The following is a 112,928-nucleotide window of genomic DNA, read 5'->3' as shown; positions in this document are numbered from 1 at the left end:
CATTCGCCAGCATGCGCTTTTCGATGTGGGGGCACGCTGGAACCCGCTGCTGGTGGGGCTGCTGAGTTTTTTCATCACCAGCTTTGTCTTTTACTGGTGGCACCGCGCCACCCATGCCTCGGATCTGCTGTGGCGCGTGTTCCACCAGCTGCATCACAGCGCGCGCCGCATCGAGGTGCTGACTTCGTTCTACGCCCACCCGCTGGACTCCTGCGCTGCCATGCTGCTGAGCGTGATCTCCAGCTACTGGGTGCTGGGTGCCAGCCCGGCGGCGGCGGCCGTGGCCCTGGGACTGACGGCGGCCTTCGACTTGTTCACCCATGCCGACATGCGCACGCCGCGCTGGCTTGGCTATGTGCTGCAGCGCCCGGAAATGCATACCGTGCACCATCAGCATGGCCACCATGCGCAGAACTACGGTCTGCCGCTGTGGGACATGCTGTTCGGCACCTGGACCAACCCCGCCGAGCGCGCGCAGAAGCTGGGCTTTGATGACGACAAGTCCGAGCGCGTGGCCGAGATGCTGCTGTGGCGCGATGTTCACCAGAGTGCGCCCGCCTGCGGGCGCCGCAAGTCATCCTGAAGCTTCGAATTTGATAGCTGATGATGCTGATGGGTGGAGCTCGGCATGCTGTTTTTGTTCTTAATTGTTAACACGGCTTGCCAAGACCCTGCCAGAGCCCGGCAAGCTCTGCCCCTGGTTTGGGGCGGTGGCAAAAATCTGTTCAAATTGGCCCGGTCTGTTCACCTGTCAACAGACGCCAAGCCGTCTGGCTGTGGGCATCCATAACAATCTGCCGTCTCACCGTCAGTGAGCTGAAGCAGACAAATCGCCTGCCAGGTTCCGGCACCCCCGAGCGCGTTTTCATGCGCTCAGTGACCCCCGGGTCGCTGCAAAGAGCTGTTACTGCCTCTTTGCTCAAACTCTGAATACTGCTTCAGCCATGTCTTGTGCATGGCTGTGATTGTTTGTCTGCAAGCCCGGCCCGTGCCTGGGCGAAAGGAAAGGTGTCCGGTTTTGGTGGAGTCGGCGTTCAAGCTGCGCTACAACCCAGCGCTCGATGGATTGAGAGGCATAGCCATTGTGCTGGTGCTGCTCTCGCATGCACATGCCCCGATGTTCGATGGCGCCTTCTTCGGCGTCGATCTGTTCTTCGTGCTCAGCGGTTTTTTGATCACCTCCTTGCTGCTGATGGAGTATCGGCAGCATGGCAAGCTCGATTACTGGCGCTTTTACCGTCGCCGCTTCTTCCGGCTCATGCCTGCGCTGGCGCTGTTCCTTGGAGCCTACTGTGTGTTCGCGCCTTTTATCTGGCCCGATCTCACGGACATCTATTCGGACGCCCTGGTCTCCATTCTCTATCTGGCCGATTACGGCATTGCCTTCTTCGACAGTCCGGACACGCTGCTGCACATGTGGTCGCTGTCGGTGGAGGAGCATTTCTATCTGATCTGGCCGCCGCTGCTGGTTCTGCTGCTGCGCAAGGCCACGCCTGGCCGAGTCTGGGCGCCGCTTGCGGCGCTGTGGCTGCTGAGTACGCTGTGGCGCATCTTCTGGGTGGTGCAGGGCCAGCAGTTCTACGAAATCTTTTTCCGCTTCGACACGCGGGCCTCGGGTCTGCTGGCCGGCGCCTTGCTGGCGGCGCTGATGATGGAGCGCCCGCAATGGGTAGAGCGTCTGCAGTCGCTGCGCGCCTACACCATGTGGTTTGTGCTGGCCGTACCGCTGATCATGGAGCTGGAGTGGGACAACCAGCACGCCATGGTCTGGGGCATCACGGTGGTGGAATGCGCGGCCCTGGTCGTGCTGCTGGCCGTGCAAAAGCCCGCGGGACTGGTCTATGAGATGCTGACGGCACCGGTGCTCATCAAGCTGGGCCAGCTGTCCTATGGCATCTACCTCTGGCATTACCCGGTGGTGCGCTATCTGCGCGCCGATTACTCCTGGCCCGTGACCGTGGTCGCAGGCCTGCTGATCTCTACCGCGCTGTCGGCACTGTCGTTCTACACGGTGGAGCGCTGGGCCATGCGCCACCGCGACCTGGGAGCGAGCAAGAAGCCTGAGCGCCAGCCTCAGGCGCGCCAGGAGCCCGCGCTGCGCGAGGCTACGCGCGGCTCGTGATTGCTCTAGAAGCCTGAGCCGGGCTGGGCCAGGTACTCGGCCTCTTGGGAGGTGCTGGCGCGGCCCAGAATGCTGTTGCGGTGCGGGAAGCGGCAAAAGCGCTCTATCACCACCTGATGGCGATGGGCGTAGTCCAGCGTGCCGGCCAGATATTCGCGCAATTCGGTGTCCGTGGCGCTCTGCAGCAAAGCCTCGAAGGCGGCCACGCTGCGTTGCTGCATGGCCGGGTCTTCGGCATGCTCCAGCGGCAGATACATAAAGACGCGGACCACCTCGGGCAGCAGCCGGTCGCTGCCGGCGTCGATTGCCTGCAGCGCCAGTGCCAGGGCCTGCGCGTCACCGGCAAAGCTCTTGGGAGTGTTGCGGTGGATATTGCGCGTGAACTGGTCCAGCAGGATCACCAATGCCAGCTGCTGCCATGGACCCTGGGTTGCCCAGTGCTGCAGTGCACCGCCCAGGGCGGCTTCCACGGCAGTGCCAAAGCGCTGGCGCAGCTCCTCGTCGAAGGCCGCCGATTTGGTGAACCACTGCGCCTTGTGCTTCAGGGCATCGGCATTGCCAGGCCTGGGGCTGCCGAACCACTGGGTCAGAACTTGGTCGGGCAGGCTGGTGTCCTGGGCGGCGGCGGTCAGCGCCTCATGGCTGACGGGAAGGGAATTTGCAGTCATGCAAATCATTGTGCATGCACTGCCGCTAGCGTTGACAGTCAACCCTGGATGGCGTCGGACGTTAGATAACAGTCTTTTACCTGCAGATTGCATCAGATAGGGAACTGCGAACACCCATCGAGACTCTGTGGAATAGCAGGCTCAGAGACAATGGATTGATCAAAAACCATAGCTGACAGCGTTGGTTTATCAAGTGTTTGCATGGGTTTTGAATCAGGTTTTACGGAGTTCGGTGGTCGTGATGAATCGGCGCGCATGGTTGGCGGTGACAGTGTTGGGATTGGGAATGGCTGCCACGGGCTGCTCGGGCAAGTCCGTGCCCAGCAGCGTGAGCGTGAGCCAGCAGAAGCTGCAGGAGATGCTGGCCAGGCGTTTCCCCAGGCAGTTCCCCGTGGCGGGTTTGCTGCAACTGGACCTGAAGGCGCCGCAGCTGAGCATGTTGCCCGAGCGCAATATGCTCAACGCCGTGATCCCGGCCGAGCTCAGCGGCAAGGTGCTCAAGGAGCAGTACAGCGGCCTGCTCAATGTCGATTTCGCGCTGCGTTATGAGCCCACTGACCGCACCTTGCGCGCCCACCAGATCAAGGTCAACCAGCTCAGCATGGACGGGCTGTCGCCCGCGCTCAGCGATATGCTGGGCACCTATGCCACGGCATTGGCTGAGCAGGCCATGGGTCAGGTAGTGCTCTATCAGTTGCAGGACCAGGATCTGGCCCTGGTGGATGCGCTGGCCATGGAGCCTGGCGCCATCACCGTCACCGCCCAGGGACTGACAGTGGCCCTGGTGCAGAAGGCCAGTGCGGGCAGCAAGCGCTGAGCTGCCAGGTGACAAAAAAGCCCGCAGGCGTCTGCCTGGCGGGCTTTTTTGCGGGAACTGCGGCGCTCAGCGGGGCTTGGCGACGGGCTCCAGGCCGGTGTCACGAATCGTCTTGGCGGCGGCTGGCGAGGTGTAGTACTTGAGCAGTTGCTCCAGCCCCTGCGCGTTGGTGGAGGTACTGGCCGTGCCGGCCGAGAAGATGGTGTAGTGCTGCACCGAATCGGGCAGGGTGCCGACATAGCTGATGCCCTCGATGGGCAGCAGTTCGCTGACCTGCTGCAGGCCGATTTCGGCTTCGCCTCGCGCCACGATGGTGCCCACGCGCTCGGTCACGATCTTCTTGCTCTTGGGCATGACCTGATCGTGAATGCCGAGTTTCTTGAGCATCTGGGTTTCGTAGTAAGTGCCGCTGGCGCTGGCCGAATAGGCAATGCTCTTGGCGTTGAGCAGCACCTGACGCAGCTTGTCCTCGCTGCTGATGTCGGGGATGGGGGCACCCTTCTTCACGGCCACGCCCACGGCAGAGCGCACCAGGTCGATCTGGGTGCCGTTGCGCACCAGGCCCTTGGCGGCCAGATCGTCGAGCGCGCCGCGCGCCAGAATCACCACATCGGCCTTCTCTCCCTTGCTCAGGCGATTGGGAATGGAGGTGGGCGAGGCCCCCATGGAGGAGCCATAGGCCGACTCCACCGCCAGGCCGGTCTGGGCCGTGAACTGAGGCGCCAGCAGTTTGTGCGCTGCGGTGAAGCCGCCCGAGGTCATGAGACGCACAGGCTCCTTGGGCGTGCTGCTTGGCTGCTGGGCGCAGCCTGCGGCCAGCGCCACAGCGCTGATCAGCAGGGCTCGGCGGACGGTGAAAAGGGGAAACGGCTTCATCAATGTCTCTCTGTATTGGGCGGGCGGGATAGGCCTTGAACCCTTTTGGAATCAACGCAGGCAGCTACTTTCGTCATGGCTGCTGCGGCTGACCGGATTGTGAAAAGCTGCGGTTATTGCGTCCAATACCGTTTGCGTCTGGACTTGATACGAAAATCGTCCTATGGATTTGCGCCGTCTGACCTGTTTTCTGGCTGTGGCCGAGGAGCTGAATTTCAGCCGTGCGGCCCAGCGCTTGCATATGAGCCAGCCCCCGCTGAGCCAGCAGATCCGTCTGCTGGAGCAGGAGATGGGGGCGCAGTTGTTCGAGCGCTCGCGCCGCGCCGTGGCGCTGACGCCGGCAGGCCTGCTGCTGCAGGACAAGGCGCGGCAGATCGTGGAGCTGCACCAGCAGGCGGGCGAGCTGGTGCGCATGGCGGCTCATGGCCTGGCGGGGCGGTTGCGCATCGCCTTCACGGCATCGGTGCCGCTGTTTGACGAGTTCTCCACCATGTTGCGCGACTTTCGCAGCCGCCACCCGCAGGTGGAGCTGGATCTGCAGCATATGACCACGGGCGAGCAGATCGCGGCATTGACGGCGGGGCAGATCGACATCGGCTTCATGCGTCCCTCGCCGACGTTTCGCATCCCCGTGCCGATTAGGGAGCAGACGCTGTGGCGCGATGAGCTGAAGCTGGCCCTGCCGGTGGCACATGCCAAGGCGGCTGCGGGCGAAGCACTGGCACTGAGCAGCCTGGCCGACCAGCCTTTTGTGCTGCACCCGGCCGTGCTCGGCGGCGGCCTGCACGAACATATTCTGGCGCTGTGCAGCGAGGCCGGCTTTGTGCCGCGCATCGCCCAGCCGGCGCGTGAGACCTCGACCATGCTGGCACTGGTGGCCGCCGGCCTGGGGCTATCCATCGTGCCCAGCGTCTATGAGCGCATCTGCCCGCCCGGCGTGGTGCTGCAACCGCTGGCCGATGCCGCGCGCCACTCGCGCATTGCGCTGGTCAGCATGCAGCAGGCACCATCACCTTGCGTGCAGATGTTCTGGCAGTTGCTGCGCTGAGCGGCCTCTGCCGTTACGATGCGGCAAACCCTTTTTCAGGAGCCAGCCGCATGACCCGCACCCTTGCCGATTTTTCCGTGACCCGCAAATGGCCCGCGCAGCACCCCGAGCGCATCCAGCTGTATTCGCTGCCCACGCCCAACGGCGTGAAGGTGTCGATTGCGCTGGAGGAAATGCAGCTGCCCTACGAGGCGCATCTGGTCAGCTTCCAGACTAATGACCAGCTCACGCCGGAGTTTGTCGGCACCTTCCACAACAACAAGATTCCCGCCATCATCGACCCGCAAGGCCCGGGTGGAAAGCCACTGGCGCTGTTCGAGTCGGCGGCCATCCTGATCTACCTGGCCGAGAAGAGCGGCAGCCCGCTGCTGCCCGCCGACCCCGCGGCGCGTTACGAGACGCTGCAGTGGCTGATGTTCCAGATGGGCGGCGTGGGACCCATGTTCGGCCAGGTCGGCTTCTTCCACAAGTTCGCGGGCAAGGACTTCGAGGACAAGCGCCCGCGCGACCGCTATATCAACGAGTCCAAACGCCTGCTGGGCGTGCTGGAGCAGCGCATGCAGGGCCGCGAGTGGATCATGGGCGAGCAGCTCACGATTGCCGACATCGCCATCTGGCCCTGGGTGCGCAATATGGTCGACGAGAACGGCTACAACGCCGCCGAGCTGGTGGGCTGGAACGGATTTCCAGAGCTGCAGCGCGTGCTCAAGGCCTTCATGGCCCGCCCGGCGACGCAAAAAGGCCTGAACATTCCGCCGCGCGGCTGAGCGCCGACCAGGGCAGTACGGGCTTGCCGCTGTTGCAAAAGCGGCAAGTACTGTCCCAGCGGTGATGTCTTTCAAACCCATGGTCTGGCCTTATCTTCGAGACTTAAGGCCCTGCAGCTGGCTGCGGCCTCTCAAGAGGAGAACTCCATGACCACGAATCGTCAACCCATTCTGGAAAGTGCCCCGCTGGGTCCGCGCTGGCCCTGCCTAGACCCCTTTCTGTTCTGCGCTCACCACGATGACAGCTATCCGGCCAGCAACGGAAAGATGGGCGTGCAGGCCGTGGAGTTCGAGGGGCGCGAGATGGGCAGCGACTTCAGCGCCCGCAACGGCTTCTCCATGTACCACGGCGAGCCGATTCCGGGCTTTCCGGGCCACCCGCATCGCGGCTTCGAGACCGTGACCCTGGTGCGCAAGGGCCGCATCGACCATGCGGACTCGCTGGGCGCGGCCGCGCGCTTTGGCGGAGGCGATGTGCAGTGGCTCACGGCCGGCAAGGGCATCCAGCATTCGGAGATGTTCCCGCTGCTGAACAGCGACAAGCCCAATCCGCTGGAGCTGTTCCAGATCTGGCTGAACCTGCCCGCCAGGAACAAGATGGTGGAGCCCCACTTCACCATGTTCTGGAACGAGCAGATCCCGCGCCTGAGCTTCAGCGATGCGGCGGGCCGTAAGACCACCGTGACCGTAGTGGCTGGTGCCCTGGACGGTGCGGACAAGGCCTTGCCGCCTCCGCCCGAATCCTGGGCCTCCCAGGCCGGCAGCGATGTGGTCATCTGGACGCTGGAGCTGGAGCCCGGTGCCCGCTGGACCCTGCCCAGGGCAGCAGGTGACCAAACTCACCGCATGCTCTACTTCTTCGTAGGCAAGAGCATGACTGTGGGTGGCGAAGCCGTGAACGGACATCTGGCCATGCATGTCGATGCTCAGCGCGAGCTGGAGCTGGTCAACACCGGCGATGTCAGTGCAGAGCTGCTGCTGCTGCAGGGCAAGCCGATTGGCGAGAAGGTGGCGCAATACGGCCCCTTTGTGATGAACACGCAGGAGGAGATCATGCAGGCCATGCAGGACTACCGCCGCACCCAGTTCGGCGGCTGGCCCTGGAAGGACAACGATCCTGTGCATGGCAGCGAGAACCGCCGCTTTGCGCGCTACCCGGGGGCCGAGGTCGAGGAGCTGCCTCCCGGCGCCTGATGTGGCCAGGCTCAGGGCCTGAAGCTGGCAGCCTCCGGCGTGCGGCCCAGTTCCCTAAGCACCGGCCATGCCGGTATTGTTCGTGTTCGCGCGCGCGGGCATGGACTGCGTCCCTGCGGGCGGTGCCCAGAAAGGGGGCGCAGCCTGCTTGAATGTGCGCGGCAATGCCTGGGGGCATCCGCTCAGCCGAACTCCCCTGCGAGGAAATCCACCACGGCGCGCACGCGCGGTGCCAGGGATCTGCCGCGCGGATACAGCAGATAGAAGCGGTCGTCCTCGCTGCGCTCCTGGAACTGCTGCAGCAGCGGCACCAGGGCTCCGCGCTCCAGGTCGGCGGCGATATGGAAGTGGGCCAGCCGCACCACGCCGTGGCCCAGCAGCGCCAGGCTGCGCAACAGCTCGCCCTGGTTGGCTCCGATGTGGCTGGGAATGTCTATGGTCTTGAGCCCGCCTTCCTCGTGGAAGGTCCAGCGGTTCCACTGCGTGCGTATGGTGAAGTTCAGGCAGCGGTGCTGCAGCAGGTCCTCGGGCTGCTCGGGATGGCCGAAGCGCTGGAGGTACTGCGGCGCTGCGGCTATCACCCAGGGCCTGAGCATCAGCGGGCGGCCGATCAGTGTCTGCTCCGTAGGCCTGCCGCTGTGGATGGCTACGTCTATGCCTTGACGCACGAAGTCGCCGCGCTCCGTGCCAAGGACGAAATCCAGGTGCAGGCGCGGGTGCCGGTCCATCAGCAGATGCAGACGCGGCGCCACCAGGTACTTGGCCGTGGTCAGCGCCGTATGGATGCGCACCGTGCCCGAGATTTCGGCATCGGCCACGCGCACACAGGCCTCAGCCTGCTCCATGGCCTGCACCACGCGCTGGCTGGCGATGCGAAAGTGCTCGCCTTCCTGGGTCAGGCGTATGGCTCCGGCAATCCGCTCGAACAGCCGCACGCCAAGGCGTGCCTCCAGGCGAGCGATGAGCTTGCTCACCGCCGAAGGCGACAGCTCTAGCCTTCTGCCGGCACCGGAAAAACTGCCTTCTTCGATCACGCGCAGGAATACCGTCATCTCGCCGAACTGGTCCATCTAAGGTCTTCGCCCCCTGTGAATTTGATTCACATGCGCTGTGCGCGCGCATGCGTTGTCTCTTGAAAAACGACTGTACAGAATGGTCTCAGCCCCGGGTCTGGGGAACAACGGAGACAAGCGCAATGAATGACAGCAAGATCCTGCGCATAGGCGCGGGAGCCGCCTGGTGGGGCGACCGGATCGAGCCCGCCGCCCTCAATGCCGAGCGTGGCCGGCTCGATTACCTGTGCTTCGAGACCATGGCCGAGGCCACGGTCTCGGCCGCGCAGGTCAGGGCCCGGCGGGACCCGTCCTTCCCGGGCTACGACACCTATCTCGACGACCGCATGCGCGCCGTGCTGCCTGCCTGCATGCGCCAGGGCACGCGGATCATTTCCAATCAGGGGTGGATCAACCCGCAGGGCGCGGCACGGCGCATCGTCGAGCTGCTGCGCGAGCTGGGCATCACCGGCGTCAAGGTGGCGGCCGTGGGCGGCAGCCTGATCACCGACCGCGTGCTGTCGCTGGCCCCGACCATCCTGGAGACCGGTGCCCCCACGCAGAGCATTGCCCACTCGTTGATCTCGGCCGAAGCCTATCTCGGGGCCGCTCCCATCGTCGATGCTCTGGCGGAAGGTGCGCAGATCGTGGTCACGGGCCGCGTGGCCGACCCTTCGCTGTTCCTGGCTCCAATGGTGCATGAGTTCGGCTGGGACCTGCTGGACCATGAGCGCGTGGGTGCCGGCAGTGCGATAGGCCATCTGATGGAGTGCGGGGCTCAGGTCACCGGGGGGTATTTTGCGGACCCCGGCCTCAAGGACGTGCCCGAGCCTTGGAACCTGGCCTTTCCCATCGCCGAGGTCGATGCCGAAGGCGGCGTGACCCTGTCCAAGGTGGACGGCACGGGCGGCATGATCAGCCCGCAGACAGTCAAGGAACAGATGCTCTACGAGGTGCACGACCCGGCGAACTACATCACGCCTGATGTGGTGGTCGACTTCACGCAGGCCCGCATTGAGCAACTGGCGCCGGACCGCGTGCGCGTGACGGGGCTCACGGGCAAGCCACGCACACCCACGCTCAAGGTCTCCATGGGATGCACGGAGGGCTTCATCGGCGAGGACATGTTCTTCTACGCCGGCCCCGGCGCGCTGCGCCGCGCCCAACTGGCCAGGCGCATCCTGGAGGAGCGCTTGCGCATCGTGAAGCTCGATGCCGAGGAGGTACGCATCGACTTCCTGGGCCTGAATGCCGTGCATGGCGCTGCCACGCCGGTGGATGCGCCCGAGCCCTATGAAGTGGCCGTGCGCGTGGCGGCACGCACCCGTTCGCGCGAGGAGGCAGTCAAGGTGGGGCGGGAAGTGGACGGCATGGCGGTCTCGGGGATTGCCCACACCGGCAAGCGCGTGCCGCACCAGGAGCGCACGCGCGAGGTGATAGGCGTGTGGTCCTCACTGGTGCCGCGCGAGCAGGTGACGGCGCATATCGACTACTTCACGAGCTGAGCAGGGGAGCAAAGCATGCAGGACATGAACCAGGACATCCGGGTGCCGCTGGAGCAGGTGGCGCATACGCGCTCGGGCGACAAGGGCAATACTTCCAACATCGCGGTGTTTGCCTACGAGCCCGAGCTCTATGCGCTGCTCAAGCAGCAACTGAGCGCCGAACGCTTCAAGGCCTTCCATGGCCGGGTCATCACCGGCGAGGTGCTGCGCTACGAGGCCGATAACCTGCACGCGCTGAACTTCGTGGCGCACGGTGCGCTGGGCGGCGGCGTCTCGCGCAGCCTGTCGGTGGACAACTACGGCAAGGCGCTGTCGGCGGCCATCTTGGGCTTCGAACTGCTCGTGCCCGCAGTGCTGGCGCCGCTGCTGCGCCGCCGTGCGCCGGGCTGAACTGGCGCCGACATCCAGTACGGGCATCCGCCGCATATTCCATAAAACTCCACCAGGAGACACCGCAATGACCTTGCATCTGTTTCGCGCCGCCGCGCTGGCCATGGCGGCCTGCGCGGGCGTGGCCCTCGCGCAGGCCACGGCCTATCCCGCCAAGCCCGTTCGCATCATCGTGCCCTATCCGGCAGGAGGCACCACGGACATCATCGCACGGCTGGCGGCGGCCCAGCTGTCCGAGCGGCTGCGCCAGCCCTTCGTCGTCGAAAACCGGGCCGGCGCCAGCGGTGCCATAGGCTCGGTGGCCGTGGCCCAGGCCGCCGCCGACGGCTATACCCTGGTCATGGGAACGGCCAGCTCGCACGGCATCAACTCGGCGCTGCAGAAGAACCTGCCCTATGACGCCGTCAAGGACTTCGCGCCCGTTACCGTGGTGGCCAGCACGCCCAACATCATCGTGGTCCATCCCAGCGTCCCCGCGCGCACCCTGGGCGAGTTGCTGGCGCTGGCCAAGGCCAGGCCCGGGCAGATCAACTTCGGCTCGACCAGCCCCGGCGGCTCTCCGCACATGAGCGCCGAGCTGCTCAAGATGATGGCGGGCGTGGACATGACCCATGTGCCTTACAAGGGCGCATCGCCCATGCTCACCGATCTCATGGGCGGGCAGATACAGGCAGGCTTCGACAACCTGCCGTCCACCATCGCCTTCGTGCGCAGCGGCAAGCTGCGGGCGTTGGCTGTGACCACGACGCAGCGCTGGCCCGGGGCGGCAGACATTCCCTCCGTCGCCGAAAGCGTGCCCGGCTACGAGGTCTCGGGCTGGTTCGGCCTGCTGGCTCCGGCGGGAACGCCCAAGGCGGTGCTCGACACGCTGCAGACCGCAGTCGCCCAGGCCGTGCGGGACCCTGAGGTGACCCGGCAGCTGCGCAGCCTGGGCGCCGAGCCCGTGGCCAGCAGGCCCGAGGCCTTCGCGCAGCAGATCCGCGCCGACGTGGACAAATGGCGCGGCGTGGTTAAGGCCACGGGCGTGACACTGGAATAGCCCGAGTCACCGACAATGGCAGCTTTGCGCGGTGCCGGACTCGGGGTCAGACACCGCACCACTCGAAATCCATTGTCATGAACATCACCAAAGACACTGCCGTCACCATCAACTACAAGATTCACGAGCTGCTCGCGGGCGGCGTGGCCGTCAAACTGCTGGACAAGGGCGATGTGGCCTATCTGCACGGCGGCTATGACAACATTTTCGCCAAGGTCGAAGCCGCTCTGGACGGCAAGCAAAAAGGCGATGTCGTGACCGTGGATCTGGCCGTGGCCGACGCCTTCGGCGAGCGCGACGAAAGCCTCAAGCGCACCATTCCCAAAGGTGAATTCCCTGCTGGCGTGAAGGTGGGCGGCCAGCTGCGCGGCACCAACGACCAGGGCCTGCCCCAGATCTACAACGTGGTGAAGATCAAGGGCCCCGTGGTGCTGCTGGACGGCAACCACCCTCTGGCCGGCTTCGCGCTGCGCTTCAGCGCAGTGGTCAACGAGGTGCGTGCGGCCTCCGAGGAAGAAATCGCCCACAAGCATGTGCACGGCGGCCACGGCCATCACCACTGAAAACATAGCTGTCAGCGCATGCTCATAAAGGATTTCAGAATTATTTCAGGCTGAAATCCTTTGTCTGAAGGCGTAAGCTGCTATCAAAACAAAAAGGCCCCCGGATTTCTGTTCCGGGGGCCTTTTGTCTGCTTGGGACCGATCGCTCAGGCGGTCAGGCGATCCAGCGCTTCGCGGTACTTGGCCGCCGTCCTGTCGATCACCTCCTTGGGCAGGCGGGGCGCAGGAGCCTTCTTGTCCCAGGCCTTGCCGTTGACCTGGGCCTGCTCCAGCCAGTCACGCACGAACTGCTTGTCGTAGCTGGGAGGGTTCTCGCCCTTGGCCAGCGCGTCCTCGTAGCCTTCCACAGGCCAGTAGCGCGAGCTGTCGGGCGTCAGCACCTCGTCCATCAGCACCAGGGTGCCGTCTTCGGTCAGGCCGAACTCGAACTTGGTGTCGGCAATGATCATGCCCTTGGTCAGCGCGATCTCGGCCGCTTCCTTGTAGATGCGGATGGCGGTGTCACGGATCTGGGCCGCGAGCTGCTCGCCCACCATTTCCACGGTGCGCTCGTAGGTGATGTTCTCGTCGTGGTCACCCATTTCGGCCTTGGCCGCGGGGGTGTAGATGGGCTCGGGCAGCTTGGCCGCGTTGGTCAGGCCGGCAGGCAGCTTCACGCCGCAGACCGATTGCGATTCCTGATATTCCTTCCAGCCGCTGCCGGCCAGATAGCCGCGCACCACGGCTTCGATCAGCACGGGCTTGAGGCGCTTGACCAGCATGGAGCGGCCTTCGACCTGCTTGACTTCCTCGGGCTTGACCACGGACTCGGGCGCTTCGCCGGTCAGGTGGTTGGGGCAGATATGGCCCAGCTTGTCGAACCAGAACAGCGCCATCTGCGTCAGCAGCACGCCCTTGCCGGGAATGGGCTCGCCCATGATCACGTCAAAGGCGGACAGGCGGTCGGAGGCCACCATCAGGATGCGGTCGTCGCCCACGGCGTAGTTGTCGCGGACCTTGCCACGTGCGAGCAGGGGCAGCGAGGCAATGTTGGAGGTATGCAGGGCGGAGGGCTGGGTGGTCATGGTCGAGATAGGGCTGTCAGGCAATTCAGGCGTGCAGTCGGTCAGCAGGCGCCTGAAAGCCCAAGGGGCTGCCAGCGTCGCAGGCCCGAGAGGCGGCTGCGTAAAAACGCGATTTTAATGGCGCAGGCAGGGGTTTGGACGGTCACGGTCTTTGCCAGTGCGCGCCTGCTGCGATCGAGGCCCTGGGGCATGCTGGCGTATCCCTTGCATGCGGGCCAAAGCCACTCATTGTGGCGTCAAAACCGCCTGTCATCAAACCGACAAACAAGGCCCCTGGCGAGCCTGCGCTATCACGGTCATTTCGTTGCCTTTGGCGTGGGGCGGGCGCATAGTGGGTTCACAGCAAAGACGAATGCGCATTCCGAACTGCCAGGCTGCGGCACAGCCATCAGGCGCTGTGAAACCGCAGTGATTTCACCGAGAGCTAAGGAGTGTTTTGTTATGAATTTGACGATTAGCGGGCATCACCTGGAGGTCACTCCCTCGCTGCGCAGCTATGTCATGGCCAAGCTGGAACGCATTCTCAGGCACTTCGATCAGGTTGTGGACGTGAAGGTACTGCTCACAGTCCACAAGCAAAAGGAAAAAGACAAACGACAGCGCGCCGGTTGCACGGTGCGCGTGAAAGGGCAAGACTTGTTCGTAGAGACGCAGCATTTCGACCTCTATGCCGCCGTGGACGCCCTGGCCGACAAACTCGACCGTGTGGTGATGCGCTACAAGACTCGTCAGCAAGGCCCGCGTGCCACAGCCAAGCGACTGGACTCCGGGGGCTTGCAGCTGGCGCAGGTGTCAGCTTGATGAAAGCGAGGCGCAAACCTAGCTTTTGCGCCGGTTTGTTGCAGGGCTGTAGCCTTGTTACAACGCTAAAAGCGCCGCCCTACGGGGCGGTTTTTGATGGTGATCAGGGTTTCCCCACGGTTTTCAGCGCTGCGGTGCATAATTGTTGATCACACCATGAATCGCCTAGCCTCTATCCTTCCCGCCGCTCAAGTGCTTGTGAGCGTTGATGTCACCAGCAAGAAACGCGCTTTCGAGGAAGCGGGTTTGCTCTTTGAGAGCTTGCATGGTCTGTCTCGTGCCCTGATCACCGATAGCCTGTTCGCACGCGAACGCCTGGGCTCTACCGGTCTGGGGCATGGAGTTGCCATTCCCCATGGCCGCATCAAGGGCCTGACGGCTCCCATGGCGGCAGTGTTCCAGCTGGCCAACCCCATCGGCTTCGATGCGCCCGATGAGCAGCCGGTCGGCCTGCTGATCTTTTTGCTGGTGCCCGAGGCGGCGACGCAAAAGCACCTGGAAATCCTCTCCGAGATCGCCGAGCTGCTCAGCGACAGCCAGTTGCGCGAGCGTCTGAAGTCGTCCACCGATGCGCAGCAGCTGCACGGCATGATCGACAGCTGGCAGTCCTCAATCACCTCCCAGGCCTGAGTCCTGGCCCTTCTTTTTGACTGACAGGGCCTTGCCATGAGACCCAGCGCCATCAGTGCCGACGTACTGTTCGAGGCATTTCGCAACTCCAGCCTGCGCTGGCAGTGGGTAGCGGGGCTGGGTGCCTCCGAGCGCCGCTTTGACGAGATGGCCGTGCGCTCGGCCCGCTCGGGTGCCGATCTGGTCGGCTACCTCAACTACATTCACCCCTACCGCCTGCAGGTGCTGGGTGAGCGTGAGATCGCCTATCTGACCAATGCCACCTCGCAGGACTGCCTGCGCCGCATTGCCCGCATCGTCACGCTGGAGCCGCCGGTGCTGGTGCTGGCCGATGGCCAGGACGCTCCCGACGAGCTGATCTCCATGTGCGAGCGCGCGCATATCCCGCTGTTCTCCACCAAGGAGCAGTCGGCCTTTGTCATCGACGTGCTGCGTGCCTATCTGTCCAAGCATTTCGCCGATCGCATCACCATGCACGGCGTGTTCATGGATATTTTGGGCATGGGGGTGCTGATCACGGGTGAATCGGGCCTGGGCAAGAGCGAGCTGGGGCTGGAGCTGGTCACGCGCGGCAACGGTCTGGTTGCCGACGATGCGGTGGACCTGTACCGCATCAACCAGACCACGGTCGAAGGCAAATGCCCCGAGCTGCTGCAGAACCTGCTTGAAGTGCGCGGCATCGGCCTGCTCGATATTCGCTCCATCTTTGGCGAGACGGCAGTGCGCCGCAAGATGCGGCTCAAGCTCATCGTGCACCTGGTGCGCAAGGAAACCATGGAGCGCGAATACGAGCGCCTGCCCGCCGAGCCGCTGACCCAGGATGTGCTGGGCGTGCCCGTGCGCAAGGTGGTGATCCAGGTGGTGGCGGGCCGAAACATCGCCGTGCTGGTGGAAGCCGCAGTGCGCAATGCCATTTTGCAGCTGCGCGGCATCGACACCTACCAGGAATTCGTGATGCGCCACCGCCGCGCCATGGAAAGCGGCGAGTCGTTCTAGACCAGCTGCAGCCTGCCTGGCTGGGACGTCGGAAAGATCTGCTGCAGCTGCGCTGCGTTCAAGCCGTACATGCGCGCAAACAGGCCGCCGAGCAGGGAGCGGTATTCGTTGAGCACGGGGTAGTCGCGGTTCTGGAACAGCGCTTTTTCGGTGACTTCGATCTGCTCGCCCAGCACCTTGCCGCCGGCCTGGGCCGAGAGGCCGCCGCCGAGAAACCAGTAAGCCGTGCCATGGCCGTGGTCCGTGCCCTTGTTGCCGTTTTCGCGGAAGGTGCGGCCGAACTCGCTGATCACCGCCACCACGGTATGGCGCCAGGTTTCGGCTCCCATGGCCTCGGCGAAAGTCGCCAGGCCCTGGCTCAGGTCGCCGAGCCGGTTGGCCAGATTGCCGCTGGCGGCGCCCTGGTTGACATGGGTGTCCCAGCCTCCGATATCGACAAAGCCCAGGTCGAACTGCTCGCGCATCAGATGCGCCATGCGCTGGGCTACCAGGCTGAAGCCCTTGGCACTGATGGCATTGCGCCCGGCCTGGTCCATTTCCTCCTGCATGCTGCGCTGCACGGCACGCTGTACCGCAAAGCCTTCGCGAACCGGCGTCTCCAGTGCCGAGCCCTGATACATGGAGGCAATGATCTGGCTGCGCTGCTCATCCACGGCCGTCTTGCGCACGGAGGCCAGCGCCATGTTCGCCACCTGGGCGCTGCCGCGCAGGCATAGAGGCAGCTGGGCGGTGAAGGCCATGGGGCTGAGGCTGAGCCGGCTCTGGCTGTCGGCCTGCAGCACCCGGGTCAGCCGGTTCAGAAAGCCGCTCTGATAGCTTTTCCCGCCTTCCTGGGGCTGGCCCAGCTCGATCGAGTCCTGGGTTTCGAAATGGCTGCGCGAGAGGTCGTGGCTGCCTGCAAACGGCACAAAACAGGCCTGGCCCTGCTCGTACAGCGGCAGCAGACTGCTTTGCAGCGCGGGATGCAGTCCCCATTGAGAGCTCAGGGCCAGAGCCCCGTCGGCCGATCCCGAGCGGGCAATGGCGATGTTGGGCCTGGCCTGATAGTAGAAGTCGCTATGGGTTGGCACCAGCAGGCTGTTGCTGTCGTAGGCGCCGCGCAGGAAGACCAGCAGAAAACGGGGCGAGCCGCTTTGCAAGGGGGCGGCCAGGCCTTGGCCCAGCTGGCAGAACAGCGGCAGGGCAGCGCCGAGGCTGAGAAATTGACGTCTTTGCATGGCTGCCCTCCTTAGCGGTACATCATTTCGGGGGCAGAGAGGAAAAAGCTGTTCCAGTCCGCCGGGTTCCTGGTCTGGGCCAGTGCGGCGCGTGTGGCGGCACCCAATGCCGGCACGCGAGCCTGGACGCTGCTGCGCTTGTCCAGGTCGGGATAGGGAGGCTTCTCCAGCGGCTGCTGCGCGCTGCTGCGGAACAGCAGCGCGCCGCGACTGCCAATCTGCCTTGCGACCTCGAAGCGGGCATTCATCTGGCCGGAGCTGGACCAGTCCGACTGCGTCACGGGGTAGCCGTCGGGAGTTTCGTGGCCGTACAGCGGCTGGCCCAACTGATTGAGCCAGTTCTGTACTGGTGACACGTCGCTGGCCACGCGCTGGTCATAGGCCAGGCGTGTGGCGCCCAGCACATAGTGGACCGGGTCCTTGAAGCCCTGGCCGAACTGCTGAGCCTGCGGGTCGCTCAGCAGGGCCGCCAGCGTGGCGGCAATATCGCCATGGCTGCGCTCGAAGGCCTGGGCCGTGCGCTCGACCACGGCCTGGGGCGGCTTGTCGCCGAGAAAATAGACGCAGAGCTTGCGTGCTATGAAGCGCGCAGTGACGGGCGAGGCCACGATGCGGTCTACCGCCTCATTGACCTGGGCCAGTCCGCTTTTTTCCAGCGGCCTGCCGAGCAAGACCTGGGGCGTGTAGTCGTGGCGATTGGGGTTGAATTCGAAGAAGCCATGGCGCAGATAGTCGCCCTGGCGTTCGGGGCGCAGCCTGGGTGGTGGGGCATCGGCTTCCCGGGTGGAGAAGCCCACACCGGTCAGCACATGGGCCATGGCCTGCACATCGGCCTGGGTGTAGCCGCTGCCCACGCCCATGGTGTGTAGCTCCAGCAGTTCGCGCGCGTAGTTTTCATTGATGCGCCCGGCGGCATTGCTGGCATTGTCCAGATACAGCAGCATGGCCGGGTGGCGCATGCTGGCAGTCAGCAGCTCGCGGAATTTTCCCAGCGCATGGGGGCGAATGGCCTGCTCCTCGTAGTCGCCCACCCACATGCGCACATCGCCCTTGCGGGTGCTGACGTTGAAGTGATTCATCCAGAACCAGGTCATTTGCTCCTGCAACTGGTGAGGCGAATAAAGCGCGCGCCAGATATGGCGTTTCTGGGCTTCGCCGCCCAGCTGATTGAGCTGGCGTTGCAGCTCGCTGCGCAGTTTGGCGGCTTCCTCGGGATCCTGGCTGTTGCGAATGGCCAGGCGCTGGTCGGCAATTTCGCGCTGGATCTGCGTCATGGGCTTCTGGCTGATGCCCAGGGCATCGATGTGCTGCTGCACCTCGGTCGGCATGGGCGCGGAGGAGGGACTGAGCTGGGCGGCCAGCCAGCGCTTGAGGCCTTGCTGCTGCAGCCGGGCCGCATCATGGTCGGTGGCGCCCCAGGTGACCCGGTCCAGCCATTGCTGGCTTTGCTGCGCGCTGGGCTTGTCGGGCAGGGCGCTGCTGTGCAGCGTCTGCAGCACCTCGGGGCTGGGGCGGCCCGATGAGGGGGCCAGCGGTGCGCAGGCGGTCAAGGCGAGGGCTGCCAGACAGAGCAGGCCCTGGACAGGTGAAAACGGTAGCAGCCGCATGAACCGGGTCTCCTCAAGCGCGGGAATGACTGCAGCATACGCAGTCCGGCTCGATATTGGCTTGAGGCTTGATGGAGCTATGTAAAGAAGTCCTCACCAAATGTAAAAAGGGCAAGACATCTGCATGTCCTGCCCCTGGGTTCACCGTCGCGTTTTGCGTTCTTACTTGGCAGCGCGTGTGGCGCATTCGGCGCACTGGCCGTAGAGCGCCATGGAGTGATCCTGGATCACCCAGCCTTTTTCCTTGGCGATCAGGTTCTGGCGCTTTTCGATTTCGGCGTCATAGAACTCTTCGACCTTGCCGCAGCTGGTGCAGACGAAGTGGTCGTGGTGCTGGCCCTCGTTGAGCTCGTAGACGGCCTTGCCGCTTTCGAAGTTGCTGCGGATCAGGATGCCGGCCTGCTCGAACTGGGTCAGCACGCGGTAAACCGTGGCCAGGCCAATATCCGAGCGCTCGTCCAGGAGCACCCGGAACACGTCTTCGGCCGTCATGTGGCGCTGGGCGCCCTTCTGGAAGATTTCCAGGATTTTCAGACGCGGCAAAGTGGCTTTGAGGCCCGTGCTTTTGAGTTCATCAATATTTTTCATGTCGGCTCTCTTGGTGGACTACGGGCACATGGAAGGCTGGACTCACTTGTTTAAGGAGAAGCTTTACACGCAGATAAAGGGAATCTCCAAGTGTCTCCGGGGCCTGCCGCTACAATGAACCCGATCATATCCCTATGCCATTACCCATGCATGTTCAAGCCCGTAGCCGCGCAGGTCTGGCCCTGACGTTGGCAATCGCAGCGGCACTGGCCGGCTGCAACAGTATCGATGGCGCCGCGCACCGTGTCGCCAATGCCGTCACTCCTTACAAGATTGATGTCGTGCAGGGCAACTTCGTGTCCAAGGAACAGGTCGAGGCCTTGCAGCCCGGCATGAGCCGTCAGCAGATTCGCGACATTCTGGGCACACCCCTCGTGACCAGCGTGTTCCACGGCGATCGCTGGGAATACGTGTTCACCATCAATCGCCCCGGCGTGGAGTCGCAGATCCGCAAGCTCACCGTCTTCTTCAATGGCGATGCCTTTGCGCGCGCCGAGGGTGACGAGATGCCTTCCGAGTCCGAGTTCGTGGCCAGCCTCAAAGGCATGAAGGGCACGCCCAAGGTTCCGCAGCTGGAAGCCAGCGAAGCCCAGCTGGCCAAATACCCTGCACGCAATAACACCGAAGCCGAGCAGGCTGCGGCCAATCTGCCGCCCGCCGCCACTAGCTATCCATCGCTGGAATCGCGTTAAGCATCAAAACAGGTTGTTCCCCGCTTGCAGAAAGCGGTGGATGCTCTCTTTTTATGACGGCGTGGATGTGATCCTGCCGTCTTTCATTTGATCGAGTGATAGCGCCATGACCGCATCCACCACCCATTTCTCCACCCCTCAGCGCGTTGCTGTGGCGGGTGCCTCCGGCCGCATGGGCCATATGCTGATCGAAGCGATTCTGAACAGCAGCGACTGCGTGCTGGCTGCGGCACTGGACCGCGCCGACAGCCCTGCCATCGGCACCGATCCTTCTGCATTCCTGGGTAAGCCCAGCGGGCTGAAGATCGAAAGCGATGTGCGCGCAGCCCTGTCGAAGGCCGACTGCCTGATCGACTTCACGCGCCCCGAAGGCACGATGGAGCACCTGGCCGTGGCGGCCGATCTGGGCGTTGGCGTGGTCATCGGCACCACAGGCTTCTCGGATGAGCAAAAGACGCAGATCGCCGAGTTTGCCCAAAAAACTTCCATCGTTTTCGCCCCCAATATGAGCGTAGGCGTGAACGTGACCTTCAAGCTGCTGGAGATGGCGGCCAAGGCCCTGCAGCAAGGCGGCTACGACATCGAGATCGTCGAAGCCCACCACAAGCACAAGGTCGACGCACCCTCGGGCACGGCCCTGAAAATGGGCGAGGTAATTGCCGAAGCCCAGGGTACCAAGCTGGCCGACCGCGCCGTGTATGAGCGCTTCGGCCACACCGGCGAGCGCAAGGCCGACACCATTGGCTTTGCCACCGTGCGCGGCGGCGATATCGTGGGCGATCACACCGTGCTGTTTGCCGGTACCGGCGAGCGCATCGAGATCGCGCACAAATCCAGCAGCCGTGCCGGCTATGCCAACGGCAGCCTGCGCGCCGTGGCCTATCTGGCCGACAAAAAGACTGGCCAGTACGATATGTACGATGTGCTGAATCTGCGCTGACCGCGCAATTTGCAAAGGGGCCGTGACGGCCCCTTGCTATTTCTGGGAGCGAGGTGAGCGATGTCTGCAGGAATGTGGCAATGGCTGGCAGAGGGCGATGCGGTCACATGGGCGACGGCGGCCTTGATGCTGCTGATGTCCGTGCTCAGCTGGGTGGTCATCCTCTACAAGCTCTGGTTTATGGCTGTTGCGCGCCGCAGCGTGCCGCAGGCCGTGGCCGCGTTCTGGCAAATGCCCGATCTGGTCCAGGCTAGGGCGCAGGTCAAGGCGCTGGATAGACAGGGGCTGGTGCAGGCCATGGCCGATGCCGTGGCGCAGGGCGGAATGGCTGCGCAAGGCTCTCTGGCACAAAGCGCGGCGCAGGGGCAGCGGCTGTTGCGCAGCCTGCGTGAGGCTCTGGGCCAGGCATCGACCCAATTGCAATGGGGTCAGACCTTGCTCGCCACCATTGGTGCAACGGCACCGTTTGTGGGCCTGTTGGGTACGGTCTGGGGCATTCACCATGCACTGGGAACGCTGGCGGGCAGCGGTCAGGTCGATATCGCTCAGCTTGCCGGGCCTGTGGGTGAAGCTCTGGTCATGACGGCCGCCGGTCTGGCTGTCGCTTTGCCGGCCGTGCTGGCCTATAACCTGCTCGGGCGTTCGGCCAGCCAGCTGGAGGCTGTGCTGGAGGGGTTTGCCCATGATCTGCATGCCCAGTTCGGAGTGGATGCTTCATAAAGGATGGCGTCATGGCATTCGGTCGCATGAGCCGCCGTCAGGGGGCGGAAACTCCGATCAACACCATCAATGTCACGCCGCTGGTGGATGTGATGCTGGTGCTGGTGGTGATCTTCATTCTGGCTGCTCCCATGCTGGCTGCCACCTTGCGCGTGCAACTGCCCAAGGCACAAACAGCAGTGCAGCAGACTGCCGTGAGCAAGAGCGATGCCTTGATGGTGGAGGTCAGCCCCGCCGGCGAAATCTGGATTCAGGGGGGCGTGGCGGACGATGCGGCAGTGCAGCAGCAACTGGAAGAGCTGGGGCGGCGCAATCCTCAGGCCGAGGTGCAGTTGCGTGCCGACACCAGCGTTCCCTATGGTCGCGTGGTACAGGTCATGGGCTGGGCCCACGCAGCAGGCCTGACGCGCATCGGCTTTGTCGCGGAGCCTGAATCGAAGGCTGGCATTAACTGACGGCCCGAGGCGTAAAAACGCTTACTTTTTGCAAATTACCGGTCGGCACTTTTTGCTTTGGCTCAAGGGCAAAGCTCATAGAACCTACCCTTGTTGCTATCTCTTTCAAATCCGGGAGAAGCTGCCTCCACAATGGTCAAAGCCCCTGTCCTTTGCTGGCGTAACAAGCCCCGATGGGCAGAACAAGGTTCTGGCGTTACGATGTTTTCGCCTGCCTTTATGGCACCCCTACAGATTTCGCCGCAGCGGTTGCGGCATTTGGTGACTAGGAGGATTTGCATGCAAGTACAGGTTCATGCCGACGATTCCATCCAGGGTGGAGAGTCTCTGGCTCAATGGGCGCAGGAGGAGATCAATGCCAAGCTGGCCCGCCTGAAGGAGTATGTGGTGCGTGTGGAGGTCTTCCTCACGGGCGTTGATGCCCTCAAGACCACGGGCGGCCCAGGCAAACGCTGTGTGCTCGAAACCCGGGCCACAGGTCGCCCCCCCATCGCAGTGAATGCGGAAGCCGAAAAGGTCAAGGAGGCCTTCAGCGCGGCGATTGAAAAGCTCAAACGCGCGGTGGAGACCGATCTTGGCAAGCTCAAGGACAAAAATCTGCGTGAAAGCGTGCGCGGCGTGGATGACCCCAGTGACGAGAATGCCGCTGTGGCTTGAATATGAAGCGTTTTTGGCTTCCTGCCCTTTGAATACAGGCATAGCAAGCTATTAAAAGCATATCAACCAAAAAGGGCATGTTCATGGCGAACATGCCCTTTTGCATTGTCGATAAAGAGTGCGCTTATGCAGCGGTCAATGCGCCGGCCTGGGTCAGCTTGTCGGCAACCAGCAGCTTGTTCATTTCGGTCCGGCTCATGATGCCCAGTTCTTCCGCCACCACGGCAATCTGCTTGCCGTTGGCAATGGCGGTCTTGGCAATTTTGGCGGCCTTTTCGTAGCCGATCAGAGGGTTCAGCGCCGTCACCAGCGTCACCGACTCGGCAATGCGGGAATCCAGCAGCGCTTCATTGGCCACAATGCCTTCCACGCAGTTGACTTGCAGCGTCTTGCAGGCGCTGCTCAGGTGGCTGAGGCTCTTGTGCAGGGCCCAGGCCATCAGCGGCTCGAAAGCGTTGAGCTGCAACTGGCCGGCTTCCACGGCCATGGTGATGGCGGCATCGTTGCCTATCACTTCAAAGCAGACCTGGTTCATTACCTCGGGAATCACGGGATTCACCTTGCCGGGCATGATGGATGAGCCGGCCTGGCGCGCCGGCAGCTTGATGTCTGCCACTCCTGCTTGAGGGCCCGAGGAGAGCAGGCGCAGGTCATTGCTGATCTTGGAGAGCTTGACTGCAACACGCTTCAAGATGCCGGAAATGTCGGCAAAGGCGCCGGTATCTCCCGTGGCGGCGATCAGATCTCCGGCTTTGACGACGGGGACGCCAGAGATTTCTGCCAAGGCCTTGGTCACGGCGCCGGCGTAGCCTACGGGAGCGTTGATGCCGGTGCCGATGGCCGTGCCACCCATATTCACCTCGGTCATCAGATAGGCGGATTCGCGCAGACGCTTTTCATCGTCGGCGATCATGGCTGCAAAAGCGGAAAACTCCTGGCCCAAAGTCATGGGCACGGCATCTTGTAATTGTGTGCGGCCGATTTTCAGGATATGGGCGAATTCGCCGGCCTTGGCTTCGAAAGCAGAGCGCAACTCGGCCAGGGCGATCAGCAGCTTCTGGATGCCAGCGTAGGTGGCAAGCTTGACGGCGGTGGGGTAGGAGTCATTGGTGGACTGCGAAGCATTGACATGATCATTGGGGTGGATCACGTCGTAAGTGCCTTTGGGCAATCCCAGGTGCTCGAGTGCACGGTTGGCGATCACCTCATTGGCGTTCATATTCGTGGAGGTGCCGGCGCCGCCCTGGATCACATCGACCACAAACTGCTCGTGCAGCTGGCCGGAAATCAGATCATCGCAGGCTTGGGAGATGGCGGTGGCTTGTTTGAGATTGATGGCGCCAAACTGCAGATTGGCCTGGGCCGCGGCCTTTTTGACAAAGGCAAACGCGCGGATCAGCTCGGGCATGTGCGCGACCGAGTGACCGGTGATGGGGAAGTTTTCCACTGCGCGTGCGGAATGAACGCCCCAGTACGCGTCGGGAGGGATGGTTTTGATGCCAATGAAGTCATGTTCTTGACGCATTGATCGGCTTTCTTTGCAAAGTTGAGTTGGGCAAGACGTGGCAACGCCCCGGACGAAAAGCGGCGGTCGCATTCTCGTGGCCAGGGCGTTGGCTCGATTATGAAAGCTTGGCGTGCATGAGTCCAAACGTTTCATGCATAACGTCCGGATTGCCTTCTCTTGAATAGAGTGCGTTTCCTTTAAAAGCTTTCAAAATCCATCAAAACTTGCAAAGATGCTTTTATTTTTCTTTTTGAGAAATTCAATTCGCACCAATTTGGTGCGAATTGAATAAGCGCCGGCAGGATTATCTGGAGGCGCGCAGGCTGACGCCAGCCAGCGAGGGAGAGTGCAGCGACTTCAGAGGCGAAGCCACGGGCTTGCCAAAACGGCGTGGCTGGCCGTTGACGAGTTCCGCATCGGTGGCAGCCTCTGCCTCCCATTGCTGCCGGGCCTGTTGCATCTCTTCGGTGGTGCGGGCCACAAAGTTCCACCACAGCAAGATGGCTTCATCCATGGGTTCGCCCCCGATGATGATGAGGCGGCTGCCGGGCGTACATTCCAGCTGCACTTCCTGCGTGCCCACGGGCAGGTAGATCAGCTCCTGCGAGGGCAACACCTGGCCTTCAACCTTCACCTCGCCTGACAGGCTCATCACCGCATGCTCGAAGTCGGCGCGCAGCGGCATGGTGGCGCACGCTTGGCCAGCCGTGCCGCAGGCCAGAAGGTCCACGCCCATCAGCGGGGAGTGGACTTCTGCGGGGGCCGCCAGACCGAGGGCTTCACCGGCCAGCACGGTCACGGCAAAGTCGCTGATCTCGGTCCTGGGCAGGTCGGGGTAATGCTGGAAGCGGGGCGCGATATGGCGATGGCTGTCGGGCAGGGCAATCCACAACTGGGCTGCATGCACGCCCAGTGTCTGGGCTTCTTCGGAGTGGGCAATGCCGTGGCCGGCCGTCATCAGATTGACCTGGCCGGGGCGGATGATCTGCTCGCTGCCCAGGCTGTCGCGGTGCAGTACCTCTCCCTCGATCATCCAGGTGAAAGTCTGCAGGCCGATGTGAGGATGGGGCCCGACCTGCATGCCGGGTGGAGGGGGGACGGCCGGGCCGGCGTGGTCGAGGAAGCACCAGGCCCCTACTTTGCGCAGCGCGGCCTGAGGAATGGCTCGGTGGATGGGGATGCCGCCGACATCGGCTATACGGGTGGGCAGACGTTGTAAGTTCTTTGATTCACTCATGACAAATCCTGACGGCGAGGGGATTCGAGTGTCAGGGATATGCGGTATTCGCGCAATCAGACGGCAGAATGCAGCAACGCCTTGCACGCAGTTACATCACTGTGAGGATTCAGCCAATAGGCTGACACGGGCTCCGCCAGGAGTCGGCTAAGTTAAAGGCGTAGGCCGCTAGCAGTGGCTTTCACGTTGCGCAATTCGTGCGCAGCGACCTAACAACTGCAGGAGGAATAAACATGAACGAACACAGCACTCAAGGCAACCAGATCTCGGCAGTCGAGATCCAGCTGTATCCCGAGCACTTTGCCGCTCGCGTCACAGGCAAGGTGGAGCATCGTGTCGGAGATGGTCCGTCCGAGCAGATTCCCATGGGCATAGAGATGAAGGTCGATACCGCCATCGCAAGCTATGTGCTGTCCTGGGTTGACCCAGAGGACCAGCAACCCGAAACCGCATCTCTGGCCAAACGTGAGTTCGAACACTATGTGGAAGTGGGTGCGCTGGAAGTGACGGTGTAATCAAGTTACACACAACAGCGACCAAAGCCCTGTCGGTGACTGCAGGGCTTTTTTTATCGCCAGGCAGTTCCCAAGATGAAGGCGGCCCTCCCTAAGGAGGCGAGCACCACGCGGTGGGGGCGTGAGGTGCCTTTTTTCATGCCTGTGCGGCTTCGGTCAAGGCGGTGGGGATGGAAACCTTGCCTTCGAGCAGCTTGTGCACGGGGCAGGCATTGGCAATCTGCAGCAGGCGCTGGCGCTGCTCGTCATCGAGCTCGCCATGCAAGGTGATGCTGCGCGTGATCTGGTTGGCGTCCGCAGGCTTGCCTTCGGGGTTGAGCTGCAGATCCACATCGACATGGCTTAGCGGCCACTGCTTGCGACCCGCGTACATATGCAGGGTGATGGCCGTGCAGGCTCCCAGGGCCGAGAGCATGAGCTGCATGGGGTTGGGCGCGGTGTCGGCGCCGCCATCATTCACGGGTTCATCGGCATGCCAGACATGGCCTTGGGCATCGGTCAGAGTGATGCGGTACGGGGTGGGGCTGCTTTGTGCGTGTGCGCTGTGAATCATTCGCTGCTTCTCCATAAAACCTGGGCCACTTTAAGCGCTGCCTGCAATCCTTGCAGTCATATCCGTTATCGGTTCGATGAGGTTTGGCCAGCCAGCACGGCTGCAAAAGCGTTTGCGGGGTTTCTGGCAAGCGAAAAAAAGCAATATGCCGGCTGTTTATCGGTATTTGGATTCAGGGCGAATTTCTACCGCAGAATTCCGCAATGACCCGATTTCAAAGAAAAATCGGGCAATACCAGAGCGGATTAGGTCACTGCAAGCGGGCTTGCAGATGATTCATCAAACCGAGAGTGGGAGAGCAGACATTGAATTCGATACGTGGTGTTCACCAAAAAGGTGATTCTTCCGAGTGGAAAATCCCTCCGTTCTGGCAAAAGCTCAATAGCTTTTTTCTGTTTCCTCTGCAGACCGAGCCTTTGCTCTATGCCTTGCTGTTGTCGGCATGCAGTTATGGCTTGATGTTCGGGTGGATTGGAGTCTTGTTTGTGGGTCTGGGCTTGATGCTGGCAGTCAGCCGTTATGCATTCAAGGTTTCGGCACTCGCCTCTCGTGGAATTACTCATAGCTCCGATTTCCGGTCCAGTCAGGTCGATGAAGACTGGAAATGGCTGCCCTGGAAATTCTTCGGGGTACTCGTCGTTTTCGGGATATTTGTGGGCTTTATGGCGACCCGCAGCCTGACCTTGGGCGTGGTTGCCAATCTGTTGGTGGCCTTCCTGATTCCTGCTACCTGGATGGTGCTGATCAATACCAATAGCCTGAGCTCGGCCGTTAATCCCTTCGAGCTGCTGGCGACGATTATCGGTATCGGCAAGTCCTATCTGCTGCTGTGCTTTTTCCTGTTTCTGCTGCAGCAGGGCTCGCCCATGGTTCTGGCGATGCTGCTCAAGGTTGCAGCGCCCGGATTGGTGCTGCCCCTGGTGAGCTTTGTGATGATTTATTTCAGCTGGGTGATGGCGGCCATGATCGGCTATGTCATGTACCAGCATCATGCCGCTCTGGATATCGATCCCGTACAGGCACCCGAGGGGCCTGCGACCGTGCAGATCGACCCTGCGGCCCTGGAAGCCAAGCGTCGCGATGCGCTGGTGGCCAGGCTGGTGCAGGACAACAAGATGGACGAGGCTGTGAATCAGGCGCGCGAATGGCAGCGGGAGGACTATGAGAGCCTGCCCGATTGCCGCCGTTACTTCCGGGTGCTCAAGCTGACCGAACGCGCGGATGCCTTGGCGGAGCTGGGCCAGCGTTTCATTCCCATGTTGCTCGCCCAGCAGCGCGCCAGCGAGGCCCTGGAAGCCTGGGTGAGCTGCGTCAAGCGCAAGCCGGACTTCAAGCCCGACTCGGCCCAGCTCAGTTACGAGTTGGCACAGCAGGCCTGGAAGGCCGGCAAGCCCAGGTATGTGTTGATCCTGGCCAAGGATTTTGAGAAGCGCTTTGCCGGCAGCACTTTGATCCCGCCCATGCTGGAGCTGGTGGTGCGCGCCTACAAGCAGTGCGTGGAGCAGCCCATGCAGGGGGTGGCCGTTTACATGCGCATGAAGCAGCTCTTTCCCGAGCACGCGAGCACCAAGGAGGCGCAGTGGGTGCTGCGTGATGAGCTGCAGGAGCTGGAAGCCAAGACCTGAGCGCGGCAAGGCGTTGGCTAGCGCTGTTGTGCCAGCCAGCGCGTGAGAGCTTCCTCAGGAGCCGATTGCTGCAGCGCAGGCAGCCAGGCTTTGGCATCCTGCACACGCCCGGCCTGGGCCATACCGTTGACCAGCAGCAGCAAGCTTGCCGGCCATTGGGGATGGTCCGCCAGCTTGTGCAGGGCGCGGCAGAGCTTTTCGGCCTCGGGCAGGGCTCCCAGGCGCACGAAGCTGCGCACCAGTCCATGCATGGTGTCGGCGCTCATGCGCATGCCGGGCTGTGCGCGCTGCTGATAGCTGCGATAGCTGGCCAGCTGCAGCTGGCGTTCGGCGTCCGTGGTGGCCGGCAGCTTGAAGATGCGTCGCGCCGCAGCATGAAAGTCCTCGCTGGCGGGTTGATGGCGCGAGCTTTCAAACCAGGCCCGCAGAATGGCCGGGTCCGAGGGGGCCAGGCGTGCCGCTTCGCGCCAGGCCGGAGCGGCGCGGCCAAATTCCAGCGCATCGGTATGGCGCTGGGCCAGGGCCACGGCTTCGGTCAGCGGCCGGGCGGCGGCCAGGGCCTGCTCTTCTTCGTTGACTGGCGCCGCGACGGTCTGCAGACGCATATAGCTCCACATCAGCAGGGCACCCGTCAGCAGACCGCCAAAGTGCGCCATATAGGCCACCTGCTTGCCGCCCAGCAGATGCTGCAGCAGCTCCACGCCCATCCAGACCGGCAGCATGATCAGGGCCGGCCAGCGCGCGTAGTTGAAGTAGAACAGCAGCATGTAGAAGAAGCGGATGCGGCGCATGCGGTACATCACCGCATACATGGCCATGAGGGACGAAATCGCGCCCGATGCCCCCAGGCCGTAACCGCCCATGCCGGCATAGAACATCAGCGCGAACAGCGAGGCACCGATGCCGCCGATCACGTAAAAGGCCAGATAGGTGAAGGCTCCTAGAGCCAGCTCCAGGGTGAAGCCGAACAGGAACAGAAACACCATATTGCCCAGCAGATGGCCGGTGCTGCCATGCAGAAAGATGGAAGTGAAGGCCTGCAAGGGCTGCCAGCCGGCGCCATTCTCATAGCTCATGGACCATTGCTCGGTAAAGCTGCCGCGCGGCTCATGGGGCGCGAAGGCGGCACGTGCAGCTTGCCACTGCGCATGGCGCGGGTGGCTGGAGGTAATGACCTGGCCGTCCAGCAGGCGCTGACGGAATTTCTTCTCCTGCCACAGCAGTGCATAGAGCTGGGCATAGGCCTTGTGCTGATAGAGCTTTCGCACGGTCTGCAGCGTGTGCTGGTCGAAGCGCTTGCTGCCCTGGGCGGCTTGTTCCTCCAGATAGGTCAGGAACGGTGGCAGCTCCAGCGTCGGCAAGGCGGTCTGGGCATATTGCTGGGCCGCTTTTTCCACGGCATGTTCCTCGGGTGCCTGCCAGCCCCAGAAGATCACGCAGTTGATGATGATGAGCAGCACCGTCATCCAGGGCGGTGAGCGCCAGGAAGGCTTGTTCTCAAGAGGAATCGCAATAAACATGGCGGCCTTGTCCGAGGAAGTGGCAGCGCTTCATACTCTTGGGCGTTGGTGGTGGCTGCGTGTTACAAATGTATCCGAGACATGCTCCGGCCGGCTCCGGTCTTGCGGGACGAAAAAAAGCCAGCATGGCGTCCCATGCTGGCTTTTTGATAGCTTTCAGCGCTTATCTGATAAGCGATTGAGCCTGTTTTGGCATGTAATCGTGAAGATTACTTGGCCACCACGCGCACCATTTCCAGGCACTTGTTGGAATAGCCCCACTCGTTGTCATACCAGGACACGACCTTCACAAAGGTCTTGTCCAGGGCGATACCGGCTTCGGCATCGAACACGGAGGTGCAGGTCTCGCCGCGGAAGTCGGTGGCGACGACCTTGTCTTCGGTGTAACCCAGCACGCCCTTCAGAGCGCCTTGGGACTGGGCCTTCATTTCGGCGCAGATTTCTTCGTAGGTGGCTTCGCTGTTCAGCTCCACGGTCAGGTCAACCACGGACACGTCGGAAGTGGGCACGCGGAAGGACATGCCGGTCAGCTTCTTGTTCAGCTCGGGGATCACCACGCCCACGGCCTTGGCAGCGCCAGTGCTGGAGGGGATGATGTTTTCCAGAATGCCGCGACCGCCGCGCCAGTCCTTGTTGGAAGGGCCGTCCACGGTCTTTTGCGTGGCGGTCGCTGCGTGCACGGTGGTCATCAGGCCGCGCTTGATGCCCCACTTGTCGTTCAGCACCTTGGCCACGGGAGCCAGGCAGTTGGTGGTGCACGAAGCATTGGAGATGATGGCTTCGCCCTTGTAGGTGCCGTGGTTCACGCCGAACACGAACATGGGGGTGTCGTCCTTGGAAGGAGCGGACAGGATGACCTTCTTGGCGCCTGCGTCGATGTGCTTCTGGGCGGTTTCCTTGGTCAGGAACAGGCCGGTGGACTCGATCACGATGTCGGCGCCGACTTCGTTCCACTTCAGGTTCGCGGGATCGCGCTCTTGGGTCAGGCGGATCTTCTTGCCATTGACGACCAGGGTGTTGCCTTCGACAGAAACTTCACCGTCGAAACGACCGTGCACGCTGTCGTACTTCAGCATATAAGCCAGGTAGTCGGGCTCCAGCAGGTCGTTGATGCCGACGATTTCGATGTCGGAGAAGTTTTGCACTGCGGAGCGCAGCACGTTGCGGCCAATGCGGCCGAAGCCGTTGATACCAACCTTGATCGTCATAGTTGCCTCGTAGATAGTGAGTAATGAAAAACCGGAGCGGATTGTGCCCAGACTCGGCACCCTGGGGCCTGGTCCGGATGGCTGAGGACTGCGGGTAAGCAAACTTCAGCCGGAAAAAAGGGGCACGAGGCCCCTTTTGCGCTTACTTGCCAGCGTTCTGCAGGGCGACCTGCACGGTGTCGGCCACATTCTCGGCGGTGAAGCCGAAGTGCTTGAACAGCACGCCTGCGGGGGCGGACTCACCGTAGGTGTCGATGCCGACCACGGCGGCGCAGCCGTACTTCCACCAGAAGTCGGTCACGCCCATTTCCACGGCGATGCGGGGCAGGCCGGCGGGCAGCACGGCCTTCTTGTACTTCACATCCTGCTTGTCGAAGGTCGTGGTGCTGGGCATGGAGACCACGCGCACGGCGATCTTGCGTTCGGCCAGCTGCTTCTGGGCAGCCAGAGCCAGCTGCACTTCGGAGCCGGTGGCGATGATCACGGCCTGGGCCTTCTTGCCCTTCAGGCCCACATCCTTGGGCTCGGAGAGCACATAGGCGCCGCAGGCGATGTCGTCCAGCGCGTCTTCGCTCTTGGGCGAGTAAGCCAGATTCTGGCGGCTCAGCAGCATGGCTGTGGGCTTGTTCTTCTGGCTCAGGGCCACAGTCCAGGCCACGGCTGTTTCCGTGGTGTCGGCGGGGCGCCACACGTCCAGACCGGGGATCAGGCGCAGGGAGGCTGCGTGCTCGATGGACTGGTGGGTGGGGCCGTCTTCGCCCAGGCCGATGGAGTCGTGCGTGAAGACGTGGATCACGCGCTGCTTCATCAGAGCCGCCATGCGGATGGCGTTACGGCTGTAGTCGGAGAAGGTCAGGAAGGTGCCGCCGTAGGGGATGAAGCCGCCGTGCAGCGCCACACCGTTCATGATGGCTGCCATGCCGAACTCGCGCACACCGTAGTTGATGTGGCGGCCGATCTGGCCTTCTTCGGTCTTGACCACGGCACCCTTGTCGTCCACGCGGAAAGAGGGTGTGGACTTGGTGTTGGTCAGGTTGGAGCCGGTCAGGTCGGCAGAGCCGCCCAGCAGCTCGGGCAGGGCGGCTGTCAGGCCTTCCAGAGCCAGCTGGCTGGCCTTGCGGCTGGCCACGGTGGCGCCGGCGTCATGGGCGTCGGAGGCGATCTTGGCGGCGATTTCACCGAAGTTGGCGGGCAGATCGCCAGCCATGCGGCGCGTGAACTCGGCGGCTTGCTCGGGGAAGGCAGCGGTGTAGGCTGCGAACTTTTCGTTCCAGGCAGCTTCGGCCTTGGTGCCCAGATCCTTGGCGTTCCAGTCGGTGTAGACCTCGGCAGGGATCTCGAAGGGGCCATGAGTCCAGCCCAGAGCCGCGCGGGTCAGTGCGATTTCTTCGGCGCCCAGAGGTTCGCCGTGGGCCTTGGCCGTGTCCTGACGGTTGGGCGAGCCCTTGCCGATATGGGTCTTGCAGCAGATCAGCGTGGGCTTGTCGGCGCTCTTCTTGGCGGCGGCGATGGCCTTGTCCAGGGCGTCCACGTTGTGGCCGTCCACGGCGCGGATCACGTTCCAGCCGTAGGCTTCGAAACGCTCGGGCGTGTTGTCGATGAACCAGGGGGCAACCTTGCCGTCGATGGAGATGCCGTTGTCGTCGTACAGGGCGATCAGCTTGTTCAGCTTCCAGGCGCCGGCCAGGGCAGCGGCTTCATGCGAGATGCCTTCCATCAGGCAGCCATCGCCCAGGAACACGTAAGTGTGGTGGTCGACGATCTCGTGCTTGTCCTTGTTGAACTCGGCAGCCAGCAGCTTTTCAGCCAGTGCGAAGCCCACGGCATTGGTGATTCCCTGGCCCAGAGGGCCGGTGGTGGTTTCCACGCCGACAGTGATGCCCACTTCGGGGTGGCCGGCAGTCTTGCTGTGCAGCTGACGGAAGTTCTTCAGCTCTTCGATGGGCAGGTCGTAGCCGCTCAGGTGCAGCAGCGCATAGATCAGCATGGAGCCGTGACCGTTCGACAGAATGAAGCGGTCGCGATTGGCCCAGTGAGGGTTCACGGGGTTGTGCTGGAGGTGGCGGCTCCACAGCGCTACGGCCATGTCGGCCATGCCCATGGGGGCACCGGGGTGGCCGGAATTGGCTTGTTGAACGGCATCCATTGCGAGTGCACGGATTGCATTCGCCATATTTTGAGTGTTGGCCATCAGGGCGCTCCGAAAAGGAGGGGTAATTCTGCTAAGCCCATCATTTTAATGGAGGCCCAATTTTCGCAGGCGGGATGCGGGTCAATGCTCTACAGTGCAACCCCAGAAACAGGTGTCTTGCGCACCTCAAACCGTGTTGAAAAGCTGATTGCAATGACTGTAGAAAACGCTGCCCCCCTCCTGGTGCAACCCCCTGCAATGCTGCTGGCCGCAGGCCGCGGCGAGCGCATGCGGCCTCTGACCGATATCACGCCCAAGCCGCTGCTCAAGGTGCAGGGCGTGCCGCTGCTGCAGCTGCACCTGCAGGCGCTGCAGGCTGCGGGCGTGGCACGGGCCGTCATCAATACCGGCTGGCTGGGGGCGCAGATTCCCGCGTATTTCGGCGATGAATTCGTGCCGCAACCCGATGGGGGAGCGAGCGCGAAGCTAGCGCTTTCCTATTCGGAGGAACCCGAGAAAGCCTTTGAAACCGCTGGCGGCATCAGCCGTGCCCTGCCTCAGCTGGGCCGGGTTTTCTGGCTGGCCGCAGGCGATGTCTATGCGCCGGATTTCTGCTTTGCGGTGCAGGATGCCCAGGCGTTTGCGCACAGCGATGAACTGGCCCATCTGTGGCTGGTGCCCAATCCTGCACACAATCCGCGTGGCGACTTTGGTCTGAGCGAGGACGGCAAGGCGCTGGATCTGTCTGCCGACGACGAACGCCCGCGCTATACCTACAGCACGATTGCGCTCTTGAAAGCCGAGTTGTTTGCATCACCGTGGTTCGATGTGCTGCCCGGAAACCCCGAAGGCCTGCGCGCCCCGCTGGCCCCGCTGCTGCGCCGCGCCATGCAGCAAGGCCGGGTGGGTGCCTCGCTCTACACCGGCCGCTGGGTCGATGTGGGCACGCCCGAGCGACTGGCCGAGCTGAATCAGGGCTGAGACATGAGCGCACGCAGCATCGACTGGCAAGGCCCGCACATCGTCCACGCCTGCACTGCGCAGGCTGGCTGGGGCCAGTTGCTGCTGCTGACCGGGGACGGCGGCTTGCATGCGTTGAAGCTGCCAAGCGGCCGGAGCCAGCAACTGGCGCAGCTGGATTTGCCAGAGCCGACACCGCCTACGCCGCACTGGCAGCATGGCTTCAAGGTGCATTGCGCAATCAGTGGCGACTATGCGGTGATTGCAGATGATGGAGGCACATTTGGCGTGCTGGTGAATTTGTGTACGGGCGAGCGCGTCGTGCAGCTTTTTGGGGGCGACTACCACCCCAGGACCGTGCCTTTTTCCATCGCATTTGTCCAGCACCAGGGCCGCGATGTGCTGATTCATCGCACGCAGTGGAACCGGCTCGATGCCATGGATTGCGCGACGGGCGAGAACCTGACCGAGCGCGACGGGATGGCGTTCGAGCAGCCGCACTATCTGGATTATTTTCATGGCCGTCTTCTGCCCAGCCCTTCGCAGCAATGGCTGCTGGACGACGGCTGGGTTTGGGCGCCCGTGGGCATTCCCGCCGTGTGGTCGCTGCCGGCCTGGCTGGATGGCAATCGCTGGGAGTCCGAGGACGGCCCCTCGCGCAAGCGGCTGGCGCAGGGCGAGGGCTGGGACCAGCCCTGCGTGTGGCTGGATGACTCGCGCGTCGCGATCTGGAACGTTGGCAACTGGGATGACGACGGCTTTGGCGACTGTCTGCATGCGCCGGGCGTGGTGATCTTCGATATCCATGCGCCTGTGCCCGAGGAAGGCCATGCCGGCCAGCTCTGGCCCATGCCTGGCCTGCCGCGCGCCCGATATCTGCACTGCGTGAACGGTCGCTTGCTGGTGGTGGGCGAAGGGCAGAGCTGGCTCTGGGATATGCCAACCCGCGAGCTGCTTTGCCACTGGCCCGATTTCGCGCCCCAGGGCTGGCATGCGCAGCGTGGCGAGCTGGTCGAGTGGTCGGCGCAGCAGATAAAAATACTTACTCCCTAAACTGCTTTGGAACTCATGCCAGCAATGCGCACGAAGCTATGAGTTGAGGAGCTTCTCTGTGGATTGCACGAATGCTTGTCATGGCAAGCGTCTGCTATGCTTTTTAATTTTCTGACTGGCGCAACCGGATGCAAATCCACAGTTCCTCTTGTGGCCGTCATCGGGTGAGTGCATGCAAATCGTTTTCTTCATGGCTCTGGTGGGGCTGGCCGCGTTCTGCCAGAACCTCACGGGCTTCGCGTTCGGACTGATCTTTGTCGGCGTGGCAGGGGCCACGGGCCTGATGAATATTGCCGATGCGGCCAATGTGGCCTGTCTGCTGTCCATCATCAACGGCATCAGCTATATGCGCGCCTACCGCTTCGAGCCGGACTGGGTCATGCTCAAGCCCATGCTCATCAGCAGCGTGCTGGGCGTGGTCGGCGGGGTGCTGCTGCTGCACTGGCTCAGCGGCAATACGCTCAACGGCCTGCGCATGCTGCTGGGCCTGGTGATCGTGCTGTGCGCCATGTTGCTGCTGATGCAGAAGAAGGCGCTGGACCAGCCCTCGGGCCCTGTCTCGATGTGGGTGGCCGGCGTGTCGTCGGGGCTGCTCGGTGGCTTGTTTGCCACACCCGGCCCGCCCATGGTCTATCACCTCTACCGTCAGCCGCTGGATCGCATGCTGGTGCGCCACTGCCTGTTTGCCATGTTTGTCTCCTGCTCCTTGCTGCGCGCTGCCATGGTGGCTGTGGAGGGGCAACTGAACTGGGCAGTCATGGGCTGGACGGCACTGGCCTTTCCTGTCGTCACAGGCGTGACCTGGTGGAGTGCCAGACATCCGCCCGCCTGGCCCAAAAGGCTGGTGGAATGGCTGGTCTGCGGCCTGCTGATTCTGTCCGGGGCAAGCCTGCTCTGGTCGGGCTGGCGCGCGAGTCAGCCCGAGGCCCTGGTGCCCGGTGATGCGATGGCGCTGCTGGCCGCCGGGATTCAGACCGGCACAAGGGTAGGAGCGCAATAGCTGACATCCGCAGATGTAAGCTGATGTACAGATGCCCGGCCAGCATTACGATATGCCCATGACTTCTGTATATGCCCAACGCCGCGCACGCTTGGCCGCCCAGTTGGGCGACGGCGGTGTCGCCATCATCCCCACGGCTCCCGAGCTGCATCGCAACCGCGATACCGAGTATCTGTATCGCCACGACAGCTACTTCTACTACCTCACGGGCTTTTCCGAGCCCAATGCCTGCCTGGTGCTGACCAGCGACGGCAAGAGCGTGCTGTTCTGTCAGCCCAAGGATCTGGAGCGCGAGGTCTGGACCGGCTATCGCCTGGGCCCCGAGGCTGCCAAGACCAAGCTGGGCATGGCTCAGGCCTTCTCCAGCGATGAAATCAATTCCCGCCTGCCGCGCCTGCTGGAAAATCGTGAGCGCGTCTGGTTCCCCTTTGCCACCCACAAGGGCCTGGCCGAGCAGGTCGAAGGCTGGCTCAGCCAGGTGCGCGCCCGCTCGCGCTTTGGCGTGCTCTGTCCCACACAGCAGGGCGATGCCTGTGCGCTGCTCGATGAAATGCGTCTGGTCAAGGACATGCACGAGCAGGACATCATGCGCCGCGCCGCGCAGATCAGTGCCCAGGCCCATGTGCGTGCCATGCAGCGCTCGGCCCGCATGATCCGCAATGGCGAGGAGGTGCGCGAATACCATCTGGACGCCGAGCTGCTGCACGAGTTCCGCCAGCATGGCTCGCAGTACGTGGCCTACGGCTCCATCGTGGCCGCCGGTGCCAATGCCTGTGTGCTGCACTATCAGGCCGACAAGGCGCCGGTGCGCGCGGGCGAGCTGGTGCTGATCGACGCGGGCTGCGAGCTGGATGGTTATGCCAGCGATATCACGCGCACCTTCCCGGCCGACGGCAAGTTCAGCGGGGCGCAGCGTGCGCTGTACGACCTGGTACTGGCCAGCCAGGAAGCGGCGATTGCCGTCACCAGGGCCGGCAAGCGCTTCAACGACCCGCATGACGCCACCGTGGCCGTGCTGGCCCAGGGCATGCTGGACCTCGGGCTGCTGGACCGTACCAAGTACGGCACGGCCGAGGATGTGATCGAGTCGCGTGCCTACTTCCAGTTCTATATGCACCGCACCGGCCACTGGCTGGGCATGGATGTGCATGACTGCGGCAGCTATGTGGAACCCAGCGAGCTGGGCGTGGTCAGCGAGCGCAAGGACCCGATCTCGGGCGAAACCATTGCCAATCGCCCCAGCCGCATCCTGCGCCCCGGCATGGTCACGACGGTAGAGCCGGGCATCTATGTGCGTCCTGCGCCAGGCGTGCCCGAGCAGTTCCACAACATCGGTATCCGCATCGAGGACGATGCCATCGTCACCGAGACCGGCTGCGAGCTCATCACCCGCGGCGTGCCGGTCAAGGCCGACGAGATCGAAGCGTTGATGCGTGACTGAGAGGCCTGAGCCAGGGTTCATCATGCCGCAGACCTTTACCCACCTGTCTCATCGCGCTGCGGCCAGGCCACAGTCTGCCGCGCGCATGGGCTTGCTGCTTTGGTTGCTGGGTCTGCCAGGCGTGGTGGCGCTGGCCTGGACGACGCCGCCTGCCTGGCTGGCCGCTCTGGCCAGTGGAGGCTCAGACATTGTGGTCGGCTGGGCCGCGACGGCGGGGTTGAGCGTCCTGCTGGCGCTGAGCGTGGGCCTCGGGGTCCGGCTGGGCCCGAGGCTGGGCTTGAGCGCACCATTGATTCATGCCGTGGCCGAGGGGCGCATGCCCTGGCGCGGCATGCGCGTGCTGAGCCTGCCCGGCGTGGCGGGCGGCGTGATCGGCGCGGCCTGGCTGGTGACGTTGGCCGTGGTCTGGCCCGAGAGCATGTCTTTTGTGGACCCGGTCTACGGCTTGCCACTATGGCCCAAGCTGCTCTATGGCGCGATTACCGAAGAGTTGCTGTTGCGTCTTGGCATGCTGAGCGCCGTGATGTGGCTGCTGTGGAAGGCCTTTGGCAGCCCCAGGCAGCGCCCGGACTGGCGGCTGGGCTGGGCGGCGATTGCATTGGCTGCCTTGCTGTCCGGCTGCATTCCGGTGTTTCTGGGCTGGACCGTGGTCGGCGAGCTGTCGGCGCCGGTCGTACTGCAGCTGTTGGTGTGTGAAAGCGTCTACGGGTTGCTGGCGGGCATCATGTTCTGGCGCTACGGGCTCGAGGCCGCCATGCTCACGCATGTGGTGACCTATCTGCTCTCGCACGGGCTGATCTGAGGCCTGCACATTTGAACCTGCCGGGCAAAACTGTTTCGACGCGGTCTTTGATGCGCTGCAGCAGGCGCGCCGATTCGGGCGCGAGTTTCACTCTTATGCTTCTGAATCAGTAGCTGCAAGCGCTTGAAATATAAACATTTCATGCTTGATATGACCTGAGTTCAATAATGGACATGCGTAGGCAGCTACTGTTTTTGTGGTCCTGTGGCTGGCTTGTCGGGTGCGGCAGCAGCGTGCAAGATGCAGTCATGTAACCGCATTCGTGCCAGAATTGAAACCCGATTACATTCCATCGCGAGAGAGACATTTCATGCAAGTGAGTCGTGCTACCAAGATCGTCGCCACACTGGGCCCCGCTTCCAGCGATCCGCAACTGCTTGAACAAATGGTGCGCGAAGGCGTGAACGTCGTGCGCCTGAACTTCAGCCATGGCAAGGCGCAGGACCATATCGACCGTGCCACCATGGTGCGCGAGGCTGCCCAGCGTGCAGGCCGCGAAGTGGCCATCATGGCCGACCTGCAGGGTCCCAAGATCCGCGTCGGCAAGTTTGCCGAGGGCAAGGTCATGCTCGAGCCTGGCGAGCGCTTCGTGCTCGATGCATCGCGCACCGAACTGGGCGACATCAACGGCGTGGGCCTTGATTACAAGGAGCTGCCCCGTGACGTGAAGGCCGGCGATGTGCTGCTGCTCAACGACGGCCTGATCGTGCTGACCGTGGACGCAGTGCGCGGTGAAGAGGTACACACCGTCGTCAAGCTGGGTGGCGAGCTGTCCAACAACAAGGGCATCAACAAGCAAGGTGGCGGCCTGACGGCTCCCGCACTGACCGCCAAGGACATGGAAGACATCAAGACCGCGATGTCCTTCCAGGCCGACTACGTGGCCGTGAGCTTCCCCAAGAACGCCACCGACATGGAAATGGCGCGCCAGCTTTGCAATGTGGCCGCTGCCCAGTACGGCCACAAGCCCGGCCTGATCGCCAAGATCGAGCGTGCCGAGGCCATTCCGCGCCTGGAAGAGATTCTCAAGGTCTCCGACGGCATCATGGTTGCCCGTGGCGATCTGGCCGTGGAAGTGGGCAACGCTGCCGTGCCCGCGCTGCAAAAGAAGATGATCCGCATGGCGCGCGACATGGACAAGGTGGTGATCACCGCGACCCAGATGATGGAGTCCATGATCACCAACCCCGTGCCCACCCGTGCTGAAGTGAGCGACGTGGCCAATGCCGTGCTGGACGGCACCGATGCCGTGATGCTGAGCGCCGAAACCGCTGCCGGCAAGTACCCGCTGGAAACCGTGCGTGAAATGGCCGCCATCTGCGCCGCTGCGGAAGCGGCCGAAGACCGCGTCAAGGATGCCGACTTCAGCAACAGCCAGTTCAAGCGTACCGATCAGGCCATCGCCATCGGCGCGCTGTTCACCGCTCATCACCTGGGTGCCAAGGCCATCGTGGCGCTGACCGACTCCGGCTCGACAGCGCTGTGGATGAGCCGTCATCGCATCCATATTCCCATCTACGCTCTGACACCCAAGCTGGCCACGCAGCGCAAGATGGCGCTGTACCGCAACGTGCGCCCTCTGCTGATGGACACCAGCGCCGAGCGCGACATGGCGCTGGACCAGGCCAAGGGCCATTTGCTGGCCCGCGGCATCGTGCAGTCCGGTGATGTCTACGCCATCACCTGCGGAGAGCCCATGGGCCAGCCCGGTGGTACCAATATGCTCAAGATCTGCAGGGTGGAGTGAGCCCCCTGAGCGGCTATGCCGCTTCCCCCCGAGGGGGACGGCATCTTCGCTGCGAGGCGGCTCTTGCTCGATGCCTCTGACTTGAAGCATGCCTCATCAAAAAAGCTGCCAGCGCTTATGCATAAAGCGCTGGCAGCTTTTGTTTTGAGAGCGTGAATCAGCCGAGCAGGGGTTGCAGGCGGCGCTTGAGCTGTTTGCGACGCCGGGCTTGCTGGATCTGCAGGGCGCTGCGCCAGACCAGCACGGCGCTGGCGGTACCGACCAGCATGCCGGCCAGAACGTCCGAAGGGAAATGCACGCCCAGCACCACGCGGCTCAGTGCCACGCTGGTGGCGAGAAGCCATGCGACAACAACCAGCCAGCGCTGGTGTCTGCCCACTCCCAGGTTGATGCCCTGAGCCAGGGCAAAGGCGCCGGCGGCGTGCATGCTGGGAAAGCTGGCGCTGGCACCATGTGCTATCCACTGCATGCCCATGCCCAGTTGCGCCGGCCTGGGCATGGGCAGGCCCCAGCGAATCAGACGGCAGGCCACCCAGGCACATGCCATGGACAGCAAGGCCAGTTGCAGGCTGCGCCGCCAGCCCTTGCCAAGCGCCAGCATGGCGGCAATCACGGGCAGGGCGCACAGGCCGGGCAACCAGTTGGAGGCGAAGCGCGAGGCCTGAATCCACCACAGCGGGCTCTGGGTGTTGGCATTCAGAAAGTGAAATACGGGGGCATCGATAAGCAGCATGAATGGCCTTTGCGTGTGTGCTGCGCTCAGTCCTGGGCAAGCAGCTCGTCGAGGGGCAGGGCTGCATCCGCCGGTGCCTGGTGCGCCAGGCGGCGGGTGGTCAGCAGATCGCAAAACCAGCTGGCCGTCCAGCACAGCCAGGCGGTCCACAGCGTGTGGCTCATGAAGTGGGCACCGCGCATCTGCTGCGCCAGACCCAGGGCCATACCGACCGCAAGGGCAGCGGCAAGCCACAGGCATGCAGTGCGCGGCAGCTCGTGGCGCAGCGCGAAGTAGCCGCTGATGAAGGCAAAGCCCGCCGAGGCATGACCGGCCGGAAAGCAGTGGCCGCCGCCGCCATCTATGACACCCCAGGCCCAGTGCGAGACATAGTGGCCCACGCCGCCGAAGTCGGCGAGGTCCCAGGGGCAGCTGGTCACGCTGATGCGTTTCATCAGCGCCATGATGATGAGCGAGACCAGTGCGCCCACGACCAGTTGTATCCGGCGTGGGTAAGACACTTTTCGCATCCAGCCTATGGGCCACCAGATCATCAGGCTCAGCCCCATGACGATGGCCCAGGCCAGTTTGCGCGCACCTTCATGGGCAATGTTGACCATGAACCAGTCGTTCTGCAGGGCAAAGCCCTGGCTGCTGCCAAACCAGTGCGCCATGGGCATGTCAAGGCTGCTCATGTCCCAGGCCAGTACGCAGGCCAGGGCAATGACAGTCCAGCTCAGCAGGGCTGGAGCGGAGGCTTGGCGAAGAGGAGGGAGGGGACGCGAGGGGGCGGACGACTTCATGTCCGCCACGATAGAAAGCGCTGCTTAACAAGCGCTTAAGAGCAGGCTCAGCCCTGGGCCGCCCATGCGCCGCGCAGGCGCTTGAGATGCGGCATGACGCGCAGATGACGGCGGCGGCGCAGCTGGAAGGCGATGTGCCAGACGATGAGCGCGCCGCTGATGCCTACCAGCGCGCCGGCCATCAGATCGGACGCAAAGTGCACCCCCAGATGGACGCGGCTCCAGGCGATGCCGATGGCGGCTATCCAGGCTAGCCAGACAAGCGGCTTGCGGTGGCGGGTTGCGCCCAGGCTGAGGGCCATGGCCAGGGCAAAGGCTCCGCTGGCATGCAGGCTGGGAAAGCCGGCACGTCCTCCATGCTGAATCCATAGCGTACCCAGATTGAGCTGGAACGGGCGCGGGGCCGGGAAGCCCCAGCGTATGAGTCTGGCGATCAGCCAGGCCGTGGCCATGGACAGCAGCAGCATCAACATGGTGCGGCGTGTTGCCGGTGAGCCGAACACCAGGGCGATGAGGACAAGAATGCCGCTGAGATTGGGCAACCAGGCCGAGAGTGCACGTGCCAGCTGGATGCTGAACCAGTGCGTCTGGGCATCGGCATTGAACAGCGCAAACAGAAATGGATCGAAGAAGAACATGAAGGCGCTGCGGCAGATTGCGGCAATGGAAGGTGGCCGATGTTAAAGCGAAATGCTGGCTTGCGGATGTCAAGCCCATGAGCGATCAGGGGAGGTGGTTGCCGGCGTTGACCAGCCAGTTGAGCGGATTGCGGATTGCCGCGCACAATGCGTGCATGCGAATTCTGGTGGTCGAAGACAACGAAGGCATTGCAGCAGGGCTGCGAACCAATCTCATGCAGCGCGGCTATGCGGTGGACGTGTGCGCCAGCGTGGCCGAGGCCTGGCATGCCCTGAGTGCCGAGCGCTTCGATGCCGTGTTGCTGGACCTGGGTCTGCCCGACGGTGATGGCAGCGAGGTCGTGCGCCGCCTGCGTCTGCAGACAGGACGGCCCGGTGCGCCGCAACTGCCCGATCCGGCCACGCCGGTGCTGATCCTCACGGCACGCGATCAGGTGCAGGACCGGGTCGCGGGGCTCAATCTGGGCGCCGATGACTATCTGGTCAAACCCTTTGACATGGACGAACTGGAGGCACGCTTGCGCGCCATGATGCGCCGCGCGGCCGGTCAGGCATCGCCGGTGATCCGCCATGCAGATCTGGAGGTGGACCCGGCTACCCGCACCATCAGGCAGGCGGGGCAGAAGGTGGAGGTATCACCGCGCGAATTTGCCGTGCTCTGGGCCTTGTTGCTTGCGCGCGGGCGGGTGCTGTCGCGCCCGCAAATCGAGGAGCATCTCTACAGCTGGGGCGATACGGTGGAGAGCAATGCCGTGGAGGTCTATGTCCACCATCTTCGCAAGAAGCTGGGCCAGAAGATCATTGTGACCATGCGCGGCGTGGGCTACTTCATGCCGCGGGAGCAGGAATGAAGGCCATGCCGCAGACCGGCATGCGCCGCAGCTCGCTGCAGCTGAATCTGCTGGCCTGGATGCTGGGCGCGCTGGCGCTGGTCTGGGGCAGCTTCGTCATCTGGGGCTACCAGACCGGAGTGCACGAGGCCGATGAGCTGACCGACGGACACCTGGCCGGAGTGGCCGCGCTGACCTTGAACTGGCATGTGCAGGACGATGTGCCGGCCGGAGAGACCACGGCTGTCCAGCCGCCTGCAGGCCTGCACGCCCACGACTATCAGGAGTCGCTGAGCGTGGTGCTCTGGAATGCGCAAGGCCTGCTGATATCGCGCACCGGACAGGCGCCCTTGCCGGACTTCGACATCGAGCAGGGCTTTGCCACGATTGGTACGGATGAACGCAAGGCCTGGCGCAGCTATACCCAGTGGAGCCACGACAAAACCGCCAAGGTCACGGTGATGATCGACCTGGCCGAGCGCGACAGTCTGGCCGACGACATCGCCATGCAGATGATAGAGCCGGGATTCTGGCTGCTGCCCGTGATCGTGATTGCGCTGGGTGTGGCCATGCGCCGCGGCATGCGTCCTCTCAATCAGCTTACGCAACGCGTGGAGGCGCTGGATCTGGGCCGTGACCAGCGCCTCTCCGATGCCCATGTGCCGCGCGAGCTCTCGCCCATGGTCAGCTCGATCAACACCTTGCTCGACCGCCAGCAGGAGGCATTGGAGCGCGAGCGCAATCTGGCCAATGAAGTGGCCCATGAACTGCGCACGCCGCTGGCTTCCATCGCTTTGCAGGCCCAGGCGCTGAAGTCGGAGGGGCAGGCCGATACCGCTGTCATGCAGGCCGCGCTGCAGCGCATCGGTCAGGACGCCCTGCATGCCGGCCATGTGCTCGATCAGTTGCTGACCCTGGCCCGGGCTGGACGCGGCATGCTGGATGCGCCTTTGCAGACCGTGAACTGGGCCGATGTGGTGCGCAATGTGGCGGCGGCGCAGGCCCAGCATGCCTGGCAGCGTGAAGACATGATCTCCGTGGACGCCCCGCAGGAGCTGCCGGTGCGCGGCAATGCGCTGCTGCTTGATTCGGCCCTGCGCAATCTGGTGGAAAACGCCGTGCGCCACACGCCGACGGGCACGCAGATCGAGGTGCAAGCCGGCCTTGACAGCGTCCAGGAACGGGCCTGGGTGCAGGTCTGCGATGACGGCCGACGTGATGCCGCTCCGGACCATGTGCCGCCCGTGGACAGCCTGCATCTGGGCCATGAAATCGTCAGCCGTGTCATGCAGGCCCATGGCGGGCGCTTCATGGTGGCCGAGGCGCCGCAAGGCTTCACCACCTGCTATCGCATGGAATTACCGCTAGCCGGTTAAAATACCCGGTTACTAAGCGGTTACCGAAGCGTGGCCGCTGGTCTTTCCCCGGGCCACAGCTGTCGTGCGGCGCACTGCAGTGATTCATCGCCGGGGGCGTTGCCTCTCAAAACTTTGAACGGAACCCACCATGCCTTTGATCTCGATGCGCGAAATGCTGGACCATGCTGCTGAAAACGGCTATGGCATCCCCGCCTTCAACGTGAACAACCTGGAGCAGGTCCAGGCCGTGATGTCGGCGGCTGACGAAGTCGGCGCGCCCGTGATCCTGCAGGCCAGCGCCGGTGCCCGCAAGTACGCCGGTGAGCCCTTCATCAAGCACCTGATCCAGGCGGCTGCCGAGATGTATCCCCACATCCCCCTGGTGATGCACCAGGACCACGGCACCACGCCTGAAGTCTGCCAGGGCGCGCTGAACCTGGGCTTCGGCTCGGTGATGATGGACGGCTCGCTGATGAGCGACGGCAAGACACCTTCGTCCTTCGACTACAACGTGGACGTGACCCAGAAGGTGGTGGCCATGGCCCACCAGATCGGCGCCACCGTGGAAGGCGAGCTGGGCTGCCTGGGCAACCTCGAAACCGGTGAAGCCGGCGAAGAAGACGGCATCGGTGCCGAGGGCAAGCTGGACCACAGCCAGATGCTGACCGACCCCGAAGAAGCTGCCGTGTTCGTCAAGGCCACCCAGCTGGATGCGCTGGCGATCGCCATCGGCACCAGCCACGGCGCCTACAAGTTCAGCCGCAAGCCCACAGGCGACATCCTGGCGATCTCGCGCGTCAAGGAAATCCACGCCCGCATCCCCAACACCCATCTGGTGATGCATGGCTCCTCTTCCGTGCCCCAGGAGCTGCTGGCCATCATCAACCAGTACGGCGGCAAGATGAAGGAAACCTACGGCGTGCCCGTGGAAGAGATCCAGGAAGCCATCAAGTACGGCGTGCGCAAGATCAATATCGACACCGACATCCGTCTGGCGATGACCGGCGCCGTGCGCAAGTTCCTGGCCGAGAACCCCGACAAGTTCGACGCCCGCGAATGGCTCAAGCCTGCACGCGAAGCGGCCAAGCAAGTCTGCAAGGCCCGCTACATCGAGTTCGGCTGCGAAGGCCAGGGTGCCAAGATCAAGGGTTACAGCCTGGAGCAAATGGCCAAGAAGTACGCCGCTGGCGATCTGGCCCAGCTGGTCAAGTGAACTCAAGTTTGATAGCTGTCAGCGCTTTTCCAGTAAGCGCTGGAGGCTGAAAAAACTCAAAGCCCGCAGCCTGGTGCCTGCGGGCTTTTTTCATGGGCTTTGACTTCTGTTACCAAGGTGACCCGGCTTGTTTCCTAGGGTTACTACAGTATCGAACGACCGTGCTTTTTATCACAATGGCCGGATCAGACGATAAGACACGGAGACAGAAGAATGAGTGACCGTCCTTGGCTGAATGCATATCCAGAGGGAGTTCCTGCGGACATCGATGCGTCCCAGTATCCATCGCTGGTGGCCTTGATGGAAGAGGCATTTGCCAAGCATGCCGACAAGGTGGCCTATTCCTTCATGGGCAAGGAGCTGACCTTCGCCCAGGTCGATGCGCAGAGCAAGCTCTTTGCTGCCTATCTGCAAAGCCTGGGGCTGCAGCGCGGCGACCGTGTGGCGCTGATGATGCCCAATATTCCCCAGTACCCGGTGGCCGTGGCCGGGGTGCTGCGTGCCGGCTATGTACTGGTCAACGTCAACCCGCTCTACACGGCACGCGAGCTCGAGCATCAGCTCAAGGACTCGGGCGCCAAGGCCATCGTCATCATCGAGAACTTCGCCAAGACGCTGCAGGATGGCATGCATGGCAGCGCCGTGCAGCACATCGTGCTCTGTGCCATGGGCGACGAGCTGGGGCTTTTGAAGGGCATGCTGGTCAATTACGTGGTGCGCTCCGTCAAGAAGCTGGTGCCGCCCTTCAGCCTGCCCGGTGCCGTGCGCTTCAAGGATGCACTGGCCAAGGGGCGCGGTGCGACCTTGAACGCGCCGGTGCTCAAGGCCGACGACATGGCGCTGCTGCAATACACGGGTGGCACCACCGGCGTGAGCAAGGGGGCTGTGCTGCTGCACCGGAACATCATCGCCAACGTGCTGCAGTCCGAAGCCTGGAACGAGCCCGCCATGAAGAAGGTGTCGGCCGGCGAACAGCCCACCAGCATCTGCGCGCTGCCGCTCTATCACATCTTCGCGTTCACGGTGAACATGATGCTGGCCATGCGTACTGGCGGCAAGACCGTGCTGATTCCCAATCCGCGTGATCTCAAGGCCACGCTCAAGGAGCTGTCCAGACATCGTTTCCACAGCTTTCCGGCCGTGAACACCTTGTTCAACGGACTGGCCAACCACCCCGACTTCGGCACAGTGGATTGGAGCCACCTCAAGGTCTCGGTGGGCGGCGGCATGGCCGTGCAAAGTGCCGTGGCCGAGCTGTGGCTCAAGAAGACCGGCTGCCCTATCTGCGAGGGTTACGGCCTCTCGGAGACCAGCCCCTCGGTGACCTGCAATCCGGTCACGGCCACGGCTTACTCGGGCACCATAGGAGTGCCCCTGCCCAGCACCTATGTGAAGCTGGTCGGCAGCGACGGCCAGGACGTGAGCGAGCTGGGTCTGCCCGGTGAAGTCGCCGTGCTGGGCCCGCAGGTCATGGCCGGCTATTGGCAGCGCCCCGACGAAACCGCCAAGGTCATGACGGCCGATGGCTACTTCCTCACGGGTGACATCGGTACCATGGACGAGCGCGGCTTTGTGAAGATCGTGGACCGCAAAAAGGACATGGTCATCGTCAGCGGCTTCAATGTCTACCCCAACGAGGTCGAGGACGTGGTCTCCAACTGCCCCGGCGTGCTGGAGTGCGCGGTGGTCGGCGTACCCGACGAAAAGTCCGGTGAGGCCATCAAGCTCGTCGTCGTCAAGAAAGACCCGGCACTGACCGAGCAGGCCATCCGCGACTACTGCCAAGCCAATCTGACCGGCTACAAGCGTCCGCGCCACATCGTCTTTCGCACCGATCTGCCCAAGACTCCCGTGGGCAAGATCCTGCGCCGGGAGCTGCGCGACGCCTGAGAGTTTTTCATCTTGTCCTTCAAGGCGAGTTCACAGGAGCGCTTGGCGCTCCTTTTTTTATGCCTGTTTTCAGGCCCGTGCCTGTGTGAGCAGGGAGCAAAACGCCACACCGATACCTGTCTCCACCGCAGCAACAAGGAAATGTGCTTGTTGATATCGGGCAAGTCTTCTTATAATTGTTTCGCCAAATGAACCTGGTTTTATTAGTAAAACAAAAAGCAAATCGCTTTTTGTGTTCTACAACGGTTTCAGGAGAGACATATGAGCGAGATCGCACAAGACAACAGCGCCCGTACTTGGGATCGCCCCGAGGGCTCCAGCTTTGAAGACTGGATGAGCACACGCATTGCGCGCTTTGCCACGCGCAAGTACGACTTCGATGCCCTGAAGTTCCAGGCCGACTTTGATCCCAAATATCGCCGCGGCCAGATGCGTTACATCGGCACGGGCGGCACGGGCGTGGCCTCCGACAGCAACACCATTCCGTCGGAAAACTTCACCTTCTCCACCATGGTGATTCCCGCCGGCCATGAAGGCCCTTCGCATCTGCACACCGATGTGGAAGAAGTGTTCTTCGTGATGCGCGGCAAGCTCAAGCTGGTGCTGGAAAAGGACGGCGAGCGTTTCGAGACCATCCTGACCGATCGCGATGTGGTTTCGGTGCCGCCCGGCGTCTACCGCGAAGAGATCAATGTCGGTGATGAGGATGCGCTGATGTGCGTGATGCTGGGCGCTAAAAAGCCCGTCACTCCGACTTATCCGCCCGAGCATCCTCTGGCCAAGATCAAGCGCTGAGCTTCGTCATGCACGAGGATTTGCTGTCGCTGAAACTGCAGCTGCTGCAGACCGGTTTTCCCGAGCGGCTGGTGAAGCTTCCCCAGGGCGCCCAGGTCGCCTGGCGTGAGGCAGGCGACGCCAGCTCCGACTTTGCGGTGGTGCTGCTGCATGGCATCAGCTCCGGGGCTGCATCCTGGCTGGATGTGGCGCTGCAGCTGGCTGACAAAGTGCGTGTCCTGGCCTGGGATGCACCCGGTTATGGCGTGTCGACGCCGCTGGCACAGTCGGCGCCTGCCGATGCCGACTATGCGCAGGCGCTGGCCCAGTCGCTGCTGGTGCTGGGCGTGCGGCGCTGCATTCTGGTCGGGCACTCGCTGGGCGCCCTGATGGCAGCCAGGCTGGCTGCCATGGCCGCACCAGGACTGGTCGAGCAACTGGTTCTCATCAGCCCGGCGGGCGGCTACGGCGCTGAGGCCAAGGCCGAGCAGCAGGCCAAGGTGCGCGAGGGCCGGCTGGCGGCTCTGGCAGAGAAGGGCGTCGCCGGTCTGGCGGCCGTCATCGACCAGCGTCTGGTGTCCTCCGAGGCTCCTGAAGCCGTGCGTGCATGGGTGCGCTGGAATACGGCGCGCATGCAGCCGCAGGGCTATGCGCAGGCGGTCGAGCTGCTTTGCGGCAGCGATCTGGCACAGGCACGGGGCAGGCTTGGCATGCCGGTCGAGGTTTGGGTCGGCGAGCACGATGTGGTGACTACACCTGCAGCTTGCAAGTCCTGGTCCGAAATGCTGGGCGCGCACTACGGTACGCTTGCGGCTGCCGGTCATGCTTCACCCGTGGAACAACCAATGGAGGTCGCGCATAGGCTGGCATCTTTGTTGAACCAAAGCTATTGCCCCAATACCAGCTGATTGCCATGAGCGAAACCTCCGAGATTTCAACCAACGAACAAGACCGTTACACCGTGCCCGCTCTGGACCGAGGACTGCGCCTGCTGGCCTGCTTTGGCCCGGCGCAACCGGTCTGGAGTGCGCCCGAGCTGGCGCGCAGCCTCGAGCTGCCGCGCTCCACGGTGTTTCGCATGTTGACCACGCTTGAAAACTCGGGGTATCTGCAGCGCAGCGGCACCGAATACCGGCTCGGTCTGGCCGTGTTGCGCCTGGGCTATGACTACCTGTCCACCCAGCCGCTGGCGCAACTGGCCGAGCCTGTGCTGCAGGCCTTGTGCGATGAGCTGGGCATGACCAGCAATCTTGCATTGCGCGATGGCACTTCCGTGGTCTATGTGGCACGCGTCACTCCGTCCGGAGCATTCCAGGGCGCTGTGCGTGTGGGATCGCGTCTGCCGGCGCATGCAACGGTGCTTGGACGGGCCCTGTTGCATGACATGGACGGCGCGCAGCTGCGCTCGGTGTTTGGTGGCGAGGAACTGCCCCAGTTCTCCGAGAGCACGCCGCGCAATGTCGACGAGCTGCTGCGCCTGCTGGCCGAGGATCGCGAGCGTGGCTATGCCATGGGAGAGGGCTTTTACGAGCCTGGCGTTTCCAGTATTGCAGCGCCGGTGCGCGCCGCAGACGGGCAGGTGGTTGCGGGGCTGGCCATGGCCATTCCGTTTACCGAGCTGGGGCCCGAAAAAACCCAGCTCTGGGTGCAGAAGGTGCAGCAGGCGGCAGAGACTCTGTCCGCCCATTTGCGCCAGCAGCACCCGGACCATTTGCGCTGACCCCGATCACGCCGGGCCAGCGCATTTTTCAGGAGGCTAGAGATGAAAAATATTGCTTTGATTGGCTGCGGCGCGATTGGCTCCAGTGTGCTGGAGCTGTTGAGCGGAGATGCCCGGTTGCAAGTGGGCTGGGTACTGGTTCCCGAGATCACGCCAGCCGTGCGCGAGACGGCTGCCCGCCTGGCGCCACAGGCGCAGCTGCTGCAGGCCCTGCCCGGCGATGCGGTGCCGGATCTTCTCGTGGAATGCGCGGGTCATGCAGCCATAGAGGAGCATGTGCTGCCGGCGCTGGCGCGCGGCATTCCTGCGGTCATCGCATCCATAGGCGCCTTGAGCGCGCCGGGCATGGCCGAGCGCGTACAGGCTGCGGCCGAGACCGGCAAGACGCAGGCCCAGCTGTTGTCGGGCGCCATCGGCGGCATTGATGCCCTGGCTGCGGCGCGTATCGGCGGCCTGGACACGGTGCTCTACACGGGCCGCAAGCCGCCCAAGGCATGGAGCGGCACCCCGGCCGAGCAGGTCTGCGATCTGGACGGACTGACCGAGGCCTTCTGCATTTTCGAGGGCTCGGCGCGCGAGGCCGCACAGCTCTATCCCAAGAATGCGAATGTGGCGGCCACCTTGTCGCTGGCGGGACTGGGGCTGGACAAGACCATGGTGCGTCTGTTTGCCGATCCTGCCGTTCAGGAGAACGTGCACCAGGTCGAGGCGCGGGGTGCATTCGGAGCCATGGAACTGACCATGCGCGGCAAGCCGCTGGCGGCCAACCCCAAGACCTCGGCGCTGACCGTGTACAGCGTGGTGCGCGCCGTGCTCAACAACGTGGCGCCGCTGGCCATCTAACCCGGAACTGACCCGTTCCAGCCATGTGCCGTGCCGGTGGCATCGGTCTTGCTTGCGTGTTTGCAAAAGTGCGCGCAAGCACCACCCATCTGAGCATGGCATCCATGGTGTCATGTCTTTGCCCGCCGGCCTTTGCGCTGCATCAAGCCTGAGACGCATCGGCCTTTAGCCTTTTTGAAATTTCCGTTCTCCCAGGAGACAAGACCATGCAACGTTCCGCCTTCCTCAAGTCCTGTCTGGCGCTGGCCTGCACCGCTGCGCTCCCCGCCGCCATATCCCCGGCCTTCGCTGCCAGTGCCGCCGAACAGCTGTCCAGCGGTCAGTTCACCATCATTGCGCCGTTCCCCGCCGGCGGAGCGGTGGACATCCTGTCCCGCATCCTGGCCACGGGCCTGACTGAGGAGTACAAGCAGGCCTCCATCGTCGACAACCGCCCCGGTGCCAACGGCAACATCGGCATCGACATGGTCAAGCGCGCCAAGCCCGATGGCCATACCTTGCTGGTCGTGCCTCAGGGCAACCTGACCATCAATCCCACGCTGATGCCCAAGCTGCCCTACAACGTGTTCGGCGACTTCGTGCCCGTGGCCTCCATGGGGCGTGCGGCCAATGTCATCGTCGTCAATCCCCAGGTACCGGCCAAGACCATCCAGGAGCTGGTGGCACTGTCCAAGTCCAAGCCCGATTCGATCAGCTATGCCTCGCCCGGCGTGGGCTCCAGCCTGCACCTGGCCGGCGAGTTGTTCAAGGACAAGTCGGGTGCCGACATCATGCACGTGGCCTACAAGGGCTCGGGGCAGGGCCTGAACGATGCCCTGGGCGGTACCATCCCCATGCTGATCGCCAACATGCCCACCGTGCTGCCCCATGTGCAGTCGGGCAAGCTGCGCGCCCTGGCCGTGACCGATGCCACGCGCTCGAGCTTCCTGCCCAATGTGCCGACACTGGCGGAGGCTGGTGTTCCGGGTATTGCCGTTTCGTCCTGGTATGGCGTGCTGGCTCCGAAGAACACACCGCCCGAAGTGGTCAAGCAGCTGGCCGAGGACATCGACAAGGTCATGAAGACCCAGGCCGCGCAGAACCAGCTCAAGGCCCAGGGCATGACCCCCTGGGTGGTCAAGGGCGATGCCTTTGGCGAGCTGATCCGCAAGGAGACTGCACTGTGGGCGCCCGTGGTCAAGAGCCACAATATCGTGGCACAGTAACCGTCATGCTCTAATCGCGCCTCTTGCGCTTCCCACAAAAGCGGCCCAGTGCCGCTTTTGTGCTTTCACCAGGGCCTACAGGCCCATGTTCGGAGTATCCCCATCCATGACGCTAGCCATTCTCAGCGCTCTTGCCGAAGAACAACACGGCCTGGTCGACGCCATGCAGGACATGCAGTGCCTGCGCCATGCCGGGCGCGACTTCTGGCTGGGCCGGCTGCACGGGCATGAGGTGGTGTGTGCGCTGTCGGGTATAGGCAAGGTGGCCGCAGCCACCACCACCGCCGCGCTGATCGAGCGCTTTGGCGTGCGCGGCATTCTGTTCACCGGAGTGGCGGGCGGCATCGGCGCGGATGTGAACGTGGGCGATGTGGTGATCGCGCGGAGCTTTTTGCAGCATGACATGGATGCCTCGCCGATCTTTCCGCGCTGGCAGTTGCCCGGCTACGGTCGCAGCACCCTGGCCTGCGACGAAGCGGCGACGGACCGGCTGGTGCAGGCCGCCGACTCGGCGCTGCGCTCGGGCATCGTGGCTTCGTATGCTTCGGCCCGCGTCCATGAGGGCCTGATTGCCAGCGGCGATCAGTTTGTCAGCTCGCGCCAGGCCAGCGCACAGCTCAGAGCCGATCTGGAGGCCGCCGGCCATGCCGTGCTGGCCGTGGAGATGGAGGGCGCTGCCGTGGCCCAGACCTGCCTGGATTACGGCACGCCGTTTACCTCAATGCGCACCATCTCGGACCGGGCGGACGACAGCGCCCATGTGGATTTTTCGGATTTCGTGCGCACGGTGGCAAGCCGCTACGCGCAACGCGTGGTGCTGGACTTTCTGCGCCAGACGCCCGCGAAGAAGCAGGCTGTTTGCTAATCTTTTAGTAGCTGTAAACGATTGATAAATATGAGTTTTAAGGTATTTTAAGCCTGAACTCATTCACTGATAGGCGCTATAAGCTATTGATATTGATGACTTCGATCCAGCCTGCCGACAACTGCAGGCCGGATACCTTTTGTTGCCCTGTTTTCCTTTCAACCGCGCTTGTCGCGGTTTTTTTACGCCCGTATGTCGCTGTGGTGTGCTGACTACGGGTTTCTCCGGGTATTGACTCAAAAGAAGCTCACTAAACTGCAGTCTTGTTTCAAGAAAAAAGTGTCATTTCATATTTGAAACAAACAAGGTTTAAGATGACCCTCAACACCATGCCTTCCACCGGTCAGCTCGCTGGGCGCCGGATCCTTGTGACCGGCGCTGCCCGCGGCCTGGGTTTTGCTTTTGCTCAGACGCTGTGCCAACAGGGGGCACAGCTCGTCTTGGCCGATCTGCGCGCCGAATTGCTGAGCGAAGCCGTTGCCAAGCTGCGCGCCATGGGCTTCGAGGCTCACGGCATCGCCTTTGATGCGAGCAACCCGGCCTCCATAGAACAGTGCGCACAGCAGGCCGTGCAGACCCTGGGCGGCCTCGACGGTCTGGTCAACAACGCGGCCGTGACGGACTCCGGCGGCAAGGGCATGGACGACATCGCCCTGGAAAAATGGGATCAGGTGATGAACGTCAATGTGCGTGGTGTCTGGCTGATGACCCGTGCCTGCCGTGCGGCGCTCAAGGACAGCGGGCGCGGCGCCATCGTCAATCTGGCCTCCGACACTGCCATGTGGGGTGCGCCCAACCTGATGGCCTATGTGGCGAGCAAGGGCGCCGTGATGGCCATGACGCGCTCCATGGCGCGCGAGCTGGGCGCGGATGCCATCACCATCAATGCCGTGGCTCCGGGTCTGGTGCTGGTCGAGGCCACCGAGTACGTGCCCGAGCATCGCCACCGCCTCTACATCGACCAGCGCGCGCTGCAGCGCGAGCAAGGGCCCGAGGATGTCTCGGGTGCCGTGTCCTATCTGCTGTCGGACGGTGCGCGCTTCGTGACGGGGCAGGTGCTGCCCGTCAACGGCGGCTTCGTCATGAACTGAGCGCCCCATGAGCGACAACGACAACGTCTCCGCCGACGGCGGCTCCGACAAGTACATGGTGCCCGCGCTGGAGCGCGGCCTGCGCCTGCTGCAGGAGTTCGGTCGCGGCAACGCCACGCTGGGTGCTCCCGAGCTGGCGCGCCGCCTGCAGCTGCCGCGCGCCACAGTGTTCCGCATGCTCAACACGCTGGAGAGCATGGGCTTTCTGCAGCGCGCCGAGGGCGGCAACGATTACCGGCTGGGCCTGTCCGTGCTGCGCCTGGGCTTCGAGTTCCTGTCCTCCATGGACCTGACCGAGCTGGGTCAGCCCGTGATCGCGCGGCTGTGCGAGGCAATCCGCTTCCCCTGCAACATCGTGGTGCGCGACGGCCGCTACATCGTCTATGTGGCCAAGGTCACGCCGCCAACACCGCTGACCAGCTCGGTGCGCGTGGGCACGCGGCTGCCCGCCCATGCCACGCTGCTGGGTCGCATCCTGCTGGCCGACCTGTCGCTGCCGGAGCTGCGTGCCCTCTATCCCGAAGAGCAACTGGAAGGCCATTCGCCCAATACGCCCAGGACCGTGATCGAGCTCTTCGACCTGGTTCAGTCCGATCGCGAGCGTGGCCATGTGGCCGGTGCGGGCTTCTACGAAAGCTCGATCTCCACCATCGCGGCGCCCGTGCGCGATCACAGCGGCCGAGTCATCGCCGCCCTTGGGGTGACCCTGGCCTCGGCCCAGATCGACCTCGAGCGCCAGACGGAGCTGGTGCCGCGTGTCTGTGCGGCGGCCACCGAACTGTCGGAGCTGCTCAACTACCGGCCGCAATCCAGCGCGCAGGTTCTGTCCATCACTTCAAGGCGCGCAGGAGGCGGCCATGCATGATTTCACACTCGACGCGACGGCCGTCGTCACCGGCGGCTCTTCGGGCATAGGCCTGGCCACGGTGGAGCTGCTGCTGGCCCAGGGCGCACGCGTGGCCCTGTGCGGCCGCAATCCAGAGCGCCTGGAGCAGGCCGTCAAGCAACTGCTGGAGCGTCATCCCGAGGCCAGCGCGCGCCTGTTCGCCCAGGCTTGCGACGTGCTCGATGCCGAGCAGGTGCAGCAGTTCGCCCGCGCCAGCGAAGCGGCTCTGGGCCCGGCTTCCATCCTCATCAACAACGCCGGTCAGGGACGTGTCTCCACCTTCGAGAACACCAGCGACGAAGCCTGGACCGAAGAGCTGCACCTGAAGTTCTTCTCGGTGCTGCATCCCACGCGCGCCTTTCTGCCGCAGCTTGAGCGCGGCGAAGGCTCGGCCATCGTCTGTGTGAACTCGCTGCTGGCTTCCCAGCCGGAGCCGCACATGGTCGCGACCTCGGCGGCGCGCGCCGGTCTCAAGAACCTGGTGCGCTCCATGGCCACCGAGTTCGCGCCCAAGGGCGTGCGCGTCAACGGCATCCTGGTCGGCCTCATCGAGTCAGGCCAGTGGCGCCGCCGCTTCGATGCCCGCGAGGACCGCAGCCAGACCTGGGAGCAGTGGAGCGCCGAGCTGGCCTCCAAGAAGTCCATTCCGCTGGGCCGCCTGGGATCACCCGCCGAAGCCGCGCGCGCCATTTTCTATCTCGCCACGCCGTTGTCGTCATACACGACCGGCAGCCATATCGATGTTTCCGGAGGCCTTTCCCGCCATGCCTAACGCAACCCAAATCACCGTCGGCGCCGTCATTGCCGAATTCCTCGAGCACTGCGACGTGAAGGCCGCCTTCGGGGTGATCTCCATCCACAACATGCCCATCCTCGACGCGATGTTTGCACGCGGCAAGGTGCGCTTTGTGATGGCGCGCGGCGAGGCAGGCGCCGGCAATATGGCCGACGCCTGCGCGCGTTCCACCTCCAGCCTGGGCGTGTGCATCACCAGCACCGGCCCGGCTTCGGGCAATATCGCCGGCAGCCTGGTGGAAGCCTATACGGCCGGCACGCCGCTCTTGCACATCACGGGCCAGATCGAGACCCAGTACCTGGACAAGAAGCTGTCGTACATCCACGAGGCGCCGGACCAGCTGACCATGCTGAAGTCCGTCTCCAAGGCCGCCTTCCGCGTGCTGAGCGCAGAGACCTGCCTGTCCACGCTCAAGGCCGCGGTGCAGGCCGCGATGACTGCCCCCACGGGCCCGGTCAGCGTGGAGATTCCCATCGACATCCAGCAGGCGCTGATAGACATGCCGGCCGATCTGTCGCCGCTGCCGGTGGCTGTGCTGGCACCGAGCGAGGCTGGACTCGACGCGCTGGCCGACCAGTTGGCCAAGGCCAGGCGCCCGCTGCTGTGGCTGGGCGGCGGCGCCCGCCATGCCGTTGCTGCAGTGCAGCGCCTCAAAGCCATGGGCTTCGGCATCGTCAGCACCGGCCAGGGCCGCGGTATCGTGCCCGAGGACGATCCCGCATCGCTGGGCGCCTACAACATCCAGAAGCCCGTCGAGGCCTTCTACCAGCGCTGCGACGCCATGCTGGCCGTGGGCACGCGCCTGCGCAGCAACGAGACGCTGAAGTACGAACTCAAGCTGCCGCGCCCGCTGCTGCGCATCGATGTGGACGCCGCTCAGCAGGGCCGCTGCTATATGGATGACGGTTTTGTCTGCGGCGACTCGGCCCTGGCCCTGAACGGCCTGGCCGACCGCCTGGAAGCGCGCGGCTACCGGGCCGATCCCGAGCTGCTGGCCGACCTGCGCCAGGTGCACGACGAAGTCGTGGCCACCATGCGCGACGGCCTGGGCCCCTACAGTGCCCTGGTGCAGCAGCTGCAGCAGGCCGTGGGCCGCAACTTCAACTGGGTGCGTGACGTGACCGTCTCCAACAGCACCTGGGGCAACCGCGAGCTGCGCTTCTTCGAGCCCAACGCAGGCGTGCACGCCACGGGCGGCGGCATCGGCATGGGCATGCCCATGGCCATTGGCGCGGCCATCGGTGCGGCCGAAAGCGGCTCGGGCCGCAAGACGCTGGGCCTGGCCGGCGACGGCGGCTTCATCCTGAATCTGGGCGAGCTCGCCACTCTGGTGCAGGAAGAGTGCGACACCATGATCGTGTTGATGAACGACCAGCGCTATGGCGTGATCCAGAACATCCAGGACGCCTCCTACGGCGGCCGCCGCTGCTATGTGGAGCTGCACACGCCCGACTACGCCCAGCTGTGCGCGTCCATCAAGCTGCCCCATGCCCGCGTGAGCCATCTCGACGAGCTGCCTGCGGTGCTGGAAGGCGCCTGGGGCAGGAAGGGGCCATTCCTGCTCGAGATCGACATGCGCGCCATCGGCAGCTTCAAGACCACGTTCTCGGGCCCGCCGGTGAACAAGCTGGACCAGATCCCGGCCACCACCAAGGCTCAGTGAGGAGTTTCACCATGTCCAAGCTAGAACTGCTCCCCATCAATATCGCCGGCGAATGGCGCCTGGGCGGCGGCGACGAATCCGCCACGCTGTACCCCGCGACCGGCGAGGTGGTGGGCCGCCTGCGCGCCCCCAGCCTGGCCGATGTGGAAGAGGCCATCCAGAAGGCCGATCACGCCTTCCGCACCAGCGGCTGGGCGCAGAAAAAGCCGCACGAGCGCGCCGCCGTGCTGCATCGCGTGGCCCAACTGATCCGCGAACGCGCCGAGCCCCTGGCCCAGCTGCAGCGCCTCGATAACGGCAAGCCCATCAGCGAGACGCGCGCCCTGGTGGCTAGCGCCGCCGGCACCTTCCAGTTCTTCGCTGCGGCCTGCGAGACCATGGAAGAGACCATCACGCCGTCGCGTGGCGACTTCATGACCATGAGCGTCTACGAGCCCATGGGCGTGGTCGCGGCCATCACGCCGTGGAATTCGCCCATCGCCAGCGAGGCGCAAAAGCTCGCTCCCGCGCTGGCCGCAGGCAATGCCGTGGTCGTCAAGCCCGCCGAAGCCACGCCGCTGCTGGCGCTGGAGCTGGCCCGCATCTGCGAAGAGGCCGGCGTGCCCAAGGGCATCGTCAGCGTGCTGCCCGGCCGCGGCTCGGTGATCGGCGACGCCATCACCAAGCACCCGCTGGTCAAGCGTGTGTCCTTCACGGGCGGCACTTCCACCGGCAAGCACATCGCCCGCATCGCGGCCGACAAGATGATGCCCGTCTCGCTGGAGCTGGGTGGCAAGTCGGCCACCATGGTGCTGGAAGACGCCGACCTCGACCATGCCGTTAACGGCGTGCTCTACGGCATCTTCAGCTCCTCGGGCGAGTCGTGCATCGCCGGCTCGCGCCTGTTCGTGGCGAGGAAGCTCTATGGCGACTTCATGGAACGCCTCACGGCCAAGGCCGCCGCCTTGCGCGTGGGCGATCCGGCAGACGAGCGCACCCAGATGGGTCCGCTGATCACCGCCAAGCACCGCGAATCCATCGAGAGCTACGTGGCGCTCGGCCTGTCCGAAGGCGGCCAGTTGCGCACCGGCGGCCACCGCCCCGAGGGCGCGCTGTACGAGCGCGGCTACTACTACCGCCCGACCATCCTCGAAGGCGTGAACAACAACGACCAGATCTGCCAGCAGGAGATCTTCGGCCCCGTGCTCGTGGCCATGCCCTTCGACGACGAAGAGGCCTTGCTGGAGCAGGCCAACGACAGCGTCTACGCACTGGCCGCCGGCATCTGGACGCGCGACTACAAGGCCGCGTGGCGCATCGGCCGCGCGGTGCAGGCCGGCACCGTGTGGATCAACACCTACAAGCAGTTCTCGATCTCCACACCGTTCGGTGGCTGGCGCGATAGCGGCCTGGGCCGCGAGAAGGGGCGGCTGGGAATACAGCAGTACATGGAGCAGAAGAGCCTGTACTGGGGACTGAACGCAAACCCACTGGCTTGGGCAAATTGAGATGAAACACCCCCTGAGTCGCTTCGCGCCTTCCCCCTCTCTCGCTGCGCGGGAGGGGGACGACACCTTCGCTGCGGGGCGGCCCTTGCTCGGCGTCCGCCGATGGGTCGCGCCGGTTGCAGGCGATGTGGGCAGCGCATGGCGCGTGATCGGGTAAAGAAAGGATTTTTATGAGCGTACTGGGCATTGACGAAATCAGCTACGGCGCCGACGACCTCGCGGCCTGCCGCCAGTTCTTCCTCGACTGGGGCCTGAGCCTGGCCGAGGAGCAGGCCGACCGGCTGGTGTTCGAGACACTGAACGGCTGCCGCGTGATCGTGGCCGCCACCAATCACCCCGATCTGCCGCCCGCCATCGAAGCCGGCCCCACGCTGCGCGAAGTGGTCTGGGGGGTGGAAAGCGAAGCCGACCTGGCTTTGTATGCAGATCGCATCCGCGCGCTTCCAGGCTTCGTCCAGGGCAATGGCCGCATCGGCTGCACCGACCCCAACGGCCTGGCCGTGCGCCTGCAGCTCACGCAAAAGCGCGATGTGCAGATGCAAAGTGCCGAGTACAACACCTGGGACCGCAAGGGTCGCATCAACCAGGCCAGCCCGGCCTACGAGCGCGCCCAGCCCATCGAGGTCGGCCATGTGGTGTTCTTCGTCAAGGACGTGCAGGCCTGCGAGCGCTTCTATGTGGAGAACTTCGGCTTTGCGGCCTCGGACCGCTATCCCGAGCGAGGCGCTTTTCTGCGCACCGCGCCCGATGGCGGCCACCACGACATCTTTTTGCTGCAGCGCCCCGACAAGCATGCGGGCCTGAACCATGTTGCCTTCACCGTGCGCGACATCCACGAAGTCTTCGGCGGCGGCATGCATATCTCGCGCTGCGGCTGGGACACCCAGCTCGGCCCGGGCCGCCACCCCGTGTCCTCGGCCTATTTCTGGTACTTCAAGAACCCGGCCGGCGCCCTGGTCGAGTACTACGCCGACGAGGACCAGCTGACAGCCGACTGGCAGCCGCGCGAGTTCGAGCCCGGCCCGACGGTGTTCGCCGAGTGGGCCATCGACGGCGGCCTCGACGGCAATACGCGGCGCCAAAAGGGCGTGGGCGCTGCCGACGGCAAGTTCCTGACCGACAAGAAATGAAACACCCGCTGAGTCGCTTCGCGCCTTCCCCCTCTCTCGCTGCGCGGGAGGGGGACAACACCCTCGCTGCGGGGCGGCCCTTGCTCGGTGTCTCTGATGTGTTCACCAGATCCTCTGGCTGGCTAGAGGCTTAACCACAACCCCACGGGCTATTTCATGAAAAACATTCGTCGCCAGGTAGTTATCTCTGCTGCATTGCTGGCTGCAGCCCAGATGTCCGGTTCCGCGCTGGCGCAAGCCTATCCGAGCAAGCCCATCACCATCGTCGTGGCCTATCCGGCCGGCGGCGATACCGATGCCATGGCGCGCCTGTATGCAGAGAAGCTGGGCCAGCGACTGGGCCAGCCCGTGGTGGTGGACAACCGGCCAGGTGCCAGCGGCACCATCGGCACCGTGCATGTGGCCAAGGCCGCACCCGACGGCTATACCTTGCTGCTGGCGCCCAATACCTTTGCCATCGCCCAGTTCGTGCTCAAGACCAACGCGGGTTCGAGCTATGACGTGCTTGGTGGCTTCACGCCCATCGTGCAGACCAGCGTGCAGCCCATGTTCGTGGCCGCCAGCCAGGGCTCGGGCATCAAGGACATCAAGACCCTGGCGAGCCAGGGCAAGCGCGACGGCCTGACCTATGCCAGCCCGGGCAGCGGCTCGCCCATGCACATCCTGGGCGAGATGTTCAACAAGGCCGCAGGCACCAAGCTGTCCCACATTCCCTACAAGGGCGTGGCGCCCGCAGTCAACGACCTGATCGGCGGCCATGTGCCCACGACCTTCATGACCTGGGGCCCCATCGCGCCCTACGCAGGCGGCAAGGTCAATGTGCTGGCCGTGGCCGATGCCCAGCGCAGCTCGCTGGCACCGAATGTGCCCACGCTGGCCGAGCAGGGCGTCAAGGATGTGGAAGTGTCGGCCTGGCAAGGCCTGTTCGGTCCCAAGGGCATGAAGCCCGAGACCGTCAAGCTGCTGAACACCCACCTCAATGAAATTCTGAGGATGCCGGACGTGGTTGCCAAGATGGCGGCCTTCGGCGCCCTGCCTGCGGGCGGCGAGTCGGCACGTCTGGAAAAGACCAATGCTGCCGACTACAACCGCTTCGGCAAGCTCATCAAGGACCTGGATATCCGGGCCGACTAAATGATCACCCCCCTGAGTCGCTTCGCGCCTTCCCGTGGCACGGCGCCCCCCAAGGGGGACGAGACCCTCGGTGTGGGGCGGCACTCAGGGCAATGAAGCAGAACCACGATTCAAGACAGTTTTCGAAGGAGAGAACCATGGCCGCTGATCGATATCTCGAGCCGCATCAGGCGCGCGAGCGCGCCTCCACCCTGTTTGAGGACCTGCTGGGCGACTCCATTGAGCGTGCCTTCGGCGAGGGCGTGCAGACGCTGCCCGAGCTGGTGGCCTACATCAACCGCAGCGGCCCCGCCGGCGAGAACGGCGAGCCCTGGACCGAAGACAGCTTTCAGGCGCTGATGGCCCGTCTGGGCTATTGAGACAGAACAGGACAGGAGTACCCCATGAACGTACAAACCATCACCATCGATCCGGTGGACCGTTTGCTCAACACGGGTCTGAAGAACCTCTGGTATGCGGTCTGCCCTTCGGATTTCGTCAAGACCGAGCCCGTCTCGCTGCGCCGCTTCGGCCGCAAGATCGCGCTGTGGCGCGATGCTGCCGGTCAGGTCCATGCGCTGGAAGACCATTGCCCGCACCGCGGTGCACCGCTGTCCCAGGGCGTGATCCTGGGCGACCGCCTGGCCTGCCCCTACCACGGCGTGGAAGTGCGCTGCGACGGCACGGTGACCAAGGTGCCCGGCAGCCCCGGCTGCAAGCTCGAAGGCTCGCGCGCCGCGCTGGCTTTCCATGTGCGCGAGATGCATGGCGCGATCTTTCTCTACAACAGCGACAAGCATGTGGACGAAGCTCCCGATTTCAGCCTGCCCGAGGAACTGAGCTCGCCCGAGTACTCGAACTTCCTGTGCTATGCCGAGTGGCGCAGCGACTACCGCTACGCGCTGGACAACGTCATGGACCCCATGCACGGCACCTTCCTGCACAAGCAGTCGCACTCCATGGCCGAGGGCGACAGCAAGGCCAGCTTCCAGGTGCGTGACACCGATCACGGCTTTGTGTTCGAGAAGGTCGGCCAGCGCGGCGTGAACTTCGACTGGACCGAATATGGCGAAACCGGCGTGCAGTGGATGCGCCTGGAGATCCCGTATCCCAAGACCGGCGGCCCCGGCGGCAACTTTGCCATCGTCGCCTGCGTCACGCCCATCAGCGCCGATCTGTGCGCCGTGTTCTTCTGGCGTGCGCGCAAGGTGCAGGGCTGGATGCGCGACACCTGGCGCTTCCTCTACCGCAACCGCCTCGAGGCACGCCACTGGGCCGTGCTGGAGCAGGACCGCATCATGATGGAGCAGATGGAAGCCGACGCCAACGAGCGCGAGAATCTCTACCAGCATGACATCGGCCTGGTGCGCCTGCGTCGCCACCTGCGTCGTCAGGCCCAGGAACAGATCGACGAAGGCATCGCATCATGAGCAACAGCTTGCAGGCCTTTGTGCACACGCTGCGCTTCGAGGCCCAGGACACCATCAGCGTGGAGCTGCGCCCGGTCGATGGCGGCGAGTTCCCGGCCTTTACGGCCGGCTCGCACATCGATCTGCACCTGCCCAACGGGCTGGTGCGCAGCTATTCCCTGTCCAACGACAGCAGCGAGCGCCACCGCTACGTGGTCGGCGTGCTGCGCGACCGCGCCAGCCGCGGTGGCTCGCGCTGCGTGCACGAGTCGCTGCGCGTGGGCATGCCCATCACCATCTCCGAGCCGCGCAACCACTTCGCACTCGACGAGACAGCGACGCATTCGGTGCTGGTGGCCGGTGGCATAGGCATCACGCCCATGCTGTGCATGGCACGCCGGCTCAAGGCCCAGGGACATTCGTTCGAGATGCTGTACTTTGCGCGCGAGCGCAAGAGCGCGGCCTTCCTCGATGAGCTCACGGCATTGGGCATGCCGCTGCACCTGCACTTCGATGCCGAGGCGGGCGGGCCGCCCGACCTGAAGGCATTGCTGGCGCAGCGCGCACCCGATGCGGGCCTGCACCACTATTCCTGCGGCCCGACGCCCATGCTCGATGCCTTCGAGAAGTTCTGCGCCGAGCTTGGCCATGCCAACGCCCATATCGAGCGCTTCACGCCGGTGGAAGTCAAGGCGTCGTCCGATGCGCGCAGCAACTACACGGTGGAGCTCAAGCGCAGCGGCCGCTTCATCGAGATCACGCCCGATAAGTCCCTGCTGGACACGCTGCTGGACGCCGGTGTCGATGTGGACCACAGCTGCTGCGAAGGGGTCTGCGGCTCCTGCGAGACCCGCGTGCTGGAAGGTGTGCCCGACCACCGCGACTCGGTGCTCAGCCCCAAGGAGCGCGCCGCCAACAAGGTCATGATGGTCTGCGTCTCCGGCTGCAAGAGCGAGCGTTTAGTTCTGGATATATGACGCTCCGGGGTACGTGTCGTACCGGTGCTTCCCTGCTCGCTGCGCGAGTGAGGTGGCACCTTCGGTGCGACGCGACCGGCCCGGGCCCTTGCTCGGTATCCCTTGGCCGCGCCATGTTGAATTGACCAGCGCAGCACCGGACCAGCCACTGAATAAAAGCCACCGTCCCAAACCACCTCTTAGAGGAGACAAAACCATGAAATCCATCCATACGCCGGCCCTCGGCGTGGCGCTAGCCTGTCTGGCGTCTTTGCCCGGTGCCGCTTCGGCACAGTCCAAGGTCGAGCTTTTCGGCGTCGTCGACGTCGGCGTTGCCCATCTGGGCGGCTCGGGAGCCTCCAAGACCGGTCTTTCCACAGGCGGTGCCAACATCAGCCGCCTGGGCTTTCGAGGCACAGAGGACCTGGGCGGCGGCCTGAAGGCGGGATTCTGGCTCGAGGCCGGCCTGGATGTGGACAGCGGCGCTGGCAAGGCCACGGGCGGCGGTCTGAGCTTCAACCGCCGCTCCACAGTCAGCCTGATGGGCAACTGGGGCGAGGTGCGCCTGGGGCGCGATGACTCGGCCACTTTTCTGAACACGCTGATCTTCGATCCCTTCCTGACCAACGGCGTCGGCGGCACGGGTGCCTTCACCATGCTGGGCATTCCGGGCGTTCCTTCGACTGGCGGTGCGCCCATACAGATCAGCAATGCGGTGAGCTATTTCCTGCCCCAGAACCTGGGTGGCTTCTACGGCCAGGCACAGCTGGCATTCGGCGAGCAGCCCAGCGGTGCACCCAACAAGCGCGAGGGCGACTACCGTGGCCTGCGCCTGGGTTACCGCCAGGGCGCTTTCAATGGTGCGCTGGCCACGGGCCGGCTCTACGGCAATACCAGTGACACCAATCTGACGGCGAACAATGTGGGCCTGTCCTACGACTTCGGCGTGGCCAAGCCCATGCTGCTGTGGGCCTCGGAAAAACGCGGCCCCACCAAGATCACGGCCGTGCAGCTGGGCGTGACGGCTCCCGTGGGCAATGGCGAGGCCCGTGCCTCCTTTGGCCACTACAACCTGTCCGGCAGCAATGCGGACTGGAACAAGATCAGCGTGGGCTATGGCTACAACCTCTCCAAGCGCACCCAGGTCTACGGCACTTATGCCTTCCTGAAGAACAAGGGCTCGGCGGCGAAGTCCATCGGCGTGCAGGGGCTGAGCGCTCCCGGTACCACGCCGGGCGGCAACTCCAATGGCCTGGAACTGGGCATCCGCCACTTCTTCTGATCCTGCCCCGCAGGGCCGGCCTTGGCCGGCCCCGGGGTTTCGGCGGCAGCACGGCTGCCGAACCGCGCGCCCGCCAGGACGTGCGCCCTGGCGGGGCCGGCGGGTGCCGGTCCCGGCTTTTTTCTCTCTCAACGTTAGCCGGACTCCTGTCATGAAAGACTCACGCTCGTTGCGCTGGTGGGGCGTGGTCACGCTGTTCGTGATCGTCGCCATTTCCTACGTGGACCGGATCAATATCTCGGTCCTCATCACCGATCACGACTTTCTGTCGCACATCGGTCTCACACCCGACGATCGAACGCGTCAGGGCCTGCTGGCCACGGCCTTCATGGTCGGCTACGGTGTTTCGTCCTTTGTGCTCACGCCGTTCTGCGCGGCGCTGTTCGGCGTGCGCCGCAGCCTGTTCGCGGGGCTGCTGCTGTGGGGCGTGGTGACCTTTCTGTCACCGGCCATGAACAGCTACGGGCTGCTGTTGGCCTCGCGCATTCTGCTGGGCGTGTCCGAGGGGCCGCTGTTCTCCCTGGCCGGCAGCTACATCAAGGCGCATTTCGAGAGCCGCGAGAACGGCAAACCCAACTCCCTGGTCAATATGGGCACCGGACTGGGCCTGGCGGTGGGCTATCCCTTTGTCGGCTACCTGGTCGTGGGCCACAACTGGGAGACCTCGTTCCATGTGCTGGGCCTGATCAACGTGCTGCTGGGCGTTCCCCTGGTCTGGGCCTTTGTGCGCATGCCCAAGGTGGAGACCGGCATGCCCAAGCCCCAGTCGATGGGCGAGGCCGTGGGCCAGGTCGGCCAGATCGTGCGCGGCGCCATGCACACGCGCTATCTGTGGCTGATCACCATTCTCACGGCGGCCTTTCTGTCCTATCTCTGGGGCAGCAGCAACTGGCTGCCCGCCTATCTCAAGGAATCGCGCGGCTTTTCCATGCGCGAGATGGGCTGGCTGGCTTCGCTGCCGCAATATGCGAGCGTGGCTGCGGTCTTCGTGGGCGGCATGATCATCGACCGCATCGCGCGCCGCCAGGTGCCGCTGATCTTTGTCTTCGGCAGCTTGGGCGTGGCGATTGCAGTGTGGCTGGCCATCCATATGGAAGACCGCTATGCGGCGGCCTATTGCCTGATTGCCGCCAACTTCTGCTGGGGACTGATGAGCCCGGCCATTCCCAGTACCGTGCAGCACTGCGCGCGGCCCGAGCATGTGGCCAGCGCCTATGGCGTGGTCAACGGCGCGGGCAGTCTGGTCGCGGGCTTCATGCCGGCCATCATGGGTGCGGTGATAGGCGCGCTGTCGGCACGCGGCGGCGTGAGTGCGGGATTCTTTGCGGGCTTCGCGGCGCTGATAGGCACGCAGGTGATCGTGATGCTGTGCGGCATCGTGCTCTGGGTGCGCGAGCGCGGTGAGGGTAGTGCAGCATAAGCTACCCTCAGACTGTTCAGTAGAAGCAGTCTCAGACCATCCTGACTTATGCATCTGTGATGCTGCTCAGACGATAGCTTCTGCAGTGCCGTGACCTTGTCTCTGCGACCTGTGGATTTTCAGTCCTGGGCCTGCGCTTGACTTCATCCCCGCTTGCATGGGGGGGCTGAGGTGGACCGCGTCAATGCACTTGGTACTTGGTGCTGGCAGACTGGAGCTGCGGTAATGAGCGATGGCGAACATCGCATTCAGCGCGTCCGCGACTATGTGGAACAAACGCGCGAACTCATCGAACTGGGATGCAAGAGGCAGTCCCGTCGCCATGCGACCGGGACCAGCGCAAAGCTGCCTCCATGAGCGGTTTGTGTGCCATACAACGATCACCTGTGCATCCTGACCCCGGCGCAGCGCCAGCGTGGCCCGGCGCCGGGTTTGACCGCAGCGCCGGGCAGTAACTGAAGGCGGTGCTTCTGCCGCGGTGGGGTCATGGTCGCAAGCGGACCGCTGCCTGGATGCAACGGGAGGGCGGTGGCGATCTCGGCGAGGTATCCAGGAGAACCCTATTGCACAACGCCTAAGAACTACTTAGTCTTCGTTTCTGAATATTTCAAATATATTTACAGTCTATTTAAAGACGAAGTATTTCACCGCTCATCTGGATTCCGTGCGCTGATGCAGCGAGCGTTATCCCAACAAACGGTTTCGTGCAACGGACTTGCGCGGAACTGAAGGCGGTGTTCTTAGGTGGTTTTTTACAAGGGTAGTTTTATGGAAACGAACATCTTTACCGGCACCATTCCTGCACTCATGACTCCATGCACCGCACAAGGCACGCCAGATTACGACGCGCTGGTCGCCATGGGCAAAGAGCTCATGGCCGCAGGCATGAGCGCTGTTGTGTACTGCGGATCCATGGGGGATTGGCCTCTTCTCACGGCAGAGCAACGCCAAGAGGGCGTGGCCAGGCTGGTGGCCGCAGGTATCCCGACTATTGTGGGGACCGGCGCGGTGAACTCGAAGGAAGCCGTGGCTCATGCCGCCCACGCTGCGAAAGTGGGGGCACAGGGGTTGATGGTGATTCCTCGGGTGTTGTCGCGCGGCACTTCCCTGGCTGCGCAGAAAGCCCACTTCACTGCTATTTTGGAAGCCGCCCCGAAGCTGCCGGCCGTGATCTACAACAGCCCACACTACGGCTTTGCAACTCGCGCCGACATGTTCTTCGAGCTGCGCGCCAAGTACTCCAACCTGATCGGCTTCAAGGAGTTTGGTGGTGCAGAAGGCCTGCGCTATGCCGCTGAGCACATCACCTCGAAGGACAACGACGTCACATTGATGGCGGGTGTCGACACCCAGGTGTTCTATGGTTTTGTGAATTGCGGTGCTACGGGTTGCATTACGGGCATTGGCAATGCACTACCCAAGGAAGTTCTGCTCCTGGTTGAGCTGAGCAAAAAAGCAGCCCAGGGAGATGTCGTTGCTCGGCGTCAAGCTCAGGAGTTGGATGCTGCACTGGCCGTGCTGTCGTCCTTTGACGAAGGCACGGATCTGGTTCTGTACTACAAGCACCTGCTGGTCCTCAACGGCAAGAAGGAGTACACGCTGCACTTCAATGCAAGCGATGTATTGACCGACTCGCAACGTCGGTATGCCGAATCCCAGTATCAACTCTTTCGCAACTGGTATGCCGCCTGGTCCAAGGGTCTGAGTCATTGATCCAGCGTGAGTCAGCTCCCCGTGGGGAGCTTTTTTTGGGGCATCGATCCAGATCGGAAGCTTGCATCTTCCAGAAACCAGGGTTAGCAGTTTCGCCGGGTTTCCAGGCAAACACCTATTGGATCAATTGAAAAAATTTCTAATATATTTAATATATTTTTGAGATGTATTCAATCTTCTGCGCCTCATTTCGTCAAATCTAAAGAACCTATATGGACGATACAACCCGACCCGCTACCGCCATCAAGCAGCCGCCATGGATTGTGCGCTGGGTGCTGGATGCCTCTGATGCGCTGCTGCGCATGGAACGGTGGTTGCTCACCTTCGCGATGTGTTTTCTGACCGCACTCATTTTGCTCAATGTGGTGACACGCTACAGCGGCATGCCGCTGTACTGGGTGGATGAAGCGGCGGTGTACACCGTGGTCTGGCTCACCTTCATCGGTGCTTCGGTCATGACGCGCCTGCGACTGGATTTTGCAGTGACGATGCTCACCGATAAGCTGAGTCCTCGCAACGCGCGGCGTGCCAAGGTGATTGCCACGGTCGGAGTGCTGTTTTTTTCTTTGGCGCTCTTTGCGATGTGCTGGCGTTGGATGGATCCCATTGGTATCGCCAGCAAGGGGTTTGATGCCAAGGAATACGCGGCGGAGTCGTTTAACTTTCTCTATACCGAACACACCCAGACGCTGGAGTGGCCGGTCTGGGTGCTGCAACTGATCATGCCGATCTTCGCAGTCTGTATGAGCCTGCATGCACTTGCCAACCTGTTGGAAGACATGAGCCTCGCACCCAAGCGCCAGCACCCTGGCTTTGCGGCAACCAACCCAGACGCGGTGAACTGACATGCTGACCTCCATTTTCTTCATCGCAATCATGATGGTGGGTGTTCCCATCGGCCTCTGTCTTTGCCTTTCGGGGATTTTTTATATCTACAACACCGAGAACACGGTGTTGCTGCAGTCCTTCCCTTCCCAGATGTTCGGGGGGGTGGACAGCTATGGCCTGATTGCCATACCGCTCTTTATCTTGATCGGTGAGGTCATGAACAGCGGCGGCATTACACGCCGACTGGTGGACTTGTCGATGGCGTTCGTGGGCTCCATCAAGGGCGGGCTTGCCTATGTGAATATCCTGGCCAACATGCTGGTGTCATCCATCATTGGCTCCGCAACGGCGCAGGTGGCCATCATGTCGCAGGTGATGGTGCCGGAGATGGAGAAGCAAGGCTATGACAAGACCTTTGCTGCAGGCCTGACCGTGTATGGCGGCATGCTGGGTCCGATCATTCCGCCGTCGGTGATGTTTGTGGTCTACAGCGTGCTGGCCCAGGTCGCGGTGGGCGATATGCTGATCGCAGGCATATTGCCAGGTGTTCTGTTGACGGTGCTGTTCTTTGCAGTCATTGCCTGTATGGGCGTGATCTACAACTATCCACGAAGCCCCAAGCGAACCTTGCTCGAACGGGCCAAGACCGTGCTGGTTTCCAGCCCGACACTGTTGATTCCGCTGGTCATCGTGGGCTCCATCCTCACCGGCTTCGCCAATCCCACGGAGGCTGCCGCTGTGGGCGCGATCAGCGCAGTGTTGGTCGGTCGCTATGTGACCCGTGAATTCAAATACTCAGACCTGGGCGCGATCATGCTGCGTTCGGGCATCTACTCGGCCATCGTGCTGTTTCTGGTTGCAGCAGCGGCAGTGTTCTCGTGGTTGTTGATATACGGCAAGGTGCCTCAGATGGTCGCTGCCTGGGTGCAGACCGTGGCGCATGACCCGATTACCTTCCTACTGCTGGTCAACGTGATTTTGCTGGTCATTGGCACGGTGATCGACGGGATTCCCGGCTTGATCATGACCGCGCCGATTCTTCTGCCCATCGCCACCGAGATCTACCACATCGACCCCCGCCACTTTGGAGTGGTGATCGTCATCAACCTGGTGCTGGGATTGATGACGCCGCCGGTGGGGCTGAGCTTCTTCGTGGCTGCAGCGGTCACTGGTGCCAAGCCGGGTCCCATGTTCATCGTCACGTTGCCATTCTTCATCATCAGTTGCGTGGCACTTGTCATGCTCTCGCTGTTCCCCAGCTTGTCGTTGGGCTTGCTGAACTGATCCGATTCTTCGCCCTGCTTCGCCTTTCCCTATACGGAGTTTTTCATGACACTCAATCGACGCCACTTTCTTCAGACCACGGCTGTTGCCGCTGCTCCACTGGCCTTTGTGACGCCTTCGCGTGCGGCTGCGGCCAAGGAACTGCGCTTAGGCGTCATCACGCCTGCTGGGCATTCGTGGAACCGCGCGGCGGTGCAGTTTGGAGAAGCTTTGGCGAAAGAAACCAATGGCAGGCTCAAGGTGACCGTCTTTCATTCGGGTCAATTGGGTAATGAGTCGGCCATGATGCAGCAGCTGCAATCGGGTGCGCTGGACATGGGGTGGATTCAGGCGGCAGAGCTGGGAACGCGTGTTCCGAGCGTAGCCTCGATCAACGCGCCATATCTTGTCCGATCCACTGCTGCTGTAGCGAAGCTGGTCAAGACGCCTGCAGCCTTGAAATTGCTGGATGTGCTGCCGCGCGAAACCGGCTGCATCGGTTTGGGCTGGGGCATCACCGGCATGCGTGTGGTGTTCTCGAACAAGGAGATCAAGACGCCCAATGACCTCAAGGGTATGAAGCTGCGTATTAATCCGACGCCGGTTTACCGTGACTTCTACCAGTATTTCGGCGCAGCGCCGACTCCCATTCCCACACCTGCTGTGTTCGATGCCATGACCAATGGGCAAGTGGATGGACTCGAGGCGGATATAGAGCTCTCTTGGAGCCAGCGCTTTGACAAGGTGTCGAAACTGATGATGCCCATGAACGCGCTGTTCATGCCTGTGGCACCACTGTTCTCGGGTCGTATCTGGGCTACGCTGGATGGGAAGGACCGTGACCTGATTCGCCAATTGACCAGCCAAGCCTTGGACGGCCAGATCAACGATATCGTGACGACAGAGGTTGGCCTGCTGGAGAAACTCAAGAAGGAGTCGATTGTCATTCGCGATATCAATGCCTTTGACAATAAGCCTGCGATTGATGCCTTCGACAAGATCTGGCTGCCCAAAGCGCCTCAGATTGCAGAACTGCGCGCGGTGGGAGCCAAGCTCTGATTGATGATCGGGGGGCGCCGATTGGGAGGCGCCATGAATATGCACAGCAGGCCGCTCCCCTTGGGAGCGGCCTGCTGTTTAGCTTTCGATAATGCGTCTGGCAAAAGCTTCCAGATAGTCCATCAGGCGGTTGGCGCCGGTAATGGCGGCCGCTTCATCCCCGGTAGAGATACCCTGAGCCAGCTCCAGATGAGCAAGTGCGCCTTCAAGGATATCGCCTTCATGCTGGTAGGCATACCAAAAACGTCTGCACTGCACGATCAGAGGCGTGACGCTTTTGACTGCTGAACGGTTGCGGCTGGCAGTATGGATGATGGCATCGAGCGCATGATCCTCATGCATGTACTCTTCCAGGTTGCCGCGCTTGGCTGCAGCGACCATCTGCTTGGCACATTGGAGGATATCTTTGCGCTGCTGCACCGAGGCTCGCCGGGCAGCGCAAGCCGCCAACAGATTCTCCAGAACCCTGCGTGTCTGGATGACGTCCAGGTGCTCTGCCAGATCGATGTTGGAAACCAGTAGTCCGCGGCGCGGTTGCTGGACGATCAAGTCGATGGAGATCATGCGCAGCAATGCCTCGCGCACAGGCGTCCGGCCCATGCCCGTGCGCTCTGCCAACTCCGCCTCCACGATGGGACTTCCAGGCTCAAGTTGCATGGTCGACAGCATGGTTTCAATGGCGTCGTAGGCAAGGTCTGCAGCACGGCGCTTCACCGTAGGCAAAGTCTTGGTTTTTGTTGCAGCGGCTTTTACACGTGCAGCTGGAGATTTCTTGGAAGTTGGCATCAAAAAAGCGTGCTGGCGCCATCGTGTCGCAAGAGCAGAGATGGCGGGGTTTTGATTATATTGATCCGATATTTAGAATACATCATGGGCTTGGTGCTTGGCGCAGCCTGTGACAAAACTCTTTATCTGGACTCTTTCTCCTCAGCAGAGGCATGCGAGCATGTTCTCATGAGCCTAGTTCAACAACTGCTGGATGTCACGCAGCAAGGGCTCGGGGATCTGCACATATCCATTGGCTAGACTGCGGCTTCTTGCGATAAAGCGGCGTTGGGAAGGCAGGCGCGCCCCTTGGCCGGTAATACTCTCGAACAGCTTTTCAGCACGTTGACGCTCCTCGGCAAAATTGCCCGGGCTGAAAAATTGGGGATCAAATGCGATAACGATTTCCCCATGACAAGGGGTTGCACCGGCACCGTCGTCGATGCGCAGTGATTCAGCACTGGTCATGTCGCCAATCAATGGCCCGGCCAGCAGCTCGATCATGGTCGACAGGGCAGAGCCTTTGTAGCCGCCAAAAGTCAGCATGGCGCCTTGTTGGAGTACGGTTGTGGCATCGGTACTTGGTAAGCCTTCGGCGTCGACCCCCCAGCCTTCGGGCAGTGCGCGACCGCTTCTTTGGTAGAGCTCAATTTCACCGCGGGCCACTGCGCTGGTCGCAAAGTCAAAAATGTAGGGGTGAGAACCGACCCTGGGCCAACCAAAGGCGATTGGGTTGGTTCCGAAAACAGGTCGGCTTCCGCCCGCAGGGGCCACCCAGGAATGGCTGGGGGTCATGGCTAAGGCCGCAACGCCATGCTCGACCAAGGCTTCGATTTCGGGCCACAGGGCTGAGAAGTGATAGCAGTTGTTGATGGCCAAGGCTGCGATCCCGGTTGTCCGGACCTTCTCGAGCAGTACTTTGCTGCCCACCTCGAAAGCGAGTTGTGAAAAGCCGCGCTGTGCATCGACGGCGACGACGCCAGGTCCGCGGTCGCTGATGATGGGTATGGCATCGCGCACGACAGCGCCATGCTGGAGCGTGCGAGCGCACGATAGAACCCGGTACATGCCATGCGAATGGCACTCGTCGCGCTCTCCCGCTGTGATCACGCGCGCAATGGCCTGCGCATGTTCAGCAGACAGGCCGAGGTGGGTAAATACGCGATAGGCCAGGTTGTGCACCTCATCCAGCGTCAGCGCAGTGTGGCCTGGTTTCGATGCGGTTGTTTGAGCACTTTGGCCAGGGTGGTTCAGGTCGATGTTTGGCATGAGTTCCATGGCGTGCTCCTGTGCTTGGTTATGGACTGCTTGTTGACGTGCCCTGGTTGCGCGGAATGGCAAAGAAGCCTGTCAAGATTGGTGGAAAATTTTCTAAGGATAATTCAAATATATTAACAAGATACTTTATGATTTTCAAAGGCGCTCATATTCCTGACGAGATCGTGCGTTATCCAGGCGTTGCTTGCACTTCCTGGTCGGCTGGAGCTCTGCCATTCCGATCCATAAACACATTAGGAGACAAAGATGCAAATTACTGGCGAAATGCTTATCGGCGCGAGTTCGGTGCGCGGCACAGAAGGACAGCAGCAAGCGTTCGATCCCTGCATGGATCAATTCATCGCAACGCCCACGTTCGGTATGGGAGGGCAGGCCGAAGTGGACCGGGCTGCCCAGTTGGCGGCGCAGGCATTTGATCCCTACCGTCAGCTGTCGCTTGCCAAGCGTGCAGAATTTCTGGAGCTGATTGCCGACAACATCATGGCTTTGGGCGATGCCCTGATCGAGCGCGCCATGGCCGAAAGCGGCCTGCCGCTGGTGCGCCTGCAAGGCGAGCGTGGGCGCACGGTTGGACAGTTGCGGCTGTTTGCCAAGGTGGTGCGCGATGGCCGTTTTATGAGCCCCGCCATCGACCACGCACAGCCCGAGCGCACGCCGCTGCCACGTGCCGACCTGCGCCTGGCCAAGATGGCACTGGGCCCGGTGGCGGTGTTCGGTGCGAGCAATTTCCCGCTGGCGTTCTCGGTGGCAGGGGGCGATACGGCATCGGCCTTGGCTGCAGGTGCCCCTGTGGTCGTCAAGGCCCACAGCGCCCATCTAGGCACTTCCGAAATGGTGGGTCGAGCGATTCAGAAAGCGGTCAGAGATTTGGGGTTGCCCGAAGGGGTGTTTTCCCTGCTGATGGGCGCCGGGCGCAAGCTGGGTGAAGCATTGGTAGCACATCCTGCCATCAAGGCCGTTGGCTTTACCGGATCTCGCCAGGGAGGGCTTGCGTTGATGCGCATCGCCAACGCACGCCCGGAACCCATTCCCGTCTACGCGGAGATGAGCAGCATCAACCCGGTGTTTCTGATGCCGGCTGCCCTGGCCGCGCGTGCAGAGTCGATAGGGCGCGGTTTTGCCGATTCGCTGACGATGGGGGCGGGGCAGTTCTGCACCAATCCTGGGATGGTGGTGGTCATTGGTGACCGCAATGTGCAGCGCTTCATCGATGCCGCAAGCCAGGCGCTTGCCACCAAGCCGGCCCAGACCATGCTGACGCCGGGCATTCATCAGGCCTTTGATGCCGGCGCTGCCAAGGTTGGTGGCGTGGAAGGTGTGGAGAAAGTTGCACAAGGGCAGCCTGCGGATGGGCTGCACAATGCTGCGCAGGCCGCGCTGTATGTGACGGATGTGCAGCGCCTGTTGTCATCGCCTGTGCTGCAGGAGGAGATGTTTGGCCCGGCCTCTATTGTCATTCGGGCCAGGAATTTCGATGAGGTTCTTGAACTGGCTGAGCAACTGGAGGGCCAACTGACAGTGACGCTGCAGATCGATCCCGCAGACTATGCCGACGCGCAGCGCCTCATCCCCGTGCTGGAGCGCAAGGCGGGACGCATCTTGGCCAATGGTTTTCCGACCGGAGTCGAGGTATGCCACGCCATGGTGCATGGAGGTCCTTTCCCATCCACGTCCAACGCTATGTTCACTTCTGTGGGCGCCAGCGCCATTGACCGCTTTCTGCGCCCGGTGTGCTATCAGGATTTGCCGGATGTGCTGCTCCCAGCGGCTGTACAGCAAGCGAACCCGCAGGGACTTGCCCGAGTGATCAATGGCGATTTAGTGGCGCGTTGACTGGTGGCAAGCGCGCTCTTCGGCTCCAAGGAGAGGGCGCTTGCCTGTGTCGATGTGTGAGCGACCAGCTGTGCCGGGAATGTGTTATTTCAACCAGCCGCGTTTGCGGAAGTACAGCATCGGGCCGACGGCGCTCAGAATCATCAGGGCGACCACGTAGCCGTAGCCGAATTCCCACTCCAGCTCGGGCATGAACTTGAAGTTCATGCCGTAGACGCTGGCAATCAGCGTGGGCGGCAGCAGAGCCACGCTGGCCACCGAGAAGATCTTGATGATCTTGTTCTGATTGATGTTGATGAAGCCGACCGTGGCGTCCATCAGGAAGTTGATCTTGTCGAACAGAAAGGCCGTGTGACTGTCCAGCGACTCGATGTCGCGCAGAATCTGGCGTGCTTCCTCAAACTGCTCGGCGTTGAGCATCTTGGAGCGCATCAGAAAGCTCACGGCGCGGCGCGTGTCCATGACGTTGCGGCGGATGCGGCCGTTCAAGTCTTCCTGGCGGGCAATGGCACCCAGCACTTCCTTGGCCATCTCGTCGGTCACATCGCCGGACAGCACCATCTTGCTGGCTTTTTCCAGGTCGTCGTAAATGCGCTCCAGCGTGTCGGCAGAGTACTCGGCATCGGCGTCAAACAGCTTGAGCAGAACGTCCTTGGCATCGTCGATCAAGCCGGGCGCACGGCGCGCTCGCATGCGCAGCAGGCGAAAGACAGGCACATCCTCGTCGTGGATGGAGAACAGCACGCCATGGCTGCGCAGCGCTGCGTTGTGCTGGTTGACGATGAAGGCCACGCGCACCGAGCGGGGGTCTTCGTCGTCGTCGATCAGAAAGTCGCTGCGGATATGCAGCTCGCCGTTGTCTTCTTCGTAAAAACGCGCCGATTCCTCGATGTCGTCGTCCATCGCATCCTCAGGGATGGACAGCTCGTAGTGCTGCTTGATCCAGCGCTTTTCTTCGAGGGTTGGCGATTCCAGATCGACCCAGACGGGGCGAAAGCGTTCAAGGTCTGCCAGGGACTCGATTTCTTCCTGAACGAGTCGACCATTGGCTAGCGTAAAGATGTTGAGCATCAGCTCACTCCCGGTTGTTCTTGAGGTTCTGCAGGGATCAGGGCGCTTTCAACCCCCACAGTCTTCACCGGGAGCTGAAAGCTACCAACTAGGGTAGGTTTCCACGGATGTCTTTCAGTAATTCGAAGCCAGTGATTATGCTACGTTGCACTGCAGCATGTCGCGTGCGTCATAGTTGGGCAAGTGGGTAAGCGGGGCTTGTCGCCCGCCTGTCACAGCCCCTTGGTAAACGCGTCGGCCTGCACCAGATCGGCCCAGGCACCGGCCTTGGCCTGCGGCGCACGCAGCAGATAGTTGGGGTCGTAGGTCACCACCGTGGGCACGCCCGCAATGTGGTGCGGTTCGGCCCGCAGCCGGCCCAGCGCGTCATGGCGGCCCAGCACGGCGCGTGCACTGGCCAGGCCCAGAACCAGCACGCAGTCCGGGCGCAGTTCGCGCAGCAGAGCCTCCAGGGCGGGTTGCAGCGCCTGGGCATGGCTGAGATCGGCATCGGGCGGCGCACGGTGCAGGGCGGCGCTGAAGACACGCGGTTTTTCCTGCAGACCGAGGGCACGCAGCATATTGTCCAGCAGCTTGGCGGCATCGCCCTGCAGCGCCGTCTGGGCGCTGTCGGCTGCAGGCCTTTGCGCCGGGCTCAGCAAAGGCGGGTTGGCGGCAGGCTCCAGCAGGATCAGCCAGCCGCCTTGCTCGGCGCTGTGCACATGCTGCGGCGCATGGGGGTAGACCAGCTGGGCGGGACTGATGGTCCAGCCGAGGCCTGGCTCGCCTGCCGGGCCTGCGGCGGGTTGCTGCACAAACTGACGAGGCTCGTGCGCCCGGTGCCCGGACAGATTCTGGGGCGGTGGGCTGGCGGGCCTGGCGGTCTGGGCGGGCGGCGGGGCCGGTGTTGGCGCTGCCTCGGCCGCAGGTGCAGCGGCCTGAGCCACGGGCGGGCTTACGGGGGCGGGCGGCGCCATGCGCACCACCGGCGCTGTGACGGGCAGGGGCTCCGCGACCGGCAATGGTGCGGCTGCGACTGCAGTGACTGCAGCCACTGCTGCGGGTTCCACGGGGTCGGGCAACCAGACGGTGATGCCCATGGCTTCCAGCATGGCCCGCTGGCGGGCATCCAGGTTCAGGGCCATAGTTTCAGACTCATGAGCACCGCATGTTCGCGCGGGCCGTTGGGGTTGGGGTAGTAGTTCTTGCGCAGCCCGACTTCGGCAAAGCCATGCCTGAGATAGACCTCGCGGGCGCGGGCATTGCTTTCGCGCACTTCCAGCCAGATCCATTGGGCGTTCTGCTGCCGCGACCACAAAGCCAGCGCATCGAGCAGCACGCGCGCCCAGCCCTGACGCTGGCAGGCCGGGTTGACGGTGATATTGAGCAGATGCACCTCGTCCAGCGCCTGCATGGCGACAAAGTAGCCCAGCAGCTGGTGATCGGCATCGACCAGCAGCTGTATCTGGTAGCCGGCCACCATGGCATCCTGGAAGTTGCCGCGCGTCCAGGGGTGGACATAGGCTTGCTCCTCGATTGGGAGCAGGGTGTCAAGCCAGAGCGCGGACAGCGGCTCGAAATGCACCAGGGATGCCGCATCCTGGGTGCTGGCGTCGGCGGCGAGTGTGGAGCTGCTGGGCAAGGTCATTGGACGCTTATCGGGAGGCGATGCCGGTTGCATCGGGTGTGAGGGCTGCGGCGGCCTTTTCGGCTTCGCGCTCGGCCGTGGTTTTTGCCACTTTATCTCGGATATAGCGCGGCAGCGCCTCTTCGGCAGGCACCGCGCAGCCTTTTGCCAACAGTGCCGGTGCCAGGCGCAGCATGGCCGTGGCCGTGGGCATGGCGTGCACATGGCGGGCAGTGGGCGCCAGCAGCTCGGGGTAGACGGGCTGGGCATTGCCCGCCACGGCATGGCCGGCTGCAGCCTGCAGAGCCTCGGGGGCGCAGAGACCGAAGTCCTCGGGCTCGATCCACTGGCCGTCCACATAGCAAAAGGCTGCGTGATAGACCTCGTGCATGCGTGCGTCGAGCACGGCCTCGACCTCGGTGCAGCCATGCAGATGACGGGCCTCTTCGGCCACGGTGAGCAGCGAGTCCACAGGCAGCACGGGCACCTTGGCGGCAAACGCCAGACCCTGGGTGATGGCGCAGGCCGTGCGCAGGCCCGTGAAGGAGCCGGGGCCGCGCCCGAAGGCAATGGCGTCCAGCTGCGCGAAACTCAGCCCCGCATCCTTCATGAGCTGGCATATGGCCGGCAGCAACTGGGCCGACGACTGCTGCGCGCCCGGCCCGCTGTGCTGCCAGATGGCATCGCCACGCTGGACGGCAACAAACAAGGTATCGGTACTGGTGTCGATGGCGAGAAGATTCATGTTCGGCGGGGCGTCAGCCGCAGGCGGGCTGGAGCGCAATACGGAATGCACTGGGCTGCAACGGACGGCAGCGTAGCCCTGCATTATCGGACGCCCGCCGCCAGCTTGCCGCGGGCGCCGCCAATGCCCGGCATGGGCGCAGCCCGGCGTAGACTCTGGCCCCATGCTGCAGACCCCCTTCTTTCTTCGCAAGACCCTGAGCGCACTGGGCGCATCGTTGCTGGCGCTGCTGGCCCAGCCCGCGCTGGCGCAGTCCCTGCCTGCCGACACCCGCATTCCCGCCGCCGTGGACGCGGCGCTGCAACGCGCCAAGATTCCGCGCGATGCCGTATCGCTGCTGGTGATGAATGTGGATGGAAAATCGCCACCGAACCTGGCCTGGCGCACGCACCAGGCCATGAATCCGGCCTCGGTCATGAAGCTGGTCACCACCTATGCGGCGCTAGACCAGCTGGGCCCGGCCTATGTCTGGCGCACGCCCGTCTATCTGGGCGGCCCGGTGGTCGATGGCGCCTTGCGCGGCAATCTCTACATCCAGGGTCAGGGCGACCCCAAGCTGGTGCTGGAGCGCCTGTGGCTGATGCTGCGCCGCCTGCAAGGCATGGGCATCAAGGTCATCGTGGGCGATATCGTGCTGGACCGCAGCGCCTTTCAGCTGCCCACGCATGATGCGGCGGTCTTCGACAACGAGCCCTGGCGGCCCTACAACGCCTCGCCCGATGCGCTGCTGATCAACTACAAGGCCGTGGCGCTGAATATTGCTCCTGATACAGGAGCTGGTGTCGCTCGTATTCAATACGATCCACCAATGTTTGGTATGGAAAACCAGCAAACGATTGCGCTGGCTGCTCCTACTTCTGATTGCGGCGACTGGCGCAGCAAAATGCAGCTGGACATGAACAATCCGCAGCGCATCGCCTTCAACGGCAGCTATCCGGCAAGCTGCGGCGACAAGAGCTGGTCCATCGCACCGGCGCAGCCCGAGCGCTTTGCGGCCAAGGCCATAGAAGGCATGTGGCGCGAGCTGGGCGGCAAGCTCACCGGAGCCGTACGCGACGGCAGCGTGCCCCAGGGCCTGCTGCCGGCCTTCCAGCTGGAGTCTCCGGCACTGTCCGAGGTGGTGCGCGACATCAACAAATACAGCAACAACATCATGGCCCAGCATGTGCTGCTCACCCTGGGCATGCAGCGCACCGGCGTGGCCAGCTTCGACTCCGCGCGTCAGTCGCTGGCACAGTGGTGGGCCGCGCGCTGGGGCAATGCCGAGCAGCCCGTGGTGGACAACGGCGCAGGCCTGAGCCGCAATGCCAGCATCACCGCCAACGGACTGGGGCAGATGCTGCAGAACGCCTGGGTCTCGCCCGTGATGCCCGAGTTCGTCTCCTCCATGCCCATCGTCGGCGTGGACGGCACGCTGCGGCGCAGCAAGAGCCGGTTTGCAGGCGCCGCCCACCTCAAGACCGGCAGCTTGCGCGACTCGGCCGCGCTGGCCGGCTATGTCGACGGTGCCAGCGGCCAGCGCTATGTGCTGGTGGCCATGGCCAACCATGCCAATGCGGCCGCGGCGCGCACGGCCTGGGATGCGCTGGTGGACTGGACGGCGGCCCAGTAGCCGCCCGAGGGCGGCCGCTCTATCCCTGCCCAATCACCGCCCTTTGCCCGCCTCGACAAACCGGACCCTGGTCCGGTTTTTTTGTTGCGTGACGGAACGATGACCAGGTTATTGGGCGTTGGATTTTTGTCCGACCATCGGTAATTGCCCGATAACCGCGCCTGGGTGACTGTCGCTAGGATGACGCTGATGAAAAAAGCACGACCGTGCGATTCACAACACATCAGGAGAACATCATCTTGGCAAGCAAACTCAAACTCTTGGCGGCTGCAATGGCTACGGTGGGCCTGCTGGCGGCCTGCGGCGGCGGAGGCGGGGCCGATACCACCCCCAAGGCCAAGGTCACCTCGGTCAAGGTCATGGGCGACAGCCTCTCGGACAGCGGTACCTTCGGCTTCAAGTTCACGGTACAGGGCTCGGCGCCCACCGGTGCTGGCTCGACCATGATCTGGCCTGAGCGCATTGCCGACCAGTTCAGCCAGAGCTTGTGCGCCCACTTTCGTGCCGGTGACGAAAATCTCACGACTTATCAGGAAGTCGCCACCTGCACCAACTACGCAGTGGGTGGTGGCCGCGTGAACCCGCTGGATGCGCCGACATCGCCCAAGTCGGTTCTGGTGCAGATCCAGGCCGCATCCAAGGCTGGCTTCAGCGCCGATGATCTCGTCGTCATCGATGGCGGCGCCAACGATGCCGCCGACGTGATCGGGGCGCTGATTGCCGCAGCCAAGGGCAATTCGCAGCCGCTGAACGCCATGGTGGCCTGGCTGGATTCCAAGGCTCCGGGCACGTCCACGGCCCTGATGACCCAGGCCGGTGGCGATGCCTCCAAGTTTGCCGGCCTGGCGGCGGGTGCCTATCTGCAGACCCTGGCCAAGACTTTTGCCGGCTCCATTGCGCAGAATGTGGTCGCCAAGGGCGCCACGCGTGTGGCCGTGCTGAATGTTCCCGCCATTACCAAGACACCGCGCTTCCAGATGGTCCTGGCCAGCATTGCCAAGGCCGCAGGCGGCGGGGATCAGGGGGCTGCTGCGGCTGCCAAGCAGGAAGCGTCATTCGATGCCCTGGTACAGGTCTTCAACAACCAGCTGGCTGCCAGTCTGGCAGGCCAGTCCCAGGTGGTCCTGGTCGATTTCTACACCGAGTTCAAGAGCCAGATCAGCAACCCGGCCCAATACGACTTCGATAACGTGAAGGACCCGGTCTGCCCGATCACTGGCGTGGACGCAAGCGGCCTGCCCACCTATACCTTCCCCACCTGCACGGCGGCGGCCTTGAGTGCCACACCCGGCAAATCCAGCCCTGACTGGTGGCAGCACCATGTCTTTGCCGACAGTTTCCACCCCACGCCTTACGGCCATCAGCAAATGAGCCAGCTGGTTTCCCGCTCTCTGGCCCAGAAGGGCTGGCTGTAAATCCGTCCGCACCTCAATAACAAGGAGACAAAACCATGAAAATTTCTGTGCGGATCATTGCAGCCGCTGCTGCGCTGGCGGCCTGCGGTCTGGCCAGCGCCCAATCGGCCGGAAGCTGGATGGCGCGTGTGGGCGTGACCCATCTGTCGCCTGATGTGAGCAGCGGCAATCTGTCGGCGCCGTCCTTTCCCAACACCAAGGTCGACGCCGGCAGCAATACTCAGCTGGGCGGCGGCATCACCTATATGGTGACCGACAATCTGGCTCTGGACGTGCCTCTGGCCACGCCCTTCAAGCATGACCTGTCGGGAGCAGGCTCGATTGCCGGCGTGGGCAAGCTGGGCAGCACCAAGGCGATACCCGCGACGCTGATGCTGCAATACCGCTTCAACGAGGCCAAGGCCGCGTTCCGCCCCTATCTGGGAGTCGGTGTCACCTATGCCCATTTCTATGGCGAAAAGACCACGGCCACGCTCAACGGTCTGAGCGGCGGCACGCTGGCCAATCCGACCACGGCCGAGCTCGACGACAAGTTCGGCGCGCTGGCGCAGCTGGGCTTTGTCTACCAGTTCAACGAGCGCTGGTTTGTGGATGCCTCCTACTCCAAGAGCTTTCTGAAGACCAAGATCCATCTGTCTTCGGGCCAGAGCGTCAGCGTCAGGCTCAATCCCGATGTGTTTGCCATGGCCATAGGCTATCGCTTCTGAGTCGGCACGGTCGACACGAAAAATCCGGGCTGGTCCCGGATTTTTTTTGTGTTGCGGCTCAGTTGTAGTGCTGGGCCGAGGGCTCTTCGCCATGCACGGCCCAGCGGCCCAGGGCCTGGAGCTTGTAGTCCAGCGGATCGTGCAGGGTATGGGTGCGCACATTGCGCCAGAAGCGGTCGAAGCCGAGATCGGCATGGGTGCCGCGCGAGCCCACCACATCGAACATTTCCTGGGTGGCGAACAGGGTGCAGCGATGCGCCATGACCTTGGCTTCGAAGACGGCGATGGCGACCTCGGCGCGTTCCGCTGCGCTCAGCGCAGGGCCGCGCTGCCAGGCTTTTTGCAGCAGCTCTGCGCCGTGGTCGGCCATCAGGGCTGCTCCCGAAATCTGGGCCTGCATCTCGCCCATGCGGCGCAGCAGATAGGGATCGTCGGTGGCGCGCTCCACTGCCGAGCCCAGCCAGGGCCGGCCATGTTCGCACGCATAGTCGCGTGCCTGCCGGCGTGCGCCCTGGGCCACGCCGACAAACAGATTCACCAACACCAGCTGAGCCAGGCAGTTGCGCAGCGTATGAAAGGCCGTGACTTCGGCATTCTCGTCGCGCATGACGGCGCTGGCGGGAAGCTGGACGCGATTGAACTGAACCGAGCCGCTGTCGGTCTGACGCTGGCCCATGGGGTTCCAGTCATCCTTGACGGCAATGCCGGGCGAGGCGGTTTCAAGCAGGCCCAGAACCGGCTGCGCATGGCCTGCCACGCTGGCCGATACCGTCAGGTAATGAGAGCCGCGCGTGCCCGAGCAAAAGCCTTTCAGACCGTCGAGCACATAGCCGCCGGCGAGCTCCGAGCTGCGGGGCAGGGCCTGCAGACGCGTGTCGCGCGGGTTCAGTGCATTGCCCCACCAGCCGTTCTCGTCGATGGTGCGGCGCAGCCAGAGGCGCTGCTGCTGGCGCGAGCCGTAGATCAACACGGTGGCGACCTGAAGCTGGTGAAACGCCAGCACATGGGCCAGGGCGCTGTCGACTGCGGCCAGGGCACGGACATGGCGGTAGATGTCGGGCCAGCTCAGCGCATCGCCGCCATGTTCGTGGGGGATGGCTAGGCGCAGCAGGCCGGCATCGCGCAGCAAGGCTTTTTCCGCTGCCGCATGGCCGCCCTGGCGGTCGCGTGCAACGGCAGTTTTTTCCAGGGCGCCGAGTACATCGTTGAAGTGACTGGAGAGCATGGTGAAGAAGGTGGAGAGCGGAAAAGAGGCGGGAGGTCAGTGGCAGATGGCTCCGTCTTCCAGCAAGGAAGCTTCCAGCGCAATCGTGCTGACGCGGTTGTCCTGCGCGCGTTGCTGCAGACCGCTGCGCTGCCAATGCTGGACGGCGTGTTGCAGCCAGCGGGTGGACTGCGCATCGGCCTTGGCCAGACGGATATGGGCCTGATCCGTGGTGCGAAATCGGTTGCCGAGGCGGGTGTAGAAGCGCCAGTTGTCCTGTTGCAGCAGGCGCGTGATGACCTCTGGCGACTCGGCCAGAACATGGCATTTGCCGGCCAGGAAATCGCTGACTGCATGAATGCTGGAGGACGCGAAAAGAGGCTGCAGGCCCTGGGCCTGCAAGGTACTGGCAGAGGCCTGACCCGTGGCGACGCAGGCCGTGGGTCTGAGGGCGGCTTTCTGCGCCATATGCGGCAGCCAGGAGCTCCAGTGACCGGGGGCATGGCGGCTCCAGAGGGAGGCCTGCTGCTTGAGCACCAGCAGTTGCAGGCTCTGCGGCATATAGCTGCCGCCGGTCTGTCGATCAGCAGCGGATTGGCCGTCCTGCGGCGCCACGCCTTCGAACATCAGGTCTGCATCGCTTGCGGGGGTGATTTTGACGCTGGTGCCCAGTTGCCGGCCCAGCCAGTCCGCCAGCGCCAGGTCATAGGCATCGGGCTCTGGCGGCAAGGCTTCGCCGGGCAGGGCAGGGCGCGCATAGCTGCGCAGGGCCACATGCAGCACGCCATTGCGCCGGGCCTGCTGCAGCACCGGGCCTGCAGTCTCGATGTCGCCGAGCTGCGGCAAGGCGGGCCAGAGCACGCCAGCGCCGGCGGCAGCGGCCGCCAGCGCGGTGCCGGCCAGGACCAAACGCCGCCAGGATTGCGTGGCGCTACTCATGAAATTCCAGCCCGCTGCGCCAGCGCGTCAGGCGCTTTTCGAGCAAGGCCAGCCCATAGTTGAGTGCCAGGCCCAGAATGGCCAGCAGCACGATGCCGGCGTACATGCTGGGGATCTGGAAGATTTCCTGGGAGTTCAGCGTGAGAAAGCCCAGGCCTGCATGCGAGCCGATCATCTCGGCAGCGACCAGCGCGGTGATCGAATAGGCACCCGCCAGTCGGATGCCGGTGAAGATGGACGGTGCCGCCGCCGGCAGGATGACCTTGAAGAAGATGAAGCCGCGCGAGGCCCCCATGGACAGCGCCGAATGAATCAGCAGCTTTTCCACCTGCTTGACGCCGCTGATGGTGTTGAGCAACACCGGCCAGAAGGCCGCCCAGAAGATGATGGCTATCTTGGACGCCTCGCCGATGCCGAAGAACAGCAGAAAGACCGGAAACAGCGCCAGGGCAGAAACCTGACGGAACAGCTGAAGCAAGGGGTCGACAAAGGCTTCGAAGCGGCGCACCACGCCCATCAGCAGACCAAGCGCCACGCCTGCCACGACGGCCAGAATCAGCCCTGCCAAGGAGCGCTGCAGGCTGGCCGCCACATGCTTGCCCAGCTGGCCGGTCTGCGCCAGCTGAACGATGGCTGCCAGAACCGCGGATGGCGGGCTGAGAAAGGCCGAATTGACCAGTCCCGAGCGCGGCAGGAATTCCCAGATGGCAAAGAACAGCAGCACGCAGGCCGAGCGCTCCAGCCATTGGAGCCCGAGTTGCCGGGAGGAAAGCAGTGACACCGGCTTGGCGGGGCGCCGGGATGGGGATGCGGCCAGTTGGCTCATATGGCAAATCCTCGCAAGGCCAGGCTGAAATCAGGGGCGGTGGGCAGCAGCGGTGCCAGCGGTTGCTGGCGGTGGCCGCTGGCAAAGGCGACTTCGTCGCGCAGTACATCCCAGGCCTGTTCGCGCAGCTGCACAAAGGCCGGGGCGTGGCGTATCTCGGCGGGGCGCGGACGCGGCAGCGCTATGTCCAGAACGGATTTGATGCGACCGGGTCGGTGCGTCATGACGGCGATGCGATCCGACAGATAGATGGCTTCATCGAGGCTGTGGGTGATGAAGACGATGGTGGTCTTGTGCTGCTCCCAGATGCGCAGCAGCTCGGACTGCAGGATTTCGCGTGTCTGGGCATCCAGGGCGGCAAACGGTTCGTCCATCAGCAGCAGGCTGGGCGAATAGGCCAGGGAGCGGGCGATGGCCACGCGCTGACGCATCCCGCCCGAGAGTTCGTGCGGGTAGCGCTGGCCGAAGCCGGCCAGGCCCACCAGGTGCAGAAACTGCTCGGCAGTCTCCCGGCGCTCGCGTTTGGGAATCTTGCGGATCTCCAGCCCGACCTCGATGTTCTGAAGCACGGTACGCCACGGAAACAGCGCATAGCCCTGGAACACCACGCCCTGCTCGCGGTTGATGCCGCTGGCCGGCTGGCCGTCGATGCTGATGCTGCCGCCGCTCTTGCGCGCCAGCCCGGCAAGCACATTGAGAAACGTGGACTTGCCGCAGCCCGAGGGCCCGAGGAGGGTGAAGAACTCGCCTTCACGGATATCGAGATTGAAGTCCTGCAGGGCGGCAATCTGCTGCTTGCGGCCGCGCTCGTCGGCAATGGCGAAATCCATGCGCACATCGCGTGCCCGGATCTTGATGGCGGAGCCGGAGTCGTCGAGGGCCGTGCTCATGTCGCAGCTCCCTTGGCAAAGGGGTTGAACTCGTTGGTGTACACATCCTTGACCGCCACCTTGCCCGGCTGCAGCTTGCCTTCACGCTCCAGCACGTCGATGTAGTACTGGATGGGCGGCTCGGTGATGATCTGGTCGTCCACATAGGCATAGCGCTCCACATGCTTGAGCTCCATGCCCAGGCGCTCGGCCGTGTAGCGGCGCGCTTCGTCGGTGTTGGCGTTGACCCAGTTGCCTGCCTTGGCGATGGCGGTGACCACATCGCGCACGGCCTGCGGGTTCTCGCGCGCAAACTTGCCGTTGACGCTATAGGGCGCCATGCCGCCCAGGCCGCGGTCCAGGTCGTAGTCGGTCCACAGGCGCTGCAACTCGGGGTTGGCCTCGGCACCGCCGGAATGGGGTGGGTGGATGATGGCCAGATCCACATTGCGGCCGATCACGGCCTGCTCGCCCTGGTTGTCGGGAACGACCAGGAAGTTGATCTTGTTGACATCGGCGCCGTGCTCGCGGAAATAGGTCTTGGAGACAAACTCGGCGCAGGCGCCGAAGCTGTTGAAGCCTATGGTCTTGCCTTCCAGATCCCGGGGCGTGCGAATGCCCGAATCCTTGCGCACGAAGTACTTCATATGCGGTGCCTCCTGCAGCGTCTTGCTGCCGGCGGCAATCACCTTCATGTCGGCCCCGGCCGCAATGGCCGAAATCACCAGCGGCACCATGCGCGAGCCGAAGTGGATGTCGCCCGTGCCGACCAGCGGAATGATCTGAGGGGCGGCAATCTTGCCCACGTAGTTGGGGCGGGTGGAGGTCCCGTCGAAGTAGCCCAGTCTGTCGGCCAGATAGATCAGGTCGAAAGAGGGGTTGTCGGGGTAGTTGAAGGGAACGACCTTGCCATTTTGTGCCGTGCGGCTCGTTTCGCTGCTGGCCTGGTTGTCGGAGCGCGAGCAAGCCGCCAAGCCCAGGGATGCAGCACTGATGGACAGAAGCTTGCCAAGCGCGTCGCGACGGGTTCCCATGGTTCTAACCTTTGAAGTTGCTTTGAAGCAAGCAAGGTTAGAGAAGGCGTCTAATAAAGAAAACGAATAAAAATTTGCATCTTTACTTGAAAATCAGCTAAGCGACCGCTCAGCCCGCAGCCGCCGCACGTTGCAGGCGGTCGCGCACGCCTTCCCAGTCGGCGGTGTCGGGCGGGGTTTCGATCCAGATCAGCTTGGCGCCCCAGTCGTCGAAATTGCGCAGCATGCCGAACAGCTCGCGGGCCACGTCGCGCGGCTCGTCGGACATGCGGCGCAGCAGCAACTGGGCGGTGGTGACATTGAGGGGGCTGCGGTGATAGATGGCAATATTCCTGCCATCCTTGCCCAGGATGTCCAGTGCCGATTGCAGCTGCCTGGCATCCATGAGCCGCACCTTGGCGTTGGGCGCGTAGTGCGCCAAAAGCGTTCCCGATGCACGCGGGGTATCCGCAGTCAGCTCTTCTTTCGAGAGCGGTCGCAGGCCGCAGGCACGCGCTATATCGTCACGCGTGATGGCGCCGGGGCGCAGCAGCACGGGCACGCCCCGCGTGCAGTCGACGATGGTCGATTCAATGCCCACTTCGCAGGCGCCGCCATCGAGCACCAGCAGTTCTTCGCCAAACTCGGTGGCCACATGCTCGGCCGTCGTGGGGCTGACGCGGCCGAACTTGTTGGCGCTGGGGGCCGAGACGCCCCAGACCGGCGGATCGAGCTGCTGGCAGGCCTGCAGCACCGCATGGGCCACGGGGTGGGAGGGGCAGCGCAGGCCCACGCTGTCCTGACCGCCGGTCGATGCCTTGGCGGCATGCGGCAGGCGCGGCAGGATCAGGGTCAGCGGGCCGGGCCAGAACGCGTCGATCAACTGCTGGGCAAAGACCGGAACTTCCTTGGCATAGCGCGTGATGGCGGCGGCGTCGGCCACATGCACGATCAGCGGATGGTTGGCCGGGCGGCCCTTGGCGGCAAAGATCTGCGCCACGGCCGCATCGTTGTCGCTGTCCGCGGCCAGACCGTAGACCGTCTCGGTGGGCAGGCCCAGCAGCCGGCCTTGCTGCAGCGCAGCAGCAGCGGCTTGCACCGAGGCTTCCAGCGTTCCATCCAAGATCATTTCAATTCCTCTTTCATGCACTGCGCCGCCGTATGTGCGGTGCTTTTGCGCTTGCAGAGCATCAGCGAAGGACGCCAAGCAAGGGCCGCCCCGCAGCGAGGGCGTCGTCCCCCTCCCGCGTAGCGAGAGAGGGGCGCCCGGCTAGGGGGAAGCGGCGGGGCCGCCTAGGCAAAGCCGCTCAGGGGGTGTTATCAGAACGCAGCAATGCCGAGGATTTCAGCGGCCTTCAAAGCGGTTTCACGCGCTTTTTCGGGGCTTGCCGCGGTGATGTTCAAGTGGCCCATCTTGCGGGCTGGCTTGGCATCGACCTTGCCGTACAGGTGCAGGTGAGCACCGGGCAGGGCCAGGATCTGATCCCAGGCCGGAGCCTTGGCGGTTTCGCCGTCCTTGAACCACAGATCGCCCAGCAGGTTGAGCATGACGGTGGCGCTGTGCTGGCGCGGCTGCACCAGGGGCAGATTGGTCATGCAGCGCACTTGCAGCTCGAACTGCGACACATCCATCGCGTTCTGGCTGTAGTGGCCGCTGTTGTGCGGGCGCGGGGCGATCTCGTTGACCACCAGCTGGCCGTTGTCCAGCACAAAGAATTCCACGCAGAGCACGCCCACGTAATCGAGGCCGATAGCTACGGATTTCGCAGCGGCTACCGCTTGCTCTGCCTGTGCTGCAGGTACGTTGCCTTCGTAGACCTCGGTCACGGCCAGAATGCCGTCGCGGTGCAGATTGCGCTGCACGGGCAGGTTGACGATGTCGCCATTGCGGCCACGGGCCACGATGACCGAGCATTCGTGCGCCAGCGGCAGCATTTTTTCGAGCACGCAGGCCACCTGCTTGAGCTCGTCCCAGGCCTTGATCAGCTCGTCGCGGGTCTTGACGCGGATCTGACCCTTGCCGTCATAGCCCATTCGCGCGGTCTTGAGGATGCCGGGCAGCAGCGCGTCGTTGACGGCGGCCAGCTGCTCGGCCGTCTCGATCACGGCATAGGGGGCGCAGGGCACGCCGCACTTCACGAAGTGGGCTTTCTCGGCAGCGCGGTCCTGGGCGATCGCCACGGCAGAGCCGGCGGGCGATACGGGCAGGCTCTCGGCCAGCTTGTTCAGCGAGCCGGCAGGTACGTTTTCGAACTCGGTGGTCACGGCTGCGCAGAGTCTGGCCAGCTCGGCCAGGCCCTGAGGGTCTTCGTAGCCGGTGCGAACATGCTGGTGGCTCACCAGACCGGCGGGGCTGGTCTCGTCCTTGTCCAGCACGGCGGTGAAATAGCCCATGGCCTGTGCGGCATGTGCAAACATGCGGCCCAGCTGACCGCCGCCGAGCACGCCCAGCGTCGCGCCGGGCAGGATCACATCGGTGTTGCTCATGCGTTCACCGGCAGGGTCATATTGCGGGCGGCCTCGGTCTGCTCGACGCGGAAGGCTTCGAGCTTGGCGCGCAGCGCGGGGTCTTCGTTGGCCAGCAGGGCCACGGCAAACAGGGCCGCATTGGCCGCACCGGCATTGCCGATGGCAAAGGTGGCCACGGGCACGCCCTTGGGCATCTGCACGATGGAATGCAGCGAATCCACACCCTGCAGGTGACGGCTGGCCACGGGCACGCCCAGCACCGGCACGGTGGTCTTGGCGGCAATCATGCCGGGCAGGTGGGCAGCACCGCCGGCGCCGGCGATGATGGCCTTGAGGCCACGGTCGGCTGCGGCTTCGGCAAAGCGGAACATGTCGTCCGGCATGCGGTGGGCCGATACGACCTGCGCTTCAAAAGCGATACCGAATTGCTGGAGGATGGCAACTGCGTGTTGCATGGTGTCCCAGTCGCTGCTGGAACCCATGACCACGCCAACTTGGATGGGGTTCATGTTCTTCAGGGCGCTGCCGCCCGGCCTAGTGGAACTCCTGATTTTACGGTTTCGCCGCATTGCCGCCCGACTGTGGGGCATAGCCGTCTGGGTAAAGCAACTATGACTCCCGGATATGGGCCGTCGCGTTATCGCGCGCAAAGCCCAGCACGCGGTCCCTGAAGACATGGATGACCCAGGCCAGCGTGACCAGGATTTGCAGGCTCAGGGAAGCCCAGGGCACATAGCTGAGCCAGGCACCGGCTTGCTCTATGCCGTCCGGCGAGCTCATCCACATGGCCACCACGGGCTGAACAAACATGGCACCTGTATAGCCGCCCATGCCATAGGCCAGCAGCGGCGCGGCGATGTTGAGGATCAGCCAGGCGATGACAAACGAGGCCAGGGGAGACTTGAGCCTGCCCGCCAGCAGGGCGAAGCCGGTCAGCAGCAGGCAGTCGCGCAGCAGATGCAGGCACAGATAGAAGGTAAAGCTGTTGAGCTTGCCGCTGATGGCCGCCTCAAGTGACTGGGGGGCGAACAGCAGCAGCAAGGCCATGGCAAAGCCCAGCAGCAGGCTGACGGGCCACAGCGGCAGTGCCTCCAGCGCCTCGCGCCAGCGCTGGCGGCTGGCCGACCATTGAACCTGGCGCCAGGCGCGCAGATGCTGGTCCATGTGCTGGAGGGCGACATAGGCGGTGCCGATCAGCGCGATCCAGGCTGTGCTGCTGAAAAATTCGGCAATGCCCAGATTGAGCGAGCCGGCTGCGAAAAATCCGGTCAGCGCCAGACCCAGAGGCCAGGCCCAGGGCAGGGTGCGTACATCGAGTCGGGTGCAAAGCTGGCGCCACAGGGCCAGCAGCCCCAGGCCCAGCACCAGCACACCGGCCAGATAGGCCAGGCCCAGGCCGCCCACATTCAGGCCCCACCAGAACACAGGCTCGGCGTCGATGTCCACAATGCCTTTGTAGACATGGTCGATAAAGGGACCGGGGGCGAAGAACAGGATCAGCAGAGGCAGCAGTGCCGCTCGCCGGCGATTGATGGGCCTGTCCCTCAGCCCCCAGCTCATGAGCACGGAATTCATGGCCCAGGTCTGCAGGCCCAGGCCCCAGATCACGGCCAGGCCAATCGTGTGTTGCAACTTCAGGGGCTCCAGCGCCCAGAAGTGGGTCACACCCGCCACGGCCAGCGCAAACCACAGCACATACAGCCAGGCAGGCAAGGTGGCGCCCAGCAGCTTGCCCCAGGCCATCTGCCAGGGCGTGAGCACGGACAGACGTTGCCAGTCCCAGGTGTTCTGGCTGGCTTCCTCGGCAAGGCTGCGCCCGGCCAGCACGCTGCCATAGATGATGGCGGCCAGATACAGGCCGGCAATGGCGGTCATGCTCAGCGTGCCGGGCAGACCCTTGGTAGAGGACAGGGCGAAGGGCAGGGCCAGGATGAGCAGGCTCAGGCCCAGGCTCCAGGCCAGCAGCGAGGGGCGCCAGTTCAGCCAGAGCTGGCGCTGGAATTCGGGATTGCGTTGGCTCATGCTTGCTCCTGACTTTCGGTATCGCGGGCCTGGGCAGTGCGGGCATAGCGGTCCTGCAGCCGCTCGCGCACCGGGTACAGCGCGGCGACGGGAATGCCGGCCTGCACCAGCTGGGCCAGCCATTGGGCACGTGCGCCGGCGGCGGCCGGCAGCCAGAGCTGGATCGGGCGGCGACCTGTGGTGTCGAAGTCCTGCACCGAGGTGCTCAGCAAGGCCTGACGCAGGCGGGCCTCAAGGCCTTCGCATAGCTCCATGGCCACTTCCAGCGCATAGAGCTGGGGTTGCTGGCCGACAGCGGCGGGCTGGCCCGGGCCGTGGGCGTTCTGCAGCGCCTCATGGCTTTCGATGCGGCCGTCGCGGATGCTCAGGATATGGGTGCAGTACTCGTCCAGTTCGCTGAGGATGTGGCTGGAGACGATCAGCGTCATGCCCTGGGCCTGCAACTGGCGAAACAGCGTCGAGAGGCTGCTGCGCGCATCGGGATCGAGGCCGCTGGCCGGCTCGTCGAGCAGCAGCACGCCGGGCTGGTGGACGATGGCCTGGCCGATCGCCACCCGCTGGCGCTGACCGCGCGAGAGTTCGGTCGGGTGGCGGTGCAGCAGCTCCGTCAGGCCCAGCTGGGTGGCCACCTGCCGTACGCGGGCATCCACGTCACCGGGTGCAACGCCCATGGACAGGGCCGAGTACTGCAGGCAGCGCATCACGCTGAGCCGGTCGTACAGACCATAGAAGTCCGAGAGATAGCCCAGGTGGCGATGCACCTCGCGCGGCTGTTCCTCGACCGACAGGCCTTTGACACGGATATGGCCGGACAGCGGCTGCTCGAGGCCGGCGATGCAGCGCATCAGTGTGGATTTGCCAGCGCCGTTGGGGCCGACGAGTGCCGTCACGCTGCCCGCAGCGATGGACAGGCTCACGCCGTCGAGGGCGCGGTGGCCCGGATATTCAAACACCAGTTGTGAAACTTCAATCAAGTCTGCGCTCCTTGGTTCGCAAGCAATATAGCCCAGGGGCGAGCGCGGCTGCGGGGCGGTTACTCTTGAAACCGTAGCTGTTTGCGTATGCCGTTCATCGATTGTCGGCATAAAACACCTTGAATCGACCTTGAAACATGCGCAGGCTGCTCCCATCTGAGTAGCAAAGACCCGGTCCGCTCTGGTCTATGGCTTGCGCTCGCGCATTTGCGTGGAGAATCGCAGCATCGCGCGGTGGGCACTCTGCTGGAGTGGCCGGTTCGCAGACTTTTCAGCGCCGCTGCCCGCGTGGCAGCGCACAAGCAGCATTGGGAATCACATGATTGACGTCACCCTCGAGAATTTTGAAGCCGAAGTCGTAGCCGCCTCCATGGCCGTACCCGTGCTGGTGGACTTCTGGGCACCCTGGTGCGGCCCCTGCAAGACGCTGGGCCCGGTGCTCGAAAAGCTGGAAGTCGCCTATGAAGGCCGCTTCAAGCTGGTCAAGATCGACTCCGATCAGGAGCAGCAACTGGCCAGCATGTTCGGCATCCGCTCCATCCCGACCTGCGTGCTGATGATCGGCGGCAAGCCCGTGGATGGCTTCATGGGCGCCCAGCCCGAAGGCAAGCTGCGCGAGTTCCTGGACAAGCATCTGCCCTCCGAGGGCGAGCTGTCGGCCGAGGCTGACGCCGACGAAGCCCAGGCCCTGCTGGAGTCCGGCGACACCCAGGCCGCGCTGCAAAAGCTGGCCGATGCGCTGGCGGCCGACCCGGCCAACGACGATGCGCGCTTTGACTATGTGCGCCTGCTGATCGCCACCGGCAGCTTCGAGGAAGCTGCAGCCCTGCTGGCTGAGCCCGTCAAGCGCATTCCCCAGCCGCTGCGCTTTGAAGCGCTGAACCAGTGGCTCAAGGCGCTGGAATTTGCCGTGCAGGACGACAATGCCGATGTGGCCAAGTACGACGCCGCCATCGCCGCCAACAAGCGCGACTTCGACGCCCGCTTTGGCCGTGCGCGCGCGCTGCTGGCCCACAGCCAGTGGACCGATGCCATGGACGAGTTGCTGGAAATCATCATGCGCGACAAGACCTGGAACGAGCAGGCGGCGCGCAAGCTCATCGTCGGCGTGCTGGAGCTGCTGACCCCGCCCAAGCCCAAGAAGCAGGACGCCGTTCCCGGCAAGACCAGTGGCGGCATCGAGCTGCTGGGCAAGAACAGTGCCGAGCAGGACGAGGCGACGGCGCTGGTCAACAGCTATCGCCGCAAGCTGAGCATGGCGTTGAATTAAACCTCCCCCTGAGGCGCTTTACCTGGGCTGACCCGCGCCTTCCCCCTGGCCGGGCGTCCCTCTCTACGTGCTGCGCGCTATGGGAGGGGGGCGATGCCTTCGGCTGGGCGCCCCCGCCGCGAGGCGGCTCTTGCTTGGCATCTCTGACTTTTGTACGCGCCAGTGTTTGACATGGTGGGATCAATGAATCAGATTCTTTCCACGGCCTTTGATGGCCTGTTTTTGTATCTGGGGCTGGCGCTCGCATTCATGGTGCTGGCGGCCGTGCTGCGCTCGCCGCGCTTCAAGGGCTGGCGTGGCGAGCGGGCCGTGCAGGCAGCGATCCGCCGGCAGCTCGATCCGCTGATCTATGTGGACATGCACAACGTCACCCTGCCCACGGCGGATGGCGGCAGCACGCAGATCGACCATCTGATCTTTTCGCCCTACGGCCTGTTCGTGCTGGAAACCAAGAACTTCCAGGGCTGGATCTTCGGCACCGAAAAGCAGCGCGAATGGACGCAGCAGATCTTCAGAAAGCGCAGCCGCTTCCAGAACCCGCTGCGCCAGAACTACAAGCACATCAAGACCTTGCAGTCGCTGCTGGACATCGCACCCGAGCATCTGCACTCGGTGATCGCCTTTGTGGGTGACTGCGAGTTCAAGACCGAGATGCCGGCCCATGTCACGCGCGGCCTTGGCTTTGTCGGCCATATTCAGAGCTTTACCCAGCCCGTGTGGAGTCCCGAGCAAATGCAGGCGCTGTTGGACAAGCTCGAAGAACTGCGGCTGCAGCCCGGTCGTGCCACCGACAGGCGGCATGTGGCGCATGTCCGGCAGTTGCACAGCAAGGCGCGCAAGCCCAGGCAGGAGCCGGTGGCGGAGGCCGCTGACCAGCTGGTCAGGCCGCCCGCGCCCGAGACGGTGGATGTTCTGCTGGAGCCTGTCATGCCGGCGCCGCCTTCGACAGCGGTCGATAGGGATCTGTCGGCGCAGGTGTCGCCCGCCCAGCCTGCCGTTGCGGCTCCTGCCAGGTTGGCTGACTCTGCGGCAGAGGCTGCAGAGCCGGTGCGGCACGGACGGGTCGATGCTGTGCCGGTCTGCCCGCAATGCGAATGGCCGTTGCGCAAGTTGCTGATGCAGCGCGGGCCGCTGGCGGGGCAGGCCATCTGGCGCTGTACCAATGCGGTGGCCTGCAGCTTTGTGCGCGGTGATCAGGTGCTTGCGCAAGCGTCTGAGACTCCTGAATAATGAGCTGCAAGCGCTTTGTCTGTATGCGTTGAAGGCCGCAAAGGTGTTTGTGATGACTGCTTTCTCGAAGCTGCATACCGTTCTTCGCCCGGCATTGAGCGCACTCTTGCTGTTGGGGAGCCTGGCAGTCGGCGCTGCGGATGCAGGGCCTGCAGCGTCCGAAGGCGAAGCCATGGCTGCCGTGCCGGCCCCGCTTCTCGATACCTACTGGAAACTGGTACAGCTGGGTGACGGCCCGCATGTCAGCGCCTATGACAATCAGCCCGAGCCGCATCTGGTGCTGGAGACCGGCAGCGGCCGTTTTCATGGCGCGGGCGGCTGCAATCGCCTGCGCGGCAACTACAGCCTGGACGGGCGCTGGCTGCGATTTTCGGACGTGGGCGGCACCCGTATGGCCTGTGTGCAGGGCATGCGCCGGGAGCAACTGCTGCTGGCAACCCTGGCCCAGGTCAGCAGCTATGCCGTGCAGGGGCAGAAGCTGGTGCTCAGCGATGCCGAGGGGCGTGCGCTGCTGCGACTCGAGGCCGTGTATCTGCGCTGAACCTCAGTGCGTGAGTTGTGGGCTTGAGGACTTGAGTGACGAGGCATTGCCCAGCGAGCGAATCGGTATGCCCATGTCCTGCGGAATCTCCCCCGACAGCTGCAGCGCCAGATAGCGGGTGCAGCAGACACGCAGAAAAGAGCTGAAGTTGTCCACCGCTCCGCGCTCGGCCAGCAGTTCGTCGTAGAGCTTGGTGCAGAGCTGGGGAACGGTATAGCCGTCCCGCGCGGCAATCTCTTCGAGTACCTGCCAGAACAGGTTTTCCAGCCGGATGCTGGTGGCGACTCCATGCAGCCGGATGGAGCGGGCCCGGTGGGCCCAGAGCTGCGGATCGGCGCTGATAAAGACCTGGCACATGGCGCGACTCTCCAAAACAAAACCGGGCCATGGTGTGGCCCGGCGACTGCTGCGTCAAGAGGTGAACTCTCGAATTGATAGCTTGCTGCGCTTGATGGGAAAGCTCTGGAGGCCGATTTCAGTGTGAAATTTTCGTGCCCAGCAGCGCGAGAAACTGTGCAATCCAGGCAGGATGGGCAGGCCAGGCCGGAGCGCTGACCAGATTGCCTTCGGTATGGGCCTGATCGACGGGGATGTCGGCGTAGCTGCCCCCGGCCAGTTCCACCTCGGCGCGGCAGGCGGGGTAGGCCGAGCAGGTGCGGCCCTTGAGCACGCCGGCCCCAGCCAGCAGTTGCGCGCCATGGCAGACGGCGGCAACGGGCTTGTTGGTGTCGAAGAAGTGACGTACGGCGGCGCGCACGCTTTCATAGCCGCGCAGATACTCGGGGCCGCGGCCGCCGGGGATGACCAGGGCGTCGTACTGCTCGGGCTTCACATCGGCAAACGTGGCGTTGAGCGTGAAGTTGTGGCCGGGCTTTTCGCTATAGGTCTGTGCGCCTTCAAAGTCGTGGATGGCGGTCTTGATCTGGTCGCCGGCCTTTTTGTCGGGGCAGACCGCGTGCACGGTATGGCCCACTGCCAGCAGGGCCTGGAACGGGACCATGGTTTCATAGTCCTCGCAGTAGTCGCCGCAAATCATCAAAATTTTCTTGCCTGCCATGGTCTGTCTCCTTGTGGTTGGGTCAGGCCATTGTGGGCAGTCAGGGCACGCGGCAGGTATTAACGGGCTACTACATCGGGACGGGCGGGCGGATAGTGGGTGCCATAGTCCGACGAGCGCTGGTACAGCGTCAGCCCGAACTGCGGCAGCACACCGATCAGATGGTCGAAGATTTCGCCCTGTATGCCTTCGTACTCCACCCAGACGGTGGTGTTGGTGTAGCAGAACAGCTGCAGCGGCAGCCCCGTGGGCGATGTCTCCATGGTGCGCACCATGAGGAACATGCCCGGGCCTTTGCCAATGCGCGGATGGCCCATCAGATAGGCGTAGGCATAGGCCTTGAAGGCGGCCAGATTCGTCACCTGGTGGGCGGCGATGGCCTGGGTTGGCATGGCGGCCTCGGCCGCGCCCGGCATGGCCTGCAGGCCGTCGCGCTCGCTCCAGTAGGGTTGCAGCAGCGCGATATGGCCCATGCCTGCGCGCTCCTCGGGCGAGAGCAGATGCACGGTGTTGGCGTCCAGGTTCAGCGAGCGCATGATGCGGCGTCCGCCCGAGTCGAACATGCCGCGCCAGTTCTTGAAGCTGTCCGTCATCAGCCGCCAGGTGGGAATGGTGGTGATGGTCTTGTCCCAGTTCTGCACCTTGACGGTGTTGAGCGCGATATCGGTCACAAAGCCGTCGGCGCCGACCTGGGGCATCTCTATCCAGTCGCCCACGCGCAGCATGTCGTTGCTGCCGAGCTGAACGCCGGCGACAAAGGAGAGGATGGTGTCCTTGAAGACCAGCATCAGCACGGCCGACATGGCGCCCAGGCCCGAGAGCAGCAGCAGCGGCGAGCGGTCCATCAGCGTGGCCACGATGAGCACCACGGCAAAGCTGCAGACCAGCAGCTTGCCCAGTTGCACATAGCTCTTGATGGAGTGGGTCTGGACGGCGGCTTTGCGTGCCTCGTCGCGTTCATGGGCCTCGTTCGTGGCATTGAGCAGATCGCACAGCGCGCGTGCCAGGTGGTAGAGCGTGAAGGCAACCGCCACATTGGTGATCAGCGTGGTCCAGCGCGGCTCCAGATGCGGCACGCCTTGCACGCCGAACTGCACGATCAGCGAGGGCACGACCTTGGCCAGGCGGCGCAGCACCTTGTCGTGCATGAGGATCTGGGCCCAGCCGGTCCTGAGGGTGTCGCGCATACGGCGAAAGACCTTGAGCCCCAGCCACTGGGTCAGCCAGCCGGCCACAAGAGCGGTCAGGGCCAGGATGCAGAGCGAGGCCAGCATTTGCATGGCGGGATTCCAGTCAGAAACAAAAGACCAGCGGGAAAGCAAGAGCAGCTCCTCAGAATAATGGACCGGGGCAGGAGCGCAAGTCTGGCAACTTCGGGCAGAAGGCAGGCGATGGCGTCGGGCACGGAAACAGGCCGGTCAGACCGGCTGGCGTGCAAAAAGTTCAGCAATGTGTGAACAGCCACTAGCTTACGCAAAGCCGTATTTCCCAGCGTGGCGTGCAGGAAGGCCGCCCGGATGGCGCAGCGGGTTCTGCGGTCATGCGGGGCTAAAACGGCGCAAGCGGTCGGGCAGCCTAAAATCCCTGCTGATTTCAGATTTCTACCTTGCCGGGTCCCAAGTGGGGCTGGCGGCCACTGCACTGCACCATGCAAGAAAAATTCAACCACATTGAGGTCGAGCGCGCCGCGCAAGACCACTGGCAAGCCAAGGACGCCTACCGCGTCACCGAAGACGGCAGCAAGCCCAAGTACTACGCCTGCTCCATGCTGCCCTACCCCAGCGGCAAGCTGCACATGGGCCATGTGCGCAACTACACCATCAACGACATGCTCACGCGTCAGCTGCGCATGAAGGGCTACAACGTCCTCATGCCCATGGGCTGGGACGCCTTCGGCCTGCCTGCCGAGAACGCTGCGCTGAAGAACAAAGTGCCGCCCGCCAAGTGGACGTACGAGAACATTGCGTACATGAAGAAGCAGATGCAGGCCATGGGCCTGGCCATCGACTGGAGCCGCGAGGTCGCCACCTGCGACCCCGAGTACTACAAGTGGAACCAGTGGCTGTTCCTCAAGATGCTGGAAAAAGGCATTGCCTATCGCAAGACCCAGGTGGTGAACTGGGACCCGGTGGATCAGACCGTGCTGGCCAACGAGCAGGTCATCGACGGCCGCGGCTGGCGCACCGGCGCGCTGGTGGAAAAGCGCGAGATTCCCGGCTACTACCTGGGCATCACCAACTACGCCCAGGAGCTGCTGGACCATGTGCAGGTCGGCAACGAGAAGGCCACATTGAATGGCTGGCCCGACAAGGTGCGCCTGATGCAGGAGAACTGGATCGGCAAGTCCGCTGGCGTGCGCTTTGCGTTCACCCATGACATCAAGGGGGCTGACGGCCAACTGATCCAGGACGGCAAGATGTATGTCTTCACCACGCGTGCAGACACCATCATGGGCGTGACCTTCTGCGCCGTGGCGCCTGAGCACCCCCTGGCACAGCAGGCCGCTGCCGACAAGCCCGAACTGGCTGCCTTTATCGAAGAATGCAAAAAGGGTGGCACGACAGAGGCCGAACTGGCCGTCAAGGAAAAGGAAGGCAAGCCCACGGGCCTGTTCGTCACCCATCCCATCACCGGCGCGCAGGTCGAGGTGTGGATCGGCAACTATGTGCTGATGAGCTATGGCGACGGCGCCGTGATGGGCGTGCCCGCCCACGACGAACGCGACTTCGCCTTCGCCAACAAGTACGGCCTGCCCATCAAGCAGGTGGTGGCCGTGGAAGGCCAGGCCGCTTATGACGACAAGCAGTGGAACGACTGGTATGGCGACAAGGAGCGCGGCGTACTGATCAACTCCGGCGATCTCGACGGTCTGAACCACAAGGATGCGGTGCAGGCTGTGGCCAAGATTGTGGGCGACAAGGGCCTGGGCGAGCTCAAGACCACCTGGCGCCTGCGCGATTGGGGCATCAGCCGTCAGCGCTATTGGGGCACTCCCATCCCCATCATTCATTGCGCCGATTGCGGTCCTCAACCCGTGCCCGAGAAGGATCTGCCCGTGGTCCTGCCCCAGGACCTGGTGCCTGATGGCTCCGGCAATCCGCTGGTCAAGTCCGAGGCCTTCCACGCAGGCGTGGTCTGCCCCTGCTGCGGCAAGCCTGCCCGCCGTGAAACCGACACCATGGATACCTTCGTGGATTCGTCCTGGTACTTCATGCGCTATTGCGACGCCAAGAACAGCGAGCAGATGGTGGCCGACGGCACCGATTACTGGATGCCCATGGACCAGTACATCGGCGGCGTGGAACACGCCATCCTGCACCTGCTGTATGCGCGCTTCTGGACCAAGGTCATGCGCGACCTGGGTCTGGTCAAGATCGACGAGCCCTTCACCAAGCTGCTGACCCAGGGCATGGTGCTCAACCACATCTACAGCCGTCGCACGGCCAAGGGCGCCAAGGAATACTTCTGGCCCAAGGATGTGGAGCATGTGTTCGACGACTCCGGCAAGATCATCGGCGCCAAGCTCAAGGTCGAAGTGGACAGCGCCGACGGCCTGCTGCCCGTGGGTACCGCCATCGATTACGAGGGCGTGGGCACCATGTCCAAGTCCAAGAACAACGGCGTGGACCCGCAGGATCTGATCGAGAAGTACGGCGCCGACACCGCACGTCTGTACACCATGTTCACCTCGCCCCCCGAGCTGACGCTGGAGTGGAACGACGCCGCCGTGGAAGGCAGCTATCGCTTCCTGCGCCGCGTCTACAACTTCGGCAGCAAGCTGACAGGCATGGACATGGCTTCCGCGGTGCAGGGCGTGGCCGGCGCCAAGTCGCTGGACGATGTGGAATTCGGCAAGGCGGCCAAGGCCCTGCGTCTGGAAATCCACAACGTGCTCAAGCAGGTCGAGTACGACTACTCGCGCATGCAGTACAACACCGTGGTGTCCGGCGCGATGAAGATGATCAATGCGCTGGAAGACTTCAAGGCCCTGGATGACACCGGTGCCAAGGTGGCGCTGATCGAAGGCTTCGGCATTCTGCTGCGCGTGCTCTACCCCGCTACGCCCCATCTGGCGCATGTGCTGTGGAGCGAGCTGGGCTATGCCAACCACCTGGGCGATCTGCTCGATGCCCCCTGGCCGCAGGTCGATCCCAAGGCCCTGGTGCAGGACGAGATCTCGCTGGTGCTGCAGGTCAACGGCAAGCTGCGCGGTGCGATCCTGGTTTCCGCCACTGCCGACAAGGCTGCCATCGAGGCGGCTGCACTGGCCAATGAGGAGTACCAGAAGTTTGCCGAAGGCCGTGCACCCAAGAAGATCATCGTGGTGCCGGGTCGTCTGGTGAATATTGTCGTGTGACCGGAGTCTCCCCCTGAGGCGTTTCGCGCCCAGGCGGCCCCGCCTTCCCCCTCTCTCGCTTCGCGGGAGGGGGACAATACCTTCGCTGCGGGGCGGCTCTTGCTCGGTATTTCTGGAGCAGGAGGCGATGCTCGCAGCAGGGCTTGAAGATTAGAGGACAGTTGATGCAAAAACGTACGCTGCTGGCCGCCATGGCCTTGACGCCTTTGCTGGGGGCCTGCGGCTTTCGCCTGCGCGGTGCGCCGAATTTTGTGTTTCGCTCCATTTATGTGCAGGCGGGGCGTGGTGCGCCCGTGGGCACTTTGCTGCGTCGCAGTCTGGAATCGAGCAGCGATCAATTGACCGTGGTCAAGGACCCGGCATCGCCCGATACCGCCGAGGTGATCTGCCAGATCATCAGCGAGCAGGCACAGCGCGTGATCATCGGCTCCAACGTGGCTGGCCAGGTGCGTGAAATCGAACTGCGCCTGATCGTGCGCTTCTCGTTGCGCACGCCCGGCGGCGATGAGCTGATCGAGCCGGTCGAGATTCGCCAGATTCGCAACGTGACCTATAACGAAACCAATGCCTTGTCCAAGGCAGTAGAAGAGGAAATGCTGAACAAGGACATGCGCAACGACATCGTGCAGCAGATCATTCGCCGTCTGGCTGCGGTCAAGAGCCTGCAGGTGTCATAAGCCATTGCCTGAGTTGCTGCGCGGCGGTCCCGGGCGGAGGCCGCGAGTCGCCGGCGATGCGCCGGTGAATCTGATAGCTGCTGACGCTTGAATTCAGGGCGTTTCAGATACTTTTTATAGAAAACTTTTCTCCATGCAGCTTGCGCTGAACCAGCTTCCCTCCCATCTGGCCAAGGGCTTGCGCTCGCTCTATGTGCTGCATGGCGATGAGCCCTTGCAGCAGCAGGAAGCGGCCGACGCGATTCGTGCAGCGGCGCGTGCTCAGGGCTATACCGAGCGCAGCAGCTATACCGTCATGGGCGCGCACTTTGACTGGAGCGGCGTGCTGGCGGCCGGCGGCAGCCTGAGCCTGTTTGCGGACAAGCAGATTCTCGAAATTCGCATTCCCAGCGGCAAACCCGGCAAGGATGGCAGTGCTGCGCTGCAGCAGCTGGCCAGCAGCGCCCAGGGCAACGACAGCACGCTGACCCTGATCAGTCTGCCGCGTCTGGACAAGGCCACCAGGACCGGGGCCTGGTTTGGGGCGCTGGACGGCAACGGTGTCTCGATCCAGGTCGACCCGGTGGAGCGCGGTGCGCTGCCGCATTGGATTGCCCAGCGTCTGGCGCTGCAGAACCAGCGCGTGGCGGCCGGGGAAGAAGGTCAGCGCACGCTGCAGTTCTTTGCCGACCGCGTGGAAGGCAATCTGCTGGCCGCGCACCAGGAAATTCAAAAACTGGCCCTGTTGCACCCCGAGGGCGAGCTGAGTCTGGCGCAGGTGGAGCAGGCCGTGCTCAATGTGGCGCGCTACGACGTGTTCAAGCTGTCCGAGGCCCTGCTATCGGGCCAGGTGGCGCGCAGCATGCGCATGCTGGATGGCCTGCAGGCCGAAGGCGAGGCCGAGGTGCTGGTGCATTGGGCGCTGGCCGAGGACATTCGAAACATCAAGCGGGTCAAGGACGCCATGGCGGGCGGCAAGCCCCTGCCCATGGCGCTGCGCGAGAACCGCATCTGGGGCTCCAAGGAGAGGCTGATGGAGCGGCTGCTGCCGCGTGTCAGCGATGCACGTGCGGCCGAACTGCTCCAGGCTGCCCATGCCGTGGACGGAATTGTCAAAGGCCTGCCCAGCGCGGGCTGGCCACGCGACAGCTGGCAGGCCCTGCGGCAGCTGGCCATGCAGCTGGCCCAGGCCGGGCGCTGATTTGCGGCTCAGTCGGGATTGGCAGTGAGCTGGGCTTGGGCCTTGTCGGCCCATAGGCGAAGATTGTCCAGCAGGTCCTTCTGGCTGAAGGAGCAGCTTTCCTCGGTGAACAGCGCGCTGGATTCGAGCCGGTCCAGCAGATTGAGCAGCACCTCGCCATAGCGTGGCGGCAGTGCCGCAAGCAATGTGGTCGCGGCGCGTGCCTGCTGGCCGAGGGCGCTGGCGCTGATCTGTGAGCGGGCGAGCTGCTCGAATCCGCTGCGCAGCTGCTGGAGCTGGCGGGCGCTTTCCTGCAGCGCTGTGGTGTTGTGGCTCATAAGTCTCCTTGCGATTCAGAGGCCGAGTGTAGGTGTCAGCAGGGCCATAAACCCCCTCATGGTCGGGCTTGTCTGCGCAACTTGCTTATCTCGGCGAAAATCACGCCATGAACGCGCTCAATACCGTCGAATACATGCACAACCTCGGTGTACAGGCAAAAGCCGCCTCTGCACTGATGGCGCGTGCGTCTGCAGCTACTAAAAACAAAGCACTCAAGGCGCTGGCCCGTCTGCTTCGCGAGAACGTCGAGCCGCTGCAGATCGACAATGCCCGCGATCTGGAGCGTGCCGTGGCCAATGGCCTGTCGGCGCCCATGGTCGACAGGCTGCGACTGACGCCAAAGGTGCTGGAGACCTGCGCCGAAGGCTGCGAGCAGCTGGCTGCCATGCCCGATGTGATCGGCGAGATCAGCGGCCTCAAGCAAATGCCAAGCGGTATCCGCGTGGGCCAGATGCGTGTGCCCCTGGGCGTGTTCGGCATGATTTATGAAAGCCGCCCGAATGTGACCATCGAAGCGGCCAGCCTCTCGATCAAGAGCGGCAATGCCTGCATTTTGCGCGGTGGCTCGGAGGCGATTGACTCGAACAAGGCGCTGGCCAGGCTGGTGGCCCAGGCGCTGGCAGAGGCCGGTCTGCCTGAAGACGGTGTCAAGCTGGTGGAGACCACCGACCGTGACGCCGTGGGTCAACTCATCGCCATGCCCGACTATGTGGACGTCATCATCCCCCGTGGCGGCAAGGGCCTGATCGAGCGCATCAGTCGCGAGGCCAAGGTGCCCGTCATCAAGCATCTGGATGGCAATTGCCACACCTATGTGGATGATCCCTGCGACATCGCCATGGCCGTGAAGGTGGCCGACAACGCCAAGACCAACAAGTACAGCCCCTGCAACGCCAGCGAAAGCCTGCTGGTGGCACGCGCCGTGGCTGCAGACTTCCTGCCCAGGATCGGTGTCGTCTATGCTGCCAAGGGCGTGGAGATGCGCTGCGATGCCGAGGCCCTGGCTATTTTGCAGACTGTCAAGGATGCCAAGCTGGCCCAGGCAGTGGAGCAGGACTGGTACGAGGAATATCTGGCCCCCATCATCAGCGTGAAGCTGGTGGACGGTGTGGACGAGGCCATTGCACACATCAACAAGTACTCCAGCCACCATACGGAGTCGATTCTGACCACCAATCACCTGCATGCGCAGAAATTCCTGCGCGAGGTCGATTCGGCCAGCGTCATGGTCAATACCAGCACCCGCTTTGCCGATGGCTTCGAGTTCGGACTCGGCGCCGAGATTGGCATCAGCACCGACAAGTTCCATGCGCGTGGTCCGGTGGGCATAGAGGGCTTGACTTCGCTCAAATACGTGGTCTTGGGCGACGGCGAAGTCCGCTCCTGAAATCCGTCTTCCGGAGAGGCTGCAGGCGCGGTCTTTTCCGGATATGACTCAATGCCGCAGCTTGGATCCCTTTCCATAACACCATGAAAATCATTATTCTGGGTGCCGGGCGCGTAGGCCAGAGTGTGGCCGAAAGTCTGGTGTCCGAGCAAAACGGAATCACCGTCATCGACACGGATGCGCGAGCATTGCGTGAGCTGGAATCGCGCTTCGACCTGCGCGGTGTGGTTGGCAACGGCATCGATCCCCAGGTCCTGGCCGAGGCCGGCGCCAAGGATACCGACCTGCTGATCGCCTGTGCCTCCATGGACGAGACCAACCTGGTCTGCTGCAAGATTGCCCAGGCCGTGTTCGATATTCCCACCCGCATTGCGCGGGTGCGCTCGTCCAGCTTTGCGGTGGATGACCCGGTGCTGGGCAAGGAGGGTTTTGCGGTCGATCGCATCATCTGTCCCGAGGAATCGGTCACCCATTACATCCGCAAGCTCATCGAATACCCGGAAGCCATGCAGGTTCGCGCATTTGCGGGCGGTCGGGCCGCATTGGCCTCGGTACGCGCGCGTGCCGGCGCGCCTGCTGTGGGCCTGCAGATTGCCCAGGTGCGAGAGCGCATGCCCGAGCTGGCCATGCGCATCGTGGCGATCTACCGCCGTTTCATGGACGAGCCAGACCGGTTTGTGCGCTGCGACGGGGCCACGCGCATAGAGCCCGGCGACGAGGTCTTCATGCTGGCAGCGACCGAGCATGTGTCCGAGGCTCTCAAGGCCATCAATCTGCCCGCAGGCCGCCCGAGCCGGCCGGTGTTCCGCATCATGATTGCGGGCGGAGGTCAGGTCAGCCTGCGGCTGGCCAGGAAGCTGGCGCAGACGCCCGGGCGCTTTCACGTCAAGATCATCGAGTCCAACGCCCAGCAATGTCTGAGCCTGTCGTCGGCGCTGCCTGCCGAAGTGCTGGTGCTGGAGGGTGATGCCACCGATGAGGCGCTGCTGGAGGAAGAGGGCATCGAGGAGGTGGATCTGTTTCTGGCGCTGACGGACGACGACGAGGACAACATCATGTCCAGCCTGCTGGCCAAGCGCATGGGCGCGCGCCGCGTGCTGTCGTTGATCAATCGCCGCGCCTATGCTGACCTGATGCACGGCACGCAGATCGATATTGCGCTGTCGCCGGCGCAGGCCATGCTGGGCGAGTTCCTCGCTTACGTGCGCCGCGGCGATGTGCAGGCCGTGCACAGCCTGCGCCGCGGCGTGGCCGAGGCACTGGAGATCGTGGCGCGGGGCGACCGCAAAAGTTCGCGTGTGGTGGGGCGCAAGGTGGAAGAGCTGCGCCTGCCCGAGGAAGTGCATATCGGTCTCATCGTGCGCGGCATTCCAGAAGGCAAGACCTGCGAGGAAGTGGCGGGCACGGCATTGGAGACCGAGGTCATCATTCCGCGCAGCCATACCGTAATCGAATCCGGCGACCATGTGGTGTTCTTTCTGCCCAACAAGCGACTGGTGCGCAACGTGGAAAACCTGTTCCGCGTCAGCGCCACCTTTTTCTAAGCTGCACACATGAAAGACCTGCTTCCTGTCCTGCGTGTGCTGGGCATGCTGATGATCATGTTTGCCGGCGCCATGCTGCTGCCCTTTGGCATCTCCTGGTTCACGCAGGATGGCATCTGGCGCATCTATCCCTGGTCGATCGGACTGACGGTAGGCGTGGGCCTGCTGCTGTGGGGGGGGCTGCACCGTCACAAGCAGGATCTGCAACCGCGCCATGGCGTGATTCTGGTGACCCTGGTCTGGGTAGTGCTGCCGCTGTGTGCCATGGTGCCGCTGATGATGGGGCTGAACCGGGTGGGCATTTCCATCAGTCTCACCCATGCCTACTTCGAGGCCGTATCGGGCCTGACGACGACCGGGGCCACGGTGCTCAGCGGTCTGGATCAGTTGCCGGTGTCCATCAATGTCTGGCGTACCTTCATGCAATGGATGGGGGGTATGGGGATTCTGATTCTGGCCGTGGCCGTGTTGCCACTGCTGGGTGTCGGCGGTGCTCAGCTTTTCAGAGCGGAAGCTGCAGGTCCCGTCAAGGACACCAAGCTCACGCCGCGTATTACCGAGACGGCCAAAGGCCTGTGGGGTGTGTACGCGCTGTTCTCCATTGGCTGCTTTCTGACCTTCTGGGCCTGCGGCATGCAGCCGCTGGATGCGCTGATGCATATGTTCGCCACGGTGAGCCTGGGCGGGCTGTCGTCGCACGATGCCAGCTTCGCCTATTTCAACTCGCCGCTGCTGGAGGCCGCGGCCTTGCTGTTCATGTTGCTGGCAAGTTGCAACTTTGCGCTGTACTTCGTGGCCATGCGCAAGGGGCGCGTCGATAGTTTCATGCGCGACCCCGAAATGCGCGCCACGATCGGCGTGTTGCTGGGCTCGGGCCTGCTGGTGGCGCTGCTGCTCTGGGTCAAGGGGGTCTATGGGCCGCTCGATGCCTTGCGCAACGGCATGTTCCATACCGTCTCGGTAGCCACGACCACCGGCTTTTCCACCACGGACTATCTGTCTTGGCCGGTGTTCATTCCCGTTCTGTTGTTGCTGTTGTCGGGGGTGGCCACCAGCGCAGGCTCGACCGGCGGCGGCATCAAGATGGTGCGCATGCTGATTCTGGTCAAGCAGGCCAGGCGCGAGATGACACGTCTGGTGCACCCGCGAGCCGTGCAGCCGGTGCGGCTGGGCGATGCGGTGGTAGATAACCCGATGATTTTTTCGGTGCTGGCCTACATGCTGGTTTACGGTGCCACCGTCATTGTGCTGAGCATGGTGCTGCTGCTGACCGATCTCGACCCTCTGACCGCGTTCTCTGCCGTGCTGGCCAGCGTGCACTGCATGGGACCAGGACTGGGCGCGGTTGGCCCATCATCCAACTACACGGTGTTGACGGATTTCCAGATCTGGGTGTGTACTCTGGGCATGCTGTTGGGGCGGCTCGAGATACTGAGTTTCATGGCTTTGCTGTCACCGGCGTTCTGGCGTCGTTGAAACAAAGACTGGGGAAAACACCTATCTCATGCTTCAATCTCTACAATTGCCCCCCACCATCGTCTCTTGAGGGTATTTATGGTTCCACATCTCGTCACGGCTTTGACCGGCCCCATTAACGAACTTGAGCAGCGCATTCTCGACTCCATGCCTGCCATTGAGCGTTGGTTCCGCCTGGAATGGATGGAGCACACGCCGCCGTTCTACTGTTCGGTGGACATTCGTAATGCGGGTTTCAAGCTGGCACCGGTGGATACCAACCTGTTTCCTGGCGGCTGGAACAACCTGACCGATGAAATGCTGCCACTGGCTGTCCAGGCTGCGATGGCTGCCATCGAAAAGATATGCCCCGAGGCGCGCAATCTGCTCATCATTCCCGAGAACCACACGCGCAACACCCACTATCTGGCCAGCGTGCTGCAGCTCAAGCGCATCTTCAGCATGGCGGGTCTCAATGTGCGCATCGGCTCCATCAGCCCCGAGATCAAGAAGACGCTGTCCATCACGCTGCCCCTGGGCGACGAGATCAAGCTGGAGCCGGTGATCCGCAGCAAGCGCCGTCTGGGCCTCAAGGATTTCGACCCCTGCACCATTTTGCTCAACAACGACCTCTCCACCGGCGTGCCCGGCATTATCGAGGAGCTGTACGAGCAATACCTGCTGCCGCCGCTGCATGCAGGCTGGAATGTGCGCCGCAAGAGCCGTCACTTCCAGAGCTACGAGGAAGTCGGCAAGCGCTTCGGCAAGCTGCTGGGCATCGACCCCTGGCTGATCAACCCCTTGTTCGGTCATGTGGAGAACATCGACTTTGCCGAAGGCACGGGCATGGAGGCCCTGGCCGAGCAGGTGGACGTGATCCTCTCCAAGGTGCGCCGCAAGTACAAGGAATACGGCATCAAGGAAAAGCCGTTTGCCGTGGTCAAGGCCGACAACGGCACTTATGGCATGGGCGTGATGACCGTGCGCGACGCCAAGGAGCTGGCTGCGCTGCCGCGCAAGAGCCGCAACAAGATGGGCGTCATCAAGGACGGCCAGACCGTGCATGACGTCATCGTGCAGGAGGGCGTGCTGACCTATGAGCGCATGCACAACGCCGTGGCCGAGCCCGTGGTCTACATGATGGATCGCTATGTGGTGGGCGGTTTCTACCGCATGCACCCCGAGCGCGGCGAGGACGAGAACCTCAATGCTCCCGGTGCGGGCTACGTGCCCCTGGCTTTCCAGCAGAGCAACCACCTGCCTCAGGCCAGCGCACGTCCGGGCGCCAGCGCACCCAACCGCTTCTATATGTATGGCGTGATAGCACGTTTGGCCATGTTAGCGGCCAGCTACGAGTTGGAAGCCACTAATCCCGACGCAGAAATTTACGACTGATTTCGCAGGCGCTGAGGACAGCGCACAATGCCGACAAATTGATCACTTGGTGACTGCCTTACGAGTCGCCTCCTGAACCGTGCAAAATTCGAAATCCTCGCTAGGCGCCCTGACCCTGGGCGCGATCGGTGTCGTCTACGGAGACATCGGAACCAGTGTTTTGTACTCGGTCAAGGAGGTTTTCGGCTCAGGCTATGTGCCGTTCACGCCGGACAACGTCTATGGCGTGCTCTCGGTACTGTTCTGGACGCTCACGGTCATCGTCTCCCTCAAGTACGTGACCCTGGTGCTGCGCGCCGACAACAACGGCGAGGGCGGGCTGGTGGCCATGCTGGCCCTGGCCTCGCAGACGGTCAAGGACAGGCCGCGACTGTCCAGCACGTTGTTTCTGGTGGGTATGTTCGGCACCTCGCTCTTCTATGGCGATGGCGTTATCACTCCGGCGATTTCCGTGCTCTCGGCGGTTGAGGGCCTGGAAGTCATCTCGCCGCATTTCACCAAGGCCGTGATTCCGCTGACACTGGTGATTCTGTTTCTGCTGTTCTTCGTGCAAAAGCGCGGCACCGCAGGCATAGGCAAGTTCTTTGGCCCTGTCACCGTGACCTGGTTTGTCTGTATCGCCCTGCTGGGCGTGCACCAGATCATGGGGCATCCGGAAATCCTGGCGGCACTCAGCCCGCATTACGCGGTCCGCTTCATCTGGAACAGCCCGGGCATCAGCTTCATCATTCTGGGCTCGGTCGTGCTCTGTGTGACGGGTGCCGAGGCGTTGTATGCCGATCTCGGGCACTTCGGCAAGAAGCCTATCCGTCTGGCCTGGTTCAGCGTTGCCATGCCGGCGCTGACCTTGAATTACTTCGGTCAGGGCGCTTTGTTGCTGGCCAATCCCGAGGCAGTCAAGAACCCGTTTTTCATGATGGCGCCCAGCTGGGCGCTGCTGCCGCTGGTCATCATGGCCACCATGGCCACGGTGATTGCCTCGCAGGCGCTGATCACGGGGGCCTTCAGCGTGACGCGTCAGGTCATTCAGCTGGGCTACTTCCCTCGCTTTGAGGTACGCCACACCAGTGTGAAGGAGACGGGCCAGATCTATATGCCTCTGGTCAACTGGGGTCTGTTTGTGGCGATTGCGCTGGCTGTTCTGCTGTTTCGCAATAGCGGCAATCTGGCGGCGGCCTACGGTATTGCGGTGACGCTGGACATGCTGATCACCACCATGCTGACCTTCTTTGTCATCCGCTATCGCTGGAACTATTCGCTGGCCTTGTGCCTGCTGGCGACGGGCTTCTTCTTCGTGGTGGATCTGGCTTTCTTCGCCTCGAATCTGCTTAAGCTGTTTGAAGGCGGCTGGTTCCCGCTGCTGATCGGTGGCACGGTCTTTACCTTGATGATGACCTGGCGCCGAGGGCGCGAGCTGCTGCATCAGAAGTTGCAGGCGGATGCGCTGGATCTGCGTCAGTTTCTGGAATCCACCTGGCGTCATCCGCCCACGCGCGTGCCCGGCACGGCGGTTTTCCTCTCGGGGGAGCCCGGCACCGTGCCGCATGCGCTTCTCCATAACCTCAAGCACAACAAAGTGCTGCATGAGCGCAATCTCTTTGTGACCGTACGCAACCACGAAGTGCCCTGGGTCGGGATGGACAAGCGGGTGGAGTCCGAGTCGCTGGGCGGCGACTGCTGGGAAGTCATCATCCACTACGGCTTCAAGAACGAGCCCGATGTGCCTGCTGCGCTGGCGCAACTGCGTACCCAGGGCTGCAAGCTGGACTCCATGTCCACCAGCTATTTCCTGTCGCGTGATGTGATCATCCCGCGCATGAACAACTCCATGGCGCACTGGCGCGAAAAGCTGTTCGCGCAGATGCACAAGAACGCGAGCCGGGTGGCTGATTTCCTGCACCTCCCGAGCAACTCGGTGGTGGAGCTGGGCTCCAAGATCGAGCTGTAAATACTTTGAGTTAAATAGGCCTTTGGCTCTTTATCCGCAAGCGCTGATAGCTATTGATTTTGACGTGATGATGGGCTTCGTCATTCGCGCTTACGCGGAGTGCATCATTTGGGGTGGGGCTGGTGCCAGAATGCACGGATGCGCTTTTTCAAAGACTTGAGTCCTGCCGCCGTGGCCGCAGGCTTTGTGGCCGTGCTTGTGGGCTTTACCAGCTCGGTAGCCCTGGTGTTTCAGGCGGCGCAGGCGTTTCATGCCACGCCTGAGCAGATTACTTCCTGGATCTGGGCACTGGGTCTGGGCATGGGTCTGTGTTCGCTGCTCCCGTCGCTGATTCTGCGCATGCCAGTCATGGTGGCCTGGTCCACCCCAGGGGCGGCGGTGCTGGCGACCGCCGGGCTGGCGGGCGGTTTCTCCATGGGGGAGGCGATCGGTGCCTTTATTGTCAGCGCGGCACTCATCATTCTGGTGGGGGTGACCGGCTGGTTCGAGCGCATCATGAACCGCATCCCCATGGAAATTGCGTCGGCCCTGCTGGCCGGCGTGCTGGCCAAGTTCGGCATGCAGGCTTTCTCTGCGGCCGAGACCAATCTGTCCCTGGTGCTGGTCATGCTGCTTGCCTATCTGCTTTCGCGGCGTATGGCTCCTCGCTATGCGGTCATCATCACCCTGCTGGCCGGAACCGCCTGGGCGGCGCTGAGCGGGCAGATGCAGTGGTCGGCCGTGCATGGCGGGCTGGCCATGCCGGTCTATACGGCTCCCGAGTTCTCGCTGCAGGCGCTCATCAGCCTGGCGTTGCCCCTGTTTGTCGTGACCATGGCTTCGCAGAATCTGCCAGGCGTGGCGGTGATCCGTGCCACGGGCTATCCGATACCGGTGTCCAAGGTCATCAGCATGACCGGCATGGCGACCTTGTTGCTGGCGCCGTTTGGCGGCTATGCCCTCAACCTCAGCGCCATCACGGCGGCGATCTGCATGGGAGACGAGGCGCATGCGGACAGGGACAAGCGCTATACCGCTGCTGCTGTGTGCGGACTGCTATATATTTTGATAGGTGTCTTTGGTGCGGTGGTCACGGGCCTGCTGACGGCCTTTCCCAAGGAGCTGGTGGCCTGCATCGCCGGACTGGCTTTGCTGGGCTCCATAGGCGGCGGCATGGCGACGGCCTTCAAGGAGGAAAAGCACCGAGAGGCAGCGCTCATCACCTTTCTGGTCACGCTCAGCGGCGTTGTCATCGCAGGGGTGGGCTCAGCCTTCTGGGGCGTGGTCGCTGGCAGCCTGGCCTTGCTTGTCCAGAGCCTGCGTGCGCGCAGAACCTGAGTATCTGCCGTCATATTGTGGTGTTTTGCCCGGCTGGGCATGATGCCGGTATCTACCTCTACCGCTAGAGTTTTTCACCATGCAAATACTGTTTGTTGCCGATCCGCTGGAATCCTTTGTCATCTACAAGGACTCCACCTTTGCCATGATGCGTGAGGCTCAACGCCGAGGACACCAGATCGTGGCCTGCGAGCCCCGCCATATCTCCTGGCAAAGCGGCGGCAAGGTCATGGCGCAGGTGCGCCACATCAGCCTGACTGGGGAACAAGACCGCTGGTTTGAGGAGACGCGAAGCGCTTTGACGGCACTGGCAGATTTTGATGCCATCGTCATGCGCAAGGATCCGCCCTTCGATTCCGAGTTCTTCTACGCCACGCACATGCTCGGTCAGGCCGAGCGTGAGGGCGCCAAGGTCTTCAACAAACCCAGCGCACTGCGCGAGCATCCCGAAAAGCTCGCCATCATGGAGTTTGCACAGTTCATCTCGCCCACCCTGGTCACGCGCAGCGCCCAGGACATCCGTGCTTTTCATGCAGAGCACAAGGACATCATCCTCAAGCCGCTGGACGGCATGGGCGGCATGGGCATCTTCCGGGTCGGCGAAGACGGCCGCAATCTCGGCAGCATCATCGAAACCCTGAATCAGGGTGGCTCTACCAGCGTCATGGTGCAGAAATTCCTGCCCGACATCGTTCATGGCGACAAGCGGGTGCTCATCATCGGCGGCAAGCCCGTGCCGTTCTGCCTGGCACGCATTCCGCAGGGCAATGAGGTGCGCGGCAATCTGGCGGCTGGCGGCAAGGGGGTTGCCCAGCCATTGGCGCAGCAGGACAAGGCAATTGCCGAGTTCATTGGGGAGCGTTTGGTGCAGCGTGGCCTGCTATTGATCGGACTGGATGTGATTGGTCACAACGTCACCGAGATCAATGTGACCAGTCCCACCTGCTTCCAGGAGATCGTTGATCAGACCGGCTGCGATGTGGCAGCACTGTTTGTTGATGCACTGGAGCAGGCAGCTAGCGCCTGAGAAGCGACAAAGAACCCCGGCAGGCAAGGCCTGCCGGGGTTCTTTGTCTGGATGTCCGTGCGGATGTTGCCTGACCTGCCAAAATCTGTGTACAATGCAAGGCTTCACTGAGCGAAATGCAAATTTTTGCTAGTCGATCTGAAAGAAATCAGGCGGCAAAGTTGTGATAGAATTCAAGGCTTCGCTGATCGCAGCAAGCAACGAGATTCAAAATCGGGTTTTA

At 63.1% G+C, this 112,928-nt stretch carries 105 protein-coding genes (1 of these 105 running past the window's edge); 69 read left to right on the top strand and 36 right to left on the bottom strand.

All coding sequences use genetic code 11. The features are described from left to right. Together AAIL66_RS13410 and AAIL66_RS13405 are read left to right on the top strand one after the other, a co-directional pair. A protein-coding gene (locus AAIL66_RS13410; RefSeq protein ID WP_034405649.1) for a sterol desaturase family protein crosses the window boundary here: on the top strand, positions 1-583 show its 3' portion. Its footprint begins 188 nt before the window's first position; only the last 583 of its 771 coding nucleotides appear in the window; its start codon lies off the left edge, out of view; it ends in the stop codon at positions 581-583. 435 nt (positions 584-1,018) lie between these two features. Further along, on the top strand, positions 1,019-2,122 hold the full coding sequence (locus AAIL66_RS13405) for an acyltransferase (RefSeq protein WP_034350912.1): 1,104 nt from the start codon (positions 1,019-1,021) through the stop codon (positions 2,120-2,122). A 5-nt stretch (positions 2,123-2,127) separates the two neighbouring features. Here the strand turns inward: AAIL66_RS13405 and AAIL66_RS13400 are convergent, their stop codons facing one another. Next, positions 2,128-2,799, bottom strand: a complete 672-nt coding sequence (locus AAIL66_RS13400) for a DUF924 family protein (protein WP_343496922.1) — start codon at positions 2,797-2,799, stop codon at positions 2,128-2,130. Positions 2,800-3,076: 277 nt separating this feature from the next. On the opposite strand from AAIL66_RS13400, the gene AAIL66_RS13395 reads away from it, so the two are divergent. Beyond that, the gene (locus AAIL66_RS13395) at positions 3,077-3,607 is read left to right on the top strand and encodes a DUF1439 domain-containing protein (protein ID WP_034405690.1); all 531 of its coding nucleotides are present in this window, start codon (positions 3,077-3,079) and stop codon (positions 3,605-3,607) included. A gap of 66 nt (positions 3,608-3,673) precedes the next feature. Here AAIL66_RS13395 and AAIL66_RS13390 read toward each other — a convergent pair whose 3' ends face one another. Next, on the bottom strand, positions 3,674-4,483 hold the full coding sequence (locus tag AAIL66_RS13390) for a substrate-binding domain-containing protein (protein ID WP_343496921.1): 810 nt from the start codon (positions 4,481-4,483) through the stop codon (positions 3,674-3,676). 163 nt (positions 4,484-4,646) lie between these two features. Here AAIL66_RS13390 and AAIL66_RS13385 point away from each other — a divergent pair, with 163 nt between their 5' ends. The 3 genes from AAIL66_RS13385 (at position 4,647) to AAIL66_RS13375 (ending at position 7,492) form a co-directional block, all read left to right on the top strand. Continuing rightward, positions 4,647-5,531, top strand: a complete 885-nt coding sequence (locus tag AAIL66_RS13385; protein WP_003066996.1) for a LysR family transcriptional regulator — start codon at positions 4,647-4,649, stop codon at positions 5,529-5,531. A gap of 50 nt (positions 5,532-5,581) precedes the next feature. Next, positions 5,582-6,298, top strand: coding sequence for a glutathione binding-like protein (locus AAIL66_RS13380; protein WP_343496920.1), 717 nt, complete (start codon positions 5,582-5,584; stop codon positions 6,296-6,298). A gap of 147 nt (positions 6,299-6,445) precedes the next feature. After that, positions 6,446-7,492: a pirin family protein gene (locus AAIL66_RS13375; RefSeq protein WP_343496919.1), complete on the top strand. Its 1,047-nt coding sequence runs from the start codon at positions 6,446-6,448 to the stop codon at positions 7,490-7,492. A 182-nt stretch (positions 7,493-7,674) separates the two neighbouring features. Here AAIL66_RS13375 and AAIL66_RS13370 read toward each other — a convergent pair whose 3' ends face one another. Then, positions 7,675-8,562, bottom strand: coding sequence for a LysR family transcriptional regulator (locus AAIL66_RS13370; RefSeq protein WP_034350902.1), 888 nt, complete (start codon positions 8,560-8,562; stop codon positions 7,675-7,677). Positions 8,563-8,687: 125 nt separating this feature from the next. Between AAIL66_RS13370 and AAIL66_RS13365 the strand changes: the two genes are divergently transcribed. The 4 genes from AAIL66_RS13365 to AAIL66_RS13350 all read left to right on the top strand — a co-directional run bounded on the left by AAIL66_RS13365 (position 8,688) and on the right by AAIL66_RS13350 (position 12,041). Beyond that, positions 8,688-10,049, top strand: coding sequence for an acyclic terpene utilization AtuA family protein (locus AAIL66_RS13365; protein WP_034350900.1), 1,362 nt, complete (start codon positions 8,688-8,690; stop codon positions 10,047-10,049). Between the two features lie 15 nt (positions 10,050-10,064). Further along, positions 10,065-10,439, top strand: a complete 375-nt coding sequence (locus AAIL66_RS13360) for a hypothetical protein (protein WP_034382323.1) — start codon at positions 10,065-10,067, stop codon at positions 10,437-10,439. Between the two features lie 67 nt (positions 10,440-10,506). Beyond that, entirely contained in the window at positions 10,507-11,478 is a 972-nt protein-coding gene (locus AAIL66_RS13355; RefSeq protein WP_045839366.1) for a tripartite tricarboxylate transporter substrate binding protein, read from the top strand. A 77-nt stretch (positions 11,479-11,555) separates the two neighbouring features. Further along, positions 11,556-12,041 carry a hypothetical protein gene (locus AAIL66_RS13350; protein ID WP_003067008.1) on the top strand — a complete coding sequence of 162 codons (486 nt, stop codon included), beginning with the start codon at positions 11,556-11,558 and terminating at the stop codon, positions 12,039-12,041. Between the two features lie 146 nt (positions 12,042-12,187). Here AAIL66_RS13350 and AAIL66_RS13345 read toward each other — a convergent pair whose 3' ends face one another. Continuing rightward, the gene (locus AAIL66_RS13345; RefSeq protein ID WP_003067010.1) at positions 12,188-13,105 is read right to left on the bottom strand and encodes a phosphoribosylaminoimidazolesuccinocarboxamide synthase; all 918 of its coding nucleotides are present in this window, start codon (positions 13,103-13,105) and stop codon (positions 12,188-12,190) included. 441 nt (positions 13,106-13,546) lie between these two features. On the opposite strand from AAIL66_RS13345, the gene raiA reads away from it, so the two are divergent. From raiA to hprK, 3 genes are all read left to right on the top strand, one after another. Beyond that, positions 13,547-13,906 carry a ribosome-associated translation inhibitor RaiA gene (gene raiA, locus AAIL66_RS13340; protein ID WP_003067012.1) on the top strand — a complete coding sequence of 120 codons (360 nt, stop codon included), beginning with the start codon at positions 13,547-13,549 and terminating at the stop codon, positions 13,904-13,906. A 156-nt stretch (positions 13,907-14,062) separates the two neighbouring features. Beyond that, entirely contained in the window at positions 14,063-14,536 is a 474-nt protein-coding gene (locus tag AAIL66_RS13335; protein WP_034347954.1) for a PTS sugar transporter subunit IIA, read from the top strand. A gap of 36 nt (positions 14,537-14,572) precedes the next feature. After that, positions 14,573-15,532 (top strand): HPr(Ser) kinase/phosphatase, encoded by a 960-nt coding sequence (gene hprK, locus AAIL66_RS13330; RefSeq protein WP_034350896.1) that lies wholly within the window; start codon positions 14,573-14,575, stop codon positions 15,530-15,532. Here hprK and AAIL66_RS13325 read toward each other — a convergent pair. From AAIL66_RS13325 to fur, 3 genes are all read right to left on the bottom strand, one after another. Further along, positions 15,529-16,749: a DUF1501 domain-containing protein gene (locus tag AAIL66_RS13325; RefSeq protein WP_045839367.1), complete on the bottom strand. Its 1,221-nt coding sequence runs from the start codon at positions 16,747-16,749 to the stop codon at positions 15,529-15,531. The two genes, hprK and AAIL66_RS13325, sit on opposite strands and share 4 nt — an antisense overlap. 11 nt (positions 16,750-16,760) lie before the next feature. Next, on the bottom strand, positions 16,761-18,356 hold the full coding sequence (locus AAIL66_RS13320) for a DUF1800 domain-containing protein (protein WP_034350890.1): 1,596 nt from the start codon (positions 18,354-18,356) through the stop codon (positions 16,761-16,763). 162 nt (positions 18,357-18,518) lie between these two features. Continuing rightward, the gene (gene fur / locus AAIL66_RS13315; RefSeq protein WP_003060349.1) at positions 18,519-18,944 is read right to left on the bottom strand and encodes a ferric iron uptake transcriptional regulator; all 426 of its coding nucleotides are present in this window, start codon (positions 18,942-18,944) and stop codon (positions 18,519-18,521) included. A gap of 146 nt (positions 18,945-19,090) precedes the next feature. On the opposite strand from fur, the gene AAIL66_RS13310 reads away from it, so the two are divergent. The 5 genes from AAIL66_RS13310 to AAIL66_RS13290 all read left to right on the top strand — a co-directional run bounded on the left by AAIL66_RS13310 (position 19,091) and on the right by AAIL66_RS13290 (position 22,408). Continuing rightward, positions 19,091-19,636 carry an outer membrane protein assembly factor BamE gene (locus AAIL66_RS13310; RefSeq protein WP_343496918.1) on the top strand — a complete coding sequence of 182 codons (546 nt, stop codon included), beginning with the start codon at positions 19,091-19,093 and terminating at the stop codon, positions 19,634-19,636. A gap of 106 nt (positions 19,637-19,742) precedes the next feature. Next, positions 19,743-20,576 carry a 4-hydroxy-tetrahydrodipicolinate reductase gene (dapB, locus tag AAIL66_RS13305; RefSeq protein ID WP_343496917.1) on the top strand — a complete coding sequence of 278 codons (834 nt, stop codon included), beginning with the start codon at positions 19,743-19,745 and terminating at the stop codon, positions 20,574-20,576. Positions 20,577-20,636: 60 nt separating this feature from the next. Beyond that, on the top strand, positions 20,637-21,296 hold the full coding sequence (locus AAIL66_RS13300; RefSeq protein WP_034350885.1) for a MotA/TolQ/ExbB proton channel family protein: 660 nt from the start codon (positions 20,637-20,639) through the stop codon (positions 21,294-21,296). A gap of 11 nt (positions 21,297-21,307) precedes the next feature. Further along, positions 21,308-21,751 carry a biopolymer transporter ExbD gene (locus AAIL66_RS13295; protein WP_087863667.1) on the top strand — a complete coding sequence of 148 codons (444 nt, stop codon included), beginning with the start codon at positions 21,308-21,310 and terminating at the stop codon, positions 21,749-21,751. Between the two features lie 279 nt (positions 21,752-22,030). Further along, entirely contained in the window at positions 22,031-22,408 is a 378-nt protein-coding gene (locus AAIL66_RS13290) for an HPF/RaiA family ribosome-associated protein (protein WP_003060358.1), read from the top strand. 124 nt (positions 22,409-22,532) lie between these two features. Here AAIL66_RS13290 and AAIL66_RS13285 read toward each other — a convergent pair whose 3' ends face one another. After that, entirely contained in the window at positions 22,533-23,933 is a 1,401-nt protein-coding gene (locus AAIL66_RS13285; RefSeq protein ID WP_034350879.1) for an aspartate ammonia-lyase, read from the bottom strand. A gap of 286 nt (positions 23,934-24,219) precedes the next feature. Further along, on the bottom strand, positions 24,220-25,152 hold the full coding sequence (locus AAIL66_RS13280) for a pirin family protein (RefSeq protein ID WP_034350874.1): 933 nt from the start codon (positions 25,150-25,152) through the stop codon (positions 24,220-24,222). Positions 25,153-25,385: 233 nt separating this feature from the next. On the opposite strand from AAIL66_RS13280, the gene AAIL66_RS13275 reads away from it, so the two are divergent. After that, the gene (locus tag AAIL66_RS13275) at positions 25,386-25,667 is read left to right on the top strand and encodes a hypothetical protein (protein ID WP_003072434.1); all 282 of its coding nucleotides are present in this window, start codon (positions 25,386-25,388) and stop codon (positions 25,665-25,667) included. A gap of 136 nt (positions 25,668-25,803) precedes the next feature. Here the strand turns inward: AAIL66_RS13275 and AAIL66_RS13270 are convergent, their stop codons facing one another. Beyond that, positions 25,804-26,220 carry an OsmC family protein gene (locus tag AAIL66_RS13270; protein WP_012840258.1) on the bottom strand — a complete coding sequence of 139 codons (417 nt, stop codon included), beginning with the start codon at positions 26,218-26,220 and terminating at the stop codon, positions 25,804-25,806. 458 nt (positions 26,221-26,678) lie between these two features. On the opposite strand from AAIL66_RS13270, the gene AAIL66_RS13265 reads away from it, so the two are divergent. After that, positions 26,679-27,845, top strand: a complete 1,167-nt coding sequence (locus AAIL66_RS13265; RefSeq protein ID WP_343496916.1) for a hypothetical protein — start codon at positions 26,679-26,681, stop codon at positions 27,843-27,845. Positions 27,846-27,862: 17 nt separating this feature from the next. On the opposite strand, the gene AAIL66_RS13260 is transcribed toward AAIL66_RS13265, so the two are convergent. The 3 genes from AAIL66_RS13260 to tkt all read right to left on the bottom strand — a co-directional run bounded on the left by AAIL66_RS13260 (position 27,863) and on the right by tkt (position 32,764). Continuing rightward, the gene (locus AAIL66_RS13260; protein ID WP_343496915.1) at positions 27,863-29,365 is read right to left on the bottom strand and encodes a rhomboid family intramembrane serine protease; all 1,503 of its coding nucleotides are present in this window, start codon (positions 29,363-29,365) and stop codon (positions 27,863-27,865) included. A 209-nt stretch (positions 29,366-29,574) separates the two neighbouring features. Continuing rightward, entirely contained in the window at positions 29,575-30,573 is a 999-nt protein-coding gene (gap, locus tag AAIL66_RS13255; RefSeq protein ID WP_003060372.1) for a type I glyceraldehyde-3-phosphate dehydrogenase, read from the bottom strand. A gap of 142 nt (positions 30,574-30,715) precedes the next feature. Beyond that, on the bottom strand, positions 30,716-32,764 hold the full coding sequence (tkt, locus tag AAIL66_RS13250; RefSeq protein ID WP_034350865.1) for a transketolase: 2,049 nt from the start codon (positions 32,762-32,764) through the stop codon (positions 30,716-30,718). A 153-nt stretch (positions 32,765-32,917) separates the two neighbouring features. Between tkt and AAIL66_RS13245 the strand changes: the two genes are divergently transcribed. From AAIL66_RS13245 to pyk, 6 genes are all read left to right on the top strand, one after another. Next, positions 32,918-33,685, top strand: coding sequence for a nucleotidyltransferase family protein (locus tag AAIL66_RS13245; RefSeq protein WP_343496914.1), 768 nt, complete (start codon positions 32,918-32,920; stop codon positions 33,683-33,685). A gap of 3 nt (positions 33,686-33,688) precedes the next feature. Next, on the top strand, positions 33,689-34,717 hold the full coding sequence (locus AAIL66_RS13240) for a hypothetical protein (RefSeq protein WP_343496913.1): 1,029 nt from the start codon (positions 33,689-33,691) through the stop codon (positions 34,715-34,717). Between the two features lie 172 nt (positions 34,718-34,889). Beyond that, positions 34,890-35,717 (top strand): TSUP family transporter, encoded by an 828-nt coding sequence (locus AAIL66_RS13235; protein ID WP_034350862.1) that lies wholly within the window; start codon positions 34,890-34,892, stop codon positions 35,715-35,717. 31 nt (positions 35,718-35,748) lie between these two features. Beyond that, on the top strand, positions 35,749-37,158 hold the full coding sequence (locus AAIL66_RS13230; protein ID WP_343483573.1) for an aminopeptidase P N-terminal domain-containing protein: 1,410 nt from the start codon (positions 35,749-35,751) through the stop codon (positions 37,156-37,158). Between the two features lie 22 nt (positions 37,159-37,180). Further along, entirely contained in the window at positions 37,181-37,960 is a 780-nt protein-coding gene (locus tag AAIL66_RS13225) for a CPBP family intramembrane metalloprotease (RefSeq protein WP_034350846.1), read from the top strand. A gap of 310 nt (positions 37,961-38,270) precedes the next feature. Then, positions 38,271-39,707 (top strand): pyruvate kinase, encoded by a 1,437-nt coding sequence (gene pyk, locus AAIL66_RS13220; RefSeq protein WP_004340286.1) that lies wholly within the window; start codon positions 38,271-38,273, stop codon positions 39,705-39,707. A 157-nt stretch (positions 39,708-39,864) separates the two neighbouring features. Here pyk and AAIL66_RS13215 read toward each other — a convergent pair whose 3' ends face one another. Genes AAIL66_RS13215 through AAIL66_RS13205 form a run of 3 tightly spaced genes read right to left on the bottom strand, consistent with a single transcriptional unit; the run spans position 39,865 to position 41,860 of the window. Then, complete coding sequence (locus AAIL66_RS13215) at positions 39,865-40,440, bottom strand: phosphatase PAP2 family protein (protein ID WP_343496912.1); 576 nt, start codon at positions 40,438-40,440, stop codon at positions 39,865-39,867. Positions 40,441-40,466: 26 nt separating this feature from the next. Next, the gene (locus AAIL66_RS13210) at positions 40,467-41,222 is read right to left on the bottom strand and encodes a phosphatase PAP2 family protein (protein ID WP_034382306.1); all 756 of its coding nucleotides are present in this window, start codon (positions 41,220-41,222) and stop codon (positions 40,467-40,469) included. Between the two features lie 47 nt (positions 41,223-41,269). Further along, positions 41,270-41,860 carry a phosphatase PAP2 family protein gene (locus tag AAIL66_RS13205; protein ID WP_063662220.1) on the bottom strand — a complete coding sequence of 197 codons (591 nt, stop codon included), beginning with the start codon at positions 41,858-41,860 and terminating at the stop codon, positions 41,270-41,272. A 155-nt stretch (positions 41,861-42,015) separates the two neighbouring features. On the opposite strand from AAIL66_RS13205, the gene AAIL66_RS13200 reads away from it, so the two are divergent. The 26 genes from AAIL66_RS13200 to AAIL66_RS13075 all read left to right on the top strand — a co-directional run bounded on the left by AAIL66_RS13200 (position 42,016) and on the right by AAIL66_RS13075 (position 70,654). Further along, on the top strand, positions 42,016-42,711 hold the full coding sequence (locus AAIL66_RS13200; RefSeq protein WP_343496911.1) for a response regulator transcription factor: 696 nt from the start codon (positions 42,016-42,018) through the stop codon (positions 42,709-42,711). Next, positions 42,708-44,066, top strand: a complete 1,359-nt coding sequence (locus tag AAIL66_RS13195) for a histidine kinase dimerization/phospho-acceptor domain-containing protein (RefSeq protein WP_343496910.1) — start codon at positions 42,708-42,710, stop codon at positions 44,064-44,066. Before AAIL66_RS13200 ends, AAIL66_RS13195 begins: the two co-directional genes overlap by 4 nt. 130 nt (positions 44,067-44,196) lie before the next feature. Continuing rightward, entirely contained in the window at positions 44,197-45,261 is a 1,065-nt protein-coding gene (gene fba, locus AAIL66_RS13190; RefSeq protein WP_004340312.1) for a class II fructose-bisphosphate aldolase, read from the top strand. 213 nt (positions 45,262-45,474) lie between these two features. After that, on the top strand, positions 45,475-47,151 hold the full coding sequence (locus AAIL66_RS13185) for a long-chain-fatty-acid--CoA ligase (protein WP_343496909.1): 1,677 nt from the start codon (positions 45,475-45,477) through the stop codon (positions 47,149-47,151). A gap of 261 nt (positions 47,152-47,412) precedes the next feature. Continuing rightward, positions 47,413-47,946, top strand: coding sequence for a cupin domain-containing protein (locus tag AAIL66_RS13180; RefSeq protein WP_003072476.1), 534 nt, complete (start codon positions 47,413-47,415; stop codon positions 47,944-47,946). Positions 47,947-47,954: 8 nt separating this feature from the next. Further along, positions 47,955-48,833 carry an alpha/beta hydrolase gene (locus tag AAIL66_RS13175; RefSeq protein WP_343496908.1) on the top strand — a complete coding sequence of 293 codons (879 nt, stop codon included), beginning with the start codon at positions 47,955-47,957 and terminating at the stop codon, positions 48,831-48,833. Between the two features lie 5 nt (positions 48,834-48,838). Continuing rightward, complete coding sequence (locus tag AAIL66_RS13170; protein ID WP_034351506.1) at positions 48,839-49,645, top strand: IclR family transcriptional regulator; 807 nt, start codon at positions 48,839-48,841, stop codon at positions 49,643-49,645. Between the two features lie 42 nt (positions 49,646-49,687). Continuing rightward, positions 49,688-50,488 (top strand): aspartate dehydrogenase, encoded by an 801-nt coding sequence (locus AAIL66_RS13165; protein ID WP_343496907.1) that lies wholly within the window; start codon positions 49,688-49,690, stop codon positions 50,486-50,488. A gap of 206 nt (positions 50,489-50,694) precedes the next feature. Further along, on the top strand, positions 50,695-51,693 hold the full coding sequence (locus AAIL66_RS13160) for a tripartite tricarboxylate transporter substrate binding protein (protein WP_034350829.1): 999 nt from the start codon (positions 50,695-50,697) through the stop codon (positions 51,691-51,693). A gap of 106 nt (positions 51,694-51,799) precedes the next feature. Then, positions 51,800-52,558: a 5'-methylthioadenosine/adenosylhomocysteine nucleosidase gene (locus AAIL66_RS13155; protein ID WP_343496906.1), complete on the top strand. Its 759-nt coding sequence runs from the start codon at positions 51,800-51,802 to the stop codon at positions 52,556-52,558. 314 nt (positions 52,559-52,872) lie between these two features. Continuing rightward, positions 52,873-53,649 carry an SDR family oxidoreductase gene (locus AAIL66_RS13150; protein ID WP_034350824.1) on the top strand — a complete coding sequence of 259 codons (777 nt, stop codon included), beginning with the start codon at positions 52,873-52,875 and terminating at the stop codon, positions 53,647-53,649. Positions 53,650-53,656: 7 nt separating this feature from the next. Then, positions 53,657-54,514 (top strand): IclR family transcriptional regulator, encoded by an 858-nt coding sequence (locus tag AAIL66_RS13145; RefSeq protein ID WP_034350821.1) that lies wholly within the window; start codon positions 53,657-53,659, stop codon positions 54,512-54,514. Then, complete coding sequence (locus AAIL66_RS13140; protein ID WP_034382295.1) at positions 54,507-55,307, top strand: SDR family oxidoreductase; 801 nt, start codon at positions 54,507-54,509, stop codon at positions 55,305-55,307. Before AAIL66_RS13145 ends, AAIL66_RS13140 begins: the two co-directional genes overlap by 8 nt. After that, positions 55,300-56,994: a thiamine pyrophosphate-binding protein gene (locus AAIL66_RS13135; protein WP_343496905.1), complete on the top strand. Its 1,695-nt coding sequence runs from the start codon at positions 55,300-55,302 to the stop codon at positions 56,992-56,994. The genes AAIL66_RS13140 and AAIL66_RS13135 overlap by 8 nt, the downstream gene beginning before the upstream one ends. 11 nt (positions 56,995-57,005) lie before the next feature. Further along, positions 57,006-58,481 (top strand): aldehyde dehydrogenase, encoded by a 1,476-nt coding sequence (locus AAIL66_RS13130; protein ID WP_343496904.1) that lies wholly within the window; start codon positions 57,006-57,008, stop codon positions 58,479-58,481. Positions 58,482-58,651: 170 nt separating this feature from the next. Further along, positions 58,652-59,611, top strand: coding sequence for a VOC family protein (locus AAIL66_RS13125; protein WP_034350816.1), 960 nt, complete (start codon positions 58,652-58,654; stop codon positions 59,609-59,611). Positions 59,612-59,767: 156 nt separating this feature from the next. Beyond that, complete coding sequence (locus tag AAIL66_RS13120) at positions 59,768-60,745, top strand: tripartite tricarboxylate transporter substrate binding protein (protein WP_343496903.1); 978 nt, start codon at positions 59,768-59,770, stop codon at positions 60,743-60,745. Between the two features lie 137 nt (positions 60,746-60,882). Beyond that, complete coding sequence (locus AAIL66_RS13115) at positions 60,883-61,104, top strand: recombinase-like helix-turn-helix domain-containing protein (RefSeq protein ID WP_003060438.1); 222 nt, start codon at positions 60,883-60,885, stop codon at positions 61,102-61,104. Between the two features lie 24 nt (positions 61,105-61,128). Beyond that, complete coding sequence (locus AAIL66_RS13110; RefSeq protein ID WP_034382290.1) at positions 61,129-62,154, top strand: aromatic ring-hydroxylating dioxygenase subunit alpha; 1,026 nt, start codon at positions 61,129-61,131, stop codon at positions 62,152-62,154. Continuing rightward, the gene (locus AAIL66_RS13105) at positions 62,151-63,110 is read left to right on the top strand and encodes a PDR/VanB family oxidoreductase (protein ID WP_034394647.1); all 960 of its coding nucleotides are present in this window, start codon (positions 62,151-62,153) and stop codon (positions 63,108-63,110) included. The genes AAIL66_RS13110 and AAIL66_RS13105 overlap by 4 nt, the downstream gene beginning before the upstream one ends. Positions 63,111-63,306: 196 nt before the next feature. Then, positions 63,307-64,371, top strand: a complete 1,065-nt coding sequence (locus AAIL66_RS13100) for a porin (protein WP_343496902.1) — start codon at positions 63,307-63,309, stop codon at positions 64,369-64,371. Between the two features lie 151 nt (positions 64,372-64,522). Beyond that, entirely contained in the window at positions 64,523-65,791 is a 1,269-nt protein-coding gene (locus AAIL66_RS13095; RefSeq protein ID WP_034405607.1) for an MFS transporter, read from the top strand. Positions 65,792-66,559: 768 nt separating this feature from the next. Further along, positions 66,560-67,504 (top strand): dihydrodipicolinate synthase family protein, encoded by a 945-nt coding sequence (locus tag AAIL66_RS13090; protein ID WP_034382285.1) that lies wholly within the window; start codon positions 66,560-66,562, stop codon positions 67,502-67,504. Between the two features lie 212 nt (positions 67,505-67,716). Beyond that, a complete protein-coding gene (locus tag AAIL66_RS13085) occupies positions 67,717-68,349 on the top strand; it encodes a TRAP transporter small permease (RefSeq protein WP_012840224.1) in 633 nt (210 codons plus the stop codon). Position 68,350: 1 nt separating this feature from the next. After that, on the top strand, positions 68,351-69,616 hold the full coding sequence (locus AAIL66_RS13080; protein ID WP_034382281.1) for a TRAP transporter large permease: 1,266 nt from the start codon (positions 68,351-68,353) through the stop codon (positions 69,614-69,616). A 45-nt stretch (positions 69,617-69,661) separates the two neighbouring features. Continuing rightward, on the top strand, positions 69,662-70,654 hold the full coding sequence (locus AAIL66_RS13075; RefSeq protein WP_012840222.1) for a TRAP transporter substrate-binding protein: 993 nt from the start codon (positions 69,662-69,664) through the stop codon (positions 70,652-70,654). 78 nt (positions 70,655-70,732) lie between these two features. Here the strand turns inward: AAIL66_RS13075 and AAIL66_RS13070 are convergent, their stop codons facing one another. Further along, positions 70,733-71,440, bottom strand: coding sequence for a GntR family transcriptional regulator (locus tag AAIL66_RS13070; RefSeq protein WP_034350795.1), 708 nt, complete (start codon positions 71,438-71,440; stop codon positions 70,733-70,735). 174 nt (positions 71,441-71,614) lie between these two features. Further along, positions 71,615-72,697: an Ldh family oxidoreductase gene (locus AAIL66_RS13065; RefSeq protein WP_343496901.1), complete on the bottom strand. Its 1,083-nt coding sequence runs from the start codon at positions 72,695-72,697 to the stop codon at positions 71,615-71,617. Between the two features lie 246 nt (positions 72,698-72,943). Here AAIL66_RS13065 and AAIL66_RS13060 point away from each other — a divergent pair, with 246 nt between their 5' ends. Continuing rightward, complete coding sequence (locus AAIL66_RS13060) at positions 72,944-74,530, top strand: aldehyde dehydrogenase (NADP(+)) (protein WP_343496900.1); 1,587 nt, start codon at positions 72,944-72,946, stop codon at positions 74,528-74,530. An 84-nt stretch (positions 74,531-74,614) separates the two neighbouring features. On the opposite strand, the gene corA is transcribed toward AAIL66_RS13060, so the two are convergent. The 4 genes from corA to tsaB all read right to left on the bottom strand — a co-directional run bounded on the left by corA (position 74,615) and on the right by tsaB (position 77,952). Further along, positions 74,615-75,601: a magnesium/cobalt transporter CorA gene (gene corA / locus AAIL66_RS13055; protein WP_034350790.1), complete on the bottom strand. Its 987-nt coding sequence runs from the start codon at positions 75,599-75,601 to the stop codon at positions 74,615-74,617. A gap of 212 nt (positions 75,602-75,813) precedes the next feature. Beyond that, a complete protein-coding gene (locus tag AAIL66_RS13050; protein ID WP_343496899.1) occupies positions 75,814-76,725 on the bottom strand; it encodes a uracil-DNA glycosylase family protein in 912 nt (303 codons plus the stop codon). Beyond that, complete coding sequence (gene rimI / locus AAIL66_RS13045; protein ID WP_034350786.1) at positions 76,716-77,228, bottom strand: ribosomal protein S18-alanine N-acetyltransferase; 513 nt, start codon at positions 77,226-77,228, stop codon at positions 76,716-76,718. Before rimI ends, AAIL66_RS13050 begins: the two co-directional genes overlap by 10 nt. A gap of 7 nt (positions 77,229-77,235) precedes the next feature. After that, entirely contained in the window at positions 77,236-77,952 is a 717-nt protein-coding gene (gene tsaB, locus AAIL66_RS13040; RefSeq protein WP_343496898.1) for a tRNA (adenosine(37)-N6)-threonylcarbamoyltransferase complex dimerization subunit type 1 TsaB, read from the bottom strand. A gap of 163 nt (positions 77,953-78,115) precedes the next feature. On the opposite strand from tsaB, the gene dacB reads away from it, so the two are divergent. From dacB to AAIL66_RS13025, 3 genes are all read left to right on the top strand, one after another. Continuing rightward, on the top strand, positions 78,116-79,564 hold the full coding sequence (dacB, locus tag AAIL66_RS13035) for a D-alanyl-D-alanine carboxypeptidase/D-alanyl-D-alanine-endopeptidase (RefSeq protein WP_343496897.1): 1,449 nt from the start codon (positions 78,116-78,118) through the stop codon (positions 79,562-79,564). Between the two features lie 239 nt (positions 79,565-79,803). Next, positions 79,804-80,979, top strand: a complete 1,176-nt coding sequence (locus tag AAIL66_RS13030) for an SGNH/GDSL hydrolase family protein (protein WP_034351499.1) — start codon at positions 79,804-79,806, stop codon at positions 80,977-80,979. A gap of 35 nt (positions 80,980-81,014) precedes the next feature. Further along, entirely contained in the window at positions 81,015-81,686 is a 672-nt protein-coding gene (locus AAIL66_RS13025; RefSeq protein ID WP_034350779.1) for an OmpW family outer membrane protein, read from the top strand. A 58-nt stretch (positions 81,687-81,744) separates the two neighbouring features. Here the strand turns inward: AAIL66_RS13025 and AAIL66_RS13020 are convergent, their stop codons facing one another. From AAIL66_RS13020 to AAIL66_RS12975, 10 genes are all read right to left on the bottom strand, one after another. Then, positions 81,745-82,911 (bottom strand): acyl-CoA dehydrogenase family protein, encoded by a 1,167-nt coding sequence (locus tag AAIL66_RS13020; RefSeq protein WP_343496896.1) that lies wholly within the window; start codon positions 82,909-82,911, stop codon positions 81,745-81,747. A gap of 36 nt (positions 82,912-82,947) precedes the next feature. Further along, positions 82,948-83,829: a hypothetical protein gene (locus AAIL66_RS13015; RefSeq protein WP_343496895.1), complete on the bottom strand. Its 882-nt coding sequence runs from the start codon at positions 83,827-83,829 to the stop codon at positions 82,948-82,950. Next, a complete protein-coding gene (locus AAIL66_RS13010) occupies positions 83,822-84,655 on the bottom strand; it encodes an ABC transporter permease (RefSeq protein WP_343496894.1) in 834 nt (277 codons plus the stop codon). The genes AAIL66_RS13015 and AAIL66_RS13010 overlap by 8 nt, the downstream gene beginning before the upstream one ends. Further along, positions 84,652-85,545, bottom strand: a complete 894-nt coding sequence (locus AAIL66_RS13005; protein WP_003072548.1) for an ABC transporter ATP-binding protein — start codon at positions 85,543-85,545, stop codon at positions 84,652-84,654. The genes AAIL66_RS13010 and AAIL66_RS13005 overlap by 4 nt, the downstream gene beginning before the upstream one ends. Beyond that, complete coding sequence (locus AAIL66_RS13000) at positions 85,542-86,558, bottom strand: ABC transporter substrate-binding protein (RefSeq protein ID WP_012840209.1); 1,017 nt, start codon at positions 86,556-86,558, stop codon at positions 85,542-85,544. The genes AAIL66_RS13005 and AAIL66_RS13000 overlap by 4 nt, the downstream gene beginning before the upstream one ends. 109 nt (positions 86,559-86,667) lie before the next feature. After that, on the bottom strand, positions 86,668-87,666 hold the full coding sequence (locus AAIL66_RS12995; protein WP_034350766.1) for an L-threonylcarbamoyladenylate synthase: 999 nt from the start codon (positions 87,664-87,666) through the stop codon (positions 86,668-86,670). Positions 87,667-87,857: 191 nt separating this feature from the next. Continuing rightward, entirely contained in the window at positions 87,858-89,024 is a 1,167-nt protein-coding gene (locus tag AAIL66_RS12990) for a 5-(carboxyamino)imidazole ribonucleotide synthase (protein ID WP_034350763.1), read from the bottom strand. Further along, positions 89,021-89,515, bottom strand: coding sequence for a 5-(carboxyamino)imidazole ribonucleotide mutase (gene purE, locus AAIL66_RS12985; RefSeq protein ID WP_034350760.1), 495 nt, complete (start codon positions 89,513-89,515; stop codon positions 89,021-89,023). The genes AAIL66_RS12990 and purE overlap by 4 nt, the downstream gene beginning before the upstream one ends. A gap of 100 nt (positions 89,516-89,615) precedes the next feature. After that, positions 89,616-91,028, bottom strand: coding sequence for a hypothetical protein (locus tag AAIL66_RS12980; protein WP_343496893.1), 1,413 nt, complete (start codon positions 91,026-91,028; stop codon positions 89,616-89,618). Then, positions 91,025-92,002 (bottom strand): ABC transporter ATP-binding protein, encoded by a 978-nt coding sequence (locus AAIL66_RS12975; RefSeq protein ID WP_343496892.1) that lies wholly within the window; start codon positions 92,000-92,002, stop codon positions 91,025-91,027. The genes AAIL66_RS12980 and AAIL66_RS12975 overlap by 4 nt, the downstream gene beginning before the upstream one ends. A 319-nt stretch (positions 92,003-92,321) precedes the next feature. On the opposite strand from AAIL66_RS12975, the gene trxA reads away from it, so the two are divergent. The 3 genes from trxA (at position 92,322) to AAIL66_RS12960 (ending at position 95,043) form a co-directional block, all read left to right on the top strand. After that, entirely contained in the window at positions 92,322-93,272 is a 951-nt protein-coding gene (gene trxA / locus AAIL66_RS12970) for a thioredoxin (RefSeq protein ID WP_034394605.1), read from the top strand. 183 nt (positions 93,273-93,455) lie between these two features. After that, positions 93,456-94,502: a nuclease-related domain-containing protein gene (locus AAIL66_RS12965; protein WP_343496891.1), complete on the top strand. Its 1,047-nt coding sequence runs from the start codon at positions 93,456-93,458 to the stop codon at positions 94,500-94,502. A gap of 52 nt (positions 94,503-94,554) precedes the next feature. After that, positions 94,555-95,043 carry an META domain-containing protein gene (locus tag AAIL66_RS12960; protein WP_034394637.1) on the top strand — a complete coding sequence of 163 codons (489 nt, stop codon included), beginning with the start codon at positions 94,555-94,557 and terminating at the stop codon, positions 95,041-95,043. 3 nt (positions 95,044-95,046) lie between these two features. On the opposite strand, the gene AAIL66_RS12955 is transcribed toward AAIL66_RS12960, so the two are convergent. The 3 genes from AAIL66_RS12955 to AAIL66_RS12945 all read right to left on the bottom strand — a co-directional run bounded on the left by AAIL66_RS12955 (position 95,047) and on the right by AAIL66_RS12945 (position 97,380). Then, on the bottom strand, positions 95,047-95,400 hold the full coding sequence (locus tag AAIL66_RS12955) for a ribbon-helix-helix domain-containing protein (protein WP_034394599.1): 354 nt from the start codon (positions 95,398-95,400) through the stop codon (positions 95,047-95,049). Between the two features lie 118 nt (positions 95,401-95,518). Continuing rightward, positions 95,519-96,100, bottom strand: a complete 582-nt coding sequence (locus tag AAIL66_RS12950) for a DJ-1/PfpI family protein (protein WP_003060496.1) — start codon at positions 96,098-96,100, stop codon at positions 95,519-95,521. Between the two features lie 59 nt (positions 96,101-96,159). Further along, a complete protein-coding gene (locus AAIL66_RS12945; protein WP_034382255.1) occupies positions 96,160-97,380 on the bottom strand; it encodes a mechanosensitive ion channel family protein in 1,221 nt (406 codons plus the stop codon). A gap of 368 nt (positions 97,381-97,748) precedes the next feature. Here AAIL66_RS12945 and leuS point away from each other — a divergent pair, with 368 nt between their 5' ends. The 3 genes from leuS (at position 97,749) to holA (ending at position 102,314) form a co-directional block, all read left to right on the top strand. Beyond that, complete coding sequence (gene leuS / locus AAIL66_RS12940; protein ID WP_343496890.1) at positions 97,749-100,457, top strand: leucine--tRNA ligase; 2,709 nt, start codon at positions 97,749-97,751, stop codon at positions 100,455-100,457. 164 nt (positions 100,458-100,621) lie between these two features. Beyond that, positions 100,622-101,134, top strand: coding sequence for an LPS assembly lipoprotein LptE (gene lptE / locus AAIL66_RS12935; RefSeq protein WP_004340434.1), 513 nt, complete (start codon positions 100,622-100,624; stop codon positions 101,132-101,134). A 133-nt stretch (positions 101,135-101,267) separates the two neighbouring features. Then, positions 101,268-102,314 (top strand): DNA polymerase III subunit delta, encoded by a 1,047-nt coding sequence (holA, locus tag AAIL66_RS12930; protein ID WP_343496889.1) that lies wholly within the window; start codon positions 101,268-101,270, stop codon positions 102,312-102,314. An 8-nt stretch (positions 102,315-102,322) separates the two neighbouring features. On the opposite strand, the gene AAIL66_RS12925 is transcribed toward holA, so the two are convergent. Continuing rightward, entirely contained in the window at positions 102,323-102,631 is a 309-nt protein-coding gene (locus AAIL66_RS12925; RefSeq protein ID WP_034350740.1) for a hypothetical protein, read from the bottom strand. A 107-nt stretch (positions 102,632-102,738) separates the two neighbouring features. On the opposite strand from AAIL66_RS12925, the gene AAIL66_RS12920 reads away from it, so the two are divergent. The 7 genes from AAIL66_RS12920 (at position 102,739) to gshB (ending at position 112,705) form a co-directional block, all read left to right on the top strand. Continuing rightward, positions 102,739-104,019, top strand: coding sequence for a glutamate-5-semialdehyde dehydrogenase (locus AAIL66_RS12920; protein ID WP_059439967.1), 1,281 nt, complete (start codon positions 102,739-102,741; stop codon positions 104,017-104,019). An 83-nt stretch (positions 104,020-104,102) separates the two neighbouring features. Further along, on the top strand, positions 104,103-105,563 hold the full coding sequence (trkA, locus tag AAIL66_RS12915) for a Trk system potassium transporter TrkA (protein ID WP_343496888.1): 1,461 nt from the start codon (positions 104,103-104,105) through the stop codon (positions 105,561-105,563). 9 nt (positions 105,564-105,572) lie between these two features. Further along, positions 105,573-107,039, top strand: coding sequence for a potassium transporter TrkG (locus tag AAIL66_RS12910; protein WP_343496887.1), 1,467 nt, complete (start codon positions 105,573-105,575; stop codon positions 107,037-107,039). Positions 107,040-107,117: 78 nt separating this feature from the next. Further along, positions 107,118-108,413, top strand: coding sequence for a glutamate--cysteine ligase (gene gshA / locus AAIL66_RS12905; RefSeq protein ID WP_004340452.1), 1,296 nt, complete (start codon positions 107,118-107,120; stop codon positions 108,411-108,413). Between the two features lie 79 nt (positions 108,414-108,492). Further along, positions 108,493-110,361 (top strand): potassium transporter Kup, encoded by a 1,869-nt coding sequence (locus AAIL66_RS12900; RefSeq protein WP_343496886.1) that lies wholly within the window; start codon positions 108,493-108,495, stop codon positions 110,359-110,361. A gap of 138 nt (positions 110,362-110,499) precedes the next feature. Then, complete coding sequence (locus AAIL66_RS12895; RefSeq protein ID WP_343496885.1) at positions 110,500-111,678, top strand: benzoate/H(+) symporter BenE family transporter; 1,179 nt, start codon at positions 110,500-110,502, stop codon at positions 111,676-111,678. A gap of 79 nt (positions 111,679-111,757) precedes the next feature. Beyond that, positions 111,758-112,705, top strand: a complete 948-nt coding sequence (gshB, locus tag AAIL66_RS12890; protein WP_034405550.1) for a glutathione synthase — start codon at positions 111,758-111,760, stop codon at positions 112,703-112,705. The last annotated feature ends 223 nt before the right edge of the window (positions 112,706-112,928 follow it).

Origin of the sequence: Comamonas sp. F1-6 (genome assembly GCF_039581415.1) — a bacterium.
In the GTDB taxonomy this organism is placed as follows: Bacteria; Pseudomonadota; Gammaproteobacteria; order Burkholderiales; family Burkholderiaceae_C; genus Comamonas; species Comamonas thiooxydans.
This window is presented reverse-complemented; position numbering and strand designations above follow the sequence as displayed.

Bases quoted from the DNA above. Each gene is read 5' to 3' on its own strand.
- AAIL66_RS13400 (WP_343496922.1), bottom strand. From the start codon at position 2,799: ATGATTTGCATGACTGCAAATTCCCTTCCCGTCAGCCATGAGGCGCTG.
- AAIL66_RS13395 (WP_034405690.1), top strand. From the start codon at position 3,077: ATGGCTGCCACGGGCTGCTCGGGCAAGTCCGTGCCCAGCAGCGTGAGC.
- AAIL66_RS13390 (WP_343496921.1), bottom strand. From the start codon at position 4,483: ATGAAGCCGTTTCCCCTTTTCACCGTCCGCCGAGCCCTGCTGATCAGC.
- AAIL66_RS13385 (WP_003066996.1), top strand. From the start codon at position 4,647: ATGGATTTGCGCCGTCTGACCTGTTTTCTGGCTGTGGCCGAGGAGCTG.
- AAIL66_RS13380 (WP_343496920.1), top strand. From the start codon at position 5,582: ATGACCCGCACCCTTGCCGATTTTTCCGTGACCCGCAAATGGCCCGCG.
- AAIL66_RS13375 (WP_343496919.1), top strand. From the start codon at position 6,446: ATGACCACGAATCGTCAACCCATTCTGGAAAGTGCCCCGCTGGGTCCG.
- AAIL66_RS13370 (WP_034350902.1), bottom strand. From the start codon at position 8,562: ATGGACCAGTTCGGCGAGATGACGGTATTCCTGCGCGTGATCGAAGAA.
- AAIL66_RS13365 (WP_034350900.1), top strand. From the start codon at position 8,688: ATGAATGACAGCAAGATCCTGCGCATAGGCGCGGGAGCCGCCTGGTGG.
- AAIL66_RS13360 (WP_034382323.1), top strand. From the start codon at position 10,065: ATGCAGGACATGAACCAGGACATCCGGGTGCCGCTGGAGCAGGTGGCG.
- AAIL66_RS13355 (WP_045839366.1), top strand. From the start codon at position 10,507: ATGACCTTGCATCTGTTTCGCGCCGCCGCGCTGGCCATGGCGGCCTGC.
- AAIL66_RS13350 (WP_003067008.1), top strand. From the start codon at position 11,556: ATGAACATCACCAAAGACACTGCCGTCACCATCAACTACAAGATTCAC.
- AAIL66_RS13345 (WP_003067010.1), bottom strand. From the start codon at position 13,105: ATGACCACCCAGCCCTCCGCCCTGCATACCTCCAACATTGCCTCGCTG.
- raiA (WP_003067012.1), top strand. From the start codon at position 13,547: ATGAATTTGACGATTAGCGGGCATCACCTGGAGGTCACTCCCTCGCTG.
- AAIL66_RS13335 (WP_034347954.1), top strand. From the start codon at position 14,063: ATGAATCGCCTAGCCTCTATCCTTCCCGCCGCTCAAGTGCTTGTGAGC.
- hprK (WP_034350896.1), top strand. From the start codon at position 14,573: ATGAGACCCAGCGCCATCAGTGCCGACGTACTGTTCGAGGCATTTCGC.
- AAIL66_RS13325 (WP_045839367.1), bottom strand. From the start codon at position 16,749: ATGCAAAGACGTCAATTTCTCAGCCTCGGCGCTGCCCTGCCGCTGTTC.
- AAIL66_RS13320 (WP_034350890.1), bottom strand. From the start codon at position 18,356: ATGCGGCTGCTACCGTTTTCACCTGTCCAGGGCCTGCTCTGTCTGGCA.
- fur (WP_003060349.1), bottom strand. From the start codon at position 18,944: ATGAAAAATATTGATGAACTCAAAAGCACGGGCCTCAAAGCCACTTTG.
- AAIL66_RS13310 (WP_343496918.1), top strand. From the start codon at position 19,091: ATGCATGTTCAAGCCCGTAGCCGCGCAGGTCTGGCCCTGACGTTGGCA.
- dapB (WP_343496917.1), top strand. From the start codon at position 19,743: ATGACCGCATCCACCACCCATTTCTCCACCCCTCAGCGCGTTGCTGTG.
- AAIL66_RS13300 (WP_034350885.1), top strand. From the start codon at position 20,637: ATGTCTGCAGGAATGTGGCAATGGCTGGCAGAGGGCGATGCGGTCACA.
- AAIL66_RS13295 (WP_087863667.1), top strand. From the start codon at position 21,308: ATGGCATTCGGTCGCATGAGCCGCCGTCAGGGGGCGGAAACTCCGATC.
- AAIL66_RS13290 (WP_003060358.1), top strand. From the start codon at position 22,031: ATGCAAGTACAGGTTCATGCCGACGATTCCATCCAGGGTGGAGAGTCT.
- AAIL66_RS13285 (WP_034350879.1), bottom strand. From the start codon at position 23,933: ATGCGTCAAGAACATGACTTCATTGGCATCAAAACCATCCCTCCCGAC.
- AAIL66_RS13280 (WP_034350874.1), bottom strand. From the start codon at position 25,152: ATGAGTGAATCAAAGAACTTACAACGTCTGCCCACCCGTATAGCCGAT.
- AAIL66_RS13275 (WP_003072434.1), top strand. From the start codon at position 25,386: ATGAACGAACACAGCACTCAAGGCAACCAGATCTCGGCAGTCGAGATC.
- AAIL66_RS13270 (WP_012840258.1), bottom strand. From the start codon at position 26,220: ATGATTCACAGCGCACACGCACAAAGCAGCCCCACCCCGTACCGCATC.
- AAIL66_RS13265 (WP_343496916.1), top strand. From the start codon at position 26,679: ATGTTCGGGTGGATTGGAGTCTTGTTTGTGGGTCTGGGCTTGATGCTG.
- AAIL66_RS13260 (WP_343496915.1), bottom strand. From the start codon at position 29,365: ATGTTTATTGCGATTCCTCTTGAGAACAAGCCTTCCTGGCGCTCACCG.
- gap (WP_003060372.1), bottom strand. From the start codon at position 30,573: ATGACGATCAAGGTTGGTATCAACGGCTTCGGCCGCATTGGCCGCAAC.
- tkt (WP_034350865.1), bottom strand. From the start codon at position 32,764: ATGGCCAACACTCAAAATATGGCGAATGCAATCCGTGCACTCGCAATG.
- AAIL66_RS13245 (WP_343496914.1), top strand. From the start codon at position 32,918: ATGACTGTAGAAAACGCTGCCCCCCTCCTGGTGCAACCCCCTGCAATG.
- AAIL66_RS13240 (WP_343496913.1), top strand. From the start codon at position 33,689: ATGAGCGCACGCAGCATCGACTGGCAAGGCCCGCACATCGTCCACGCC.
- AAIL66_RS13235 (WP_034350862.1), top strand. From the start codon at position 34,890: ATGCAAATCGTTTTCTTCATGGCTCTGGTGGGGCTGGCCGCGTTCTGC.
- AAIL66_RS13230 (WP_343483573.1), top strand. From the start codon at position 35,749: ATGCCCGGCCAGCATTACGATATGCCCATGACTTCTGTATATGCCCAA.
- AAIL66_RS13225 (WP_034350846.1), top strand. From the start codon at position 37,181: ATGCCGCAGACCTTTACCCACCTGTCTCATCGCGCTGCGGCCAGGCCA.
- pyk (WP_004340286.1), top strand. From the start codon at position 38,271: ATGCAAGTGAGTCGTGCTACCAAGATCGTCGCCACACTGGGCCCCGCT.
- AAIL66_RS13215 (WP_343496912.1), bottom strand. From the start codon at position 40,440: ATGCTGCTTATCGATGCCCCCGTATTTCACTTTCTGAATGCCAACACC.
- AAIL66_RS13210 (WP_034382306.1), bottom strand. From the start codon at position 41,222: ATGAAGTCGTCCGCCCCCTCGCGTCCCCTCCCTCCTCTTCGCCAAGCC.
- AAIL66_RS13205 (WP_063662220.1), bottom strand. From the start codon at position 41,860: ATGTTCTTCTTCGATCCATTTCTGTTTGCGCTGTTCAATGCCGATGCC.
- AAIL66_RS13200 (WP_343496911.1), top strand. From the start codon at position 42,016: ATGCGAATTCTGGTGGTCGAAGACAACGAAGGCATTGCAGCAGGGCTG.
- AAIL66_RS13195 (WP_343496910.1), top strand. From the start codon at position 42,708: ATGAAGGCCATGCCGCAGACCGGCATGCGCCGCAGCTCGCTGCAGCTG.
- fba (WP_004340312.1), top strand. From the start codon at position 44,197: ATGCCTTTGATCTCGATGCGCGAAATGCTGGACCATGCTGCTGAAAAC.
- AAIL66_RS13185 (WP_343496909.1), top strand. From the start codon at position 45,475: ATGAGTGACCGTCCTTGGCTGAATGCATATCCAGAGGGAGTTCCTGCG.
- AAIL66_RS13180 (WP_003072476.1), top strand. From the start codon at position 47,413: ATGAGCGAGATCGCACAAGACAACAGCGCCCGTACTTGGGATCGCCCC.
- AAIL66_RS13175 (WP_343496908.1), top strand. From the start codon at position 47,955: ATGCACGAGGATTTGCTGTCGCTGAAACTGCAGCTGCTGCAGACCGGT.
- AAIL66_RS13170 (WP_034351506.1), top strand. From the start codon at position 48,839: ATGAGCGAAACCTCCGAGATTTCAACCAACGAACAAGACCGTTACACC.
- AAIL66_RS13165 (WP_343496907.1), top strand. From the start codon at position 49,688: ATGAAAAATATTGCTTTGATTGGCTGCGGCGCGATTGGCTCCAGTGTG.
- AAIL66_RS13160 (WP_034350829.1), top strand. From the start codon at position 50,695: ATGCAACGTTCCGCCTTCCTCAAGTCCTGTCTGGCGCTGGCCTGCACC.
- AAIL66_RS13155 (WP_343496906.1), top strand. From the start codon at position 51,800: ATGACGCTAGCCATTCTCAGCGCTCTTGCCGAAGAACAACACGGCCTG.
- AAIL66_RS13150 (WP_034350824.1), top strand. From the start codon at position 52,873: ATGACCCTCAACACCATGCCTTCCACCGGTCAGCTCGCTGGGCGCCGG.
- AAIL66_RS13145 (WP_034350821.1), top strand. From the start codon at position 53,657: ATGAGCGACAACGACAACGTCTCCGCCGACGGCGGCTCCGACAAGTAC.
- AAIL66_RS13140 (WP_034382295.1), top strand. From the start codon at position 54,507: ATGCATGATTTCACACTCGACGCGACGGCCGTCGTCACCGGCGGCTCT.
- AAIL66_RS13135 (WP_343496905.1), top strand. From the start codon at position 55,300: ATGCCTAACGCAACCCAAATCACCGTCGGCGCCGTCATTGCCGAATTC.
- AAIL66_RS13130 (WP_343496904.1), top strand. From the start codon at position 57,006: ATGTCCAAGCTAGAACTGCTCCCCATCAATATCGCCGGCGAATGGCGC.
- AAIL66_RS13125 (WP_034350816.1), top strand. From the start codon at position 58,652: ATGAGCGTACTGGGCATTGACGAAATCAGCTACGGCGCCGACGACCTC.
- AAIL66_RS13120 (WP_343496903.1), top strand. From the start codon at position 59,768: ATGAAAAACATTCGTCGCCAGGTAGTTATCTCTGCTGCATTGCTGGCT.
- AAIL66_RS13115 (WP_003060438.1), top strand. From the start codon at position 60,883: ATGGCCGCTGATCGATATCTCGAGCCGCATCAGGCGCGCGAGCGCGCC.
- AAIL66_RS13110 (WP_034382290.1), top strand. From the start codon at position 61,129: ATGAACGTACAAACCATCACCATCGATCCGGTGGACCGTTTGCTCAAC.
- AAIL66_RS13105 (WP_034394647.1), top strand. From the start codon at position 62,151: ATGAGCAACAGCTTGCAGGCCTTTGTGCACACGCTGCGCTTCGAGGCC.
- AAIL66_RS13100 (WP_343496902.1), top strand. From the start codon at position 63,307: ATGAAATCCATCCATACGCCGGCCCTCGGCGTGGCGCTAGCCTGTCTG.
- AAIL66_RS13095 (WP_034405607.1), top strand. From the start codon at position 64,523: ATGAAAGACTCACGCTCGTTGCGCTGGTGGGGCGTGGTCACGCTGTTC.
- AAIL66_RS13090 (WP_034382285.1), top strand. From the start codon at position 66,560: ATGGAAACGAACATCTTTACCGGCACCATTCCTGCACTCATGACTCCA.
- AAIL66_RS13085 (WP_012840224.1), top strand. From the start codon at position 67,717: ATGGACGATACAACCCGACCCGCTACCGCCATCAAGCAGCCGCCATGG.
- AAIL66_RS13080 (WP_034382281.1), top strand. From the start codon at position 68,351: ATGCTGACCTCCATTTTCTTCATCGCAATCATGATGGTGGGTGTTCCC.
- AAIL66_RS13075 (WP_012840222.1), top strand. From the start codon at position 69,662: ATGACACTCAATCGACGCCACTTTCTTCAGACCACGGCTGTTGCCGCT.
- AAIL66_RS13070 (WP_034350795.1), bottom strand. From the start codon at position 71,440: ATGCCAACTTCCAAGAAATCTCCAGCTGCACGTGTAAAAGCCGCTGCA.
- AAIL66_RS13065 (WP_343496901.1), bottom strand. From the start codon at position 72,697: ATGGAACTCATGCCAAACATCGACCTGAACCACCCTGGCCAAAGTGCT.
- AAIL66_RS13060 (WP_343496900.1), top strand. From the start codon at position 72,944: ATGCAAATTACTGGCGAAATGCTTATCGGCGCGAGTTCGGTGCGCGGC.
- corA (WP_034350790.1), bottom strand. From the start codon at position 75,601: ATGCTCAACATCTTTACGCTAGCCAATGGTCGACTCGTTCAGGAAGAA.
- AAIL66_RS13050 (WP_343496899.1), bottom strand. From the start codon at position 76,725: ATGGCCCTGAACCTGGATGCCCGCCAGCGGGCCATGCTGGAAGCCATG.
- rimI (WP_034350786.1), bottom strand. From the start codon at position 77,228: ATGACCTTGCCCAGCAGCTCCACACTCGCCGCCGACGCCAGCACCCAG.
- tsaB (WP_343496898.1), bottom strand. From the start codon at position 77,952: ATGAATCTTCTCGCCATCGACACCAGTACCGATACCTTGTTTGTTGCC.
- dacB (WP_343496897.1), top strand. From the start codon at position 78,116: ATGCTGCAGACCCCCTTCTTTCTTCGCAAGACCCTGAGCGCACTGGGC.
- AAIL66_RS13025 (WP_034350779.1), top strand. From the start codon at position 81,015: ATGAAAATTTCTGTGCGGATCATTGCAGCCGCTGCTGCGCTGGCGGCC.
- AAIL66_RS13020 (WP_343496896.1), bottom strand. From the start codon at position 82,911: ATGCTCTCCAGTCACTTCAACGATGTACTCGGCGCCCTGGAAAAAACT.
- AAIL66_RS13015 (WP_343496895.1), bottom strand. From the start codon at position 83,829: ATGAGTAGCGCCACGCAATCCTGGCGGCGTTTGGTCCTGGCCGGCACC.
- AAIL66_RS13010 (WP_343496894.1), bottom strand. From the start codon at position 84,655: ATGAGCCAACTGGCCGCATCCCCATCCCGGCGCCCCGCCAAGCCGGTG.
- AAIL66_RS13005 (WP_003072548.1), bottom strand. From the start codon at position 85,545: ATGAGCACGGCCCTCGACGACTCCGGCTCCGCCATCAAGATCCGGGCA.
- AAIL66_RS13000 (WP_012840209.1), bottom strand. From the start codon at position 86,558: ATGGGAACCCGTCGCGACGCGCTTGGCAAGCTTCTGTCCATCAGTGCT.
- AAIL66_RS12995 (WP_034350766.1), bottom strand. From the start codon at position 87,666: ATGATCTTGGATGGAACGCTGGAAGCCTCGGTGCAAGCCGCTGCTGCT.
- AAIL66_RS12990 (WP_034350763.1), bottom strand. From the start codon at position 89,024: ATGAGCAACACCGATGTGATCCTGCCCGGCGCGACGCTGGGCGTGCTC.
- purE (WP_034350760.1), bottom strand. From the start codon at position 89,515: ATGAACCCCATCCAAGTTGGCGTGGTCATGGGTTCCAGCAGCGACTGG.
- AAIL66_RS12980 (WP_343496893.1), bottom strand. From the start codon at position 91,028: ATGAGCCAACGCAATCCCGAATTCCAGCGCCAGCTCTGGCTGAACTGG.
- trxA (WP_034394605.1), top strand. From the start codon at position 92,322: ATGATTGACGTCACCCTCGAGAATTTTGAAGCCGAAGTCGTAGCCGCC.
- AAIL66_RS12965 (WP_343496891.1), top strand. From the start codon at position 93,456: ATGAATCAGATTCTTTCCACGGCCTTTGATGGCCTGTTTTTGTATCTG.
- AAIL66_RS12960 (WP_034394637.1), top strand. From the start codon at position 94,555: ATGACTGCTTTCTCGAAGCTGCATACCGTTCTTCGCCCGGCATTGAGC.
- AAIL66_RS12955 (WP_034394599.1), bottom strand. From the start codon at position 95,400: ATGTGCCAGGTCTTTATCAGCGCCGATCCGCAGCTCTGGGCCCACCGG.
- AAIL66_RS12950 (WP_003060496.1), bottom strand. From the start codon at position 96,100: ATGGCAGGCAAGAAAATTTTGATGATTTGCGGCGACTACTGCGAGGAC.
- AAIL66_RS12945 (WP_034382255.1), bottom strand. From the start codon at position 97,380: ATGCAAATGCTGGCCTCGCTCTGCATCCTGGCCCTGACCGCTCTTGTG.
- leuS (WP_343496890.1), top strand. From the start codon at position 97,749: ATGCAAGAAAAATTCAACCACATTGAGGTCGAGCGCGCCGCGCAAGAC.
- lptE (WP_004340434.1), top strand. From the start codon at position 100,622: ATGCAAAAACGTACGCTGCTGGCCGCCATGGCCTTGACGCCTTTGCTG.
- holA (WP_343496889.1), top strand. From the start codon at position 101,268: ATGCAGCTTGCGCTGAACCAGCTTCCCTCCCATCTGGCCAAGGGCTTG.
- AAIL66_RS12925 (WP_034350740.1), bottom strand. From the start codon at position 102,631: ATGAGCCACAACACCACAGCGCTGCAGGAAAGCGCCCGCCAGCTCCAG.
- AAIL66_RS12920 (WP_059439967.1), top strand. From the start codon at position 102,739: ATGAACGCGCTCAATACCGTCGAATACATGCACAACCTCGGTGTACAG.
- trkA (WP_343496888.1), top strand. From the start codon at position 104,103: ATGAAAATCATTATTCTGGGTGCCGGGCGCGTAGGCCAGAGTGTGGCC.
- AAIL66_RS12910 (WP_343496887.1), top strand. From the start codon at position 105,573: ATGAAAGACCTGCTTCCTGTCCTGCGTGTGCTGGGCATGCTGATGATC.
- gshA (WP_004340452.1), top strand. From the start codon at position 107,118: ATGGTTCCACATCTCGTCACGGCTTTGACCGGCCCCATTAACGAACTT.
- AAIL66_RS12895 (WP_343496885.1), top strand. From the start codon at position 110,500: ATGCGCTTTTTCAAAGACTTGAGTCCTGCCGCCGTGGCCGCAGGCTTT.
- gshB (WP_034405550.1), top strand. From the start codon at position 111,758: ATGCAAATACTGTTTGTTGCCGATCCGCTGGAATCCTTTGTCATCTAC.